Below are 83,272 nucleotides of genomic sequence, written 5' to 3' on the forward strand. Positions count from 1 at the left end.
CCGCCCGGCCCCGGGCCACTGCCCGCTCCCGCTCCTCGGCTCCCGCGCCCGCGGCTGACCGCCGCCCAGCCTCGGGCCACCGCCCGCTCCCGCGCCTGCGGCTGACCGCCGCCCGGCCCCGGGCCACTGCCCGCTCCCGCTCCTCGGCTCCCGCGCCCGCGGCTGACCGCCGCCCAGCCTCGGGCCACCGCCCGCTCCCGCGCCCGCGGCTGACCGCCGCCGGGCCTCGGGCCACTGCCCGCTCCCGCTCCCCGGCCGCCGCGCCCGCGGACTTCGGAGGCGCCGGCTCCGGTCCGCCCGGACGAGCACCAGCACCAGGACGCCCGCGACCACCCCGGCGAGGCCCGCGACCACCCGGGCGAGGCCCGCGACCACCCCGGGCGGGGTCCGTGACCACCCGGGCGAGGCCCGCAGCCACCCCCGGGCGAGGTCCGCGGCCACCCGGGCGAGGCCCGCAGCCACCCCCGGGCGAGGCCCGCGACCACCCGGGCGAGGCCCGCGACCACCCCGGCGAGGCCCGCCACCACCCCCGGCGAGGCCCGCGGCCACCCGGACGAGGTGCGCGGCCCCCCGGGCGAAGCCCGCGGCCACCCCGGCCAGGCCCGCCACCGCCAGCGCGCGGGTCAGCCCCGAGGCGAACGCGGCGCACGGGGTGTGCCCGAGGAAGGTGCCGCGCGGTTCCGGGCGTCCGTGAGGGGAGGACGGTGCCGAGAGGGCCACCCAGAGCGGGCACCCCGGTCGCCCGACCGTGTTCGCCGCGCTGCCCGCCGAGCGGCCCCCTCGGCCGGCGGGGGGGCGTCCAGCAGGAGGAGGCGACGCCCCCTTCCGCGCCGGGGGGAGGGGAACGGCTGGCGTACCGTCCGGCGCGCTGACCCCGCCTCCTCCCGGCCCGGGTCAGCCGCCGCTGCGCCGCAGCCGTTCGCCGCCCGCCAGGATCGCCGCCGCCAGCGCGTTCGCCGCGCCCTCGGCCGGGCCCCGGCGCTGCCCGTGGACGACGACGAAGTCGACCTTGCCCAGCTCCGGCAGGCCCGCCCGGTCGGGCAGCCGGAACAGGCCCGGCGGGATCAGCCGCCGGGAGTGGGCCATCACCCCGAGACCGGCGCGCGCCGCGGCGCTCAGGCCGTTGAGGCTGCCGCTCGTGCACACGATCCGCCACTCCCGGCCCTGCTCCTCCAGGGCCCGCAGCGCCCGGGCCCGGGTGATGCCCGGCGGCGGATACACGATCAGCGGAACAGGCCGGTCCGGATCCAGCCGCAGCCGCTCGGCGCCGATCCACACCAGGTCGTCGCGCCAGACCAGCTCGCCGCGTGGATCCTCCGGGCGCCGCTTGGCCAGCACCAGGTCGAGCTTTCCGGCGGCCAGCTGCTCGTGCAGGGTGCCGGACAGCTCCACCGTCAGCTCAAGATCGACCTCCGGATGGTCGTAGCGGAACGACTCCAGGATCTCCGGCAGCCGGGTCAGCACGAAGTCCTCCGAGGCACCGAAGCGCAGCCGGCCCCGCACGCGCGTGCCGGTGAAGAACGCCGCCGCCTGCTCGTGCACCTCCAGGATCCGGCGGGCGAAGCCCAGCATCGCCTCGCCGTCCTCGGTCAGCTCCACCGTGTGGGTGTCCCGGGAGAACAGCTGCCGGCCCGCCGCTGCCTCCAGCCGGCGCACATGCTGGCTGACCGTGGACTGGCGCACTCCCAGGCGTCGGGCGGCCTGGGTGAAGCTCAGCGTCTGGGCGACCGCCAGAAAGGTGCGCAGCTGCGTCGGCTCGTACACCTGGCCGAGCCTAGCGCAGTCATCGCGATTCATGATGACAGTCAGAGTGGTGTGCGGGATTCCCGATCGGCGTGCCGAGGAGGACGATGGAGAGGGGCCCTGCGGGCCCCGACGACCTGACGGACACAGCAATCGGAGCACTGTGAAACGCCTGCGCCGGCCGAGTCGGATGCCGATCGACCTGTACATCGTGCTGCTCCTCGGGACAGTGGGTCTCGCGGCGCTCTTCCCGGCCCGGGGCACCGGCGCCGATGTGGCCTCGGGCGCCTCCACGGCCGCGATCGCCTTCCTCTTCTTCCTGTACGGCGCCCGGCTCTCCACCCGGGAGGCGCTGGACGGGCTGAAGCACTGGCGGCTCCACGTCACCGTACTGGCCTGCACCTTCGTGCTCTTCCCGGTGTTCGGCCTGGCCGCTCGCGGGCTGGTGCCCGTCGTGCTGACCCAGCCCCTCTACCAGGGCCTGCTGTTCCTCACGCTGGTGCCGTCCACGATCCAGTCGTCCATCGCGTTCACCTCGATCGCCCGCGGCAACGTGCCCGCCGCGATCTGCGCCGGGTCCTTCTCCTCCCTGGCCGGCATCGTCGTGACCCCGCTGCTCGCGGCGGGGCTGCTCGGCGGCGACGGGGTCGGGTTCTCCGTGGACTCGCTGGTGAAGATCGTGCTCCAGCTGCTGGTGCCGTTCCTCGCCGGGCAGACGCTGCGGCGCTGGATCGGCGGCTTCATCACCCGGCACAAGCGGATCCTCGGCCTCGTCGACCGGGGATCCATCCTGCTCGTCGTCTACACCGCGTTCAGCGAGGGCATGACCCAGGGCATCTGGCACCAGGTCAGTCCCGCCCGGCTGGCCGCACTGCTCGGCGTCGAGGCCGTCCTGCTGGCCGTGATGCTGGTCCTGACCTGGTACGGGTCCAAGGCGCTCGGTTTCGGCCGGGAGGACCGGATCGCCATCCAGTTCGCCGGGTCGAAGAAGTCCCTCGCCTCGGGTCTGCCCATGGCCAGCGTCCTCTTCGGCAGCCAGGCCTCGCTGGCGGTGCTGCCGCTGATGCTCTTCCACCAGATGCAGCTGATGGTGTGCGCGGTCATCGCCAAGCGGCGGGCCCGCGATCCCGAGGTGACCGCGGACCCGCCCGAGGAGTCAGCGGCCCACCCGGTCCAGGGGCAGCCGCAGAACCGTGTCCTGCGCTGACCGCAGCACCCGCGGATCCGCCAGCTCCGCGTCGCTGAGCGCCCGGTCCCAGACGCGCACCTCGTCCAGCGCCCCGGTGAAGAAGGCGCGGCTGTCCATGCGCTGGCCGATGTGGACGCCGAAGGGCGAGTTGCGGCTGACCGAACCCGGTACGTCGGCGGCGGACGTCTCGGTCCCGTCGACGGACAGGGACAGCCGGCCATCGCCCCGGCGCAGTACGGCGTGGTGCCACCGGCCGTCGTTGTAGGCGCCATCCGTGCGCACGAACGCGGTCCGCGGGGCGGCGGCGCCGTCGCGCACGGTGATCAGGGCCTGCAGCCGGTTGCTCGCCGGCTCCCCGCGCAGCCACACCTGCGGCTGGCTGGTGCCGATCCCGCCCATCCACAGCATCGGCTGCTCACCGGTCGTGGCCGTGTAGCGGAACCAGAGCGAGGCCGTGAAGTCCTTCGTGCCGAGGGGGAGCCCCGAGCGGTACGGCAGCCGGACGGCGTCGTCGGTGCCGTCGAACTCCAGGGCGCTCCCGGCCGCCCCGTCCGTCTTCTCCGGGTTGCCGAGCACCGCCGCCGGACGGCCGTGCGGGGCGAGGTCGGCGGTGACCGGGTCGGGGCCGCGACGCGGGGTGAGCCAGTCCTCGGTGAAGCGGGCGAAGCGGATCTCGTCGCGGGCGTCCACCGCGCCGCCCTCGTACAGCAGGCCGATCGTGCCGGAGCCGATGCGCACCAGGTCGGAGTAGCCGGACCAGTCCGTGGTGACGACCGTGCCGCGGTCCACGCTGTCCCAGGTGCGGCCGCCGTCGTAGGAGGAGCGGATCATCATCGTGCGGCGCCGGTCGGGATCGCCCGGGCAGGCGAGCAGGACGCGGTCGCCCACGCGCAGCATCGAGCCCTGCACCTGCGGGGCGTACAGGTCGGGCAGGTCCTGGAAGGGCGCGGTGAAGCCGGTGCCGCCGTTCCGGCTGACGGCCTGGGTGCGGTGGCCGAGGTCGGTGCCGTCCTGCTCCCGGCCGCTGACCAGGACCGACCCGTCGTCGCGCTCGGTGAGGGTGAGTTCGGAGGGCTTCTGCCGGAAGGTGCCGTCGGTGGCGACGGGCCAGGTGTCGGTGGCGCCGATCCGCCAGTGGCCGCCGTGGTCGTCACTGACGATCAGGGCCGCGTGGTTGGCGGTGACCCTGCCGTCCCAGGTCTCGGTGTTGACCCCGAAGACCAGGCGTCCCGCGTACCGGCCGCGGGTGAGCTGGATGCCGTGCACGGGCCCCGTGGCGTACCAGGAGTTCCAGTCGGCGGGCAGGATCTCGGGGCTCAGGTCGCGCGGCCGGGACCAGGTCAGGCCGTCGTCGTCGCTGTACTGGAGGTGGGGGGTGCGGTCGCAGGGGACCGAGCAGCTCGCGCCGTCCGTACGGCCCGTGTTGTACGTCTCGGCGAGCCAGACGCGGCCGGTGTCGCGGTCCACGATCGGCGCCGGGTTGCCGTGGGTGTCGCCGGCGCCCTCGTTCACCACTCGCAACGGGCTCCAGGTGCGCCCGTCGTCGGTGGAGCGCTTGACCACGATGTCGATGTCGGCCGCGTCCCCGCAGTTGAGGACCCGGCCCTCGGCGAAGGCCAGCAGGGTGGAGTCGGTCGTGCGGACGACGGCCGGGATGCGGAAGCATGCGTAGCCGGGGTCCTGGCCGGCCTTGAACAGCACCTGCTGCTCGAACTCCGCCGCCCGGGGCGCCGGTTGGGCGTGGGCCGGGCGGGCGGGGACGAGCGGGAGGAGCAGCCCGGCGGCGAGCGCGGCACCGGCCGCGAGCGCGGATCTGAGACGGGTGCGAAGACATGACGGCACGGTGCGACCTGCCCTTCGTCGGCCGGACATCCGGACGTCCGGACATCCCACGTCCAACGTGCGTCCCCATGACGGTAGTTGGGTGTGCCGCACGTCACAAGAAGCGTGCAGGCGGTTACATGCGCAGGACGACCTTGCCGAGGTTGGCCCGGCTCATGACCGCCTCGTGCGCCGCGGCCGCGTCCTCCAGGGCGAACTCCGCGTGCACGGCGGGTTTCAGGGCGCCCTCGGCGTGCAGCCGCCACAGCTCCTGCCGCCACCGCTCGTACGTCTGGGGCCGGCCGCGGGCGAGCAGCGCCATCTGGAAGCCGATCACGGACTTGGCCCCGGCCAGCAGGTCGTACGCCTGGATCGTGCCGCCGCCCGAGCTGTAGGCCACCAGGCGGCCGTGCGGGGCGAGCGCGGCGAGGGCGGGGGTGAGCAGGTCGCCGCCGACGGCGTCCAGGACGCAGTCGACCGGATCGCCCCAGCCGCCGTCGCCGTAGCGCACGCAGTCGTCCGCGCCGAGCGAGCGGACGAACTCCGCCTTGTCCGGGGCGGACACGGCGCCCACCACGCGGCCGGCGCCCCGGATCCGCGCCAGCTGCACCGCGAGATGCCCGACGCCGCTCGCCGCCGACGTGACCAGCACCGACTCGCCGGGCGCGAGCCGCGCGGCCTCCAGTGCCCCGAGCGCCACGAGGCCGCTGCGCACCAGCGCGATCGCGGTGACCTCGGTCGCGCCGTCCGGCACCGGCGAGGCCATGGCCTCGTGCACCACGGCGAACTCGGCGTACCCGTGCCCGAAGCACAGTCCGGTCACCCGGTCGCCGACGCGGAAGCGGGTCACTCCCGCGCCGGCCGCCACCACCTCGCCCGCGACCTCGCCGCCCAGCGGCACCGGCTCGGCCGCCTCGGTCACCTTGCGGACCATGGGCAGGGAGATGCCGACGGCCGCGCAGCGCACCAGCAGCTCGCCGGGGCCGGGCTCGGGGGAGGGTGCTTCCTCCAGGAACAGCGGGCCGCCGGTGGCCTCGTACCGGACGCGGCGCATGAAACCTCCAGGGGCCGGAGGGACCCGGCCCGGTCAATCGTTGGGAACACCCACGAATTCGTTGGCGGCCCCAACGGTATAGGAGGTTCATGGGGAAGTCCAACGATTCTTCGGCTAGTCTGCCGTCATGGCCGAAGCACCCCTGCCCGCGATCCGCTCCCTGCCCAGCTGGCTGCTCGGCCGGGCCGCCGCGCGCGGCCGTGACCTGGTCGCCGGCGCGCTCGCGGCCGAGGGGCTGAAGATGTGGCACCACGTCGTGCTCTCCGCGGTCCGGGACCTCGCCCCGGTCGCCCAGGCGGACCTCGGCCGCGGTGTGCGCCTCGACCCCAAAGACCTGGTCGGCATCCTGAACGACCTGCAGTCCGCCGGCCTGGTCCACCGCGCCCCCGACCCCCGCGACCGGCGCAAGAACGCCGTCTCCCTCACCGACGAGGGCGCCCGCACCCTCGTACGCTGCGAGAAGGCCGCACGCGAGGCCAACGACGAACTGCTCGCCCCGCTGACGGCGGCCGAACGCGATCAGTTCACAAGCCTGTTGATCCGGATTTCCGGCACGGACGGATGACGACGGCTAACGTTCCGTCATGACCGCAGCTCCCGTGCTCGATCCGCAGCGTACCGCCCTCGTTCTCGTCGATCTGATGGAACGGATCGTCGCGCTGCCCCTCGAACCCCGCACAGGCACCGAAGTGCTCGCCGCCGCCGAGGAGTTGGCGACCGCCTTCCGCCGCGCCTGCGCCCCCGTCGTGCTCGTACGGGTCGAACGCCCGGCCGTCGCCGAACAGCCGCCCGGCAGCGGGCTCGTGCCCGGCCTGCTCCGGGACGGCGATCTGGAGGTGGTCAAGCGGACCCTCGGCGCCTTCCAGGGCACCGGCCTCGACGAGCGGCTGCGCGAGCGCGGCATCACCACCCTGGTGTTCGGCGGTATCGCCACCAACCTGGGGGTCGAGTCCACCGCCCGCGCCGCCGCCGACCTCGGCTACGACCTCGTCTTCGCGGAGGACGCCCTGGCCGCGCTCACGGCCGCCGAGCACGAGGCGTCCGTACGGCTCGACTTCCCCCGCCTCGGCACCGTCGTCACCGCCGCCGAGGTCCGGCTCGGCACCGGCTGACGGTCTACACCAGCAGCCCGCCCCCGTCCACGACCACCGTCGAGCCGCTGCTGTAGCCGTTCCGCATCAGATACAGGTACGCCTCCGCGACATCCGCCGGCTCGCCGACCCGTCCCACCGGCAGCGACTCGGCGGACGACCGGAACAACCGCTCCCGCTCCGCCTCCGGCAGTTCCCGCCACAGCTCGGTGCGGACCACCCCCGGCGAGACCGCGTTGACCCGCACCGGCGCCAGCTCCACGGCGAGCGCCCGGGTCAGCGCGTCCATTGCGCCGCACAGCGCCGAGGCCGCGCTCGAACCCGGCATCGGCCGGCGCCCCGCCGTCCCCGTCGTCAGCACCACGGACCCGCCCGGCCGGATCGACCCGACGGCGTACTTCACCGCCGCGTACGCACCCCACAGCCTGGTGTCCAGAAACCGCCGGGCCCGGGCCGGGCTCGTCTCGGCCAGGGGCTCCAGCAGCAGCGACTCGCCCGCCGTGTACACCAGGTGGTCGAAGGCACTGAGCTGCGCGAAGAAGCCGCGCACCGCGTCCTCGTCGGTCGCGTCCAGCGTCTGCCCCCGGGCGGTGTCCGGCAGCCGCTTCAGCGCAGCGGCCACGCTCTCCGGCCGGCGCGAGGCCACGACCGCCTCGGCACCCTCCCGGGCCGCGCCCTCGGCGACCGCGAGCCCGATGCCCGACGTACCCCCGATGACGACGACGCGCTGTCCCCGCAGATCCATGGGAAGCCCCTTTCCGCTCCGGTCTCTCGTCTGGTTCCGACGCCCTCCAGCCTGCGCTCGCGCGGACGCGGTCGTCCAAGACCTCTTGCGGCGGCGGCGATACCCTGGAGGTATCGCCACCCGTACGACGAGAGGGGCGGTCATGGACCTCGACCTGCGCAAGGTCCGCTACTTCGTCGCGGTCGCCGAACTCCTGCACTTCGGCCGCGCCGCCGAACGGCTGCACATCGCCCAGCCGGTGCTGAGCCGTCAGATCCGGGCGCTGGAGAAGGACGTGGGAGCCGAGCTGTTCGTACGCGACAGCCACGGTGTGGCGTTGACCGGCGCCGGACGGCAACTCCTCGAAGACGGGAGTGCGTTGCTGGCGTCCGCCGACGCGGCGCGGCGCCGCGTCCTGCGGGTGGCGCGCGGGACGCGCCGGCTGCTCGTCGGCTTCCGCGCCGGCATCGTCGTCGCCCCCGCCCTGCGCGCCTTCTCGGCCGCGCACCCGGACGTGCGGGGCAACGCCCGCCGCGTCGAGTGGGACGACCAGGAGCGGCTGATCCTGGACGGCACCGTGGACATCGCCTACGTACGGCGGCCGGTCCGCGAGGACGGCCTCGAACTGCTGCCGCTGTGCACCGAGCCGCGCGTGGCCATGCTCCCCGAGGGCCACCGGCTCGCCGGGAAACCGGGGATCACCCTCGCCGACCTCGACGGCGAGACCTGGCTCCGGTACAACGACCCGGGCCCGGACGACCTGCCGATCCGCACCGTCGAGGAGAAGTTCGAGTACGTCGCCTCGGGCACCGCGATCACCATGGTCCCGCGCTCCGTCGCCGAGCAGTACTCCCGCCCGGACATCAGCTACGTCCCGGTCACCGACGCCGCTCCCGACCAGGTGCTGCTGGCCTGGGCGGCCGGCCGGCACTCCTCGCTGATCACCGCGTTCGCCGAGATCGCCAGGACCGTGGCCGGCCAGACGGCGGGGGAGTCCTGAGAGGGGCGGGGCACGGGGCGGTCCGGTTGCGGGGAAGGGGGCGGCCGTGGCGGGGCCCCAGCGGCGCAGGGGGCGCTCCCCGCCGGGCGGGGCCCCGCCGCCGTGTCGCGGGGGCCGGTCAGCTCTGCTCGGCCGGCGCGTGCAGCGCGATCCGGTGCTCGCCCGCGTACACGTTCATGGAGCTGCCCCGCAGGAAGCCCACCAGGGTCAGGCCGGTCTCCGCCGCCAGGTCCACCGCGAGCGACGACGGCGCCGATACGGCCGCGAGCACCGGGATGCCCGCCATGACCGCCTTCTGCGCCAGCTCGAAGGAGGCCCGGCCGGAGACCATGAGGATCGACCGGGACAGCGGCAGCGCGCCGCTCTGCAGCGCGCGTCCGACCAGCTTGTCGACCGCGTTGTGCCGGCCCACGTCCTCCCGGGTGTCCAGCAGCTCCCCGTCCTCGCTGAACAGGGCCGCCGCGTGCAGGCCCCCGGTCCGGTCGAACACCCGCTGGGCCGCGCGCAGCCGGTCGGGCAGGGCCGCCAGCAGCCCGGGGGTGACCCGGAGCGGCGGAGTGTCGGCGATCGGCCAGCGCGCGGTCGTCCGTACGGCGTCCAGGCTGGCCTTGCCGCACAGGCCGCACGAGGAGGAGGTGTAGACGTTCCGCTCCAGAGTGAAGTCCGGGAGCGCGACACCGGGCGCGGTCGTCACGTCGACCACGTTGTAGGTGTTCGAACCGTCGGCGGTCGCCCCCGCGCAGTACACGATGTTGCGCAGGTCGGACTTCTCGGCGAGGACGCCCTCGCTCACCAGGAAGCCGGCCGCGAGCGCGAAGTCGTCGCCCGGGGTCCGCATGGTGATCGCGAGCGGCTTGCCGTTCAGCCGGATCTCCAGGGGCTCCTCGGCGACGAGCGTGTCCGGCCGGGTGGAGACGGCCCCGTCCCGGATGCGGAGGACCTTGCGGCGTTCCGTGACGCGTCCCATGATCTGATCAGCCCCGGTTCTGTACGTGCCGGCGGCCGAGACCGCCCTGGATACGGAGAGTGCCGCCGGTCACCGGGTCGCGGTGCCCGCTGTGGTGCGCGGAGGCGGTCTTCACCCGCTCATTCTCCTCATGCGGCGCCGCGCAGCGCGAGCAGGTCCGAGATGGCGTGCACGGTGCGCAGGGTGGGCACCTCCACGCCGGTGATCCGCGCGAGTTCGACGACCGCCGCGAGCAGGACGTCCAGCTCCAGGGGCTTTCCGCGCTCCAGGTCCTGGAGGGTGGAGGTGCGGTGGTCGCCGACGCGCTCCGCACCGGCGAGCCGGCGCTCGATGGAGACGCCCACCTCGCAGCCCAGGGCCTCGGCGACGCGGAGCGTCTCGCGCATCATCGTCTCGATGACCCGGCGGGTCCCGCCGTGCCGGCACATCTGCCCCATGGTGGCCCGGGCCAGGGCGCTGATCGGGTTGAAGGAGATGTTCCCGAGCAGCTTGAGCCAGATGTCGTTGCGCAGGTCGGGTTCGACGGGGCACTTCAGCCCGCCGGCCCGCATCGCCCCGCTCAGTTCGAGGCAGCGCGCGGACACGCTGCGGTCGGGCTCGCCGAGGGAGAAGCGGGTGCCCTCCACGTGCCGGACCACGCCGGGGGCCGCCAGCTCCGTCGCCGCGTAGACCACACAGCCGACGGCCCGTTCGGGGGCCAGGACCGCGCTGACGGCGCCGTCCGGGTCGACGCTCTCCAGGCGGTGGCCGTCGTAGGGACCGCCGTGCCGGTGGAAGTACCACCAGGGGATGCCGTTCTGCGCGGCGACCACCGTGGTGCGCTCGTGCAGCAGCGGTGCGATCAGCGGCCCGCACGCCGCGTACGCGGTGGCCTTCAGGCCCAGGAAGACATGGTCCACCGGGCCGACCTCGGCCGGGTCGTCGGTGGCGTGCGGACGCGCGGTGAAGTCACCGCGCGCGCTGACCACCTGGACGCCGTTCCGTCTCATGGCCGCGAGATGCGGTCCGCGGGCGACGAGGTGGACGTCGGCGCCGGCGCGGTGGAGCGCGGCACCGACGTAGGCGCCGATGGCACCGGCGCCGAGGATGGCGACTTTCACGGGACGCTCCGTTCGGTTCGAGGGAGAGGGATACCGCGGAGGGGGAGGCCGGCAGCGAGGACGCCTACCGGCCAGGCGACTGAATGCTGTCGACGAAATATTGTCTACAGTATGGAGGGAGGGTGGGCAAGGGTCCGTGCGACGACCGCCCGACGCGCTCCGGATACCGTTCACCGCATACGGTCGACCGGACCCCTTCCCAACTCCCGTTTCCCGCCCTACCGTCCGCGGGCATGAGCAGCCCCCCTCTCGCACCCCCGGGCTGGAGCCGCTGGCTCGTGCCGCCCGCCGCTCTCTCCGTCCACCTCTCCATCGGCCAGGCCTACGCCTGGAGCGTGTTCAAGCCGCCGCTCGAGTCCGCCCTCCACCTCGACGGCACCCAGAGCGCGCTCCCCTTCCAGCTGGCGATCGTGATGCTCGGTCTCTCGGCCGCGTTCGGCGGCACGCTCGTCGAGCGCAACGGACCGCGCTGGGCGATGACCGTGGCCCTGGTCTGCTTCTCCTCCGGCTTCCTGATCTCCGCGCTCGGCGCCCGGACGGAGCAGTTCTGGCTGATCGTCCTCGGCTACGGCTTCGTCGGCGGGACCGGCCTCGGCATCGGCTACATCTCGCCCGTCTCCACGCTGATCAAGTGGTTCCCGGACCGGCCCGGCATGGCCACCGGCATCGCCATCATGGGCTTCGGCGGCGGCGCCCTGATCGCCTCGCCCTGGTCGGCGCGGATGCTCGACTCCTTCGGCGGCGACAACGACGGCATCGCCCTCGCCTTCCTGGTGCACGGGCTGTCCTACGCCGTCTTCATGACCCTCGGCGTGCTGCTCATCCGCGTGCCGCGCGGCGAGAGGCCGACGGCCGGCGGATCGGGCGTCGTCGGGGGCGTGCGGGTCTCCGCGCGCAACGCCGTACGCACCCCGCAGTTCTGGTGCCTGTGGGTCGTGCTCTGCATGAACGTCACCGCGGGCATCGGCGTCCTGGAGAAGGCCGCCCCGATGATCACGGACTTCTTCGCGGACAGCTCCACACCGGTGTCCGCTGCCGCCGCCGCGGGGTTCGTCGCCCTGCTGTCGGCCGCCAACATGGCGGGACGCATCGGCTGGTCGTCCACCTCCGACCTGATCGGACGCAAGAACATCTACCGCCTCTACCTCGGTGCCGGCGCGCTGATGTACCTGCTCATCGCCGTGTTCGGCGATTCGTCCAAACCGCTGTTCGTCCTGTGCGCGCTGGTGATCCTCTCCTTCTACGGCGGCGGCTTCGCCACCGTCCCGGCGTATCTGAAGGACCTCTTCGGCACCTACCAGGTCGGCGCGATCCACGGCCGGCTGCTCACCGCCTGGTCCACGGCCGGTGTGCTGGGGCCGCTGATCGTCAACTGGATCGCCGACCGCCGCAAGGACGCGGGCGAGCAGGGGCCGGCCCTGTACACGCTGTCCTTCGGCATCATGATCGGGCTGCTCGTCATCGGCTTCGTCGCCAACGAACTGATCCGGCCCGTCCACCCCCGCCACCACATTCCCGCCCCGAGGGAGGCCGCCGATGCCGAACGACAGCAGTCCGCCTGACGCTCCCCCTGCCGGACCCCGCCCGGGCGGAGGGAGCCGCGGCCGGCTGATCGCGTTCGCCTGGGTCTGGGTGGGCGCCCCCTTCGCCTACGGTGTGTACGAGCTCGTACGCAAGGCGGCACAGCTGTTCACGGGGTGAGTGTGCGGGCGTCCGGGAGTCTGCGGGAAGCCGACAACTCGGACGCCCGATTCCTGTGGCCTTACCTGCCGTCGTACCCACCGGTCACTGACCAGACTGGAGGATCCCGCTACGCAAGGCATCGAGGGGATCCCCGGCATGAACGGCTCACGCATCGTCGCCATCGGCCACTACCAGCCCGCCAAGGTACTCAGCAACGACGATCTGGCGGGTCTGGTCGACACCAGTGACGAGTGGATCCGCAGCCGGGTGGGCATCCGGACCCGGCACGTCGCCGGACCCGACGAGCCCGTCGACGAGCTGGCCGCGCACGCCGGCGCCAAGGCCCTGGCCGCGGCAGGGCTGGCCCCCGGCGACATCGACCTGGTCCTCGTCGCCACCTCCACCGCGATCGACCGCTCCCCGAACACCGCCGCCCGGGTCGCGGCCCGGCTCGGCATCCCGGGGCCCGCCGCCATGGACGTGAACGTCGTGTGCGCCGGGTTCACCCACGCGCTGGCCACCGCCGACCACACCCTCCGGGCCGGCGCGGCCACGCGCGCCCTGGTCATCGGCGCCGACAAGATGACCGACGTCACCGACTGGACCGACCGCACCACCTGCGTCCTCGTCGGCGACGGCGCCGGAGCCGCGGTCGTGACGGCGTGCCCGCCGGGCGAGGAGCCGGGGATCGGCCCCGTGCTGTGGGGATCGGTACCGGAGATGGGGCACGCCGTGCGGATCGAGGGCACACCGCCGCGGTTCGCCCAGGAGGGGCAGAGCGTCTACCGCTGGGCCACCACCCAGCTCCCGGCCATCGCCCGCCGGACCTGCGAGAAGGCCGGACTCGCCCCCGAGGAGCTGGCCGGCGTCGTCCTGCACCAGGCCAATCTGCGGATCATCGAGCCGCTGGCCGAGAAGCTCGGCGCCGTCCACGCGGTGATCGCCCGCGATGTCACCGAGTCCGGCAACACCTCGGCGGCCAGCATCCCGCTCGCCTTCTCCAAGCTGCTCGAACGGGGAGAGCTGCGCACCGGTGACCCGGTGCTGCTGTTCGGGTTCGGCGGGAATCTGTCGTACGCCGGACAGGTCGTAAAGTGCCCATAGGAGCCTGAGGCGGCTCAGTTGCGAAGCTCGGCCGGATCGGCGCGTGCCCCTGTGCGCCCCGGTGATGGATCCTGTGCACCGTAGACTGTAGACGAAAGACAATTGATACTGAGCGTCCCACGCTGACGCGTGCCGGCCCGCACAGGAGGGGACACCGCGATGTTGTCGACCGGACTGCCGCAGGGGACCGTGCCCAAGCTGGAACGGCCCGGCCCGCTGCGGGAACGCGTGTACGAGGCACTGCTGGAGCTGATCACCACCCGCGCCCTGCGACCCGGCCAGCACCTCGTGGAGAGCGAACTCGCCGGGCATCTCGGCGTCTCCCGGCAGCCCGTGCGCGAGGCCCTGCAGCGGCTCGACACCGAGGGCTGGGTCGATCTGCGGCCCGCCCAGGGCGCGTTCGTGCACGAGCCCACCGAGGAGGAGGCCGACCAGCTGCTCACGGTCCGCACCCTGCTGGAGGCGGAGGCGGCCCGGCTGGCGGCCGTGCACGCCGGCCGGCCCGGCATCGCCGCCCTGGAGGAGCTGTGCGCCGAGGGCGAGCAGGCGGTCGCGGCCGAGGACGTGGACCGAGCGGTGGCCCTCAACGCCGCTTTCCACGCCAAGGTGATGGAGCTGGCCGGCAACACGGTCCTCGCCGAACTGGCCGCGCAGGTCGGCCGGCGGGTCCGCTGGTACTACACGCCGGTGGCCCGGCAGCGCGGCCGGCAGTCCTGGATCGAGCACCGCGCGCTGATCGACGCGATCGCCGGCGGTGACGAGCAGCGCGCCACCCGTCTGATGCGCGAACACACCGAGCACACCCGCCGCTCGTACCACGAGCGGAACGGGTCCTGAGCGAACCGGACCCGGGCCTGCCCGCAGGGCGTTCCCCCTCCGGCGGTCACCGGCCGGACCGCGGAGAGGCAACGCCCCGGGAGGCGGGGCGGCCGGAGCCCCGCCGTCAGGAGGCCGCTCGCGGCCCCTCCGCCGGCACCCGCCCCCGGCCGCCGGTGCGGCCCGGCTGCCGCAGCAGCAGCGCGATGGCCGCCGCCGCCATCGACACGCCCCCGGCCAGCGCATAGGCGCCGTCGTAACCCCAGGCGCCGACCACCATCGAGCCGAGGCCGCCGCCGAACAGGCCGCTGACCAGCTTGCCGCTGTACACCAGGCCGTAGTTGGTGGCGTTGTAGTTCTCGCCGAAGTAGTCCGGCGTCAGCGCGGCGAACATCGGGTAGAACGCGCCGCCGCCGAAGCCGGAGAGGAAGGCGAAGAACAGGAACAGCCACTCGTTCTTCACGTCACCGGCCCAGATGACGCCGAACTGGGCGAGCCCGAGCACCACGATGACGAACACCAGCGTCGACTTGCGGCCCCACAGGTCGGACAGCCAGCCGACCACCGCCCGGCCGATGCCGTTGATGACGGCCATGACGCCCATCGAGGAGGCCGCGACCAGCGGGCCGAAGCCGACGTCCTTGGCGAAGTCGACCTGGAAGGAGATCCCGAAGATCGACACGCCGGCGGTCATCACGACCGTGATCCACATCAGCGGGAGCATCCCGGTCCTGATCGCCTCCCTGGGCGTGAACTGCCGTACGGCGGGCGGGTTCTTCGCCAGGCTCGCGGCGCCCTTGGTGTTCCCGGAGTGCGACAGCGGGTCGATGTCGGCCGGCCACCAGTTCTTCGGCGGGTCCTTGAAGAAGAACGCGCAGACCGCGACCACGATCAGCACGTAGACGCCGATCAGATCGAGCACCGCGTGGTAGTTCCCGGTGTCGAAGGTGTAGTTGAAGATGAAGATGAAGGGCAGCGAGCCGTAGGCGAAGCCGCCGTTGACGAAGCCGGTCCTGGCGCCGCGCCTCTCCGGGAACCACTTGCCGACCATGTTGATGCACGTCGCGTAGATCAGCCCGGAGCCGACCCCGCCCACCACACCGAAGCCCAGGACGGCCGGCAGCACCTCGTCCAGGTGGGACAGGGCAAGGAAGCCCAGCAGACACATCGCGGAGCCCAGGTACATGGCCCGGCGTGCCGTGAGGAGGCCGCGTTCGCGCATCCAGCCGGCCGGGAAGGCGATGCCCGCCTGGAAGAAGACCCAGACGCTCAGGATCCAGAAGGTGTTGCTCTGGGTCCAGCCGTGGGCCGTCGACAGGGTGTCCTCCGCCGAGCCGTAGGCGTACTCGGAGACGCTGATGGCCATCATGGAGACCCAGGGGAGGTACACCATGGACGTGCGGGAGTGGCCGAGGATGTCCCGGTCCGTCTCGCCGACGCGGTAGACCCGGCCGCGCGCGTCGGTGACCTCGCGGTACGAGCGGTTCGGCGTGTCCGGACCGGCCGGAGTGTTCCGTGTTGCCGTGGGATCTGCCGTCATGTCAGGCCATCTCCTCGCCGAGGGGGTGCGGATTGGGGACGATGCGCCGGGCGCTCGGTCGGCCCGGAGCCTTGAGGAAGAGCGCCGGCACGGCGCAGGCGAGCCCGGTGCAGCCCGCCAGGACGAAGGCGTCGTGCGGGGCCGGGGCGCCGCGGGTACCGGCCGCGATGCCGAGGCCCACGAGCACCGCGACGGCCGGGGAACCGGCGACGAGGCCGAAGACGCTCGCGCTGCGGTTCTCGCCGAAGTGGTCGGCGGCCATCGCCGCGAGCAGTGCCAGGACCGCCCCGCCGGCCGGCCCGGCGACCGCCGCGCAGCCGAGGAACAGCGGGACGCTGCCGGCCCGGCCCGCGGCCAGCACCCCGAACTGCGCGGTGCCCAGCGCGAGACAGGCCGCGATCACGGTGGTGCGCCGCCCGACCCGGTCGGAGAGCACACCGACCGCGCCCAGCCCCGCTCCGGCGGCCACGGCCAGCGCCGGCGCGGTCCGCACCACCGGCCCGGAGAAGCCCGACTCCCGCCCGAACGGCTCCAGGAAGCCGATCCCCAGGGCGGTGCCGCCGGCCGCGCCCAGCAGACAGAGCCACATCAGCCACAGCACCGGGGCGCGCGCGGCCTCCCCGGCGGTGTACTGGCGCACGGCGGGCGGGTTCCTCGCCCCCGGCCGGCGGGCCGCGGGCGAGGCCGCCGCCCGGAGCGGGTCGCTGTGCGGCGGCCACCAGTTCCGCGGCGGGTCCCGGAAGAACCAGCCGGCCGACGCGGTCACGAGGCACACCCCGGCCCCCGTGGCGGCGAGCAGCAGGCGGTGGTCGGCCCGGCCGGGCGCGGAGCCGAGGACGGGCAGGAACGGCAGGGCCCCGAAGGCGAGCCCGCTCGCCACGAAGCACGTCGGGCCGCCCCGGCGCTCCGGATACCACTTGCCCGGCAGCGTCAGACAGGTCGCGTGGACCAGCCCGGCACCGATGCCGCCGGCCACACCGAAGCCCAGACAGGCCACGAGGAGGTTCGGCGCGAAGGCGAGCGCGAGGTGTCCGGCGAGGATGCCGGCCGCGCCGGTCAGCACGGCCGCGCGGGCGGTCAGCCGGCGGCTCTCGCGCAGCAGCCCGGCGGGCAGGGCGACGGTGGCCTGGCACAGCGCCCACAGGGCCGCCGGCACCAGGAGGTCCCCGCCCCACGGGTGGCCGTCACGCAGCCCGTCCCGCGCGGCGGCGGACGCGTACCCGGCGCAGCCGGCGCCCGTGACGGCGAGCCAGGGCAGGACGACCATCCAGATGCGGCCGCGGCCCAGCAGGTCGGCATCGCTCTCGCCGACCCGGTACACGCGGCCCGTACGGTCTCGCACCTCCCTGCACAGGAGGGAGGCGGGTGGATCGGTGGTTTCCATGTCGCGGGTGCACCCCTTGCGTCGAAAGTTCTGGCCAGCGCCCCCTGTCCCATGCCTTTCGTGCGCGCGCGGGTTCCGGGGCCGGCCGGCGCGCACCGCCGGCCGGCCCCTTTCGGCTCAGCTCATGAACCGCCCCCCAGGAGCCCCGCCGCCCGCGCCCACCGGTACTTCGCGCCGAGCACGGCCACCGGCATCTCGGTCGTGTACGGATAGGCCACGACCCCCCGGTCGAACAGGTACTGGCACGCCTCCTCGACCTCGACGTCACCGGCGAGGGAGGCCACGACCGGCTTCTCGACGCCCCGTTCGCGGAACTCGGCGACCACGCGCGCGGTGAGTTCGGCGAACACCATCGGCGGCGTGACGACGGTGTGCCAGTAGCCGAGCACCAGGGCGTGCACGCGCGGGTCCGCGAGGCCCAGCCGGATCGTCGCCTCGTACGTCGACGGCGGCTCGCCCCCGGTGATGTCGACCGGGTCGCCGGCCGCGCCGAACGGCGGGATGAAGCGGCGGAACGCCTCGTCCAGATCCGGCGGGATCTGCATCAGGGACAGCCCGTTGTCCGTCACCGCGTCCGACAGCAGCACCCCGCTGCCGCCCGCGCCGGTGATGATGACGACGTTGTCCCCCTGGGGGGCGGGCAGCACCGGCAACGCGCGCGCGTACTCCAGCATGTCGTTCAGGCCCGGTGCCCGGATGACCCCGGCCTGCCGCAGGATGTCGTCGTACACCGCGTCGTCGCCCGCGAGCGCGCCGGTGTGCGAGCCCGCCGCCTTCGCGCCGGCCGCCGTACGGCCCGCCTTCAGCACCACGACCGGCTTCTTCGGCACCGTCGCGCGGGCCGCGTCCACGAACGCCCGCCCGTCCTTGAGGTCTTCGAGGTGCATGGCGACGCACTCGGTGTGCGGGTCCTCGCCGAACCAGGTCAGCAGGTCGTCCTCGTCCAGGTCCGACTTGTTGCCGAGGCCGACGATCGCCGACACGCCCGTCCTCGTGGTGCGGGCGAAGCCCAGGACGGCCATGCCGATGCCACCGGACTGCGAGGTCAGCGCCACCCCGCCCTTGACGTCGTACGGCGTGCAGAACGTGGCGCACAGGTCCTGCCAGGTGGAGTAGTAGCCGTAGATGTTCGGGCCGAGCACGCGGACGCCGTGCCGTTCGGCGATCTCCACGATCTCCGCCTGGAGCGCGTGCTCGCCGGTCTCGGCGAATCCCGACGGGATGAGGACGGCGTTCGGGATCCCCTTGCGGCCCGCCTCCTCCAGCGCCGCGGCCACGAAGCGGGCCGGGACGGCGAAGACGGCCACGTCCACCTCGCCCGGCACGTCCGTGACGCTCCGGTACGCCTTGCGGCCCAGGATGTCGTCGGCCCTGGGGTTCACCGGGTGGATGTCCCCGGCGAAGCCGCCGTCGACCAGGTTGCGCATCACCGAGTTGCCGATCTTGCCGGGCTCGGCGGAGGCGCCGATCACCGCGACGGAGGCCGGCTGCATCAGCCGGCGCATGGAGGCGAGGATCTCGTCGCGGGTGTACCGCCGGCGCGGCGCCGGCGGCCGGTCGGCGAGGATCACCCGGATGTCGGCGGCGACGGCGCCCCCGGCCGTGGCGATCACCGGGTTGAGGTCCACCTCCGCGATCTCCGGGAAGTCGGCGGCCAGTTCGGAGACGCGCCGGATCTGCTCGGCCACCGCCCGCCGGTCCACCCCGGCCTGCCCGCGGACCCCGCGCAGGACCTCGGCCGCCCGGACGGAGTCGAGCATCGACAGCGCCTCCTCGCCGGAGACCGGCGCGAGGCGGAACGTCACGTCCTTCAGGACCTCGACCAGCACCCCGCCGAGCCCGAACGCCACCACCTTCCCGAAGGCCGGGTCGGTGACCGCGCCGACGATGACCTCCTGGCCCGCCGGCAGCAGCTCCTGTACCTGCACGCCCTCGATACGGGCGCCCGCGTCGTACGCGCGCGCGTTGTCGACGATCCGGTGGAACGCGGCCCGGACGTCCGCCGCGCCCTCCACCCCCACCACGACCCCGCCGGCGTCGGTCTTGTGCAGGATGTCCGGCGAGACGATCTTCAGCACCACAGGACCGCCGAAGCGGGCGGCGGCGGCCACCGCCTCGTCCACATCGGTCGCGAGGTCCTCGCCCGGTACGGCGATCCCGTACGCGTCGGCGAGCACCTTGCCCTCGGGCGCGGTCAGGGCGGTACGGCCCGCGGCCCGCACGGACTCCAGCAGGGTCCGCACCCGCGTCATCCTGTCCTCGGCCGGCATGTCAGATCACTCCGTTCGACTTCAGCAGGCGCAGCTCCGCGTCGCCGAGGCCCAGCTCGCCGGCGTAGACCTCCTCGTTGTGCTCGCCGAGGAGGGGGGAGGTGGTCACCTCGACGGGGGAGTCGGAGAGCTTGAGGGGGCTGCCGACGGTCACGAACTCGCCGCGCTCGGGGTGCGGGACGCGGACGACCATCTCGTTGGCGGCGAGCGAGGCGTCCTCGATGATCTCCCGGGTGGACAGGATCGGTCCGCACGGGACGTCGTGGGCGTTCAGCCGCTCCAGCACCTCCCACTTGGGGAGCGTCGCCGACCACTCCTCGATCAGCTGGAACATCTTGTTCAGCTTCGGCAGCCGGGCCTGGGGGGTCGCCCACTCGGGGTCGTCGGCGAGTTCGGGCCGGCCGATCAGCTCGGTGATCGGCCGCCAGCCGACGGGCTGGACGATGACGTACACGTAGTCGTTCGGGCCGCCCGGCGCGCACCGGACCGCCCAGCCCGGCTGACCGCCGCCGGACGCGTTCCCGGAGCGGGGCACCTCGGTGCCGAAGTCGTCGTTGGGGTACTCGGCGAGCGGCCCGCGGGCCAGGCGCTGCTGGTCCCGCAGCTTGACCCGGCAGAGGTTGAGCACGGCGTGCTGCATGGCCACGTTGACCCGCTGCCCGCGTCCGGTCCGCTCGCGCTGGAGGAGCGCGGCGAGTATCCCCGCCACGGCGTGCACGCCCGTCCCCGAGTCCCCGATCTGGGCCCCCGTCGCCAGCGGCGGCCCGTCCTCGAAGCCGGTGGTCGACATCGACCCGCCCATGGCCTGCGCGACGACCTCGTAGGCCTTGAATCCGGTGTACGGGCCGTCCCCGAACCCCTTGATGGAGGCGTAGACGATCCGGGGGTTGATCTCCCTGACGCGGTCCCAGGTGAAGCCCATCCGGTCGACCGCGCCGGGCCCGAAGTTCTCGACCATGACGTCCGAGCGCCGGATCAGCTCGGTGAGCAGCTCCTTGCCGCGCTCGGTCTTGGTGTTGAGGGTGATGCTCCGCTTGTTGCAGTTGAGCATCGTGAAGTAGAGGGAGTCGACGTCCGGCAGGTCCCGCAGCTGCCTGCGGGTGATGTCGCCGGACGGGGCCTCCAGCTTGACGACGTCGGCGCCGAGCCAGCCGAGCAGCTGGGTGGCGGACGGCCCGGACTGGACGTGGGTCATGTCCAGGACGCGGATTCCGGCCAGGGCCTTGGCGGGCGTTCCAGTCATACGGGCCACCTCACTTGTACATGGTCTGGTTCATGGTTCCGGGGGCGTAGGCGTCGGGATCGACCCAGACGTTGATGAGCGACGGCTTGCCGGACTCGCGCGCCCGGCGCAGGGCGGGGGCGATGCCGGCCGGGTCCCGGACCTCCTCGCCGTAGCCGCCGAGGATCTGCGCGAACTTGTCGTACGGGACGTCGCCGAGGGTGTTGCCGACCCGTTCGCGGTCCGTGCCGTACTTGGCTGCCTGGCCGTAACGGATCTGGTTCATGGAGGAGTTGTTGCCGACGATGCCGACGAACGGCAGGTCGTAGCGGACGAGGGTCTCGAAGTCCCAGCCGGTGAGGGAGAAGGCGCCGTCCCCGAAGAGGGCGACGACCTCCTTGTCGGGGCGGGCCTGCTTGGCGGCGAGCACGAAGGGGATGCCGACACCGAGGGTGCCGAGGGGGCCCGGGTCCATCCAGTGGCCGGGCGACTTGGGCTGGACGACCTGGCCGGAGAAGGTGACGATGTCGCCGCCGTCGCCGATGTAGACCGAGTCCTCGGTGAGGAAGTCGTTGATCTCGCTGACCAGCCGGTAGGGGTGGATCGGGGAGGCGTCGGAGCGCAGCCGCGGCAGTCGCTCCAGGAGGGCCGCCTGCTCGGCCGCCCGCAGTTCGTCCAGCCACTCCTTGCGCCTGGACGCCCCGGTGTCGACGCGTCCGGCGGCGGCCTCGGTCACCGACTTCAGCACCAGGCCGGCGTCGCCGACGATGCCGAGTCCGATGTCCCGGTTCTTGCCGACGGTGCGGTAGTCGAGGTCGATCTGGACGACCGTGGCGCCGGGGGAGAGGCGCTTTCCGTAGCCCATGCGGAAGTCGAACGGGGTGCCGACGACGACGATGACATCGGCGTTCGAGAAGGCGTACCGGCGGGAGAGCTGGAAGTGGTGCGGGTCCCCGGGCGGCAGCGTGCCGCGTCCCGCGCCGTTCATGTACGCCGGGACGTTCAGGGTGCGCACCAGCTCGATCGCGGCCTCGGTGCCCCGGGTCGTCCACACCTGGCCGCCCAGCAGGATCGCCGGCTTCTCGGCGTGCACCAGCAGGTCGGCGAGGGTCTCGATCGCCTCCGGGTCGCCGGCCGAGCGGGTCGAGGCCCGGTAGGCGCCGGCCTGCGGGACCCGGGCCGAGGCGCGCGGCACCTTGGCGTCGAGGACGTCCCGCGGGATCTCCAGGAAGGAGGGGCCGGGAGCGCCGTGGTAGCACTCGCGGAACGCCATCGACACCATGTCGGCGGTGCGCGCCGTGTCCGGCACCGTCGCGGCGAACTTGGTGATCGGCGTCATCATGTCGACGTGCGGCAGGTCCTGGAGGGACCCCATCCGGTGCTGGGCGAGCGCGCCCTGACCGCCGATCAGCAGCATCGGGGACTCCGCGCGGAAGGCGTTGGCCACCCCGGTGACGGCGTCGGTCGTCCCGGGTCCTGCGGTGACCACCGCGCAGCCCGGCCGGCCGGTGATCCGGGCGTAACCGTCGGCGGCGTGCGCGGCGACCTGCTCGTGCCGTACGTCGACGACGTCGATGCCCTCGTCGACGCAGCCGTCGTAGATGTCGATGATGTGGCCGCCGCACAGGGTGTAGACGCGGTCGACCCCCTCGGCCTTCAGTGCCTTGGCTACGAGATGGCCACCGGAGATCACGTCCTGGGTGTCGTCGGGCATGGCGGAGTCCTGTCCCTTTCGTAGGGGTCGGGTGGCTCGCGGTGCGCTGGATACGTCCTCCGTCGAGCCGCATGCAGTAGATTGCATACAGTCGACGAATACTGTATGAAGCCGTTATCCCGCATCAGGTGGGTGGTGTCCAGGGGGCATACACGCTTTTCGGTCATCGGAGTTCAGCCCATTCCGGACACCGCAGGCGCTCGCGATGACCCCGCAGACGGCGCCGGAATGGACCTGTACGAACACCAGGCGCGACAGCTCTTCGAGGCCCACGGCATCCCGGTACCGCGCGCCGAGGCCACCGCGCTCGCCCGGCCGATCCGTCCCCCGAACTGGACTGCGGGCCGCTGATCAACGCGGCCAGGGCCCCCGTCCCCCCCGCTGCGCGAACGCGTCCAGCGGCGCGCGCTGGTCGCCACGCTGGCCACGGACGACCCGGCCGCCTACGACCGGCTCGCCCCGCAGATCCGCGCCTTCAAGACCGGCCACGGCGTCCCCCGCTCCCGGGGCGACCGGGGCGACCGGGGCGACCGGGACGAGCTGTTCGGCGGGCTCGGCGGACCCTGGCGCGGCGCGTTCGTCGGCGGCGACCTCCTGGTGCGGGCCGTCACCCGCGGCCCGGCGGGGGAGCGGCTGTCAGGGAACTTCCCGGAGTGCCAGCTCATGCCGTGATTCTCACGCACCGTACGCGCGACTTCGCCGACCGTGCACGACCATCGATCCGGCGGCCCGACCACCCGGGGGCCGCCCCCCGGCATCCGTCCAGCGCGACGGATACGCAGGTGAAACGCACTCTGAAACCTTGGTATTGTTGTCCATGTCGCCGCGGGGAACACCCCCCCGCAAGGCGGCAGACACCTAGTCCGGGTGGCGGAATGGCAGACGCGCTAGCTTGAGGTGCTAGTGCCCTTTATCGGGCGTGGGGGTTCAAGTCCCCCCTCGGACACCAGCAACCAGCAGGAACCCCAGTCGATCTGGGGTTTTTCTGTTTCTCCGGTGTCCCCTGCCGGGCCGTGGAAAATCCGGTGCCTTCCCGCTGGTCGTTTCCCTAGACTCGCTCTGCACCGCGCGCCGTGCCGACACCGCGGCGGCGCGTTTCATCAGCCGTGGGAACGAGGGGAGCCGGGCCGTGCGTGACCGTACCGCCGTCGTCGTCTCCCCCGCGCGGACCGAGGTGATCCTGGTGTCCTCGTCCGTCCGGTGCCCGCTGCGCGGCCGGCACCGGATGCCCGTGACGCCCCGCTGACACCGGCGGCCCGTCCGGCCGCCGCCGTACCGTCCGCCGTACCGGCACACGGGAATCGCGCTGCCCATCTCCTGCATCCCTTCCCGAAAGGCACCGGGCCGTGCGCACGCACATCGACACTCTCCTGGCCGTCCGCAACCTCGGCATCCTCGCCCACGTCGACGCGGGCAAGACCACCGTCACCGAGCGGATCCTGTACGCGACGGGCACCACGCACAAGCGGGGCGAGGTCCACGACGGCACCACCGTCACCGACTTCGACCCGCAGGAACGCGACCGGGGCATCACCATCTTCGCCGCCGCCGTGAGCTGCTCCTGGGACGGCCGCCGCATCAACCTCATCGACACCCCCGGCCACATCGACTTCGCCGACGAGGTCGAGCGGTCGCTGCGCGTCCTCGACGGCGCGATCGCCGTGTTCGACGCCGTCGCCGGGGTCGAGCCGCAGAGCGAGTCGGTGTGGCGGCAGGCCGACCGGCACGGCGTCCCGAGAATCGCGTTCGTCAACAAGCTGGACCGCGCGGGCGCCGACCTCGACCGGGCCGTCGACTCCATCCGGGACCGGCTGCACCCCGCCCCGCTGGTCGTCCAGCTGCCGATCGGCGCCGAGGACGGCTTCACCGGAGTGGTGGACCTGGTGCGGATGCGGTCCCTGGTGTGGAGCGACGGGCAGGGTACGGCCGTGGAAGGTGCGGTGCCCGAGGAGCTGCGCGAGGAGGCGGTGCGGCGCCGGCGCCTGCTGGAGGAGGCGGTGGCGGAACGGCACCCGGCCGCCCTGGAGGAGTTCTGCGACCGGGAGACGCTCTGCGCCGAGACCCTCGCCGGGGCCCTGCGCGACCTGACCCGCAGCGGGGACGGCGTGGTCGTGCTGTGCGGCTCCGCCTACCGCAACCGCGGCATCGAACCGCTGCTGGACGCGGTGGTGGCCTACCTGCCCTCGCCCCTCGACGTCCCCGCCGTACGCGGTGTGCACGAGGGCACCGAGCAGCGGCGGGCCGCCGATCCCGAAGCGCCGTTCGCGGGGCTCGTGTTCAAGGTGAGCGCGAGTGCCACCGGCCGCCTGTCCTATGTGCGCGTCTACTCGGGCGCGGTGGAAAAGGGGGACACCGTGCGGGACGCGGGCGGCGGGCGCACCGAGCGGGTGGCACGGATCCTGCGGGTCATGGCGGACCGGCACGTCCAGCTCGACCGTGCGGTCGCCGGTGACATCGTCGCGCTCGCGGGCGTGAAGTCGGCGAGGGCCGGCGCCACCCTGTGCGACCCCGGCGCCCCGCTGCTGCTGGAGCCGCCCGCGGCCGCCGAGCCCGTGGTGTCCGTTGCGGTCGAGGCGCGGCGCGGCACGGACACCGGACGGCTCGCGACCGCGCTGGCCCGGCTCGCCGAGGAGGACCCCTCGCTGGTGGTGCATACCGACGCCGAGACGGGGCAGACCGTGCTGTCCGGGATGGGCGAACTCCATCTGGAGGTCGCGGTGGAGAAGATCCGCCGCGCGGGCGGACCCGAGGTCGGCGTGGGCCGGCCCCGGGTCGCCCATCGGGAGACCGTCGTCACGGGCGTCCGCGGATTCGTGTTCCGGCACGTCAAACAGGACGGCGGGGCCGGGCAGTTCGCGCATGTCGTCCTCGATGTGCAGCCGCTCGGCGCCGAACCGGGCGGTACCGGCTTCGAGTTCCGCTCCGCCGTGGTCGGCGGGCGGGTGCCGCAGGAGTACGTGCGCGCGGTGGAGGCCGGATGCCGGGACGCGCTCGCGGAGGGACCGCTCGACGGGCATCCGGTGACCGGGCTGCGCGTCACGCTGACCGACGGTTCCACCCATGTGCGGGACTCCTCCGACACGGCCTTCAGGACCGCGGGCCGGCTCGGCCTGCGAGCGGCGCTGCGGGCGTGTACGGCGGTGCTGCTCGAACCGGTCGCCGAGGTCACGGTGACCGTGCCGGAGGACGCGGTCGGCGGGGTCCTCGGGGACCTGGCGGCCCGGCGCGGGCGGGTCGCCGGCTCGGCGAACCGGGGCGGTGCGGCCGTACTGACCGCGACCGTGCCGCTCGCCGAACTGTTCGGCTACGCCACCCGGTTGCGCAGCCGTACCCAGGGCCGGGGCACCTTCACCACTCGGCCCGCCGGGTACGCGCCGGCGCCGAGCCGGTAGGGAGCGTCCGGCGACGGCACGCCCGCGCCCCGAGCCACGACGGCTCGGGGCGCGGGCCGTCGCATCGCGATGGCGGCGGCTGGCGCGAGGGCGGCGGCGGCGTTTCGGTCGGGGTCCGGACACCTTATTGAATTGGTCGGTCTAAAATCGTAGAGTGACGGTATGGCCCGACCGAGGATGTTCGACGAGGAGCGGGCCCTGGACGCGGCGATGCGCACATTCTGGGCGAAGGGCTACGAGGCCACTTCCACCCAGGACCTGTGCGAGGCCACCGGGCTGGGGCGCAGCAGCATCTACAACACCTTCAAGAGCAAGCACGACCTGTTCCAGCGCGCCCTGCACCGCTACATGACCACCATGAACGAGGGCCAGCTGGCCGTGCTGGAGGACCCCGGGCGCAGCGGCGCCGACCGGGTCCGGGACCTGTTCGCCCTGGTGCTCGACGGTGACGCGGACAACCGGCCGGCGGGCCACAGCCTGGGCTGCCTCAGCGTGAACACCACGGTGGAACTGGCCGGCCGCGACGCCGTGGCGGCCGGGATGCTGGAGCGCGACACGGCCCTCCGGCTGGCCTCGCTGCGCGCGGCCGTCGAGGCCGGGCGGCGGGACGGCAGCATCACCTCGGCCCGGGACGCGGGCGATCTGGCCCGGTTCCTCAACGCCACCGTCGCGGGCCTGCGGGTCTCCGCGCAGGGCGGCGCCGACCGGGCCGCCCTCGAAGGCATCGCGGCGGTCGCACTGGACGCGCTGACCGCCTGACCGCCCGAAGGCCCGACCGCCCGACGGCGCCCGGCCTCCCGTGCGGGTGCGACGGTCCGGGTCCGGCTTGTGCACGCCCCAGTTTTGGACTGATCTATCCATAATTCTCTCGCTCCCGAAGGGGGTTCATCGCCCGTGCCCCGTGCTGTCCATGTCCTGGCGCTCGGCATCTTCGCCATGGTGACCAGCGAGTTCGCGGTCGCCGGCCTGATGCCGCAGATGGCCTCCGGTCTGCGGGTCACCGTCCCGCAGATCGGCTACCTCATCACGGCGTTCGCCGCCGCCATGGCCCTCGGCGGGCCGGTGCTCACCGTGGCGCTGGTGAGGCTCCCGCCCCGCACCGCCCTGCTCGTCCTGTTCGCCGTCTTCCTGGCCGGCAATGTGCTGGCCGCCACCGCGACCGGCTACGGCACCATGCTGACCGCGCGCATCGTCACCGGCGTCGCCTCCCAGGCGTTCTTCGGTGTCGCCCTCTCCCTGTGCGCCCGGCTCGCCCGGCCCGAGATCCGGGGCCGGGCCGTCGCCGTGGCGATGAACGGACTGATGCTCGGGACCCTGCTCGGGCTGCCGCTGTCCACCCTGATCGGTGAACGGCTCGGCTGGCGGGCGGCGTTCTGGACCGTCTCCGCGCTCGCCCTGGCCGCGGCGGCGGCCACCGCGGCCGGGGTGCCCCGGCTCGACCCGGAGCCGGGCCGCGGCCTGCGTGCCGAGGCCCACGTCTTCGCCCGGCCCCGGCTGTGGCGGGCGCTGGTCGGCAGCACCCTGATCATCGGGGCCACCTTCTCGGCCTTCAGCTACTTCACGCCCGTCCTCACCGGCCTCACCGGTTTCTCCGCCGGCACCGTCCCCCTGCTCCTGATCGCCTACGGCGCCGCCACCGTGATCGGCAACACGGTGGTCGGCCGGCTCGCCGACCGGTACACCCTGCCCGTGCTCGCCGTGGGCCTGCTGCTCAACCTGGTCTTCCTCACCGGGTTCGCGGTCCTCGCCACCATGCCCGCCCCCGCGCTGGTCTGCCTGCTGGGCATCGGCCTGGCCGGCGTCACCATGAACCCGGCGATGGTCACCCGGGTCCAGCGGGCCGGCAACGCCGGTCCGCTGGTCAACACGGTCCACACCTCCTTCATCACGCTCGGCGTCATCATCGGCTCGTCCCTCGGCGCCGTCGCCATCGACGTCGGGAGCCTGCGCGGCCCGCTCTGGCTCGGCGCCGCCCTGGCCGCCCTCGGTCTGCTCACGGTCCTGCCCGAACTGCGCCCCGGCGGCGGTGCGGCCCCGGTGCGGCGCGGGACGACGTCGGTCCGCGGTGGCGCGGCGGAGGCGGGGGAGGGTGCCCGCACCGGCTGACCCGGCCCGGTGCGACGCGTGCACGGCCGAGCGGGCCGGATCGGACTGCCGGATCCCTTGACGATCGCGCTTCCTGCGGATTAACTCACGTCCTAAATTAAGTCATGAGTGCAATCCCTGAAGGGACACCGGGAGCCATGCGCAGCATCCGAGCCGCGGCCGTAGGCGCCGTCACCTTGTCTCTCGCTCTCGCGGCCACGGCCTGCGGGGGCGGATCGTCCACCGGCGGCGGGTCCAACGACTCGCCGAAGACGCTGACGTACTGGGCTTCCAACCAGGGTGCCAGTGTCGCGGTCGACAAGAAGGTTCTCCAGCCCGAACTCGACAAGTTCGAGAAGCAGACCGGCATCAAGGTGAACGTCGAGGTGGTCCCCTGGTCGGATCTGCTCAACCGGATCCTGACCGCGACCACCTCGGGCGAGGGCCCGGACGTGCTGAACATCGGCAACACCTGGAGCGCCTCCCTGCAGGCCACCGGCGCGCTGCTGCCGTGGGACGAGAAGAACTTCGCGAAGATCGGCGGCCGGGACAGATTCGTGGACTCCGCGCTCGGCTCCACGGGCGTGCAGGGCAAGGACCCGGCGGCGGTGCCGCTGTACTCGATGGCGTACGCGCTCTACTACAACAAGAAGATCTTCGCCGACGCCGGCATCAGCAAGCCCCCGGCCACCTGGGACGAACTGGTCGCCGACGGCAAGAAGATCAAGGCCGCGGGCAAGTCCGTGCTCGGCGCCGAGGGCTCGAACCTGTCGGAGAACATCCACCACGTCTTCGTCTTCGCCAAGCAGCACGGCGCCGACTTCTTCACCGCCGACGGCAAGGCCGACTTCACCAACCCCAAGGTGGTCGACGCCGTCAAGCAGTACGTCGATCTGATGGCCAAGGACAAGGTCATACCGACCGGCGACGCCGAGTACGCGCAGAACCAGTCCGTCAGCGACTTCGCCAAGGGCAAGCAGGCGATGCTGCTGTGGCAGTCCGCCGCCGCCAACCTCAAGTCCCAGGGCATGAGCGAGGACGCCTACGGCATCGCCCCCGTGCCGGTCCGGTCCGGCACCCCCGGCACCGGCACCCAGCTCAACTCGATGGTCGCCGGCATCAACATGGCCGTCTTCAAGAACACGGACAACCTCGACGGCGCCACGAAGTTCGTGAAGTTCATGACCTCCGACGCCGAGCAGAAGATCCTCAACACGGCGTACAGCTCCATCCCGCCGGTCAAGGCCGCCCAGGGCGACCCGGCGTTCAGCACGCCCGCCACCGCGGTGCTGAAGGAGACCCTCGCCACCAGCGCCGCCGCGCTGCCGCAGGTGCCGGCCGAGTCGCAGTTCGAGACCACGGTCGGAACGGCCGTCAAGGAGCTGTTCGCCGACGCCGCCGCCGGCCGCGCCGTGACCACCGACTCGGTCAAGGCGAAGCTGGAGAAGGCCCAGCAGCAGATGCCGGCGGCGTGAGCGGCATGACGACCACCGCACTGAAGGAAACGGTGCGCGAGACCTCCCCCGGCGCGGCGCGCGAACCGCGCCGCCGCACCGGGTGGATCCGCCGCGTCTCCCTGCCCTACCTGCTGCTCCTGCCCGCCCTGCTCCTCGAACTCCTCGTCCACCTGGTGCCGATGGTGATCGGCATCGTGATGAGCTTCAAGGAACTCACCCAGTTCTACATCCGCGACTGGGGCACCGCCCCCTGGAGCGGCCTCGACAACTACCGGGTGTCGGTGGACTTCGACGCCCCCGTCGGCAAGGCCCTGCTGCACTCGTTCACCGTCACTGTCGGCTTCACCCTGCTGTCGGTCGGCCTGTGCTGGCTGATCGGTACGGCCACCGCCGTCTTCATGCAGGACACCTTCCGCGGGCGCGGCCTGCTGCGCGCCCTGTTCCTGGTGCCGTACGCGCTGCCCGTCTACACGGCCGTCATCACCTGGGTGTTCATGTTCCAGCACGACAACGGCCTGGTGAACCACGTCCTGCACGACCAGCTGCACCTCACCGACGAGCGGTCCTTCTGGCTCATCGGCGACAACAGCTTCTACGCGCTGCTGACGGTGTCCGTGTGGAAGGGCTGGCCGTTCGCCTTCCTCATCGTCACGGCCGGGCTGCAGAACATCCCCCGGGAGCTGTACGAGGCCGCCGCGCTGGACGGCGCCGGGATGTGGCAGCAGATCCGCCGCATCACCCTGCCGTCGCTGCGGCCGGTCAACCAGGTGCTCGTGCTGGTGCTGTTCCTGTGGACGTTCAACGACTTCAACACGCCGTACGTGCTGTTCGGCAAGTCCGCGCCCGAGGCCGCCGACCTCATCTCGGTGCACATCTACCAGTCGTCCTTCGTCACCTGGAACTTCGGCACCGGCTCGGCCATGTCCGTCCTGCTGCTGCTCTTCCTGCTCGTCGTGACGGGCGGCTATCTGCTGTTCACCTCGCGCGGACGGAGGGCCGCCGATGTCTAGCCCCGACTCGCCGATGGCGCCCCCGCGTTCGTTCCTGTGGTCCCGGCGGATCTTCCTCACCCTGCTCACCGGCTTCGTGCTGCTCCCGGTGTACGTGATGGTCTCCAGCTCGCTGAAGCCCCTCGCCGATGTCACCGGCGAGTTCCGCTGGCTGCCGAGCGGTCTGACCATCCGGCCGTACATCGACATCTGGTCGACCGTGCCGCTCGCGAAGTACTTCGTGAACTCGCTGGTCGTGGCGGGCGCGGCGACCATCTGCTCGGTGGTCATCGCGGTGTTCGCCGCCTACGCCGTCAGCCGCTACGAGTTCCGGGGCAAGCGGGTGTTCACGGTCACCGTGCTGTCGACGCAGATGCTCCCGGGCATCCTCTTCCTCCTCCCGCTCTTCCTGCTCTACGTCAACATCGGCAACGCCACCGGCATCGCCCTGTTCGGCTCGCGCGGCGGGCTGATCCTGACGTACCTCACCTTCTCGCTCCCGTTCTCCATCTGGATGCTGATCGGCTACTTCGACTCGGTGCCGCGCGACCTGGACGAGGCGGCGCTCGTGGACGGCTGCGGCCCGCTCGGCGCGTTGTTCCGGATCGTGGTGCCGGCCGCCGTTCCCGGCATCGTCGCGGTCGCCGTGTACGCCTTCATGACCGCCTGGGGAGAGGTGCTCTTCGCGTCGGTCATGACCAACGACACCACCCGCACCCTCGCCGTCGGCCTCCAGGGCTACTCCACCCTCAACGACGTCTACTGGAACCAGATCATGGCCGCCTCGCTGGTCGTCAGCGTCCCCGTGGTGGCCGGCTTCCTGCTGCTGCAGCGCTATCTCGTCGCGGGTCTGACGGCGGGTGCCGTCAAATGACCCCCACCCCTGATCCTGAAGGGACTCCCGTGTCCGAACCCATCGACCTCGCCGCCTTCCCGCACGACTTCCTGTGGGGCACGGCCACCGCGGCGTACCAGATCGAGGGGGCCGTCGCCGAGGACGGCCGCTCGCCCTCGATCTGGGACACCTTCTCCCACACCCCGGGGAAGATCGCGAACGGCGACAACGGCGACGTCGCCTGCGACCACTACCACCGCTGGCGCGAGGACATCGGCCTGATGCGGCAGCTCGGTGTCAACGGATACCGGCTGTCCGTGGCGTGGCCCCGGGTGATCCCCGGCGGCACCGGCCCGGTCAACCCCAAGGGGCTCGCCTTCTACGACGAGCTGGTGGACGCCCTGCTGGAGGCGGGCATCACCCCGTCCGTCACCCTGTACCACTGGGACCTGCCGCAGGTGCTCCAGGACCGCGGCGGCTGGCCGGAGCGGGACACCGCCCTCGCCTTCGCCGGCTACGCCGAGGCCGTCGCGGCCCGCCTCGGCGACCGCGTGCGGCTCTGGACCACCCTCAACGAGCCCTCCTGCTCGGCCTGGATCGGCCATCTGGAGGGCAAGATGGCCCCCGGTCTGACGGATCTGACCGCCGCCGTCCGTGCCTCCTGCCATCTCCTCCTCGGCCACGGTCTCGCCGCCCAGGCGATCCGCGCCGCCGCCCCCGGCGCGCAGATCGGCATCGTCAACAACCTCTCCACCGTGTACCCGGCGACCGACAGCCCCGAGGACCTCGCGGCGGCCCGCCGGCACGACGGCCATGTCAACCGCTGGTGGCTCGACCCGGTGCACGGCCGGGGCTTCCCCGCCGACATGGTGGAGACCTACGGAGTCGAACTGCCCGTCGACGACGCCGACCTGGCGACGATCGCCGCCCCGCTGGACTGGCTCGGCCTGAACTACTACTTCCCGGCCCATGTCACCGGCGACCCCGAGGGCCCCGCGCCGTACGTGCGTTCCGTCCGCCGCGAGGGTGTCCCGCGCACCGGCATGGACTGGGAGGTCGACGCCTCCGGCATCGAGGCGCTGCTGCTCCGGCTGACCGAGGAGTACGGCGCCCGGAAGATCTACGTCACGGAGAACGGCTCCGCGTTCCCGGACGTGGTCCGCCCGGACGGCACCGTGGACGACCCCGAGCGCCAGGAGTACCTGGAGCGCCACCTGGCCGCCTGCGCCTCGGCCGTCCGCAAGGGCGCCCCGCTGGCCGGCTACTTCGCCTGGTCCCTGCTGGACAACTTCGAGTGGGCGTACGGCTACGACAAGCGCTTCGGCCTGGTCCACGTCGACTACCGCACCCAGGTACGCACGATCAAGGGCAGCGGCCACCGGTACGGGGACATCGTCCGCGTCCACCGCGGCCAGGCCCGCCGGGCCGCCTGACCCGGCCGCTCCCGGGGCCGGCCACCTGAACCGGGCCGGTGGACACGAGGGAGAGCCCGTGTCCACCGGCCCGCACCACCCGGCCTGTGGATCTGTCATGAGCACGACATTACTGAGCACGGCATCACTGCACGGCATCACCGCACGGCATCACTGCACGGCATCACCGAGAACGGCATCACCGAGCGCGCGACACCGCACCTCCGAAGTGCACCTCCACCCCACGAGGAGAGCCGCATGCCATCCCGTGTCTCCCGCACGCCCCGCCCCCTGCTCGCCGCCCTGGCCGCCACGGCCCTGCTGTCCACCGGTGCGGTCCTGGCCGGTCCCGCCACCGCCGCCCCCGCCGCCGCGGCCCCCGCCGCCGGCTGGGACACCGACCGCGCGGCCGCCGCCTACGCGGTGAACCCGGCCGTCGTCACCGCCTCCGGCAGCGAGAACGCCGGTGTCGGGCCGGCCCTCGCCGTCGACGGCGACGGCGCCACGCGCTGGTCGAGCAACTTCGCCGACGACGCCTGGCTCCGCGTCGACCTCGGCTCCGTGATCCGCGTCGACCGTGTCGTCCTCGACTGGGAGGCCGCCTACGGCAAGCGCTACGTCCTGGAGGTCTCGAAGAACGGCACCGACTGGACGCCCTTCTACACCGAGACCGACGGCACCGGCGGCTCGGTCACCGCGCACACCTATCCGCAGGAGGCCACCGGCCGCTACGTCCGGCTGCGCGGCCTGGAACGCGCCACGCCGTACGGCTACTCGCTGTGGAGCTTCAAGGTCTACGGCGGCGAGCCCGCCGCGGCCTCCGCCACCCGCACCAACCTCGCCCTGAACCACCCCGCGTACACCAACTACTACCAGCACGCGGGGAACTCGCCGGCGTTCGTGACGGACGGCGGCTGGCCCGCGGGCCTGAAGGGCGACAGCACCCGCTGGTCCAGCGACTGGAACGCGGACCGCTGGGTCTCCGTCGACCTCGGCGCCACGTCGACCATCGACAGCGTGGACCTGTACTGGGAGGCCGCGTACGCGGTCGACTACCTGATCCAGGTCTCCGACGACAACCGCACCTGGCGCACGGTCCACGAACCCTCGGCGGCCGACATCGCCGCCCGCCGCGCGAACGTCGCGTCCCCCGGCGACGCGGCCGGCCTGCACGACACCGTCACCCTCGCCACCCCGGCCACCGGCCGCTACGTCCGTGTGCTCGGCAAGGAACGCCGCTCCTTCTACAACCCGGCACCCGCCACCGCCCAGTTCGGCTACTCGCTCTACGAGTTCCAGGTGTGGGGCACCGGCGGCAGCGCGTCGGCCGCCTACCCGGCGCTCCCCGCCGACCCCGCGGGCACCTACCGCACCACCTTCTTCGACGACTTCACCGGCGCGGGCCTCGACCGCTCCAAGTGGCGGGTCGTGCGCACCGGCACGGAGATGGGCCCGGTCAACGGCGAGTCCCAGGCGTACGCCGACTCCCCGGACAACATCAGCACGCGGAACGGCAGCCTGGTCCTGAAGGCCAAGTACTGCAAGGGGTGCACCCGGGCCGGCGGCGGCACCTACGACTTCACCTCGGGCCGTGTCGACACCCACACCCATGTCGACTTCACCTACGGCAGGGTCAGCGCCCGGATGAAACTCCCGGTCGGCGACGGATTCTGGCCGGCCTTCTGGCTGCTCGGCAGCGACGTCGACGACCCCTCCGTCTCCTGGCCGGCCTCCGGGGAGACCGACATCATGGAGAACATCGGCTACCCGGACTGGACCAGCACCGCCCTGCACGGCCCCGGCTACTCGGCCGACGGCAACATCGGCGCCCGCCAGACCTACCCGGGCGGCGGCACGGCCGACCAGTGGCACACCTACGCGGTCGAATGGACCCCGACGGCGATGCGCTTCCTCGTCGACGACCGCCTGGTCCAGGAGACGACCCGCAACAAGCTGGAGTCCACCCGGGGCCAGTGGGTCTACGGCCACAACCAGTACCTGATCCTCAATCTCGCCCTCGGCGGCGCCTACCCGGCGGGCTGGAACAAGGTCACCTCCCCCTACTGGGGCCTGCCGCAGTCCAGCGTCGACAAGATCGCGGCCGGGGGAGTGCAGGCCGAGATCGACTGGGTGCGGGTCGAGCAGAAGGGCTGAGCCCGCCCCTCAGCCCACGGCAACTGGCGTGTTGACCGTGTCAACACGCCAGTTCATTGCAGGGCTCAGAGGGCGTGTGTACGGTGGCCGGTATGACGGACCACTCCGCCCCACCCCCCGGCGGACCCCTTGTCACCGGCTCCGAGATCGCCCGGATCGCCGGGGTCACCCGTGCCGCCGTCTCCAACTGGAGGCGGCGCTACGACGACTTCCCCGCACCGGCGGGCGGCAGCGCCAACAGCCCCCTGTTCGACCTGACCGCGGTGCAGTCCTGGCTGGACCGGCAGCACAAGGGGCAGGACGTCTCCGAGGAGGTGCAGCTGTGGCAGGCGCTGCGGGCCGCCTCCGGCGACGACATGGCCGGCGTGCTCGCCGATGTCGCCCAGCTCCTCGCCGGCGGCGGACCGGACACCGTGCCGCTGCCCGCCGACACCGTCCGGCTCGCCCGCTCCCTCGCCGCGCACGGCTCGCCCGGCGAGGTGGCCGAGTCCCTCGCCGAACGCTTCACCGACTCTGTGCGCCGGGCGGGATCCGACCAGGTCACCGCCCCGCGCATCGTCCGCGCCGTGCGGCACCTGGCCGGCGTGGTGCCGCCCGGCGCGACCGTCTTCGACCCGGCCTGCGGCATCGGCACCCTCCTGCTGGCCGTCGGACCGCGCACGGGGACACGGCGCCGCGGACAGGAGTCCGACGCCCGCAGCGCCCGCTTCGCCCGGCTGCGGGCCGAACTCACCGGGTACGCGGACGTCACCGTCGTCCCGGGGGACTCACTCCGGGACGACCGCTGGCCCGGGCTGCAGGCCGACCTCGTCGTCTGCGATCCGCCGGTCGGCGACAGCGACTGGGGGCGCGAGGAGCTGCTGCTCGACCCCCGGTGGGAGCTGGGCATCCCCTCCCGCGCCGAAGGGGAACTCGCCTGGCTCCAGCACGCCTACGCGCACACCGCGCCCGGCGGACGCGTGCTGATGGTCATGCCGGCCTCGGTCGCCTACCGCAAGGCGGGCCGGCGCATCCGGGCCGAGCTGGTGCGCCGGGGCGTCCTGGCCAAGGTCACCGCGCTGCCGCCGGGCACGGCCGCCTCGCACGCCCTGCCCGTGCACCTGTGGGAGCTGCGCCGTCCCCGCTCCGCCGGCGACACGGCCACCGGTGTGCGCATGGTCGACCTGACCGCCAACGACCCGGACGGCGCCCTGGACCCGGAACCCGCCCAGACCGCGGACGTCCCGCTGATCGACCTGCTCGACGACACCGTCGACCTGACGCCCGGCCGGCACGTCAGGGCCTCCCGCCGCGACCACGCCGCCGAATACCTCGCCCTGCGGACGGAACTGACCCGACAGGTCGAGGAGCTGGCGGGGCTCCTCCCCGACCTGTCGGCGGGCGAGGGCCCCGGCGCCCTGGACGGCCCCTCGGTGAGCGTCGCCGACCTGGCCCGGGCCGGACTCATCGAGTACGGCGACCCGGAACCGGTCTCGGTCAGCGACCAGCTCGACACCGGCTTCCTGCGGGGCTTCCTGCGCAGCGCCGCCAACACCCGCCGCTCCACCAGCTCCAGCGGCACCTTCCGGCTCGACGGCAAGGGCGCCCGCGTCCCGCAGATGGACCTCGCCGAGCAGCGCCGCTACGGGGCCGCCTTCCGGGCCCTGGAGGAGTTCGAGGAGCGGGCCCGCAGGATCGCCGAGATCACCCGGCAGGCCGCCGAGCTGGCCCGCGACGGCCTGGGCAACGGCACGCTCACCCCCCGGGACTGAGGGACCCGGGCGCGTGGCCCCGCATCAGCCGGGCCGCCAGCGCGCGGACCTCCGCGAGCAGCCCGGACGGCTGCCGGTCCAGGTCCAGGGCGTGCTGGTGGAGGACGATCCCGGAGTGCCGCACGGTGTGCGCCGCATGGGCCGCGTTGCCCTTCGCGTACACGAGATGCCCCTCGCGCAGCCCCAGGGCCGTGCAGTACGCCAGCATCTGGTACAGGTCGGCCTCCGGGAAACCGCCGCGCCTCTGCGCCTTGTACTTGGCGTCCACCACCGCGCACGGCCGCCCGTCCGGGCCGTGGAGCACCAGGTCGGGCCGGATGCGGATCGCGGCGGCCGCGTCGAGGTGGTGCGGATCCTGGAGCTTGGCCGTGTACGGCGAGTCCCGGCAGGCCTCCCGGAGGGCCACCGTCACGAAGTCCTCGAAGAGCCGGTTCATGTCGCACAGGTAGCCGTCGACGCGCAGACCGCCGGGCGCGTGCTCCACCGACGCGTCCCGCAGGACGACCCCGGCGAGCCGCAGCGCCGGATGGTAGCGGGCGTTGAGCCGGGTCGGCCGCCAGCCGGGCAGCGGCCGGCCGCGCACCGGCACCGTGACATCGGCCAGCCGCGCCCGCTGGTGCAGCAGCCGGCGACGCACGTCCCCGGTGACGTCCGGCAGCCGCAGCAACCGCTCGACGGCGGCGCGCAGCAGCCGGTTCTCCGCGATGTCCGTGGTGAACTCGTCGTACGCCACCTCCACCGGCAGCGGCTGCCCGAACCGCCGCCGTATCTGCTCGGCCTCCCGGACGCGGCCGCGCACGACCAGCGAGGACTCCTCCGCCCGCCGGTACCCCTGGAGCAGTCCCTGCCGCAGGGCCCGGTCCACCTGGCGTTCCACGGCGTGCGCGACGGCGGGCAGCAGCTGCTCGTGCCCGGCGGCCGAGACCTCGCCGTCGCGCCACAGGGACGCCGGGTCGAGGCTGTAGCCCAGCAGGAAGAACAGCCGGGCGACGGGCACCTTGGGGGCGATCCGCACGGTGACCTGCCCGGTGGACCCGGGCACCCCGACCACGACGGTGCCGACCTTGCTGCCGGCGCGCAGCGACCACCGCCCCGCCGCGTACGGATCCGGGGCCGCGTCCACCACGTCCCCGGCGGCCAGCGCCCGCCCGACGGCGTCCGGCAGCGCCACCCGGACGGCCGGGGCGTGCTCGACCAGGTCGACGGTCAGGGTCACCCGAGGGACTCCCGCAGGGCCGCGAGCCCGTACCGCCGCTCGATGTCCACGCCCTCCCCGTAGTGGTGCTCCTCCAGCAGCGGCAGGATCCTGGTCCGCCAGGTCCGTTCGAGACCGCCGGCGCGGAACACGCCCTTGCGCATCAGGTACGAGGGACCGATACGGAAGTCGGCGTCCTCGATCCGGGAGTTGAGCGCGTCCAGCAGGTCGGCGGGCTCCGGGTCCCGGCCCTCACGGGCCAGCCAGCGGCGCAGCAGGCCCCGGGTGGGCTCGGTCCGCGGCGACAGCTCCACGAACGCGAAGCGGCGCCGCATCGCCGCGTCGACCAGGGCGATCGACCGGTCGGCCGTGTTCATCGTGCCGATCACGAACAGGTTGGGCGGCAGTGCGAAGTCTTCGCCCGAGTAGGTCAGCCGGACGGACTTGTTGCGGTACTCCAGCAGGAAGTACAGCTCGCCGAAGACCTTCGCCAGGTTGGCGCGGTTGATCTCGTCCACGACCAGGAAGTGCGGGATGTGCCGGCTGCCCTCCCGCGAGGCCAGGTCGGCGAGTTCGCGCAGCGGGCCGGCGGTGAGCCGGAAGGCGACCTCCCGGGTCTGCGGGTCCTCCCGCGGCCGGAACCCCTCGAAGAAGTCCTCGTACGCGTAGGACGGGTGGAACTGGACGAGCTTGACCTGCTCGGGGCCGCCGCCGAGGAACTCGGCGAGCTTCAGCGCCAGGTAGGTCTTGCCGGTGCCCGGCGGCCCGTACAGGATCAGCTGCCGCTCGTCCCACAGCAGGTCGCGCACCTCGCGCAGCCACTCCGCCTCGTGCACCAGCAGCTCCTCGGCCAGCGCGTCCGGCGGCTCGGGCAGCCGCAGCTCGCGGCGGGCCGTCAGGGCCGGGATCTCGGCGGCCGGGTCGCGGTCGGCGGCCTCGGCCTCCTCGATCAGGTCCTCGTCGCTGATGCCCAGCCCGTCCACGAGGTCCTTCACCGCGGAGAGGTCCAGCACGTCGTGCTGGGCGGAGAGCTTCTGCTGGAGCTCCTCCGGCAGGTCCTCGTACGCGTACCCCTGCTCGCCCCACTCGACCGGGCGGCGCAGATTGGACCGCCCGTCCTCGGACTCGGTCTGCTCGGCGGCCCCCGTCACCCGGCCGACGTACAGCCGGCCGCCCGAGATCGTGCACACCGTGTCGCCGGGCCGCATCCGCGAGAGGAACGCGTGCGTCTCCTCGACCAGCTGGAGCTTCTGGTGGTAGGTGGCCGTCGACGCGTAGTCCTCCTCCACGGCCGTGCGCAGGCGGTCCTTGCTGGTGCCCTGGCCGAGGCCCTGGCGCAGCTGCCGGGCCGGGAGCGTCACCAGACCCTCGGGCAGCCACAGCCGCCGGACGAGGTCGAGCCCGGACACGTTCGAACCGCGCACCAGCCACGGCCGGTTCGGCCCCCACCAGGTCTGGTCGAGGTAGTCGGCGAGCGGATGGCCGTCGGTGGACTTCCACTCCGTCCAGCCGTTGGCACTGCGCCCGACCAGGATCTCGGCGGCGGCCGACGGCGAGTTGCACTCGATGTCCGCCACTGCCTCCAGCCACCCCGGCCAGGTGGCCGAGCCGGCGAGGATCCCGTCGTCGAGCAGCCGCTGCCGCAGCCGGTACGACGACGGCATGCGCACCGGGAACGACGGCACCACCTCCGGCCGGCCGGGCGACCCGGCCAGCACGACGAACTTCTGGCTGCCGTTGGTGCCCTTCTCGGCCAGCAGCCGCCCCCGCGCCTCCGGGCCCCCGCCCGGCAGCCGCAGCCGGAACTCCGGGTACGGCGTCGCGCCCTCGGCCATGCTCACCACATCCCCCCCTGCCACCCCGTGCGTTCACCGAGAACGATAGGGGCAGCCACTGACAACGCCCTCGCGGCCCGGTGCCCGGTGCCCCGTGCCGGGTGACGCGCCGTGGTGGTGCTCTGGGTCAACGGTGCCTCGCTCAGGGGGCGGGGTGCCGGGGGCCCCGGCCCGGCGGCGGGGTCAGGGTGGAGGTGTAGGTCTCGCCGTCGACGAGGGGAGCCCCGGGGGTGAGGCCGGCGGCGGCCATACGGTCGTACTCGGCGAGGACGAGATCCTTGGTGCGGTAGCGGCCGTGCTCGCGCACGTCGTTGTCGCGGGTGACGTTGAAGGTGTCCAGCACGTACGCCGTGTCGTCACGGGACACGCCGTACAGATGGAAGAAGAAGGCGTCCAGTTCGGCCCTGAGCACGGCACGGCGGTCCGGGTCCCAGCGGAAGGGGGCGCCGGTGTCGCCGAGTTCGCGGGCGAAACCGGCCAGGTCGGAGGCCGTGTAGGTGAGTTCGGTCAGGCGCGGCACGAGGAAGCCGGCGTGCCGGGCCAGCTCCTGCGGTGCCGGGACGGGGAGCTGGCGGACCACGAAGTAGCTCATCGACGTCCCGCCGATCGACTGACGGGCCGCGTAGTCCAGGACGAACGAGGACCACACGCTCGCCAGCAGGGCGGCACCGTCCGCGAGCGCCAGCATGAACTTGTGGCCGAAGCCGTGCGCGGGCGCGACCGCGCAGATCATGGTGCGCTCGTTGCTCTTGTTGGTGATGTCCCGCCAGCCCAGCACCCAGTCGCGCCGCCAGCCCCGGGCGGCCAGCCGCGAGCGGACGCCCGCCGCCCGGACCTCCTGGCCGTGGCGGTCCCGCTCGCCCGTGGGCACGTCCTGTTCGGGCACCCAGTAGCGGGGCATCGGGCGGGCCGCCGCGTCCGCGTGCCGCTCCACCGTGAGCCGGGGCAGCGTGCCCTTGTTGAGCTGCTTGTCGGTGGCACCCTCGTACGTGGAGAACCGGTGGTCGTAGTGGTGCAGCATCTTGGCCTCGTACAGCGGCAGCAGCCGCTCCTCGCCGCGGACCAGGACGTTGCCCTCCGGCTCCCAGCCGTCCTCCAGCAGGTCGTCGAAGGTCTCGCCGCGCTGGGCGTCGGGGCGGAAGACACCCGAGTCGTTCGCCATGTCGAACATGCGCAGGAACGACACCCCCCACGGGTTGCCGTCCGCGCGCGCCTCGTGCACGAACACCGGCACCCGGCGGTAGATGCCCAGCGTGATCTCGGCGTCCCGGCGGGTGCTGAACACCGGGCAGGTACCGGTGTTGGGGTTCATCCGCAGGATGTCGTCCGCCGTCAGCCGGTAGCGGCGCTCGGCGATCTGGGCGGCCTGGCGCACCTTGAACACCAGCTGCGCCGGCTCGTCCATGTCCCCGGTGCCGCGCAGCGTGAGCAGGCAGAACCGCAGCTGGTTGTGGACGCCGGGGAAGACCTTGTCCTCGTTCTCGAAGTCGTACAGGGCGGCGAGGCGGCCGTGCGTGACCAGGTCCTTGAAGAAGAACTGCGTGGTCGCGTCGGTCGCGATGCCCGTCGGCACGATGATCCCGGTGCGCCCGCGCGGCCCCGTCAGCATGCGGTCGGTCTCCGCGAATACGGCGTACGTGTTGATGTCGCCCCGGCCGGTCAGCGGGTAGCGTCCGCTGACCCGCAGGAAGTGGCTCTCGCCCTCGGAGCGGCGCTTGGCGGCCTCGAACTCCTCCGACAGCAGCCGCCCGTCCGGGTCCTGGCGCAGCCCGGCGATCGCCCGCTTGCGGGCCGCCGCGTTCTTCGCCCCGGCGATCTCGGGACTGCGCTCGGCGAAGAACTCCTGCTCCTGGAGCTTGACCCGCTCCCACGGCGGGTTGCCGAGCACCGCGTCGAAACCGCCCGCCCAGCCCGTCTCCGGGCCGGCGCCCGCACCGGACTCCGGCACCGGGAAGACCTCGGGGAACTCCAGATGCCAGTGGAAGAAGCCGTACGCGTCGCGCAGGCGCAGGATCTCGGCGCGCGTGGCCTCCGGTACGGCGGCGGCCCCGTCATGTCCGCGCAGGGCCCGCAGCACCTGGTCCGTGGGGGCCTCGGGCCCGCCGGGACGCTTGGGCCAGACGAAGGCGGCGCACCAGGCGTCGGCCGCGTGCAGGTCCCGCAGATAGTCGGCGGACCCGGCATAGGCGCGGTACGCGGACTCCTGGTCGCGGACCTGGGCAAGCGAGTCGGCCGGGGCGGCCGCGATCCGGGCCAGTTCGGCCGCGTAGCGGCTGTTGCCGACGGCGGGGGCGGTGTCGAAGAGCAGCTCGTCCTGGCCGCCCCGCTGGGCCCGGTTGCGCTTCTGGAGGTCGCCGGCGGTCTTCTTGTCGTCGCCCTCGATCGGCTTGAAGGCGTCACTGGGGACGCCGTCGGCCAGCAGCCTCGGGGTCGTGCCGATCAGCCCGTTGCCGTGCTTGAGATGGGCGTCGAGGAAGCCCAGCGGCTTGCCCGGCTCCAGCGCCTCCAGCCACAGCGACACCTTCGCCAGCTCCACGGCCATCGGGTTGAGGTCCACGCCGTAGACGCACCGGGCGACCACCTCGTGCAGGGCGTGCCGGACCGCGTCCAGCGTCGGCTCCGGGTTGCGCTCGCGGACCGCCGCCACCTGCTTGGCGATCCGGCGGGCCGCCGCCACCAGGAAGTGGCCCGAACCGCACGCCGGATCGCACACCCTCAGGGCGAGCAGCTCGCGCTCGATCCGCCCCGCCGGATCCGTCTCGCCCGCCCGGGCCGCCGCCTCCTCGCCGCGCCGCACCGCGTCCTGGATCACCGGGTCGAGCGCGGAGTCCAGCAGGCTCTCGATCAGCGACGACGGCGTGTAGTAACTGCCCGTGGTCTTGCGCGTGTTGCCGGCTGCCTCGATCAGCTCGAACCGCCGCTCCGCCGCGCTGTACCTGGGTTCGAGCTCCAGCAGCGACTCGTAGACGGAGCCGAGTTCCTCCGCGTCCAGGTGCCGGTAGTCCACCGCCCGCCGGCGCCCCGCGCTGCCGTCGCGCACCTGGGACAGCCGGCGTACGGCACTGAGCAGGGCCTCGTTGGACAGCTTCAGGCCGCGCAGCGGGGCGTCGGCGCCGGTCTCGGTGAACAGGCCGCCCAGGCCCGGCAGACCGAGTTCGGGGCGGCCCCGCTCGGCGCCGAGGGCCGTCAGGACCAGGCGCAGCGCCTCGTAGCGGTCGCCGTGCGCCGTGCCGCGCCGCTTGCGGGCGTGGGCGCGCAGCCGCGCCGACGAGAAGTAGCGCGCGTACCGCTCCCGGGCGAGCGGGTCCGCGTCGGGCACGAGCAGCGCCTCGCGGTCCTCGGCCACGAAGACGAACAGCAGCCGGTACACCAGGCGCAGCAGCGCCGCCTGCAGCTCCCCGGGGCGGACGCGCTCCCGCAGCGCCCCGTTCTCCGGATGCCGCAGAAAGCCGGTGCCGAGCACGGTGACCGCCTCCTGCACGCCCCGGCGCAGCTGGTCCAGCGCCCGGGTGCCGCTGGCGACGGCCTCCGTGCGCCACTGTTCGAGGCGGCAGGCGGCCGGCGCCGCGCCCTCGGGCACCTCGAACCGGGACACGTGCAGCAGCCGGTACAGCAGCACGAACTCGCTGAACAGCTCGCCGTCGAAGATCGCCGCCAGGTCGAACTCGACGTACGAGGCGGTCGCGAGCGCGCTGGAGTCGCGCAGCAGCCGCACCTGGCGGCCATTGGTCAGGACCGCCCACAGATGGGCCTCGGTCCGGTTCAGGCACTCCTGGAGCAGGGACTGCGGCGGGACCGTGCCCGCGCCGCCCGGCCGCCGGTCCAGGTCGGTCTGCCAGGACGTCTGGTGGATCAGGGCGTGGTCCCAGCGGTGCGAGACCGGGAACCGCTTGTCCGGATCGGAGTCGGCGGGGACACCGGACGGGCCGACCGGGAGCAGCCGGCCGAAGCCCAGCTCGCGCCAGAGCGGCGCCAGCCAGTCGGCGCCGGCCCGCCCGGTGGGGTCGGCGGCGGGCCGGCCCGTCTCCGGGTCCTCGGGCAGCCGGGCGCGCAGCTCGCGCCAGAGCGGGCGCAGGTACTCCCAGCTGCGCTCGGCCTCGTCCCGCACCGAACGGGACGAGGGCAGCCCGTAGTCGGCGGAGCGCGCCCCCGGCAGGTCACGGCCCTCGGCGATGCGGAGCAGCATGTCGGCCGGCAGCAGCCCGCCGACCGTGTGGACGGCGGTGAACACCTGGTTGCGGGTGGTGGCGGACATCAGGCGGGGACTCCGGCGGTCGGCGCGGGCGAGGCGGGCAGATAGACGTAGACACCGAGCACGTCGGCGGGTTTCTGGGCGGTGACGGACAGGCCCCGGACGATCTCGCGGGAGGCCTGGCGCACCCGGCGGTGGGAGGCGTCGAGTTCGCCGGCCAGCTCGTCGCCGTAGGCGGCCAGCCGGTCGCCCACCTCGCCCAGCTGGTCGAGGACGCGGGTCAGGGCGCGTTCGCCGAAGGCCGCCGAGGTGTTCTCCGCCGCCCGCGCCTCCAGCAGCCCGGCCGCCCGCTCCGGCGGCAGCCACACCGCGCCGCGCGGGGAGCCCTCGAAGGCCAGCAGCCGCGCGTCCTCGGCGACCAGCTGCCGCTCGCCGGTGCGCGAGGGCAGCGTGAGGTGGAAGCGGTAGCGGACGAGCAGCAGCGTCGTCCGGGTGCGCACCGCGTCGGTCGTCACCACCCCGCAGCGGCGGGCCGGGCGGGGCCCGTCCGCGCCCGCGTCCAGGGCCGAGTTCAGCACGTGCGAGGCGAGCGCGCCGACCACCGGGTCGGTGCGGACCAGCGCCGCCTCGCCGCGCGCCACCGCCGGGTCGGTGCGGAACGGGATCGGCCGGTCGTGCTCCACCGCCTCGGCGCCGACCACCGGCGCCAGCGCGTCCCGCAGGCCCGCCGGGGCGCCGCCGACCTGCGCGGTGAAGTCGGCCCCGGGGCCGGGCGCGTCCCGCAGCACGGCCCCGAGGGCGTTCAGGGACTCCCGTACGAAGGCGCTGACCTCGCCCGCCCCGCCGAGCGCCGCCCGCACCTCCGCGACCTCCCGGGCGACCTCCTCCGGGTGGATGGAGCGCTGCGCGAACCGTGACCGGGAGGTCTTCTCCCGCTCGGCGGCCGAGTTCCAGTCCCGCTCCAGGTCGGCGAAGCTCCGCTGGAACGCGTCCGACCCGAACAGCGCCTCCTGCTCGCCCTGCCTTCCGCGCAGCAGCAGCCACTCGACGATCGCGTCCGTGACACCCGCCGACGTCTCGTCGGGCACCGAGACCGAGATGCCGAGGTCCTTCTTGATCTGCCGGTGCTTCCTGATGAGGACGTCCAGGACCTTGCCGTCGACGCCGTTGTCCTCGCCGTACAGGGTGATGACGCGGACCTCGTCGCGCTGCTGGCCGTACCGGTCGACGCGGCCCTCGCGCTGGTCGTGCCGGGTCGGGTTCCACGCCAGGTCGTAGTGGACGACGGCGTCGAAGTGGTGCTGGAGGTTCACGCCCTCCGACAGGCAGTCGGTGGCGACCAGGACCCGCCGGGCGGCGGGGTCCGCGCCGGCCTGCGCCGCCAGCTCCTCGATCCGGGCCACGCGCTGCTGCGGGGAGAGGGTGCCGGTGACCGCCCTGACCACCGTCTTCGCGCCGAGCGGGCCGCGCCTGCCGGTCTCCGGGTCGTGGCCGAGCTGCTCGGCGAGGTACTCGGCGGTCGGGATGTAGCGGCAGAACACGATCGGGTGGTAGCCGTCCGCGAGCAGCGCCTTGAGGTGCTGCACGAGCGCCCCCAGCTTCCGGTCGTGCACGGGCCCCTGGAGGGCCTCGGCGCGTTCGGCCAGCTCAGCGAGGTGGGAGCCCGCCTGCTCGGTCCCGGCGCCCGGCGCCACGTCCATGCCTTCCAGGGTGTCCTGGTCGGTCGAGTCGGCGGTCAGCGGGGCGCCCAGCCGGTCGGCCTCCTCCGCCGACGCGGCCACGGCCGCCGCCGACCGGGTCCGCAGGGTCTGGGCCGCGGCGCGCGGCGAGGAGACCAGCGACCGCAGCAGCGCGATCGCCGACCACCAGGCGATCCGGGCCTCGCGCCGGCCCTGCCCGCCGGCCTCCGTCACCCGCTCGCCCGCGTAGGCGAGGGCGTCGTCCAGCAGGGCCCGGTACTCCGGGGACAGCTTGTACGTCTCGTCCTTGAAGTACCGGTCGGCGGGGAACGCGGTGCGCTCGGCGAGCGAGTCGTCCGCGAGGCCGTCCGCCGTCGTCAGGTACTGCCGTACGTCGGCCCGCTTGCGGGCCACGAAGTGCCCGGCGAGCAGCTTGCGGCCGGCCTCCGTGTCCAGGTCCGCGTGGGCGAGGTCGGGCCGGACCAGGCCCAGCAGAGCGCGGAACGCCGACTCCTTGCCGCTGTGCGGGGTCGCCGTCACCAGCAGCAGGTGCCGGTCCTGGTCGGCAGCGACCCGGCGCAGCAGCTCGTGGCGCAGCTGGTGCTGGCTGCCCGCCCGGGTGTCGTCGGAGGTCACACAGGTGTGCGCCTCGTCGACGATGACCAGGTCGGGGCAGTGCCGCACGAAGTCGTCGCGGTGCCGGGCGGCCTTGATGTAGTCGGTGGAGACGATGACGTGCGGGTACCGGTCGAACAGCGACTGGCCGAGGTCGAGGCCGCGCTCCAGGCGGGACACCGTGGAGGCCAGGACCAGCTCGGCGTCGATGCCGAACTTGCCGCGCAGCTCCTGCTGCCACTGCTCGGCCAGCGCCGGCGAACACAGCACGGCCAGGCCGCGCGCCTCGCCCTGCGCGAGCAGCTCGCTCGCGATCAGGCCCGCCTCGACGGTCTTGCCGATGCCGACGTCATCGCTGATCAGCATGCGCACCGTCGGCTGCCGCAGGGCCATCAGCAGCGGGACGAGCTGATAGGCGCGCGGCTGGACGGCGATCCGGGCCAGCGACCGGAACGGGCCCGCGCCGGAGCGGAAGCCGATACGCAGCGCGGTGCGCAGCAGCCCGGCCGCCCGCTGGTCGCCGAGGTCGCCCGGCTCGGGCGGCGCGAACTCGGCGCCCCTGACCTCCTCGAAGGCCGGGAACACGGCGGCGATGTCGTCGTCGGAGCCGCCCAGCGGGCGCAGCACCAGCAGATCGGGCGCGCTCTCCGGGAGCACCACCCAGTCCCGGCCGCGGGCGGTCACCAGCGAACCTGCCAAGTACGTGGGAGCCATGTGTAGTCGTCAGTTCCTCGTCGGGCGGGGGCGGGCGGTCAGGGGGCGGCGGGGGAGCCGAAGCAGTCGGCGTAGGAGGCGGCCAGCGCGTCCCAGTCGTCGCCCGGCCGGAAGCGGACGTACTCCCAGCCGGCGTCGAGGATGCGTTCCTCGGCGTCCGCGTCGCGCTGCCCGCTCTGCTCGGTGCCGGGCAGGTCGACGAAGACGGCGAGGCGCAGGCCCGGCATGCGGTACAGGAAGTCCGGCGCCGCGTCGGCCTCGGCCAGCCGGCCGCCGCTCTCCGTGGGCAGGTTGAGCCCCCGGGCCCTGAGCCAGCCGAGGAAGTCGCCGCGGGCGGCCAGGTCGGCCGCCGGGACGTCGTCCGCGGGCGGGCCGTCCAGCAGCCGCCGGTACCGCTCCGAGCGGGTTTCGCCGCGCGCCGGGCGCCGGACGGTGGCCGAGGCGAACCCGGTCAGCAGGCCGGCCACGGTGCGCCGGTCGATCCGGGCGTGGTCGAGCTGGTTGGCGTAGGTGAGCAGGCACTCGTAGCAGCCGCGCGCGCAGGCGCGTCCCGGGCGGTGCTCCGCGCCGCCCTCGTCCGTGCCGTCGGCCGCGAAGTGGCAGATCTCCAGGGCGCGTCCGGCGGCCCGGGCGAGCGCGCCGTCCTCGGCCTGGAGCCGGCGCAGGACACCGGCGCCGCCCTCGGCGGCCTCCATGAACAGGATGCGGCGCCGCGGCCCGCTCTCCGGCGGCAGCAGCTCGCTGGACAGCTCGGCGTCCTCCAGCTCGAACGCGGCCTCCACACCGCGCTCCAGCGCGTACATCAGGGTCAGCGCGACCGGCTCGGGCAGTGCCTCCTCCAGGGTGAGCACGAGGATGTTCCGCCGGTCCGCCACGTACGGGATGACGCGCTTCTTGCGGCGCCGCTCGTTGCCGTCGGCGTCCACCAGCGGCAGTTCACCGGAGTCGCCCGACGCCTCGGCCGCGTCCCGGTCGTTCATCCAGCGGCCGTCGGCGAGGTCGAGCCAGTAGCCGGGCGGCTCGTCCGTACGGGCCCGCACCCGGCCGGTGTTGGTGATCCGCACGGTCGCCGAGTCGCCGTAGGAGATCCGGGCGAGCGGCGCACCGGAGGCGTCCGCGACCGCCGCGTCGAGCCGGCCCCTGCGGGTGCCGTGGTCGTGGAAGCGGTACGACGTCTGGAGCGTGAACCCGGCCCTGCGGCGCTCCTCCTCGTCGGAGGAGATCCGCTCGCGGCGGGTGGTGTACACGGTGTGCAGCGGGAGCAGGCCGTAGGTGGCGCCGCCGAGCGGCTCGGCGCAGAACCCGCAGCGGTCCTCGCGGTCCCGGGGGTCGTGGTGGTAGCCGCACTGGGCGCAGCGGCGGGCCTCGCCGGTGGTCAGCTCGCCGGCGGAGTCCGGCGGCAGCTGGACCCGGGTCACCTGGTAGCGGGCGCCCTCGTGGTAGATCAGCGCGCCGGGACCGAACTCGCGGACCGCGAGGAAGCGGGGGCGCTGCAGATAGTCGCCGTCGCCGCGGCGCCGCCCCGCCGTCGGGATGTACGCCGCCAGCGGCAGCCGGGGGAAGCTGTAGCCGGGCAGGAAGCCCTCGGAGGCCAGATAGCGGTAGGGGTTGAAGTCGGAGAGCACCGACTTGCTGTCCACGCTCTCGTTCATCAGCAGGTTCAGCTGGGTCTCCGCCTCGCGCCGGCGCGCGTTGGCCCGGTGCCGCTCGCCCTCGGTGAGGCTGTAGTCGAGGCGCCGCCTGTTCTGCACGTACTGGTCGTCGAGGGCGGCGCGGAACAGGCCGCGCCAGCGGTCGAAGGCGCGGTCGAACCGCTCCGGCACGGTCCGCACCCGGTCCTGGATCCAGTCGTCGTACCACCAGGTGGTGTCGGCGAACTCGCCGAACAGCGGGCCGAGGACGCGCAGGGCGGCGTCCACGGTGCGGTCCCGGGCGCCCTCGTCGTGCGCCGCCGCGCGGATCTCGGGCAGCAGACCGAGCGCGGGGGCCGGACGCTCGCCGCCGTCCGGGTACGACACGTCCAGCACGTCGGGGACGGCGCGGCCCAGCCGCAGCCCCGCCTCGGCGAGCCAGATGCCCTGGAGATGGGAGAGGACCAGGTCCTCGTTGGCCAGGTCGAGGCGGGGCGGGGCGACCGCGCCCGCCACCATCCGCTCCGAGCGGCGGAAGTAGTACTGGTCGTGGCTGTTGCCCGTGGCGCAGTACGTGGTGACCAGCGCGGGCTGGCCACTGCGGCCGGCCCGGCCCGAGCGCTGCGCGTAGTTGGCGGGCGTCGGCGGCACGTTGCGCATCATGACGGCGTTCAGCTCGGAGATGTCGACCCCCAGCTCCATGGTGGGGGAGCAGTACAGCAGCTTCAGCTCGGCGTCCCGGAACGCCCGCTCCCGGGCCTCCCGGTCCGCCGGGGAGACCTGGGCGGTGTGCTCGCGGGCGTACAGCCCCGACAGGGCGTCGGCCGTCTCCCGGTACAGCCGCAGGAAGAACGTGTTGATCCGCGGGCCGTCACCGCTCTGGTAGGTCCGGGTGAGCGGGTCGTGGGCGCCCGCCTCGCCCTTGCCGGCCCGCCAGACCAGCGACTGGGCGGCCACCCGGTAGCCGGTGGCGGCGGCGGGCGCCCCGCGGTGCCGGCCGGCCCGCCGCGGTTCGGCCGCCACCTCCTTGACCAGGCCGGCCCGCGTCAGCACCCGCAGCAGCTCGGCGACGACCAGTTGCAGGTCGTCCTGGTCCAGGTGCCTGAAGGCGCGGTCGGTACGGCGCAGGTACTTGCCGTACTTGCCGCGCGCCGAGAGGAAGAGCCCCGAGCGGTCCATGCCGGGCCTGGAGGGGTGCGGGTAGGCGGTGCCGGTGCGCGGCTTGTCGGAGGCGGCGAGGACCCACGGGTCCACCAGCCGCTCCTCGCTGGCGCGCTGGAGCGACTCGAACGCGTCGTCACGGAAGTACGACACGTCGATCGCCAGCGAGCGGCGCATCTCGTCCAGCAGCGTCTTCATGATCTCCGCGCGCAGCGCCGGGTCGGCGTCCCGCAGCGCCCGGTGCGTGTCCGCCCAGCGGTCCTGCCGGCCGGCGACCCACTCCAGGTCCTCGTAGCCGATCTCCAGCAGGCCGGTCTGCTCCAGGTTGGGCATGGTGATGCGCCAGCCGCGCTCCAGGTCCAGGTAGAGCCGGAAGGCGACGACGTCCCGCAGCGTGCGGGCGGCGTTGCGGGCCAGGGAGGGCGGCAGATCGCTCTCGCCGGTGTAGTCGGCGGGGGCGACGGCGAGCGCGTCGCTGACCGCTGCCGCCAGTTCCTCGTGGTGCAGGCCGTCTTCGCCCGCGTCGAGCGCCGCCCGGTACAGCGCGCCGCGCAACTGGGTGATCTGCACGAAGTCGTTGAAGTGGCCGGCCTGCAAGGAGGCGTCCTGCCGGTTGTCGACGAAGGTGAGGAGCTTGCGCGCCTTGCTGTCGAGCGCCTCCCGCGGCACCGCCTTCAGCGAGCGCACGATCGACGCCGAGACCAGCGAGGTCGCGGAGGAGCGGCCCTCCTGGTCCAGGGTGGCCAGTTTGGCGAAGTCCCGGCCGCGCGTCTGCTCGTAGGCCACCCCGCAGTGCAGGCAGAACAGGAAGGGCGAGGGGATGAACGCGGCCTTCAGCTCGCCCTCGCCCTCCCGGCCCCAGGGATCGACGGTGACGGCCCGGGGCACCCGGTCGCGGTAGGCGCGCTTGACGACCTCCTGGCCCCGGTCGTCCAGCTCCAGCCAGGACTCCGGCAGCCGGCGGTCGTCCACCGCGTACTGCGGGTCCGACGGCCACGCGCGCTCGTGGTCGATGTACAGATAGCCGTCGCCCTGCCGGCCGCCGGTGGCCGAGGTGTCGCGGCGGGCCTGGTAGCGCACCGCGCCGTCCTGCTCGGTGCGCCACACCGTCAGATACTCCTGGCCGCACTCCCGGCAGAAGGCCAGCGGGATCAGCGGCTTGCCGCCGCTGCCCGGCTGTTCCAGCTGGTAGGAGCGGGTCAGATGGCGGGACGCCTGGTCTTCGAGGGTGACGTACACGGTGTCGCCCTTGGACAGGAACTGGTGCAGGCGGAACGCGAACAGGGGGCGGTCGGTGCGGGGGTCGCGGGCCCCGGCGCCGGCCTCGAGGGTGGCGCGGATCGCCGCGGCGCACCGCTCCTCGGGGACACCGGACCGCTCGTGCAGCTCCCGGGCGGCGACCTCGATGCGGGCCGGCCGCCGTCGTACGAGCCGGCCCGACGCCGGGTCCTCGGCCAGCCCGAACCGGTCCTCGATCCAGCGGGCGAGCGGGTCGCGCACCAGGTCGGCGTAGCCGCGCGGGGCGGGGGCGGTGAGGCGCTCGGCGGACACCGAGCGAGGGGCCTCGCCGGTGGCGCGGACCAGGGTCTCGCCGATGACGTGCGCGGGGCGGACCTCGGTGCCGAACAGGGTGCTCGCCACGCCGGCCACGATCCGCCGCTGCTCGTCCGGGCTGCCCTCGGTGGACAGGGTGGCGGAGGTGCCGACGCACTGCATGCTCCCGGCCCCGCAGGCCTCCCGGACCCGGCGGATCAGCAGGGCGACGTCGGCGCCCTGGCGCCCGCGGTAGGTGTGCAGCTCGTCGAAGACGAGGAAGTCGAGGCCGCGCGCCATCCGGATGAGGCTCGCCCGGTCGGCCGGGCGGGTCAGCATCAGCTCCAGCATGACGTAGTTGGTGAGCAGGATGTCCGGCGGGTTGTCGCGGATCTCCCGGCGCCTCGCGTCGTCCTCCTGCCCGGTGTAGCGGGCGAAGGTGACCGGTTCGCGGCCGGTGCCGTAGCCGTCGCGGAGGTACTTCTCCAGCTCCCGCAGCTGGCTGTTGGCGAGCGCGTTCATCGGATACACGATGATCGCCCGGACCCGCCGCGCGGCGTCCGGGCCCGCCGCGTCCCGCTCGCGCAGCACCCGGTCCACGATCGGGACGATGTAGGAGAGCGACTTGCCGGATCCGGTACCGGTCGTCAGGACGTACGACGCGCCCGACGCGGCCGCGTCGATCGCGTCGCGCTGGTGCTGGTGGAGGGTGAGCGGCCGGCCGTCGGGCACCGTGCCGCCCTCGGTCTTGCGCGCCTGGAAGATCCGGGCGCACTCGGGGTGCAGCACCCCCTGCCGGGCCAGCTCGGCCACCGAGCCGCTCTCCTGGAAGAACGGGTTGAGCGAAAGCCACGGGTTCGGCCACTGGGAGCCCGCGTCCAGGTCCTTGGCGACATGGGCCTTGACGCGCTCGTCCCGGATGACGGTGCCGCCCTCCGTGAAGGCGCGGTAGTCGCGGATCAGGGCCTGGTGCACGGCGAACACGTCCATGCCGCCGCCGGATCCGGCCACCGGCACGGGGCGCTCCGCCGCGGGTGCGGCCGGGGCCGGGGCGGCGGCGCGCAGCGGGAGCGTCGGGTCCAGTTCGCTCCAGCCCGGGACGGGGCCGGTGGCGTCGGCGGGCACGGCGAACGGGAGCAGGGCGTCCCGTACGGTCACGGCGTCGGCCGGCCGGTCGGCCGGGTTCCCGGCCAGCAGGCGCTCCACCAGGCGGACCAGCGCGGCGGGGGCGTCGGCACGGATCCGGTGCGGCGGGGCCGGCTCCCGGCGGACGTCCCGTTCGGCCGGCTCGTACGCGCAATCGCCGGTCAAGGGCGGGGCGCCGGCCAGCATCTCGTACAGCACACAGCCCAGCGCGTACAGGTCGGCGGCCTGGGTGACCTGCTGGGCCCGGCACTGCTCCGGCGCCTTGTAGCGGGCCGTGCCGGCGCCGGCCCCGGTGCCGGCCGGCCGGGTGCGGTCCGGGTCGTCCGAGAGGCCGCCCATGCCGAAGCCGAGCACCTTGACGGTGCCGCCCCGGGTGAGCATCACCTGGGCGGGCCTCAGGTCGCGGTGGACGACGCCCCGGGCGTGCGCGGCGGCGAGCCCCGCGGCGATCTGGGCACCGATGGCCGCGGCCCAGGGGACGGGCAGCGGGGAGTGCTCCTCGACGAGGTCGCCCAGCGGCTCACCGTCCGGGAACTCCAGGGCGAGGTAGGCCGGTTCTTCGCCGTCCGTGGCGATGCCGCCGGCCACCGGCCGGGCCAGGTTGGGGTGGTCGAGCAGCCGTATGACGCCGATCTCGCGGGAGAAGCGCCGCAGGGCCTCGCCGTCGGCGGCGGGGTCGGTCCGGATGCCGGCGCGGCGGGGCCGGACGGTCTGCACGGCGACGCGGCGCTCCGGCGAACCCTCGGGCGCCCGCAGGTCCTCGGCCTCGCGGACCTCCCCCGTACCGCCCCTGCCGATGACGCGCCCGATCCGGAATCTGCCGTCGACGAGCTCCTGGCCCACTGCCGCTCCTCCGCCTCTTTCTCCTGCCCCGGCTCCATCGTTCCAGAGGGCGGCGGCAGACCGTGGCCACTGTACACGCGGTGTGTGTAGCGTGGAAGATATTCAGCCTGTTGACTATGTCAACAGACTTCGCGAGAGGGTGATCGGCCGATCCACAGGGACGACCGCCGAGACGGCGGGAAGGTTGCCCGCCCGCGGTGGCCGGCTCCCGCCGGATCCGGGCGCGGATCCGGGCGCGGATCCGAGCGGACCGAACCGCTCGCTCGCGCCCCGTGCACCGCCCCAGCGTGGGAGGATCCCTCGCGATGGGCGCGTCCATGGCGGTGAGAGGGGTACGGGCCGCGGTGTTCGCCGCGGTGTGTGTGCTCCTGGCTGCCGCCGGGCACGGCCTGGCCGTGGGCGACACTCCGTCGCTGTGGGCCGACGCCGCGGGCTTCCTCGCCGTGTTCACGCTCGGCTGGGCCTGCGGCGGGCGCGAGCGGTCGCTGCCCGGCATCGGCGCGGCGATGCTGCTCACGCAGGCTGGCCTGCACCTGGGGTTCGACGCGGCTCATGACGGGGGTACCGGTGCGACGCGCCGGGATCCGTGGCCCGGCCGGCCCGGCAGCCCCGGCGGCGTCCCGGACATGGTCGCGGCGGGTCACTCGCACGTCCGGCACTTCGCCGCACCGGCGCACTCCCACCTCGGCGCCCACCCCTATCTCGGCGTCCACCCCCATCTCACCGCCCACGCCACCGCCGCCCATCTGCTCGCCGCCCTGGTCGCGTCCTGGTGGCTGCGGCGGGGCGAGGCCGCGCTGTGGTCGCTGCTGCGCCGGGCCGTCACGCTCGTCCCGGCCCTGGCCGCATGGTGGCGGTACGCCCCGCTGCCCGTGTCCGACAGTCCGGTGCCGCTCGTACCGACCGACCCCGGGCCGCCCCGGCCCGCCCCCTTGCGGCACGCGGTGCGGCGGCGCGGCCCGCCGGCCCCGATCCCGTACTCGACCTGACCAGCCGACACGCGTCCGCCGACACACGTGCGCCGACACGCGTCACCCGACGCTGCACCCGACACGCGTCACTCCTCACTCGTCACTCGTACGGAGATCCACACACTCATGTCCACGACACGCACCACCCTGCTCCGCGCCGGGACCGTCGCGGCCCTGGCCGCCGCCGGGGTCGTCATCGCCGGCGGCGCCGCCTTCGCGCACGTCACCGTCCACCCGGAGAGCTACGCCAAGGGCGCCACCGACGGCGTGCTGACCTTCCGGGTGCCGAACGAGGAGGACACGGCCGCCACCACCAAGGTCCAGGTCTTCCTCCCCACCGACCACCCCGTCCTCGGCGTGCTGGTCCACCCGCAGGACGGCTGGACCGCCAAGGTCACCACCGCCGCACTGAAGACACCTGTGAAGACCGACGACGGCACCATCACCGAAGCGGCCTCCGAGATCACCTTCACCGGCGGGCGCATCGGGGCCGGGCAGTACGAGGACTTCGACGTCGCCTTCGGCCAACTGCCCGAAGACGGCGGCCGGCTGGTCTTCAAGACCCTCCAGACCTACTCCGACGGCAAGGTCGTCCGCTGGATCGAGGAGCCGGCCGGCGGCGAGGAACCGGAGAACCCGGCCCCGGTGCTGAAACTGACGGCCGCCGCCCCCGCCGCCGACGACAGCGGCCCGGCCGCCGCCAAGACGCCCCGCGCGAGCGGCGCGAGCGACTCCACCGCCCGCGGGCTCGGCATCGCCGGCCTCGTCGCCGGCGTCATCGGCATCGCCGCCGCGGTGTTCGCGATCCGGCGGAGCAGGTCCGTGCAGCCGTAGCGCTCGCCCCCGTACACAGAGGGAGGGCCCGGACCGTGAACCGGTCCGGGCCCTCCCTCTCTTGTACGCGCCTTCGGTGCTCCTTCCGGACGCTCAGCGCGTCGCCAGCTCCAGCTCCAGCTCCCGCAGCGGCTGGTGCGGCAGCGCGGCAGGCACCGTCCGCGCCGCCCGGGAGGTGCGCCACAGCCACAGCACGTCCCGGCCGAAGGACCACACCAGCGAACCCAGCGCCAGCAGCATGATCGCGAGGTTCGCCGGGCGGGGCAGCAGCTCGGCGCCCGCGACGAGCAGGCAGACACCCTGAACCGCCGCGACGGTCTTGCGCGCGAAGGACGGCGGCAGCGGGGCGGTCAGCCAGGGCGCGACGCGGGCCGCCGCCACGAACGCGTAGCGCATACCGCCGATCAGCAGCACCCACGGCCCGAGCTGCATCGCCACATACACGCTCAGCACCAGGATGAGGAACGCGTCGACCTCCATGTCGAACCGGGCGCCCAGCGCGGACGACGTTCCGGTGCGGCGCGCGACCTTGCCGTCCACGCCGTCCAGCAGCAGGGCCACGGCGGTCAGGGCCACCAGCAGCGTCACCGGCGGCGCGCTCTCGTAGGAGTCCGCGACCAGCGCGGTCACCCCGCCGACCAGGGTGGCCCTGCCGAGCGTGACCCGGTTCGCCGGGCCGAAGGAGCGCAGCCGCGAGCGGTGCAGGGCGCGGGAGAGAACCGCCCAGGTGGCGAACGCGAAGGCGAGCCCCGTCAGCCAGCCGGCCGGCCCCATGCCGATCGCCGAGCCGAGCAGGGCCAGCAGCAGGATCTGCGCGACCGCCCCCACAGCGGTCTCCTGCTGAAGCCTCGCGTCATACGTGTTGTTCAGGGCCACCGCACACCCTCCGGCCGAGTGACAGAGTCGATCAACGCCGCGTACTCTGCGCGGCCTGTGCACACCTCGGTACGTGAACAACTTCCCGATCGTTCAGGAGAATGCCGATGAACCACTCGGCCCGCGCCTTCTGGCTCCGCTCGCCCGGCCACGGGGAACTGCGCGACGTCACCCTCCCGGAGCCCGCCGACGACCAGGTCCTGGTGCGCGCCCTGTACTCCGGAGTCAGCCGGGGAACGGAGACGCTCGTCTTCCGCGGCGGGGTGCCGGAGAGCCAACACGCCCTCATGCGCGCGCCCTTCCAGGAGGGCGACTTCCCGGGCCCGGTGAAGTACGGATACCTCGGCGTCGGCCTGGTGGAGCAGGGCCCGGCTGCGCTGATCGGCCGTACGGTCTTCTGCCTGTACCCGCACCAGAGCCGTTACGTCGTTCCGGTGAGCGCCGTCACCGTGGTGCCCGACCGGGTGCCCGCCGAGCGGGCCGTGCTCGCCGGCACCGTCGAGACCGCCGTGAACGCCCTGTGGGACGCGGCACCGCTGATCGGCGACCGGGTCGCGGTGGTCGGCGGCGGCATGGTCGGCTGCGCGGTCGCCGCGCTGCTCGCCCGCTTCCCGGGCATCCGGCTGCAACTCGTCGACGCCGACCCCGCGCGTGCCGCGACCGCCGAGGCACTCGGCGTGGGCTTCGCCGCGCCCGCCGACGCGGTCGGCGACTGCGACCTCGTCGTGCACGCCAGCGCCACCGAGGCCGGCCTCACCCGGGCCCTCCAGCTCCTCGCCCCCGAGGGCACGGTCGTGGAGCTGAGCTGGTACGGCGACCGGCGCGTGGCCCTGCCGCTCGGCGAGGCCTTCCACTCGCGCCGGCTCACCGTGCGCAGCAGCCAGGTCGGCACCGTCTCCCCGGCCGCCCGGCCAGGCCGCGGCTACGCCGACCGGATGGCCCTCGCCCTCGACCTGCTCGCCGATCCGGCGCTCGACGCGCTCATCACCGGGGAGAGCGCCTTCGAGGAACTGCCCTCCGTGCTGCCCAAGCTGGCGTCCGGTGAGATCCCGGCGCTGTGCCACCGGATCCGGTACACCGGGACCGGTCTGACCTGAGAAAAGAGTGAGGAACGCTGAACGCGGGGAAGCGAAGAGCCGTACTACACGGCACCCCCCGGCGAGCAAGGGCGGGGGGACCAGACGCGCCGCACCTGGAGGGTCGTCCGTTGTTCAGCATCACCGTCCGCGATCACATCATGGTCGCCCACAGCTTCCACGGCGAAGTGTTCGGCCCCGCGCAGCGACTGCACGGCGCCACGTTCCTCGTCGACGCGACATTCCGCCGCGAGCAGCTGGACGAGGACAACATCGTGGTCGACATCGGCCTGGCCACGCAGGAACTGCGCGCCGTCACCGCCGAACTGAACTACCGCAACCTCGACGACGAGCCCGACTTCGCCGGAGTCAACACGTCCACCGAGTTCCTGGCCAAGGTCATCGCCGACCGGCTCGCCGAACGCGTCCACAAGGGCGCCCTGGGCGAGGGGGCAAGGGGCCTGGCCGGGATCGCGGTCACCCTGCACGAGTCGCACATCGCCTGGGCGAGTTACGAGCGTGGCCTGTGACCGACCTGACCGTGGAACGGGCCCGTCTCGCCTACGTGCCCGTACAGCCCGCCGCCGAGAACGCCGGAATCATCCCCATGTCCCTGCGCAGCGTGCACTTCGTGATGCCGGGCGGCGTCGACGACCCGGCCGCGCCCAGCGGCGGCAACGCCTACGACCGCCGGGTCTGCCTCGACCTGCCCGGCTTCGGCTGGCAGGTCACCCGGCACGCGGTGCACGGCAGCTGGCCGCGCCCCGACCGCACCGCCCGGGACGCGCTCGCCCGCACGCTCCGGGAACTGCCCGACGGCACCGTCGTCCTGCTGGACGGCCTCGTCGCCTGCGGCGTCCCCGAGATCGTCGTCCCCGAGGCCGGGCGGCTGAGCCTCGCGGTCCTCGTCCACCTGCCGCTCGCCGAGGAGACCGGACTCGTCCCGGCCGTCGCCGCCGACCTGGACACCCGCGAACGGGCGGTGCTGCGCGCGGTGCCCGCCGTGATCGCCACCAGCGACTGGGCGGTCCGCCGGCTCGTCTCCCACCACGGGCTCGCTCCCGACCGGGTGCACGTGGCCGCGCCGGGCGCCGACATCGCGCCCCTCGCGCCCGGCACCGACGGCGTCTCCCGGCTGCTGTGCGTGGCCGCCGTGACCCCGCGCAAGGGCCAGCACCGGCTGGTGGAGGCGCTCGCGGCGGTCCGGGACCTGCCCTGGACCTGCGAGTGCGTCGGCGGCCTCGGCCACGACCCCGGGTACGTCGCCGAGCTGCGCGAGCTGATCGCCCGGCACGGCCTCGCCGACCGGCTGCACCTGAGCGGCCCGCGTACCGGTGCCGGCCTCGACGCCGCCTACGCCGCGGCCGACCTGATGGTCCTCACCTCCTACGCCGAGACCTACGGCATGGCGGTCACCGAGTCCCTCGCCCGGGGCATCCCCGTCCTCGCCACCGATGTCGGCGGCCTGCCCGAGGCCGTCGGCCGCGCACCGGACGGCGGGGTGCCGGGCATCCTCGTCCCGCCGGAGGACCCCGCCGCGCTCGCCGCCGAACTGCGCGGCTGGTTCGGCGAACCCGACGTACGCCGCCGCCTCAAGGCCGCGGCCCGGGGCCGCCGCGCCGCGCTCGACGGCTGGGCGGCCACCGCCCGCAGCCTTGCCGGAGTCCTCCAGCGGCTCCCCGAACCACCGAGGAGGGCCGCATGACCAGCGACGGCGGGAGCGGCGGGAGCCGCGGCATTCCGGACGGGGCCGCTGTGGCGGTCCAGCCGGCGGCCGGTGGGCTGATTCCGGCTCAGCCGGGCCCCGGCGCGGCGGAGTCCGCGCGGGCGCGGAGCGAGGAGGTGCAGGGCGTGGAGGCCATGGACACGGGTGCGGGTACGGCGGAACCGGACCGGGCCCCGGCTGCCGCAAGGGCCGGTGCGCTCGCCGGCGGCACGGCCGGCCGGGCCGTCGTCGCCGGTGCCGGACCCGTGGCCCGCACCGGCGAACGGGCCACCGTACGGCTGCGGGACGAGAGCACCGAGGAGCCGCCGCGGTACGCGCCCGAGTGGCTCCAGCTGCGCGAGGTCGCCGACGCGGCGGCCCGCTCGCAGGACCTGCTCGACCCGTTGCGGACCCGGCTGGCCGGCCACCAGGGGCGGCCGGGCGGCCTCGTCGTGCACGACCTGGGCTGCGGCACCGGGTCGATGGGCCGCTGGCTCGCGCCCCGTCTGGACGGCGCCCAGCACTGGATCCTGCACGACCACGATCCCTACCTGCTGCACTTCGCCGCCGTGGCCTCACCGCGCGCCGCCGCCGACGGCAGCCGCGTCACGGTCGAGACCCGGCGCGGCGATGTCGCCCGGCTCACCCCGGACGCGCTGTCCGGTGCCTCGCTGGTGACCGCGTCCGCCCTGCTCGACGTCCTCACCCGCGAGGAACTGGAGACGCTGGCGGACGCCTGCGCGGGCGCCGGCTGCCCGGCCCTGCTCACCCTCTCCGTCGCGGGGCGCGTCGAACTCGCCCCGGCGGACCCGCTGGACGCCGAGATCGCCGACGCGTTCAACGCCCATCAGCGGCGCACCGGGATGCTCGGCCCGGACGCGGTCACCGTGGCCTGCGAGGTGTTCTCCGAGCGCGGGGCGACGGTCCGGCTGCACCCGAGCCCGTGGCGGCTCGGCCCGGCGCAGGCCGCGCTGACCGAGCAGTGGCTGCGCGGCTGGGTGGGCGCGGCCGTCGAACAGCGCCCGGAGCTGCGCGGCCCGGCCGAGCGGTACCTGGAGGCGCGGCTCGCCGACTGCGCGGCCGGCACCCTGCGGGTCACCGTCCACCACAGCGACCTGCTGGCGCTGCCCGGGCCGCGGGGCGGTACGGCATGAGCGCACGGGCGGCGGCCGGAACGAGGCCGGCGGATCCGGTACGCGCCCGCGTGACCCCGGGCGCCGGCCCGGCCCGTACGTGCGTGGCGTCCGCGCACCCGGCCCGCCCGCGGACGGCGCCCGCGCCCCCGGCCCCCGCCCCCGCCGCGCAGACCCCCGCCCGCCGGCGCCTCGGCTCCCGTGCCCTGCGCACGCATGCGGGCACCGCGGCCGGCGTCGTCATCCTGGCCGCCCTGCTGTGGCGGCTCGGCACCGGGGCGCTGCTCGACGGGCTGCGCCGGATCGACACCGTGTCGGTGCTGGCCGCGCTCGGCATCGGCCTGGTCACCACCGTGTTCAGCGCGTGGCGCTGGCAGTTGGTCGCCCGGGGACTGCGGCTGCGGCTGCCCCTGGTCCCGGCCGTCGCCGACTACTACCGCGCGCTGTTCCTCAACGCGGCCCTGCCGGGCGGCATCCTGGGCGATGTGCACCGGGCGGTCCGGCACGGGCAGAGCGCCGGTGACCTCAGGCGCGGGGTGAAGGCGGTCGTCCTGGAGCGGGTGGCGGGACAGCTCGCGCTGACCGTGGCCGGGGCGGCGCTCCTGCTGACCCTGCCGTCCCCGGTGCGCGCCGAGGTCCGCGGGTTCGCGCCGCTGGCTGCCCTGGCCGCCGTCGGCGCGCTCGCCGTCGTCCTCGCCGTCCGGATGAACCGCGCACCGGCCCGCCGGGGCGGCGCCCTGCGCCAGACCCTCGGCGAGGCCCGCGGCGGCCTTGCCTCCCGGCAGAGCGGGCCGGGTGTCTGGCTGTCCTCCGCGATCGTGCTGGCCGGGCATCTGGCCATGTTCGTCGTGGCGGCCCGGATCGCCGGCTCGGCCGCTCCGGTCGCCGTGCTGCTGCCGATCGCGGTGCTCGCCCTGGTGGCCATGGGCCTGCCGCTGAACATCGGCGGCTTCGGCCCCCGGGAGGGCGTCACCGCCTGGGCGTTCGGCGCGGCGGGGCTCGGCGCGGACACCGGGATCGCGGTCGCCGTCGTCTACGGCGTGCTCAGCTTCGCGGCGAGCCTGCCCGGCGCCGTCGTCCTGGTCCGGCGCTGGTACGCGGGCCTGCGCGGCGGAGCCACCGCACCCACCGCCTCCGCACCCGCCGCCCCCGTCCCGGCGTGCGCCCCCGCTCCCGCGGCCGGCCGCCGTCCGTCCGGGGACCGCCTGCCGGCCGGGGCCGCCCCCATGGGCCCCGGCCGCAGGACGGCTCCGGGCTATGCGCGGCCCGCTGCCGAGGTGACCAGTGCGAAATACGACTCGAAGGATTCCGCGAGGCTCTCCAGCAGCGCCTTTCCCTTTTCCGCCGAACCCAGGGAAGGACGGCCGATGACGCCCGATTCGGTATAGGCGGACATTCCCACGGTGAGCAGATGACGGCGGTCGTCGGCGGTGAAATCGGCGGTCTCGTTGCCAGGGCGGACGAATTCGGGGTGAGCGTGCAGCAGAATCGAGGTCTCGATTTCTCCGGCGTGCATGTCGGTGAGCAGCGAGGTGACCACCTGGGCCCGCTCCCGCGCCGTCTCCCAGTCCTCGGCGGCCGGGAACAGCGCCATCCGCTCGCCGCGTGCGGACGCCTCCTGGACGACGTTGCCCAGCACGTAGTTGCCGCCGTGCCCGTTGACCACGACGAGCGCGTCGACGCCCGAGCGGCGCAGCGACGCGGCGATGTCCGAGACCACCGCGTGCAGGGTCACGGAGGAGATGCTGACGGTCCCCGGCCAGGCCGCGTGCTCGTGCGAGCAGGAGACCGTCACCGGGGGAAGGAGGTGCACCGGGTACCTGGCGGCGATCTCCCGCGCCACGGCGCAGGCCACCAGCGTGTCGGTCGCCAGCGGAAGGAACCGGCCGTGCTGCTCGAAGCTCCCGACCGGAAGGACGGCGACCTGTGCTGAAACGCCCGCCCCCCGTGTGCGCACGTCCTCCGCGGTGTCCGTCGGCATCACGCCGTTCGCCACTTCGTACGCCGCCGTACGCGCGCCCGAACCACTCATCTTTTTCACGGCCTTTCGTCTCTGCTTAGGAATCAGATCATGACAGAAAACACCGGCGTCAACATCGGCGTAGTCGGCAAGAAGTCCTCGCGGCGTTCGGGTGCGGAACGCGTGGTGAATGCACCGCTGCCCACCGTGTACGGGAAATTCCAGGCGATCGGTTACCTGGACCACGATCGCGGTGACGAGCAAGTGGCCCTGGTGTACGGCGAGATCGGCACCGAGAACGTGCTGACCCGGCTGCACTCGGAGTGCCTGACGGGAGACGCGTTCGGTTCCCGGCACTGCGAGTGCGGCGACCAGCTGGAGGCAGCGCTGCGCTCGGTGGTCGCCGAAGGCAGCGGCGTCGTCGTCTACTTGAGGGGGCACGAGGGCCGCGGCATCGGCCTGCTCGCCAAGTTGCGCGCGATGGCCCTGCAGGCGGAGGGCCTGGACACGGTGGAGGCGAACCTCGCGCTCGGCCTGCCGGTCGACGCCCGCGACTACGGTGTCGCCGCCGAGATCCTGCGCGACCTCGGGGTGCGCTCGGTACGGCTGATGTCCAACAACCCGCGCAAGCGGGAGGCGCTGGTCCAGCACGGTGTCCAGGTCGCCGAGACGGTGCCGCTGCTGATCGAGCCGTGCGAGAGCAACATCACCTATCTGCGGACCAAGCGGGAACGGATGGACCACCATCTGCCGCATCTGGACGCGGTCGGGCACGGCTCCTGACGCCGTGCCCCCGGCGCACGGGGCGCCCCACCCCGACCGCCGCGCACCGGATGCCCGGTTCCCGGTTCGACGGACGGCGGTCCGGAAAGCATCAGGCAGGGACCCTGAACCGCGGTGAGGGAGGCGGCGTCGTGAACCTTCGGGCCCGGGTGGTCATCGTCGGCGGCGGTGTGATGGGTACGAGCATCGCCTGGCATCTGGCGCGCGCCGGAGTGCCCGACGTGGTCCTCGTCGAACGCGACGAACTCGCCGCCGGCTCCACCTCCAAGGCGGCGGGCGGGGTGCGGGCGCAGTTCTCCGACGAGCTGAACGTACGGCTCGGCGCGCGCAGCCTGAAAGCGTTCGGCCGTTTCGAGCAGGAGGTCGGGCAGGACATCGGGCTGCACCGGGTCGGCTATCTGTTCCTGCTCTCCACGCGCGAGGAGCTGGCCTCCTTCGAGACGAGCGTGCGGATGCAGAACGCCCTCGGGGTGCCCAGCCGCCTGCTCACCCCGAAGGAGGCCCGCCGGCTCTCCCCGCTGATCACCACCGACGGTCTGCTGGCCGCCGCCTACTCACCGGACGACGGCCACTGCACCCCGGAGGCCGTCGTCCACGGCTACGCGAGCGCCGCCCGCGCCCACGGCGCCCGCGTCCTGCGCCACACCGAGCTGACCGGCATCGAACTGCACGGCGACACCATCACCGCCGTCAGCACGACCCTCGGCCGGATCGAGACGGACACGGTGATCTGCGCGGCCGGCGCCTGGTCACGGGCGGTCGGCGCGATGGTGGGCGTGGACCTGCCGGTCCAGCCGCTGCGCCGGCAGATCGCCGTCACCGGACCGGTGCCGGACCTGCCGCCCGGCCTTCCCATGACCATCGACTTCACCAGCAGCCTCTACTTCCACCGGGAGGGTCCCGGCCTGCTGGTCGGCATGTCCGACCCGGACGTGCCGCCGGGCTTCGCCACCGGCCCGCAGGACCGCTGGATCCCGAGGCTCGCGGACGCCATGCGGCGACGCGCGCCCGCCCTCCTCGACCTGCCCCGCACCGGCGGCTGGTCCGGCCTGTACGAGAACACCCCCGACCACAACGCCCTGATCGGCGAGGCGTCGACGGTGTCCCGGTTCCTCTACGCGACCGGCTTCTCCGGGCACGGCTTCCTCCAGGGGCCCGCCGTCGGCGAGGTCGTCCGCGACCTGTACCTCGGCCGCGCGCCCTTCCTCGACATCGGCCCGCTGAGCGCCGGCCGGTTCGCGGCCGGCGCCCCGCGTCCGGAGGCCAACGTGGTCTGACCCACCCGGCTCCGCCCGCCGCCGCGCCCCGGCGAACGCGCTGGGACGGGGCCGGAGTTCACCCCGCCCCTCGGCCGGTGGCGGGCCGGTCCGCCAGGGCCGCGTGCACCAGCCGCCGCAGCTCCGGGAAGACCTTCAGCGTCCTCGGCCGTACCTGGCTCATGAACTGCACGGTCAGATCGTGGGCCGGATCGACCCAGAACGCGGTGGTGGCCACGCCGGTCCAGCCGTAGGTGCCGGGGTGCGACGGGGCCAGGGTGCGGGCGGGGTCGGTGACCACGGAGACGTTGAAGCCGAAACCGAGACCGTCCATGCTCGGCTCCTGGTGGACCGGGGCGCCGAAGGAGCGGATGGTGGCCCCGCCGGGCAGCTGGTTGCGGGTCATCAGGGCGAGCGTCCCGGGAGCGAGCAGCCGTACCCCGTCCAGCTCGCCGCCCCGGCGCAGCAGCTCCATGAAGCGGTGGAAGTCGTGCGCCGAGGAGACCAGGCCGCCGCTGCCGGACAGGAACCGCGGCCGGCCGTGCACCGGCAGCCCCGGCACCGGCGCGATCCCGCCCTCGTCCGTCTCGCCGTACAACTCACCCAGCCGGCCCGCCTGTTCGGCGGCGATGTGGAACCCGGTGTCGGTCATGCCGAGCGGGCCGAGGATCCGTTCGGCGAAGAACGCGTCCAGCGGCTGCCCGGAGACCACCTCGATCACCCGGCCGAGCACATTGGAGGCGACCGAGTAGTTCCACCGGGTGCCCGGGTCGAACTGCAGCGGCATCCGCGCGTACAGCTCGACGGTCTCGGTGAGTCCGGCACCCGGCGGCACCGAGTACGCGAGGCCCGCGTCCCGGTAGAGCGCGTCCACGGGGTGGCGGTGGTAGTAGCCGAAGGTCAGGCCCGCGGTGTGGGTGAGCAGATGCCGGATCAGGATCGGGCCCGCGGCCGGGCGGGTGCGGACCGCGCCGCCCGAGCCGCCCTCGTACACCCGGGGGCGGGCGAAGGCCGGCAGGTGGCGGTCGAGCGGGTCGTCGAGCGAGAGCCGGCCCTCCTGCGCCAGCAGCAGTACCGCCACCGCGGTGACCGGCTTGGTCATCGAGTAGATCCGCCACAGCGTGTCCGGCTCGACCGGCAGTCCGGCCGCGACGTCCCGCAGGCCGTACGTGGTCAGATGGGCGACCCGCCCGCCGCGGGCCACGGCCACCAGGTAGCCGGGCAGCCGCCCCTCGTCGACGTGGCGCGCGAAGTGCCGGTCGAGGCGGTCGAGCGCCCCGGCGTCGAGGCCCGCCTCCGCCGCCTCGACGTCCTGCCGCAGCTGTGCCATCGCTCTCCTCCGGTCGCGTCCTCGGCGGTGCGCACCCGCGCCTTCGCGTCTCATCGTCGCGCAGGACCACCGGCCGCCACCGGCTCATCGGGGGTGGGTGTGAGCGACGCGACGCCGGCCGGGCCCGGCAGCGCGCGGGCCGCGGGCAGCGCGAGGACGGCCGCGGCCGCGAGGGCGAGCAGCGCCGTGCCGGTGCCCGCGCCGAGCAGCGCGGTCGCCGTGGCCACGCCCACGGCGGGGCCGATGTTCAGCGCGGTCTGCTGCAGACCGCCCGCCACCCCGGCGACCGTCACCTCCGCGCCCCGCACGATCACCTGCGTCGCCGCCACCATCACCGTGCCGAACCCCGCGCCCAGCAGCGCGAATCCGAGCGCGAGCCCGGGGACGGAGACCGTCCGGGACAGCAGCAGGACGCCGAGCGCGAGCGCCGCCGTCGCCCCGGCCGTCGCGGCCCGCGCCCCGCACCGGCGCAGCAGCGCGGGGCAGAGGGCGGCGGACAGCACCATCAGCACCGCGAGCGGCAGGCTGCACAGGGCACTGTGGAACGGGTCGAGACCGAGCCGGCGCTGCAGGACGTACGTGGCGACGAACAGGGTGCCGAACAGCGAGGCGGAGACGGCGACCAGGATGCCGAGCGCCGCCCCGACCGCCCGGCAACCGATCACCTCAGGCGGCAGCAGCGGGCTCGCCGTGCGGCGCTCGCGGCGGACGAGGGCGGCGGCCGTGAGGGCGGCGGCGCCGAGGGCCGCGCCGGGGACGGGCCGGGCGGTGAGCGCGTACACCAGGCAGGCCAGCGTCACCGCGAGCAGTACGGCCCCGGGCAGGTCCAGCGGGGTCCGGGCGGGCGCCGGGCGCGAGCCGGGACGCAGCAGCGCGGGCAGGCCGAAGGCGAGCGCGGGCAGCACGTTGACGAGGAACACCGCCCGCCAGCCGAGGCCGGTCACCAGCGCCCCGCCCACCAGCGGGCCCGCGGCGGCGGCCAGCCCGATCGCGCTGGTCCGCACGGCCAGCGGCGACGCGAGCCGGTCCGGCGGATACGCGGCCCGCAGCATCCCCAGCGTGGCCGGCTGCAGCAGCGCCCCGAACACGCCCTGCACCGCCCGCAGTCCGATCACCCAGCCCACCCCGGGCGCGAGCGCGATGCCCGCCGAGGCGGCGCCGAAGCCGAGCATGCCGAGCCCGAAAAGCCGCCCCTGCCCGTACCGGTCACCGAGCCGTCCCGCGAACACCAGCAGGCTCGCCACCGCGACGAGATAGGCGGTACTGGTCCACTGCACCTCGGCGAACGACGCGTGCAGCGCCCCTTGCAGACGGGGCTGCGCGACCGTGAGGACCGTACCGTCCAGGGCGACGACCACGGCACCCGCCACGCTGCTCGCCAGCGTCCACGGCCGGTTCACCGGCGGTCCCCGGTGCCCAGGTGCGCGGCCAGGACGGTGTCGAGCAGCGGGTCCAAGTCGTCCTCGCCCAGGGCGAGTTGCAGACTGCGCCAGCGCCACAGCTGGGCCAGCCCGTGCAGGTTGGCCCACAGGGCGCCCGCCACCCTCCGGGCGTCGGCGCCGGGGTCGGCCGCGCCGATCAGCTCCACGAGCCGCGCGAACAGCGGCAGGCTGGCGTCCCGGAGCCCCAGCCGGCCGCTCTCCAGCAGGTCGTGCCGGAACATCAGCTCGTACATGCCGGGCCGCTCCAGCGCGAACCGGAGATACGCCCGGGCCAGCGCGGCGACCTGGGTGCGCGGGCCGCCGCTCTCCCGGTCCAGCGCGGAGCGGGTCCGCCTGGCGAGGTCGGCGAAGCCCCGCCCGGCGATGGCGGACAGCAGTTCGAGATGGGTCGGGAAGTAGCGGCGCGGCGCCCCGTGCGAGACGCCCGCGCGCCGGGCGATCTCCCGCAGGGTCAGCGCCTGCAGGCCCTCGGCGGCCAGCAGTTCCACGCCGGTGTCGACGAGACGGTCCCGCAGGCTGATGTCTGACTCGCTCATAGACACTGTCTACCAGGTAACCGTAGACAGTGTCTACGGCGCTGGGGGTGTGCGGGAATGCGCGGGGCGGCGCGGCGAGTTGATCGGGATATGACTCAGGACTCCACGCAGGACGCGCTGCTCGGCCTCCTCTCCGAAGGCCACGCCGGCGTACTGGTCACCCTCAAGCGCGACGGACGCCCCCAGCTGTCCAACGTCAGCCACGCCTATTACCCCGACGAGCGGATCATCCGGGTCTCGGTCACCGACGACCGCGCCAAGACCCGCAACCTCCGCCGTGACCCGCGTGTCTCGTACCACGTCACCAGCGCGGACCGCTGGGCGTACGCGGTCGCCGAGGGCACGGCCGAACTGACCCCGGTCGCCGCCGACCCGCACGACGAGACCGTCGAGGAGCTGATCCGGCTCTACCGGGACGTCCTAGGCGAGCATCCGGACTGGGACGACTACCGGGCCGCCATGGTCCGCGACCGCCGCCTGGTGGTGCGGCTGCGTGTCGACCGGGTCTACGGCATCCCGAAGAAATGACCCGGGAGGCGGCCCGCGAGGCGGCCCGGGAGGCGGCCCGGGAGGCGGCCCGTTCGGCGGCTCGCGACACGGTGCGTGCGGCGGCCCGCGGGCCGGGTCAGGGCTGACGGGTCGCGGGCGTCCCGGCGGTCCGCGACTCGATCGCCCGCACCACGGCGACCATGTCCTCGCCGCCGTGCCCCTGCGCCACGGTCTCTTCGAACAGGGTGTGGCAGACGTCGAGGAGCGGCGAGGCGAGGCCCGCCGTGCGGGCCGCCCCCGCGATCAGCCGGTTGTTCTTGAGCACGTCCAGCGCCGCCGCCTGCACCGCGAAGTCCCGCTCGCGCAGCTTGGGCGCCTTCATCCGGGACACCCCGCTGGCCATCGGGCCCGCGTCCAGGACGTCCAGGAACAGCCGGCGGTCGAGGCCGTGCCGCTCGGCGAAGTGGAACGCCTCGGCGAGCCCGGTCACCAGGGTGATCAGGAAGAGGTTCACCGACAGCTTCATCAGCAGCGCCCCGGGCGGCGGCCCGCACACGAACGTCTCCCGGCACATCGGCGCGAGCAGCGGCCGGACGGCGGCCACGGCCTCCTCGGCGCCGGCCAGCATGGCCACCAGCTGCCCCTGCTCCGCCGGCACCCGGGAACCGGAGACCGGCGCCTCGACGTACTCCCCGCCGGCGGCACGGATGTCGGCCCCCAGGGCGCGGGAGTACTCCGGCGACGTCGTGCCCATGTGGACGACGGTCCGGCCCGCGACCCGTGCGGCCAGGGCGGGCGTGCCCCGGCCGAGCACCGCGTCCACCGCGGCCTCGTCGGCCAGCATCAGCAGCACCACGTCCGCCCGCGCGAACACCTCGCCGGCGCTCGCCGCGACCTCGGCCCCTGCCGCGCGCAGGGCGTGCGCGCGTTCCGGGGTCCGGTTCCAGACCACCAGGGGGGTGCCGGCCGAGGCCAGGCGCAGGGCCATGGGCAGGCCCATCACTCCGAGACCGATGAATCCGACGTGCACGGCGGGCCGCCCTTCGCGCCACGGGTCGACTATGACACCCGTCATAGTAGCCCTCGTTATGACAGTGGTCATAGAGTGAGGGGCGGGGAACGGAGGGCGGCGATGGCACAGGGCCGGTACGGACCGCGGGAGCGGATGGTCTTCAGCGCGGCCCAGCTCATCCGGCGGGGCGGGGTCGCCGCGGCCGGCATGCGCGAGGTCGCCGTGCACGCCGGGGCGCCGCGCGGCTCGCTCCAGCACTACTTCCCGGGCGGCAAGGAGCAGCTGGTCAACGAGGCGGTCGGGTGGGCGGGGCGGTACGCCGGCAAGCGCGTCGCCCGGTTCGTCGCCGGACTCGACCGGCCGACGCCGGGCGGCCTGTTCGCGGCGATGGCCGCGCAGTGGATCGACGAGTTCACGGCGGGCGGCTTCGCGGCGGGCTGCCCGGTCGCCGCCGCCACGGTCGACCGCGCCTCCTGCGGCGACTCGACCCGGGAGGCGGTGGCCGCCGCCTTCACGGCCTGGCGGGAGCCGGTCGCCGGGGCGCTGACGGAGCTGGGGGTGCCCGCAGCGCGGGCCGGGTCCCTGGCCACCCTCATGATCAGCACCCTGGAGGGCGCGATCCTGCTCGCCCGCGCCGAGTGCGACATCGCGCCCCTCACCACGGCCGTCCGGGAACTCGGCCCCCTGCTCGACGCCGCCGTACCCTCCTGACCGGCCGGTTCAGCCCGTGCGTGCCGCGTCGGGCGTGACCGCGGCCCCGCCCGTCCCCTCCTTGACCCACGCCTCCAGCTGGTCCACGAAGTCGGCCGCCCGGTGCCGCCAGTTGAGTTCCGACACGGCCGCCTCCCGGCCCCGCCGGGCGGCGCGCAGCCGCAGCTCCGGGTCGCCGGCGAGGGCGCGGACCGCGTCCGCCGTGGCCTGCGGATCCCCGTAGGGCACCACAAGACCGCACCCGTGCCGTTCGACCAGCCCGGCGGCGAGCGGGGTGGGCGTGGTGACCACGGGGACGCCGTGCGCCATGTACTCCACGACCTTGGTGGGCCGCGAGTGCCGGTAGTTGGGCTGGTCGTGGAGGAGGGAGAGACCGGCAAGGGCGCCGGAGAGCCGGGCGAGCGCGCGGTCGTTGGGCAGGAAGCCGTACCAGCGCAGCACCCCGTCCCGGTCGGCCGTCGCGAGGGCCTCGCGTACGTCGGGATCCGCCGCGCCGAACGCCTCGACCCGGATCGCGGGCGCCAGCAGCCGTGCGGTGGCGATCAGATCGAGCGCTCCGCGCGCCCGGGACAGCTGGCCCAGGTAGACGACCCGGTCGTCGCCGGGCGGCGCGGGCGGCTCGGCCGGCGGGGTGGCCAGGTTGGGCACGACCGGGTGGGTCCGGCGGAAGCGGTGCTGGTAGGCGTCCTCGGCGAGCAGCAGCCGCAGCCGGCGCTCCGCGAGCCGCTCCGCCGCCCGTACCGCGGCGCGCAGCGGCGGGCGCAGCGGCCGCGGCACCCAGCCCTTCATGACCAGCGCCGCCGCGGTGTCCTCGTGCACGTCCCACACGGTCACCGGGACCGGTCCCGCCCGGCGCAGCCGGCGCAGTGTACCGGGCAGCGCCAGCAGCAGCTCCGGATCGTGCAGCAGGACCACGTCCGCCGCCGGTCCGCGCGCGGCCAGCAGGGCCCGGGCCGCGCGCAGCGCCGCGCCCCGGTCCCGGCCGGCCGCGCGGGGCAGGTCCACGGCCTCGACGTACGGCCGGGGAGCGGTGTCGCGGGCGGCGAACGGGGCCCCGTACACCACCTCGTGGCCGCGTTCGAGCAGCGCGGCGATCTCCCGGTGCAGGATGCGCGCGTCCTCGGGGTGGTGGACGACGGTGACGACGAGTATCCGCATGGCAGTGCCTTTCAACTCCGCGCGGACGCGACGGCTGATGCCGAGGCGAGGGGGCCTACAGGACCTCGACGCCGGGCTTGAAGATCCGCCCGCGGGTGTCGAACAGCAGCCGCGCGGTGTCCGCCACGGCCGGCAGGTCGTAGGCGGAGTGGTCCTGGAGCAGGATCGTCAGGTCGTGCTCGCGCAGCGCGGCCGGCAGGTCCTCCACGCGGGGCACGGCCACACCGTCGAGCGACCAGCGCGGTACGTGCGGATCGTGGAAGGCGATGTCGGCCTCGCGCTCGCGCAGCAGCCGGGCCACCGGCTCGGCCGGGGTCTCGCGCAGATCGGCGACGTCCGGCTTGTAGGTGACCCCGAGCAGCAGCACCCGGGAGCCGTGCAGCGGGCGGCCGGCGGTGTTCAGCAGGTCCTGGGCGCGGCGCACCACGTACTCCGGCATCCGCCGGTTGATCTCCTGGGCCAGCTCGACGAACCGGAATTCGTAGCCCAGGGACGAACGCACCTTGTAGGACAGGTAGTTGGGGTCGATGGGTATGCAGTGGCCGCCGACTCCCGGGCTCGGCCGGAAGGCCTGGAAGCCGAAGGGCTTCGTCCCCGCGCAGCGGATCGCGTCCCACACGTCGACCTGCAACTCGCGGCTGACGATGGCCAGTTCGTTGACCAGGGCGATGTTCACATGCCGGTAGGTGTTCTCCAGCAGCTTGGCCATCTCGGCCTCGCGGGTGCCCTTGGCCTGGACGACCATGTTCACGAACTTGCCGTAGAAGGCCGCCGCGCGCACCGAGCAGGCCGGGGTGCAGCCGCCGACCACCTTCGGGGTCTCGCGCAGCCCGTGCTGGGTGTTGCCCGGGTCGATCCGCTCGGGGGAGAAGGCGAGGGCGAAGTCCTCGCCGACGCGCAGTCCGGACTCCTCCAGCAGCGGCTTGACGACCTCCTCCGTGGTGCCCGGGTACGTGGTCGACTCCAGCACCACGAGCTGTCCGGGGCGCAGCCGGCCGGCCACCGCGCGGGTGGCCGAGACGACCGCGCCCAGGTCGGGGCCGCCGTCCTCGCTCAGCGGGGTCGGCACACAGATCACCACGGTCTGTGCGCGGGCCAGGCAGGCGTCGTCGGCGGACGCGGTGAAACCTGCCTCCCGCATCCGGCGCACGTCCTCGTCGGAGACGTCGTCGACGTGCGAGCGGCCCGCGTTGAGCCCCGCGACGACGCGCGGGTCGCGGTCGAGGCCCAGGACGCGCAGGCCGACCGAGGCCGCCTCCCGGGCCAGCGGCAGCCCGACGTAGCCGAGCCCGATCACGGCGAGTTCGACCTCGCCGGACTCTCCCTGCCTCTCGTGCTCCCCGAGCGGTTCTGCCTTGTCCCCGAGCGTTTCTGCCTCGTCCCCGAGCGGTTCCGCTTTGTCCCCGAGCGGTTCCGCTTTGTCCCCGAGCGGTTGGGTCCGTTCGACATGCATAGGGATCACCCGGCCTTCACGGCTGGACTGGTGGGGGTGGTGGGGGCGTGGTGCCTCAGACGCATCCGAGAGAGCGGTACGCCTCACGGGTCGTCGCGGCGACCCGGTCCCAGGTGCGTTCCCGCGCGACTGTCGCGCGAGCGGCGGCTCCCCATTCGAGTCGCCGCTTATGACTGTAAAGCACCATTTCGAGTTCATCTGCCCAAGCAAGGGGCGAATCGGGCTGAATTAGTCGTCCGTTCACCTCCGGTTCGACCAGTTCTCGCATCGCGCCGAGGTCACTTGCGGTGACGGGGACCCCGCTCGCCATGGCCTCGACCGGTTTGAGCGGAGTCACCAGCCGGCAGACCCGCTCATCGGTGCGCGGCACCGCGAACACGTCCAACACCGCGTAGAAATCGCGTACTTGGGCGTGCGGGACGCGGCCGGTGAACAGCGCGGCGCCGTCGTCGAGGCCCAGCCGGGCGGCCAGCAGCTGCAGCGCCGGCCGCTCCGGACCGTCACCCACGATCAGCAGCCGCAGCGGTACTCCGCGCCGCCGCAGCTCTACACCCGCATGGAGTAATGTGCCGATCCCCTCGTGCGGGGTGAGGCTGCCGACCGTGCCCACCACGTACTCGTCCGGGGCGATGCCGAGCCGGGCGCGCAGCGGCGCCCCGTCCGGCGGCGGCGCGAGGAAGGCCTCGTCCACGGCGTTCGGCACGATCAGGACCCGCTCCCCGGGCACCCCGCGCGCCACGATCTCGGCCTTCATCGCGGCCCCCAGCGTCAGCACCAGGTCCGCCTCCCGCATGCAGTGCGTCTCCAGCTCGCGCCGCATCCGGTACACCGGGTCCCGCCGGCTGCGCGTCCGGTCCTGGGTCAGCCAGGTCTCCTCCAGGAAGCCCCGCACCTCGTAGACGACCGGCAGCCCGTAGGCCTCCCGCAGGGCGAGGGCCACCCGGCCGTTGCCGTGGTCGGTGGCCGCGTGCAGCACGGCCGGCCGCAGCCGCTCCACCAGCCGCCCCGCCAGCTCGGCGTTGCGGTTCAGCAGCGGGCCCTGCCCGTACGGCAGCCAGACGGGCAGCAGCCGGTGCTGCGGCACCCCGCCCACGGTCTGCCGGGCCCCGGCGTCCAGCACCCCGCGCGCCACCGGGAAGCCGATCCGGGTCACCACATGCGGGTCGAGCCCCGCCGCCAGCTGGGCCTCGGCGAGCTTCTGGGTGCGCACGGTGTACCCGGCATGGGCGAACGGCAGCGAGTTGGTCACCAGATGCAGCACCCGGCCGGGCACGGGCCGCACCGGCCGCCCGGTGGGGGCACTCACCCGAACGGCGGACGGCAGCGCGCCGGGACCCGTCGCGCCGGCCCGGGCGGACAGCCACCGCTCCACCGGCCGCGTCCGGCGCCGCACCGGCGTGGGCAGCAGCCGGACGCCGAGCAGCGCGGCCCGGACCGGGTCGTGCCGCAACTCGCCCCAGGCCACGGATGCGGCAAGACTGACTGCGCGGGGGATACGACGGGACATGCCGCCACGGTAGGCCGCACCGGCGCACCGCGCCTCGGCCGTGGCCATGCGCCGCTGCCCCCGGGGCACGGACTCTCCCCTCGTCTCCCGCTGTGCTGCCCCTTGTTCGTCCGCCGACGGAAGGCGAGGACATGAACGGCCGAGTACTCCATGTGGTCGGCACCCGGCCCAACTTCGTGAAGGCGGCACCCGTCGTCGCCGCGCTCGGGACGGCAGGCTGCGACCAGGTCCTGGTCCACACCGGCCAGCACTACGACGCCCGGATGTCGGACGTGTTCTTCCGGCAGCTGGGCCTGCCCCGGCCGGACACCGACCTCGGCGTCGGCTCCGGCAGCCACGCCCGGCAGACCGCCGACCTGCTGGTGGCCCTGGAGTCCGAGCTGACCGCCCGCGCCCCGGCCCTGGTCGTGGTGTACGGCGACGTCAACTCCACCCTCGCCGCCGCCCTGGCCGCCGCCAAGCTCGGCGTCCCGGTCGCGCACGTCGAGGCGGGACTGCGCAGCTTCGACATGGCGATGCCGGAAGAGGTCAACCGGCGCCTGGTCGACCAGCTCGCCGAGCTGCTCTTCGCCACCAGCCCGGAAGCCGTCGGCCACCTCGCCCGCGAAGGCGCCGACCCCGCCCGGGTGCACCTCGTCGGCAACCCGATGATCGACACCCTCCTCGGCCACCTGGACCTCCTCGACCCGGACGCGGCACGCGCCGCGTACGGACTGCCCGGCCGCTACGGCGTGGTCACCCTGCACCGCCCCGCCAACGTCGACGACCCCGAGGCCGCCCGCGCCGCCGCCCGCGCGCTCACCGAGGCGGCCCGCCATCTGGACCTCGCCGTCCCGCTGCACCCGCGCGGCCGGGACGCGCTGCGCGCGGCGGGCCTGGACGGCGCGGCCGGGGTGCACCTCCTCGAACCGCTCGGATACCTGGAGTTCATGAGCCTGGTGCGCGGCGCCGCCGCCGTGATCACCGACTCCGGCGGAGTCCAGGAGGAGACCACGGTCCTGGGCGTACCCTGCCTGACGCTGCGCACCACCACCGAACGCCCGGTCACCGTCTCGCACGGCACCAACCGCCTCGTCAGCCACAACGAACTGGTCCCGGCCCTGCGCAAGGCGCTCGACGGCGGACCGGCCGGGCCCGCCGAGGGTCCGCCGCTGTGGGACGGCAAGGCGGGCCCGCGGATCGCCCGCGTGGTCACCCGGTGGCTGGAGCACCATGGCTGACGGCATCCTCGACCCCGACGCCGCGCCCGGCGCCGAAGAGGCCCTCGCCGACGAGGCCACCCTCGGCTACTGGGACGCCCGCCACCGCGAGCAGGACGAGCTGGCCTCCGGCGGCCACATCGGCCTCGACCGGGCCGGCAACGAACTCTTCTACACGCTCAGGCTCGGCACCCTGCTCGGCCTCGTCGGCGACCTCAGCAGCCGGGCCGCACCGCTGTTCGTGCTCGACGCGGGCTGCGGGAAGGGCTGGTTCGCCCGCGCCCTGGCCCGCTGCGGACACCGCGTGGACGCCTTCGACGGCAGCGAGGAGGCCGTCGCACAGGCCATCGCCGCCGACGGCGGCCCGCGCTACGCCCTGGCCCGCCTCGACGCCTGGCGCAGCCCCTGGCCGTACGACCTCGTGCTCTGCGTCGACGTGCTCTTCCACCTGCTCGACGACGCCGAGTGGTCGGCGGCCCTGCGCAACCTGGCCTCCCTGGTCCGGCTCACCGGCCGGCTGATCGTCACCGACGAGAACACCTCCGCCCCCCGGGCCCGCGGCGACTACATCCTGCACCGGCCCACGGCCGCCTACCGCGCCGTACTCGAACCCCTCGGCCTGCGGCACACCGAGTTCCGGCCGTACGGCTTCCGGGAGATCGAGGTCGGCTTCCACGTCTTCACGAGGATCCGCTGATGCGTCTGACAGATCTGCTCCACCCGCACCTGGACGGCGTCACCACGGTCGTGGACGCCACGGGACGCGGCCTGCGCCTCGCGCCCTATCTGCACCTGCCCGACGGTGTCGCCCTGCTCGGCGACGACCGCGAACGGACCGTGGGGGAGGGCGAGCTGATCCTCCTGTCGTACGGCCCCGACCCGGCCCTGCACGGCACCGAGGACGACTGCCTGGCGGCACTGGGCCGGATCGGACCCGGGGGCCGCGGCCTGCTCCTGTTCGGCCACCCCGGACCCGAACCGCCCTACCACCGGCTGCTGGACACCCTGGTGGACCGGCGCTGCCAGATACTGCGCGCCACCCCGCTCGACTACGTGCACCTGCACGCCGGCGCGGTGTTCACCCGCCTCGCCGCGGACGAACTCCAGCCGCCGCACGACTGGTTCGGGCACCCGGTGCCGGCGGACGGCTTCGCCACCACCCTGCGGATGGCCGGCGAGTACGTCCTCGCCGACCTCGTCTCCCGCTCCCTGCGCGCCCGCCACCTGGATCTGGAGCGCCGCGCCGAGGCGGCGGAACGCGCCCTGGAGGCCGCCCCCGAGGACGGCCTCGCCGACCGGCTGGCCGCCGCCGTACGGGAGAAGGACCAGCTCGCCTCCGCGCTGCGCGGGGCCCGCGGCCGGGTCGAGGTGCTGCAGGCCCGGGTGGCCATGCTGGAGGGCTCCACCTCGCTGCGGGTCGGCAAGGCGCTGGTGTCGGCGGCCCGGGCGCCGCGACGCCGGATGGCGGGGCTGCCGCGCGAGCTGTACGGGCTGTGGCGGGGCCGGGCCGCGAGGAAGCCAGCGCCCGCGTCCGGCGCCGCCCGGTCCGGCACCCCGCGCGTCGTCGCCGACGACCGCCTCCACCTGGTGCACCGCGCCTTCTCCTCCACCCCGCGCGACCGGCTGGTGCTCGTGGGCGTGCTCACCGACCGCACCGCGGCGGACTTCGCGGCGGACGCCGTCGTGAACCGGCCGCTCCCGCACGACGGCGCGCTGCTCGTACGGCGCACCGACCCCGACGCGGTCGTGGTGCAGCTGAGCGCGTGCACCGGCGACGGCCCCTGGGCGCTCGCCGGCACCGGCCTGGCACCCGACCTGGACCGGCGGCTGGCCGAACTCCTCACCGAGGCACGGGCCCTCGGCCGCCGCGCCGTCCTGTGGCGGGACGCCCCCGCCTCCGCCGCGCCCGGCCTCGCCCACCTGGCCTGGGACGCCGTCCTCGACGCCGACACCGGGGTGTGCCTGTCCCGGCTCGACCCGGCCGGCGACGGCGGCGAACGGCTGCGGGAGGCGTTCCAGTGGGACAGCACCCGGGTGCGGCTCGCGGAACTCGCCCGGCTGGTCGGCGCCCCCGACCCGCTGGCGCAACGCCGGGTCGCCGTGCTGGCCGCCCCCCGCGACCGCGACGACATCACCCGGCTGGTCGCCCAGGTGCTGGGCCAGCAGCACCGGCCCGCCGAAGTGGTCGTCCCGGACCCGGCGGGCCTCGACGAACTCGACGCCGCCGGCGTCGCCGTGCGCACCGGACTGCCCACCGCGGCCTGGATCGCCGACTGGACCGACCTCGCCGAGGACCGTGCGGACACCCTGCTGCTCGACCTGATGTGCGCCCAGGAGTACTCCGGCGCCGACGCGCTGGGCCACGCCGAGGCCGGCGCCGACTACACCTTCGTACCGGCGCTGCGGCGGCCGCTGCTGGTGCGCCGGTCCCTGCACCTGGCCGGAGCGCCGCCCGAGAGCTGGTGCGGCCGGGGCCATCGTCTGTTCGCCGTGCGCGGGAAGGAGCCGTCATGAGCCGCGTGGTACGCGCACTGGTCTACGGCGACGTGGACCTGAACCTGATCGACGGCTCGGCCGTCTGGGCCCAGTCGACCGTGCAGGCGCTGTCGCTGGCCGGCTGCGAGACCCGGCTGGTGCTCAAGTCGCCCGTGCTGACCGGGCGGCTGACCGATCCGCTGGCCGGACTGCCCGGGGTGACCCTGGTGCGGCCCGCCGAGGAAGGGCTGGTCGCCGGGCAGTCCGGACGGCCGCTGTCCCCGGTGCAGGCCTCGCAGCTGCTCACCCGGCTCGACCAGGACGAGCCCTGCGACCTGCTCGTGCTGCGCGGACGCAGGCTCGTCAACCGGGTCGTCGCCGACGGCCACTTCGACGGGCGGATCTGGGCCTACCTCACCGACATCCCGCAGTCCGCCGCCGCCATGAACGAGCGGGCCCGCGCCGAACTCGCCCGGATCGCCACCGCCGCCAAGCGGCTGCTGTGCCAGACGGAGGAGCTGCGCTGCTTCCTGGAGACCTGGGTGCCCGAGGCCTGCGGCCGGAGCGTGCTCTGCCCGCCCGCCGTGCCGGAACCCGGCTTCCCGGTCCCGGACCACGAACGGCCGCACGATCCGCTGCGTCTCGTCTACACCGGCAAGTTCGCGCCGCTGTGGAACACCCTGCCCATGACCCGGCTGCCGGCCCTGCTGGCCGAGCGGGGCGTGCGCGCCGAACTCCACACCGTCGGCGACAAGATCCACGACGACCCCGGCCATCCGGCGTTCCAGGACGCGATGTACCGGGCCCTGCACGGCGGCACCCTCGGCGTGGTCCACCACGGCGGCCGGCCCCGCGAGGAGGCCATGCGCATCGCCGCCGACTGCGACCTCGGCCTCGGCTGGCGCGATCCGCTGCTCGACGCGAGCCTCGAACTGTCCACGAAGGTACTGGAGTTCGGCGCCCTCGGGCTGCCCGTCGTCCTCAACCGCACGCCCGTGCACGAGGCGCTGCTCGGCGCCGACTACCCCCTCTTCGTGCCCGGCCGGGCCGGACCCGAGGACGCCGCCGATGCGGTGGCCCGCGCCGCCCGCGACCCCGAGGCCCGCCGGCTCGCGGCCGACCGCTGCCGTGAGGCCGCCGGCCGGTACACCCTCGGGACCGCCGCCACCCGCTGGCGCGGCCACCTCGACCGGGCCTTCCCGCTCGCGCCCGCCGCCGTGACCCTGCGCACCCGACCGCTCAGGATCGGCGTCGCGGGACACGACCTGAAGTTCCTCACCCGGATCCTCGACCACTTCCGCGCCCTGCCCGGACTCGACGTACGCGTCGACGCCTGGCCCGCGCTGGCCCGGCACGACCCGGCCGCGAGCCGGGAACTCGCCGACTGGGCCGATGTGGTGGTCGTCGAGTGGTGCGGCCCCGCGGCCGTCTGGTACAGCCGCCACAAGCGGCGCGGCAGCCGGCTCGTGATCCGGCTGCACCGGTTCGAACTGGACGCCGAGTGGCCGGGGCAGGTCGACATCGACGCCGTCGACCGGGTGATCTGCGTCAGCCCCTACTACGCCCGCCGCACCCTGGAGCACACCGGCTGGCCGGAGTCCAAGGTGGTGGTCGTCCCGAACTGGGTGGACGCCGACCAGCTCGACCGGCCCAAGGCGCCCGGCGCCCGGCACCGCCTCGGCATGATCGGCATCGCCCCCAGCCGCAAACGCCTCGACCTCGGCCTGGACGTCCTCGAGGCACTGCGCGCCCGGGACCGCCGCTGGCACCTGTCGGTCAAGTCCAAGCCGGCATGGGAGTACTGGTGGATCTGGAACAAACCGGAGGAGCGCGCGCACTACGAGGCGATCCTGCGCCGCATCCAGACCTCCGAGCTGCTCGAAGGAGCGGTCGTCTTCGACGAGTTCGGCGCCGACGTGGCGAGCTGGCTGCGCCGGGTCGGGCACGTCCTGTCCACCAGCGACGACGAGAGCTTCCACCTCTCCCCGGCCGAGGGCATGGCCTCCGGTGCCGTACCGGCGCTGCTGCCCTGGCCGGGCGCCGACGAGATCTACGACCGGCGGTGGATCCACGACTCGCCCGTCGCGATGGCCGAGGCGATCGCCGGACTCGGCGCGTCGCAGGAGACCTGGCACTTGGCCGCGCGCACCGCCCGCGCCCAGGTACGGGAGTCCTACGCCCTGGACCGGGTGGCGGCGGCCTGGACGGAGCTGGTGGTGAGCGGCTGACGCCTCCCCGCGCGCGGCGCACCGGCCGGCCCTGGCCGGCCGGTGCCCCCGCGCCGTGCGGGACCGCGCGAGGGCGTGCGCGCGGCCGGGGGGGGCGCGGCCGTCAGCCGGCCGTCCGCTCCGCCGTGAGGTAGGCGATCACCAGGTCCCCGAGCATGGCCCGGTAGTGCTCCCGCCGCGCCGGGTCCGCGACATCACGGCCGAACAGGGCGCCGAAGGTGCGCCGGCCGGTCACCCGGAAGAAGCAGAACGAGCTGATCACCGCGTGCAGGTCGACCGCGTCCACGTCGGCCGTGAACAGCCCGGACTCCCGCCCCGCGGCGAGGATGCGGCGGATCGTGTCCAGCGTGGGGGAGCCGATCCGGCCGAGCCGTTCGAAGGCCGCGGTGTGCTCGGCGCCGTGGATGCTCTCGACGCTGACCAGGCGGATGAAGTCCGGGTACCGCTCATGGTGGTCGAAGGTCAGCTCGGCCAGGCGCCGGATCGCCGCCACCGGGTCCAGGTGTTCGAGGTCCAGCCGCTGTTCGGCGTCCCTGATCACCCCGGACGCCCGCTCCAGGACGGCCGTGAAGAGCTGCTCCTTGCCGCCGAAGTAGTAGTAGATCATCCGCTTCGTGGTGCGGGTGCGGGCCGCGATCTCGTCGATCCGGGCGCCGTCGTAGCCGGCCCGGGCGAACTCCTGGGTGGCCGCGTCGAGTATCTCGGCCCTGCTGCGGGCGGCGTCGCGCATCCGCCCGCCGGGTCGTACGGGTTCTTCGGCGCTGCTCATCGGATTCCTTCGGGCCGTGCGGCGCCTGCCCGGCGCGTGCTCGTGCGGTGCCGGTGATTGTAGGAGCACGGCCCGGCACGCGGGGTCTCACTGGCGGCTGACGGTGCGGGTGACACCGGCGATCACCGTCGTCGCCAGGATCCAGCCGGTCAGCACCAAGACGTAGGCCAGCACCTGGTGGGCGCCCCGCGGCGCGAACGCGGAGTCCTGCCCGAAGGAGATCACCGGCAGCAGCAGGTCGAGCGTGTAGAACACCGGGTTGAACGGCGGCGCCTCTCCCGCCTTCAGCGGCTGCGGATGGTGCAGCGCGAAGGCGACGGCACCGATGGCCAGCAGCGACAGCAGCCAGCCGGCGGCGCGCAGCGGACGGAAGCCGTAGCCGACCGTCACGTCCTGGACCAGGCCCCACAGCCGGCCGTACCAGGGCAGGGTGAGGCGGTGCCGGCGCTGCTTGGCGAGCTGCACCAGCCGGGCCGCGTGATCGTCGCCGACCCTGCGGTAGGCGGCCGTCAACTGCTCGTAGGCGTGCGGCGCGTAGCCGTCGCGCTCCCGCTCCAGCATGGGCAGCCGGCGCTCGGCCGGCTCGTGCGGGGTGAGCGAGGTGTACGTCAGATCGCCGAGCAGCACCTCGTCGGGCACCGACTCGGGTTCCAGCAGCAGGACGTCGAGCTGGGCCCGGCGCAGATTCAGCGCGCCCTCCATGGGCGGGGCCTTGCGCAGCCACAGCTCGCCGATGGTCGCGCTGCCGGCCCGCAGCACGGAACGGCCCGGGTGCGACAGGAACGCGTACGACAGGTCGAGCCGCCCCGCGATCCGCGCCCCGCGCAGACCGACCCAGCCGCGCACCTGCGCGTGCCGGAGCAGCATGTCGCCCGCGACGGCGAACGTCTCCGCGTCCAGCGCGGCGTGCCCGGGATGGCTGAGCCGCGCCTCGTTGAGGTTGAACGACCCGGCGACGACCGCGCCGTTGAGCCGTATCTGGCCCTCCGTGCGCAGTCCGGGCGCCCACAGGTCGGCGCCGATCGCCGCCTGGTTGAGCTGGAGCACGGGTTCCTCGGTCTCGGGCGCGGTCACCTGCGCGCTCTCCAGGTACAGGCTGCCGCTGATGCGGGCGCCGCCCAGCCGGACGAGGCCGAGGAACCGGGTGCGGGTCAGCCGCACCACGCCGTCCACCTGCACGGCGTGGGCGACGAGCCCGGGCAGCACGGACTCGCTGAGGTTGAGCTCGCGCAGCCGCGCGGCATAGCACCGCGGGGCCTGGTCGAAGTGGCAGTGCCGCAGCCGCACCGGATGGTCGACGGCCGCGTACTGCAGATCGAGCCGGCCGGTGATCCGGGCACCCGCCAGGCTCAGCGACGCTATCTCCCCGTCCTGCCGCGGTCCGTCGAGCAGCAGCGCCCGCAACACCTCGGCCCGCACGGTCCGTTCGGCACCCCAGCGCCCCCTTCGGCGGGGTCCTCGTCGGCCCCCTCCCGGAAGTCCACGGCCTCACCCCGCGGAAACGCCCGCCACACCCGCTCCTCGGCCGCCGTCAGATCGTTGATCTCCACCCGCGGGACTCTGACCCGAGGCGGAAGCGGCTGTCAATCCGCCCGCGCCCTCCGCGCCCGGACGCCGGCACGCCCCCGCTCGGCCGGCAGCGGCGGGGCGGGGGCGTGCGAGGGCGGTCGAGGACGGCCCGGGTGTCAGGGGCGGACGTTCCACTCCGCGATCACCGGGCGGCCGTGTTCCGTCGACAGGCGGCTGACCGTGGCCGTGGCCAGCTGGAACAGCCGGCCCTCGGCGGGCGGCAGGCCCAGGCGGCGGGCGGTGAGGACGCGCAGGAAGTGGGCGTGGGCGACGAGGACGACGTCCCCGCTGTCCCCGGCGAGCGCCGCGTCGAGGCGGGCCAGGACCCGGTCGGCGCGGGCGCCGATCTCTTCCGGGGACTCGCCCGGGTGGCCCTCGGGGCCCGGCGGCACACCGTCGGTCCACAGGTCCCAGCCGGGGCGGGTGCGGTGGATCTCGACGGTGGTGACGCCCTCGTAGCCGCCGTAGTCCCATTCGTGCAGATCGGGGTCGGCCATGGCCCCGGAGAGGCCCGCCAGTTCGGCGGTGCGCAGCGCGCGGCTCAGCGGGCTGGCCAGCACGCGTGCGTAGGCCCGGCCGGTGAGGAGCGGGGCGAGGGACTTGGCCTGTTCCTCGCCGTGCCCGGTCAGCGGCAGGTCGGTCCAGCTGGTGTGCTGTCCCGACCTGCTCCACTCCGTCTCACCGTGGCGGACCAGCAGGAGGTCCCCCACGGCGGGTCAGCCCTTCTTCTCGACCGCGTGGCCGCCGAACTGGTTGCGCAGCGCGGCGATCATCTTCATCTGCGGCGAGTCGTCCTGCCGGGAGGCGAACCGCGCGAACAGCGACGCGGTGATCGCGGGCAGCGGCACCGCGTTGTCGATGGCGGCCTCCACGGTCCAGCGGCCCTCGCCGGAGTCCTCCGCGTAGCCGCGCAGCTTCTCCAGGTGCTCGTCGTCGTCGAGGGCGTTGACCGCGAGGTCCAGCAGCCAGGAGCGGATCACGGTGCCCTCCTGCCAGGAGCGGAAGACCTCGCGGACGTTCTCCACCGAGTGGACCTTCTCCAGCAGCTCCCAGCCCTCGGCGTAGGCCTGCATCATGGCGTACTCGATGCCGTTGTGGACCATCTTCGAGAAGTGCCCGGCGCCGACCCGGCCCGCGTGGACGTAGCCGTACGGGCCCTGCGGCTTGAGCGCGTCGAAGATCGGCCGGAGCCGCTCCACGTGCTCCTTGTCGCCGCCGACCATGAGCGCGTAGCCGTTCTCCAGGCCCCACACACCGCCGGAGACACCGGCGTCGACGAAGCCGATGCCCTTGATGCCGAGCGCGGCGGCGTGCTTCTCGTCGTCCGTCCAGCGGGAGTTGCCGCCGTCGATCACCGTGTCGCCGGGGGACAGCAGGTCGCCCAGCTCGTCGACGACGGTCTGGGTGGCCGTGCCGGCCGGGACCATCACCCACACATGGCGGGGCGCGTCCAGCTTGTCGACCAGTTCGGCGAGGCTCTTGACGTCGGAGACGTCCGGATCGCGGTCGTAGCCGATGACGGTGTGGCCGGCGCGGCGGATCCGCTCGCGCATGTTGCCGCCCATCTTGCCGAGACCGATGAGACCGAGCTGCATGATCAGTTCTCCGATGCGTTCTTGAGAGTGCGGTAGGCGGCGACGAGGGCCTTCGTGGACGGGTCGAGTCCGGGGACCTCGGCGCCCTCGGTGAGGGCGGGCTCGACCCGCTTGGCCAGGACCTTGCCCAGCTCCACGCCCCACTGGTCGAAGGAGTCGATGTT

The 83,272-nt window shown here is 73.9% G+C and carries 60 protein-coding genes, 1 tRNA gene and 3 pseudogenes; 34 read left to right on the top strand and 30 right to left on the bottom strand.

Annotated elements, in window-relative coordinates; all coding sequences use genetic code 11:
* Nucleotides 1-894: 894 nt before the first annotated feature.
* Nucleotides 895-1,764, bottom strand: a complete 870-nt coding sequence (locus ACF073_RS08090; RefSeq protein WP_392067612.1) for a LysR substrate-binding domain-containing protein — start codon at nucleotides 1,762-1,764, stop codon at nucleotides 895-897.
* A 169-nt stretch (nucleotides 1,765-1,933) separates the two neighbouring features.
* On the opposite strand from ACF073_RS08090, the gene ACF073_RS08095 reads away from it, so the two are divergent.
* Nucleotides 1,934-2,950, top strand: coding sequence for a bile acid:sodium symporter family protein (locus ACF073_RS08095; RefSeq protein ID WP_392067613.1), 1,017 nt, complete (start codon nucleotides 1,934-1,936; stop codon nucleotides 2,948-2,950).
* On the opposite strand, the gene ACF073_RS08100 is transcribed toward ACF073_RS08095, so the two are convergent.
* Both ACF073_RS08100 and ACF073_RS08105 read right to left on the bottom strand, forming a co-directional pair.
* Entirely contained in the window at nucleotides 2,900-4,774 is a 1,875-nt protein-coding gene (locus ACF073_RS08100; RefSeq protein ID WP_392067614.1) for an exo-alpha-sialidase, read from the bottom strand. The two genes, ACF073_RS08095 and ACF073_RS08100, sit on opposite strands and share 51 nt — an antisense overlap.
* Nucleotides 4,775-4,889: 115 nt before the next feature.
* Nucleotides 4,890-5,807 carry a zinc-binding alcohol dehydrogenase family protein gene (locus ACF073_RS08105; protein ID WP_392067615.1) on the bottom strand — a complete coding sequence of 306 codons (918 nt, stop codon included), beginning with the start codon at nucleotides 5,805-5,807 and terminating at the stop codon, nucleotides 4,890-4,892.
* A 127-nt stretch (nucleotides 5,808-5,934) separates the two neighbouring features.
* Between ACF073_RS08105 and ACF073_RS08110 the strand changes: the two genes are divergently transcribed.
* Both ACF073_RS08110 and ACF073_RS08115 read left to right on the top strand, forming a co-directional pair.
* Nucleotides 5,935-6,372: a MarR family winged helix-turn-helix transcriptional regulator gene (locus ACF073_RS08110; RefSeq protein WP_392067616.1), complete on the top strand. Its 438-nt coding sequence runs from the start codon at nucleotides 5,935-5,937 to the stop codon at nucleotides 6,370-6,372.
* Nucleotides 6,373-6,391: 19 nt separating this feature from the next.
* Complete coding sequence (locus ACF073_RS08115) at nucleotides 6,392-6,919, top strand: isochorismatase family protein (RefSeq protein WP_392067617.1); 528 nt, start codon at nucleotides 6,392-6,394, stop codon at nucleotides 6,917-6,919.
* A 4-nt stretch (nucleotides 6,920-6,923) separates the two neighbouring features.
* Here ACF073_RS08115 and ACF073_RS08120 read toward each other — a convergent pair whose 3' ends face one another.
* The gene (locus ACF073_RS08120; RefSeq protein ID WP_392067619.1) at nucleotides 6,924-7,643 is read right to left on the bottom strand and encodes an SDR family oxidoreductase; all 720 of its coding nucleotides are present in this window, start codon (nucleotides 7,641-7,643) and stop codon (nucleotides 6,924-6,926) included.
* A gap of 142 nt (nucleotides 7,644-7,785) precedes the next feature.
* Between ACF073_RS08120 and ACF073_RS08125 the strand changes: the two genes are divergently transcribed.
* Nucleotides 7,786-8,622 (top strand): LysR family transcriptional regulator, encoded by an 837-nt coding sequence (locus ACF073_RS08125; RefSeq protein WP_392067620.1) that lies wholly within the window; start codon nucleotides 7,786-7,788, stop codon nucleotides 8,620-8,622.
* A gap of 118 nt (nucleotides 8,623-8,740) precedes the next feature.
* On the opposite strand, the gene fdhD is transcribed toward ACF073_RS08125, so the two are convergent.
* Together fdhD and ACF073_RS08135 are read right to left on the bottom strand one after the other, a co-directional pair.
* Nucleotides 8,741-9,589, bottom strand: coding sequence for a formate dehydrogenase accessory sulfurtransferase FdhD (gene fdhD, locus ACF073_RS08130; RefSeq protein WP_392067621.1), 849 nt, complete (start codon nucleotides 9,587-9,589; stop codon nucleotides 8,741-8,743).
* A 128-nt stretch (nucleotides 9,590-9,717) separates the two neighbouring features.
* Nucleotides 9,718-10,689 (bottom strand): 2-dehydropantoate 2-reductase, encoded by a 972-nt coding sequence (locus ACF073_RS08135; protein ID WP_392067622.1) that lies wholly within the window; start codon nucleotides 10,687-10,689, stop codon nucleotides 9,718-9,720.
* A gap of 233 nt (nucleotides 10,690-10,922) precedes the next feature.
* Here ACF073_RS08135 and ACF073_RS08140 point away from each other — a divergent pair, with 233 nt between their 5' ends.
* From ACF073_RS08140 to ACF073_RS08150, 3 genes are all read left to right on the top strand, one after another.
* Nucleotides 10,923-12,251 (top strand): OFA family MFS transporter, encoded by a 1,329-nt coding sequence (locus ACF073_RS08140; protein ID WP_392067623.1) that lies wholly within the window; start codon nucleotides 10,923-10,925, stop codon nucleotides 12,249-12,251.
* 277 nt (nucleotides 12,252-12,528) lie between these two features.
* On the top strand, nucleotides 12,529-13,476 hold the full coding sequence (locus tag ACF073_RS08145; protein WP_392067624.1) for a beta-ketoacyl-ACP synthase III: 948 nt from the start codon (nucleotides 12,529-12,531) through the stop codon (nucleotides 13,474-13,476).
* A 159-nt stretch (nucleotides 13,477-13,635) separates the two neighbouring features.
* The gene (locus ACF073_RS08150; protein WP_392067625.1) at nucleotides 13,636-14,313 is read left to right on the top strand and encodes a GntR family transcriptional regulator; all 678 of its coding nucleotides are present in this window, start codon (nucleotides 13,636-13,638) and stop codon (nucleotides 14,311-14,313) included.
* 106 nt (nucleotides 14,314-14,419) lie between these two features.
* Here ACF073_RS08150 and ACF073_RS08155 read toward each other — a convergent pair whose 3' ends face one another.
* The 5 genes from ACF073_RS08155 to ACF073_RS08175 form a co-directional block, all read right to left on the bottom strand.
* Nucleotides 14,420-15,832: an OFA family MFS transporter gene (locus tag ACF073_RS08155; RefSeq protein ID WP_392067627.1), complete on the bottom strand. Its 1,413-nt coding sequence runs from the start codon at nucleotides 15,830-15,832 to the stop codon at nucleotides 14,420-14,422.
* 1 nt (nucleotide 15,833) lies between these two features.
* Nucleotides 15,834-17,216 carry an MFS transporter gene (locus ACF073_RS08160; protein ID WP_392067629.1) on the bottom strand — a complete coding sequence of 461 codons (1,383 nt, stop codon included), beginning with the start codon at nucleotides 17,214-17,216 and terminating at the stop codon, nucleotides 15,834-15,836.
* A gap of 122 nt (nucleotides 17,217-17,338) precedes the next feature.
* Nucleotides 17,339-19,486, bottom strand: coding sequence for an acetate--CoA ligase family protein (locus ACF073_RS08165; RefSeq protein WP_392067630.1), 2,148 nt, complete (start codon nucleotides 19,484-19,486; stop codon nucleotides 17,339-17,341).
* 1 nt (nucleotide 19,487) lies between these two features.
* Nucleotides 19,488-20,729, bottom strand: coding sequence for a formyl-CoA transferase (gene frc / locus ACF073_RS08170; RefSeq protein WP_392067631.1), 1,242 nt, complete (start codon nucleotides 20,727-20,729; stop codon nucleotides 19,488-19,490).
* Between the two features lie 10 nt (nucleotides 20,730-20,739).
* Complete coding sequence (locus ACF073_RS08175) at nucleotides 20,740-22,422, bottom strand: thiamine pyrophosphate-binding protein (RefSeq protein WP_392067633.1); 1,683 nt, start codon at nucleotides 22,420-22,422, stop codon at nucleotides 20,740-20,742.
* A gap of 228 nt (nucleotides 22,423-22,650) precedes the next feature.
* On the opposite strand from ACF073_RS08175, the gene ACF073_RS08180 reads away from it, so the two are divergent.
* From ACF073_RS08180 to ACF073_RS08235, 12 genes and pseudogenes are all read left to right on the top strand, one after another.
* A complete protein-coding gene (locus tag ACF073_RS08180) occupies nucleotides 22,651-22,773 on the top strand; it encodes a hypothetical protein (RefSeq protein ID WP_392067728.1) in 123 nt (40 codons plus the stop codon).
* 54 nt (nucleotides 22,774-22,827) lie between these two features.
* Nucleotides 22,828-23,094 (top strand): annotated as a pseudogene (locus ACF073_RS08185) (aldehyde dehydrogenase); the annotation flags it as partial.
* 189 nt (nucleotides 23,095-23,283) lie between these two features.
* Nucleotides 23,284-23,371, top strand: a tRNA-Leu gene (locus tag ACF073_RS08190).
* Between the two features lie 397 nt (nucleotides 23,372-23,768).
* Entirely contained in the window at nucleotides 23,769-25,814 is a 2,046-nt protein-coding gene (gene fusA, locus ACF073_RS08195) for an elongation factor G (protein ID WP_392067634.1), read from the top strand.
* A 162-nt stretch (nucleotides 25,815-25,976) separates the two neighbouring features.
* Complete coding sequence (locus tag ACF073_RS08200) at nucleotides 25,977-26,573, top strand: TetR/AcrR family transcriptional regulator (protein ID WP_392067635.1); 597 nt, start codon at nucleotides 25,977-25,979, stop codon at nucleotides 26,571-26,573.
* Nucleotides 26,574-26,708: 135 nt separating this feature from the next.
* Complete coding sequence (locus tag ACF073_RS08205) at nucleotides 26,709-27,920, top strand: MFS transporter (RefSeq protein ID WP_392067637.1); 1,212 nt, start codon at nucleotides 26,709-26,711, stop codon at nucleotides 27,918-27,920.
* Nucleotides 27,921-28,057: 137 nt separating this feature from the next.
* Nucleotides 28,058-29,374, top strand: a complete 1,317-nt coding sequence (locus ACF073_RS08210; protein ID WP_392067639.1) for an ABC transporter substrate-binding protein — start codon at nucleotides 28,058-28,060, stop codon at nucleotides 29,372-29,374.
* A 5-nt stretch (nucleotides 29,375-29,379) separates the two neighbouring features.
* Nucleotides 29,380-30,366, top strand: coding sequence for a carbohydrate ABC transporter permease (locus ACF073_RS08215; protein ID WP_392067641.1), 987 nt, complete (start codon nucleotides 29,380-29,382; stop codon nucleotides 30,364-30,366).
* A gap of 13 nt (nucleotides 30,367-30,379) precedes the next feature.
* Nucleotides 30,380-31,219 carry a carbohydrate ABC transporter permease gene (locus ACF073_RS08220; RefSeq protein WP_392067723.1) on the top strand — a complete coding sequence of 280 codons (840 nt, stop codon included), beginning with the start codon at nucleotides 30,380-30,382 and terminating at the stop codon, nucleotides 31,217-31,219.
* On the top strand, nucleotides 31,216-32,613 hold the full coding sequence (locus ACF073_RS08225; protein ID WP_392067643.1) for a GH1 family beta-glucosidase: 1,398 nt from the start codon (nucleotides 31,216-31,218) through the stop codon (nucleotides 32,611-32,613). The genes ACF073_RS08220 and ACF073_RS08225 overlap by 4 nt, the downstream gene beginning before the upstream one ends.
* A gap of 237 nt (nucleotides 32,614-32,850) precedes the next feature.
* Nucleotides 32,851-34,746, top strand: a complete 1,896-nt coding sequence (locus ACF073_RS08230) for a discoidin domain-containing protein (protein ID WP_392067645.1) — start codon at nucleotides 32,851-32,853, stop codon at nucleotides 34,744-34,746.
* A gap of 92 nt (nucleotides 34,747-34,838) precedes the next feature.
* Nucleotides 34,839-36,497: a class I SAM-dependent DNA methyltransferase gene (locus tag ACF073_RS08235; RefSeq protein WP_392067646.1), complete on the top strand. Its 1,659-nt coding sequence runs from the start codon at nucleotides 34,839-34,841 to the stop codon at nucleotides 36,495-36,497.
* Here ACF073_RS08235 and ACF073_RS08240 read toward each other — a convergent pair.
* From ACF073_RS08240 to ACF073_RS08260, 5 genes are all read right to left on the bottom strand, one after another.
* Complete coding sequence (locus ACF073_RS08240; protein ID WP_392067648.1) at nucleotides 36,481-37,713, bottom strand: McrC family protein; 1,233 nt, start codon at nucleotides 37,711-37,713, stop codon at nucleotides 36,481-36,483. The two genes, ACF073_RS08235 and ACF073_RS08240, sit on opposite strands and share 17 nt — an antisense overlap.
* Entirely contained in the window at nucleotides 37,710-39,527 is a 1,818-nt protein-coding gene (locus ACF073_RS08245) for a DUF4357 domain-containing protein (protein WP_392067724.1), read from the bottom strand. Before ACF073_RS08245 ends, ACF073_RS08240 begins: the two co-directional genes overlap by 4 nt.
* A 142-nt stretch (nucleotides 39,528-39,669) precedes the next feature.
* Nucleotides 39,670-43,782, bottom strand: coding sequence for an Eco57I restriction-modification methylase domain-containing protein (locus tag ACF073_RS08250; protein ID WP_392067650.1), 4,113 nt, complete (start codon nucleotides 43,780-43,782; stop codon nucleotides 39,670-39,672).
* On the bottom strand, nucleotides 43,782-46,727 hold the full coding sequence (locus tag ACF073_RS08255; RefSeq protein ID WP_392067651.1) for a helicase-related protein: 2,946 nt from the start codon (nucleotides 46,725-46,727) through the stop codon (nucleotides 43,782-43,784). Before ACF073_RS08255 ends, ACF073_RS08250 begins: the two co-directional genes overlap by 1 nt.
* A gap of 38 nt (nucleotides 46,728-46,765) precedes the next feature.
* Entirely contained in the window at nucleotides 46,766-53,041 is a 6,276-nt protein-coding gene (locus tag ACF073_RS08260; protein WP_392067653.1) for a DEAD/DEAH box helicase, read from the bottom strand.
* A 305-nt stretch (nucleotides 53,042-53,346) separates the two neighbouring features.
* Between ACF073_RS08260 and ACF073_RS08265 the strand changes: the two genes are divergently transcribed.
* Together ACF073_RS08265 and ACF073_RS08270 are read left to right on the top strand one after the other, a co-directional pair.
* Nucleotides 53,347-54,030, top strand: coding sequence for a hypothetical protein (locus tag ACF073_RS08265; RefSeq protein ID WP_392067725.1), 684 nt, complete (start codon nucleotides 53,347-53,349; stop codon nucleotides 54,028-54,030).
* Nucleotides 54,031-54,138: 108 nt separating this feature from the next.
* On the top strand, nucleotides 54,139-54,846 hold the full coding sequence (locus tag ACF073_RS08270) for a YcnI family protein (RefSeq protein WP_392067654.1): 708 nt from the start codon (nucleotides 54,139-54,141) through the stop codon (nucleotides 54,844-54,846).
* A gap of 93 nt (nucleotides 54,847-54,939) precedes the next feature.
* Here the strand turns inward: ACF073_RS08270 and ACF073_RS08275 are convergent, their stop codons facing one another.
* Nucleotides 54,940-55,722, bottom strand: a complete 783-nt coding sequence (locus tag ACF073_RS08275; protein WP_392067656.1) for a CDP-alcohol phosphatidyltransferase family protein — start codon at nucleotides 55,720-55,722, stop codon at nucleotides 54,940-54,942.
* Between the two features lie 107 nt (nucleotides 55,723-55,829).
* Between ACF073_RS08275 and ACF073_RS08280 the strand changes: the two genes are divergently transcribed.
* The 5 genes from ACF073_RS08280 to ACF073_RS08300 all read left to right on the top strand — a co-directional run bounded on the left by ACF073_RS08280 (nucleotide 55,830) and on the right by ACF073_RS08300 (nucleotide 61,024).
* Entirely contained in the window at nucleotides 55,830-56,819 is a 990-nt protein-coding gene (locus ACF073_RS08280; protein ID WP_392067658.1) for a dehydrogenase, read from the top strand.
* Nucleotides 56,820-56,929: 110 nt separating this feature from the next.
* The gene (locus ACF073_RS08285) at nucleotides 56,930-57,328 is read left to right on the top strand and encodes a 6-pyruvoyl tetrahydropterin synthase family protein (RefSeq protein ID WP_392067660.1); all 399 of its coding nucleotides are present in this window, start codon (nucleotides 56,930-56,932) and stop codon (nucleotides 57,326-57,328) included.
* Complete coding sequence (locus ACF073_RS08290) at nucleotides 57,325-58,503, top strand: glycosyltransferase family 4 protein (protein WP_392067661.1); 1,179 nt, start codon at nucleotides 57,325-57,327, stop codon at nucleotides 58,501-58,503. Before ACF073_RS08285 ends, ACF073_RS08290 begins: the two co-directional genes overlap by 4 nt.
* Before the next feature lie 155 nt (nucleotides 58,504-58,658).
* Nucleotides 58,659-59,657, top strand: coding sequence for a methyltransferase domain-containing protein (locus tag ACF073_RS08295; RefSeq protein ID WP_392067726.1), 999 nt, complete (start codon nucleotides 58,659-58,661; stop codon nucleotides 59,655-59,657).
* A complete protein-coding gene (locus ACF073_RS08300) occupies nucleotides 59,654-61,024 on the top strand; it encodes a YbhN family protein (protein WP_392067663.1) in 1,371 nt (456 codons plus the stop codon). Before ACF073_RS08295 ends, ACF073_RS08300 begins: the two co-directional genes overlap by 4 nt.
* Here the strand turns inward: ACF073_RS08300 and ACF073_RS08305 are convergent.
* Nucleotides 60,997-61,668 (bottom strand): annotated as a pseudogene (locus tag ACF073_RS08305) (creatininase family protein); the annotation flags it as partial. The gene ACF073_RS08300 and the pseudogene ACF073_RS08305 sit on opposite strands and share 28 nt — an antisense overlap.
* A gap of 39 nt (nucleotides 61,669-61,707) precedes the next feature.
* On the opposite strand from ACF073_RS08305, the gene ribA reads away from it, so the two are divergent.
* Both ribA and ACF073_RS08315 read left to right on the top strand, forming a co-directional pair.
* Entirely contained in the window at nucleotides 61,708-62,379 is a 672-nt protein-coding gene (gene ribA, locus ACF073_RS08310) for a GTP cyclohydrolase II (RefSeq protein ID WP_392067665.1), read from the top strand.
* Between the two features lie 131 nt (nucleotides 62,380-62,510).
* Nucleotides 62,511-63,656, top strand: a complete 1,146-nt coding sequence (locus tag ACF073_RS08315; protein ID WP_392067667.1) for an NAD(P)/FAD-dependent oxidoreductase — start codon at nucleotides 62,511-62,513, stop codon at nucleotides 63,654-63,656.
* 58 nt (nucleotides 63,657-63,714) lie between these two features.
* Here the strand turns inward: ACF073_RS08315 and ACF073_RS08320 are convergent, their stop codons facing one another.
* The 3 genes from ACF073_RS08320 to ACF073_RS08330 are packed head-to-tail and all read right to left on the bottom strand — an operon-like array spanning nucleotide 63,715 to nucleotide 66,943.
* Nucleotides 63,715-64,965, bottom strand: coding sequence for a serine hydrolase domain-containing protein (locus ACF073_RS08320; RefSeq protein WP_392067668.1), 1,251 nt, complete (start codon nucleotides 64,963-64,965; stop codon nucleotides 63,715-63,717).
* A 50-nt stretch (nucleotides 64,966-65,015) separates the two neighbouring features.
* Complete coding sequence (locus tag ACF073_RS08325) at nucleotides 65,016-66,365, bottom strand: MFS transporter (protein ID WP_392067670.1); 1,350 nt, start codon at nucleotides 66,363-66,365, stop codon at nucleotides 65,016-65,018.
* Nucleotides 66,362-66,943 carry a TetR/AcrR family transcriptional regulator gene (locus ACF073_RS08330; protein ID WP_392067672.1) on the bottom strand — a complete coding sequence of 194 codons (582 nt, stop codon included), beginning with the start codon at nucleotides 66,941-66,943 and terminating at the stop codon, nucleotides 66,362-66,364. Before ACF073_RS08330 ends, ACF073_RS08325 begins: the two co-directional genes overlap by 4 nt.
* Nucleotides 66,944-67,033: 90 nt before the next feature.
* Here ACF073_RS08330 and ACF073_RS08335 point away from each other — a divergent pair, with 90 nt between their 5' ends.
* A complete protein-coding gene (locus ACF073_RS08335; RefSeq protein WP_392067674.1) occupies nucleotides 67,034-67,471 on the top strand; it encodes a PPOX class F420-dependent oxidoreductase in 438 nt (145 codons plus the stop codon).
* Between the two features lie 97 nt (nucleotides 67,472-67,568).
* Here ACF073_RS08335 and ACF073_RS08340 read toward each other — a convergent pair whose 3' ends face one another.
* Nucleotides 67,569-68,507: an NAD(P)-dependent oxidoreductase gene (locus tag ACF073_RS08340; RefSeq protein ID WP_392067676.1), complete on the bottom strand. Its 939-nt coding sequence runs from the start codon at nucleotides 68,505-68,507 to the stop codon at nucleotides 67,569-67,571.
* Nucleotides 68,508-68,564: 57 nt separating this feature from the next.
* Here ACF073_RS08340 and ACF073_RS08345 point away from each other — a divergent pair, with 57 nt between their 5' ends.
* On the top strand, nucleotides 68,565-69,155 hold the full coding sequence (locus ACF073_RS08345) for a TetR/AcrR family transcriptional regulator (RefSeq protein ID WP_392067678.1): 591 nt from the start codon (nucleotides 68,565-68,567) through the stop codon (nucleotides 69,153-69,155).
* Between the two features lie 9 nt (nucleotides 69,156-69,164).
* Here ACF073_RS08345 and ACF073_RS08350 read toward each other — a convergent pair whose 3' ends face one another.
* The 3 genes from ACF073_RS08350 to ACF073_RS08360 are packed head-to-tail and all read right to left on the bottom strand — an operon-like array spanning nucleotide 69,165 to nucleotide 73,273.
* Complete coding sequence (locus ACF073_RS08350; protein WP_392067679.1) at nucleotides 69,165-70,313, bottom strand: glycosyltransferase; 1,149 nt, start codon at nucleotides 70,311-70,313, stop codon at nucleotides 69,165-69,167.
* Between the two features lie 55 nt (nucleotides 70,314-70,368).
* Complete coding sequence (locus ACF073_RS08355) at nucleotides 70,369-71,766, bottom strand: nucleotide sugar dehydrogenase (RefSeq protein WP_392067680.1); 1,398 nt, start codon at nucleotides 71,764-71,766, stop codon at nucleotides 70,369-70,371.
* 55 nt (nucleotides 71,767-71,821) lie between these two features.
* Nucleotides 71,822-73,273 (bottom strand): glycosyltransferase family 4 protein, encoded by a 1,452-nt coding sequence (locus tag ACF073_RS08360; RefSeq protein ID WP_392067681.1) that lies wholly within the window; start codon nucleotides 73,271-73,273, stop codon nucleotides 71,822-71,824.
* Nucleotides 73,274-73,404: 131 nt separating this feature from the next.
* Between ACF073_RS08360 and wecB the strand changes: the two genes are divergently transcribed.
* The 4 genes from wecB to ACF073_RS08380 are packed head-to-tail and all read left to right on the top strand — an operon-like array spanning nucleotide 73,405 to nucleotide 79,175.
* Nucleotides 73,405-74,493: a non-hydrolyzing UDP-N-acetylglucosamine 2-epimerase gene (gene wecB, locus ACF073_RS08365; protein ID WP_392067683.1), complete on the top strand. Its 1,089-nt coding sequence runs from the start codon at nucleotides 73,405-73,407 to the stop codon at nucleotides 74,491-74,493.
* Nucleotides 74,486-75,169: a class I SAM-dependent methyltransferase gene (locus tag ACF073_RS08370; protein WP_392067684.1), complete on the top strand. Its 684-nt coding sequence runs from the start codon at nucleotides 74,486-74,488 to the stop codon at nucleotides 75,167-75,169. The genes wecB and ACF073_RS08370 overlap by 8 nt, the downstream gene beginning before the upstream one ends.
* The gene (locus ACF073_RS08375) at nucleotides 75,169-76,986 is read left to right on the top strand and encodes a hypothetical protein (RefSeq protein ID WP_392067686.1); all 1,818 of its coding nucleotides are present in this window, start codon (nucleotides 75,169-75,171) and stop codon (nucleotides 76,984-76,986) included. Before ACF073_RS08370 ends, ACF073_RS08375 begins: the two co-directional genes overlap by 1 nt.
* A complete protein-coding gene (locus ACF073_RS08380) occupies nucleotides 76,983-79,175 on the top strand; it encodes a glycosyltransferase (RefSeq protein WP_392067688.1) in 2,193 nt (730 codons plus the stop codon). The genes ACF073_RS08375 and ACF073_RS08380 overlap by 4 nt, the downstream gene beginning before the upstream one ends.
* Nucleotides 79,176-79,278: 103 nt before the next feature.
* Here ACF073_RS08380 and ACF073_RS08385 read toward each other — a convergent pair whose 3' ends face one another.
* The 5 genes and pseudogenes from ACF073_RS08385 to ACF073_RS08405 all read right to left on the bottom strand — a co-directional run.
* On the bottom strand, nucleotides 79,279-79,944 hold the full coding sequence (locus ACF073_RS08385; RefSeq protein WP_392067690.1) for a TetR family transcriptional regulator: 666 nt from the start codon (nucleotides 79,942-79,944) through the stop codon (nucleotides 79,279-79,281).
* A gap of 87 nt (nucleotides 79,945-80,031) precedes the next feature.
* Nucleotides 80,032-81,494, bottom strand: a pseudogene (locus ACF073_RS08390) (membrane-associated oxidoreductase).
* Nucleotides 81,495-81,629: 135 nt separating this feature from the next.
* Nucleotides 81,630-82,223, bottom strand: coding sequence for a histidine phosphatase family protein (locus tag ACF073_RS08395; RefSeq protein WP_392067692.1), 594 nt, complete (start codon nucleotides 82,221-82,223; stop codon nucleotides 81,630-81,632).
* A 6-nt stretch (nucleotides 82,224-82,229) separates the two neighbouring features.
* Entirely contained in the window at nucleotides 82,230-83,108 is an 879-nt protein-coding gene (gene gnd / locus ACF073_RS08400; RefSeq protein WP_392067693.1) for a phosphogluconate dehydrogenase (NAD(+)-dependent, decarboxylating), read from the bottom strand.
* Nucleotides 83,109-83,110: 2 nt separating this feature from the next.
* Nucleotides 83,111-83,272: hypothetical protein (locus ACF073_RS08405; protein WP_392067727.1), on the bottom strand; the 162-nt coding region annotated here is incomplete at its 5' end.

Source organism: Streptomyces sp. NPDC015171 (assembly GCF_043079545.1).
Taxonomy (GTDB): Bacteria; Actinomycetota; Actinomycetes; order Streptomycetales; family Streptomycetaceae; genus Streptomyces.

What these genes read in the sequence shown, in the direction of transcription:
- ACF073_RS08095 (WP_392067613.1), top strand. Translation starts at nt 1,934, where the DNA reads ATGCCGATCGACCTGTACATCGTGCTGCTCCTCGGGACAGTGGGTCTC.
- ACF073_RS08105 (WP_392067615.1), bottom strand. Translation starts at nt 5,807, where the DNA reads ATGCGCCGCGTCCGGTACGAGGCCACCGGCGGCCCGCTGTTCCTGGAG.
- ACF073_RS08110 (WP_392067616.1), top strand. Translation starts at nt 5,935, where the DNA reads ATGGCCGAAGCACCCCTGCCCGCGATCCGCTCCCTGCCCAGCTGGCTG.
- ACF073_RS08115 (WP_392067617.1), top strand. Translation starts at nt 6,392, where the DNA reads ATGACCGCAGCTCCCGTGCTCGATCCGCAGCGTACCGCCCTCGTTCTC.
- ACF073_RS08120 (WP_392067619.1), bottom strand. Translation starts at nt 7,643, where the DNA reads ATGGATCTGCGGGGACAGCGCGTCGTCGTCATCGGGGGTACGTCGGGC.
- ACF073_RS08125 (WP_392067620.1), top strand. Translation starts at nt 7,786, where the DNA reads ATGGACCTCGACCTGCGCAAGGTCCGCTACTTCGTCGCGGTCGCCGAA.
- fdhD (WP_392067621.1), bottom strand. Translation starts at nt 9,589, where the DNA reads ATGGGACGCGTCACGGAACGCCGCAAGGTCCTCCGCATCCGGGACGGG.
- ACF073_RS08140 (WP_392067623.1), top strand. Translation starts at nt 10,923, where the DNA reads ATGAGCAGCCCCCCTCTCGCACCCCCGGGCTGGAGCCGCTGGCTCGTG.
- ACF073_RS08145 (WP_392067624.1), top strand. Translation starts at nt 12,529, where the DNA reads ATGAACGGCTCACGCATCGTCGCCATCGGCCACTACCAGCCCGCCAAG.
- ACF073_RS08150 (WP_392067625.1), top strand. Translation starts at nt 13,636, where the DNA reads ATGTTGTCGACCGGACTGCCGCAGGGGACCGTGCCCAAGCTGGAACGG.
- ACF073_RS08155 (WP_392067627.1), bottom strand. Translation starts at nt 15,832, where the DNA reads ATGACGGCAGATCCCACGGCAACACGGAACACTCCGGCCGGTCCGGAC.
- ACF073_RS08160 (WP_392067629.1), bottom strand. Translation starts at nt 17,216, where the DNA reads ATGGAAACCACCGATCCACCCGCCTCCCTCCTGTGCAGGGAGGTGCGA.
- ACF073_RS08165 (WP_392067630.1), bottom strand. Translation starts at nt 19,486, where the DNA reads ATGCCGGCCGAGGACAGGATGACGCGGGTGCGGACCCTGCTGGAGTCC.
- frc (WP_392067631.1), bottom strand. Translation starts at nt 20,729, where the DNA reads ATGACTGGAACGCCCGCCAAGGCCCTGGCCGGAATCCGCGTCCTGGAC.
- ACF073_RS08175 (WP_392067633.1), bottom strand. Translation starts at nt 22,422, where the DNA reads ATGCCCGACGACACCCAGGACGTGATCTCCGGTGGCCATCTCGTAGCC.
- ACF073_RS08180 (WP_392067728.1), top strand. Translation starts at nt 22,651, where the DNA reads ATGGACCTGTACGAACACCAGGCGCGACAGCTCTTCGAGGCCCACGGC.
- ACF073_RS08200 (WP_392067635.1), top strand. Translation starts at nt 25,977, where the DNA reads ATGGCCCGACCGAGGATGTTCGACGAGGAGCGGGCCCTGGACGCGGCG.
- ACF073_RS08210 (WP_392067639.1), top strand. Translation starts at nt 28,058, where the DNA reads ATGCGCAGCATCCGAGCCGCGGCCGTAGGCGCCGTCACCTTGTCTCTC.
- ACF073_RS08215 (WP_392067641.1), top strand. Translation starts at nt 29,380, where the DNA reads ATGACGACCACCGCACTGAAGGAAACGGTGCGCGAGACCTCCCCCGGC.
- ACF073_RS08220 (WP_392067723.1), top strand. Translation starts at nt 30,380, where the DNA reads ATGGCGCCCCCGCGTTCGTTCCTGTGGTCCCGGCGGATCTTCCTCACC.
- ACF073_RS08225 (WP_392067643.1), top strand. Translation starts at nt 31,216, where the DNA reads ATGACCCCCACCCCTGATCCTGAAGGGACTCCCGTGTCCGAACCCATC.
- ACF073_RS08230 (WP_392067645.1), top strand. Translation starts at nt 32,851, where the DNA reads ATGCCATCCCGTGTCTCCCGCACGCCCCGCCCCCTGCTCGCCGCCCTG.
- ACF073_RS08235 (WP_392067646.1), top strand. Translation starts at nt 34,839, where the DNA reads ATGACGGACCACTCCGCCCCACCCCCCGGCGGACCCCTTGTCACCGGC.
- ACF073_RS08245 (WP_392067724.1), bottom strand. Translation starts at nt 39,527, where the DNA reads ATGGCCGAGGGCGCGACGCCGTACCCGGAGTTCCGGCTGCGGCTGCCG.
- ACF073_RS08250 (WP_392067650.1), bottom strand. Translation starts at nt 43,782, where the DNA reads ATGTCCGCCACCACCCGCAACCAGGTGTTCACCGCCGTCCACACGGTC.
- ACF073_RS08255 (WP_392067651.1), bottom strand. Translation starts at nt 46,727, where the DNA reads ATGGCTCCCACGTACTTGGCAGGTTCGCTGGTGACCGCCCGCGGCCGG.
- ACF073_RS08265 (WP_392067725.1), top strand. Translation starts at nt 53,347, where the DNA reads ATGGGCGCGTCCATGGCGGTGAGAGGGGTACGGGCCGCGGTGTTCGCC.
- ACF073_RS08270 (WP_392067654.1), top strand. Translation starts at nt 54,139, where the DNA reads ATGTCCACGACACGCACCACCCTGCTCCGCGCCGGGACCGTCGCGGCC.
- ACF073_RS08280 (WP_392067658.1), top strand. Translation starts at nt 55,830, where the DNA reads ATGAACCACTCGGCCCGCGCCTTCTGGCTCCGCTCGCCCGGCCACGGG.
- ACF073_RS08295 (WP_392067726.1), top strand. Translation starts at nt 58,659, where the DNA reads ATGGACACGGGTGCGGGTACGGCGGAACCGGACCGGGCCCCGGCTGCC.
- ACF073_RS08300 (WP_392067663.1), top strand. Translation starts at nt 59,654, where the DNA reads ATGAGCGCACGGGCGGCGGCCGGAACGAGGCCGGCGGATCCGGTACGC.
- ribA (WP_392067665.1), top strand. Translation starts at nt 61,708, where the DNA reads ATGACAGAAAACACCGGCGTCAACATCGGCGTAGTCGGCAAGAAGTCC.
- ACF073_RS08320 (WP_392067668.1), bottom strand. Translation starts at nt 64,965, where the DNA reads ATGGCACAGCTGCGGCAGGACGTCGAGGCGGCGGAGGCGGGCCTCGAC.
- ACF073_RS08330 (WP_392067672.1), bottom strand. Translation starts at nt 66,943, where the DNA reads ATGAGCGAGTCAGACATCAGCCTGCGGGACCGTCTCGTCGACACCGGC.
- ACF073_RS08335 (WP_392067674.1), top strand. Translation starts at nt 67,034, where the DNA reads ATGACTCAGGACTCCACGCAGGACGCGCTGCTCGGCCTCCTCTCCGAA.
- ACF073_RS08340 (WP_392067676.1), bottom strand. Translation starts at nt 68,507, where the DNA reads ATGACGGGTGTCATAGTCGACCCGTGGCGCGAAGGGCGGCCCGCCGTG.
- ACF073_RS08345 (WP_392067678.1), top strand. Translation starts at nt 68,565, where the DNA reads ATGGCACAGGGCCGGTACGGACCGCGGGAGCGGATGGTCTTCAGCGCG.
- ACF073_RS08350 (WP_392067679.1), bottom strand. Translation starts at nt 70,313, where the DNA reads ATGCGGATACTCGTCGTCACCGTCGTCCACCACCCCGAGGACGCGCGC.
- ACF073_RS08355 (WP_392067680.1), bottom strand. Translation starts at nt 71,766, where the DNA reads ATGCATGTCGAACGGACCCAACCGCTCGGGGACAAAGCGGAACCGCTC.
- ACF073_RS08360 (WP_392067681.1), bottom strand. Translation starts at nt 73,273, where the DNA reads ATGTCCCGTCGTATCCCCCGCGCAGTCAGTCTTGCCGCATCCGTGGCC.
- wecB (WP_392067683.1), top strand. Translation starts at nt 73,405, where the DNA reads ATGAACGGCCGAGTACTCCATGTGGTCGGCACCCGGCCCAACTTCGTG.
- ACF073_RS08370 (WP_392067684.1), top strand. Translation starts at nt 74,486, where the DNA reads ATGGCTGACGGCATCCTCGACCCCGACGCCGCGCCCGGCGCCGAAGAG.
- ACF073_RS08375 (WP_392067686.1), top strand. Translation starts at nt 75,169, where the DNA reads ATGCGTCTGACAGATCTGCTCCACCCGCACCTGGACGGCGTCACCACG.
- ACF073_RS08380 (WP_392067688.1), top strand. Translation starts at nt 76,983, where the DNA reads ATGAGCCGCGTGGTACGCGCACTGGTCTACGGCGACGTGGACCTGAAC.
- ACF073_RS08385 (WP_392067690.1), bottom strand. Translation starts at nt 79,944, where the DNA reads ATGAGCAGCGCCGAAGAACCCGTACGACCCGGCGGGCGGATGCGCGAC.
- gnd (WP_392067693.1), bottom strand. Translation starts at nt 83,108, where the DNA reads ATGCAGCTCGGTCTCATCGGTCTCGGCAAGATGGGCGGCAACATGCGC.